Genomic DNA, 94,874 nt, shown 5'->3' on the forward strand with positions numbered 1-94,874 from the left:
CCGCCCGTTCGGCCTCGGTCATCCCGGAGGTGAACAGCCGGGTGAGCCGGCCGCGGGCGGGGGGGGCGCCCCCCCCCCCCCCCCCGGGGGGCCCCCCCCCCCCCGGGGGGGGGGGCCCCCCCCCGGGGGGGGGGGGCCCCCCCCGCCGGCTCTAGCGCTTACCGAGCGGAGCTCAGTGGTGGCCGCCCTGGGCCTCGAGGCGCTTGTAGGAGGCCTCGATCTCGGCCTCGGCCTCGGCGCGGCCGACCCAGTTGGCGCCCTCGACCGACTTGCCCGGCTCCAGGTCCTTGTAGACCTCGAAGAAGTGCTGGATCTCCAGGCGGTCGAACTCGGAGATGTGGTGGATGTCGCGCAGGTGCTCGACACGCGGGTCGGAGGCCGGCACGCACAGCAGCTTGGCGTCGCCGCCCGCCTCGTCCGTCATGTTGAACATGCCGATGGCGCGGCACTTGATCAGGCAGCCCGGGAAGGTGGGCTCGTCCAGGATGACCAGCGCGTCCAGCGGGTCGCCGTCCTCGCCGAGGGTGTTCTCGACGAAGCCGTAGTCCGTCGGGTAGCTGGTCGAGGTGAAGAGGCGACGGTCCAGACGGATCCGGCCGGTCTCGTGGTCCACCTCGTACTTGTTCCGCGAACCCTTGGGGATCTCGATGGTGACGTCGAACTCCACGTCCTGCTCCTCCATGATCAGCTCCGGCCCGGTGCCGAAGCTTGACTGCTTCGAGACGGCATTCAATTCAATTACTGCGCGTCCGGCCCATCCCGGGGGTGGGGTGCCATGCTCGCGGCAAGACGCAGTGGTTAAGTGTCCCTCACGCATATGTGTGATCGCGAAAGGGGCTGGTCCGAGGTGCCATTGGTCAAGACGTGGCAGCTCATCGCGGGGTCGGCCGTCGCCGGCCTCGCCCTGTCGGCGGTGGCCGTGGCCTCCGCAGGTCCCTGGGACTCCGGCCAGCGTAAGGCCGAGCGGGACAAGGCCGCCTCCTGGAGCCGGGCGGGTGGCGCAGATCACGCGGCCGGATCCCTGCCGCAGGCCGCGCCGAGCGCCCCCGGGGTGCTCCAGGGCGTCGTCCCCCGCTCCGCGGACGCGCCCTCCGCCGCCCTCGCCGGGGTGCTCGGGCCGCTGCTCGCCGACTCCGCGCTGGGCACCGTGCGCGGCGCGGCCGTGGTCGACGCCGTCACCGGCCGGGTGCTCTACGAGTCCGGGGCCGGCGAGGCCATGACCCCCGCCTCCACCGTCAAGATCGCCACCGCGAGCGCCGCGCTGGCCGCCCTCGGCCCCGAGCACCGCATCCGCACCACCGTGGCCCCCGGCCCCGGCCCGGGCCAGATCGTCCTGGTCGGCGGCGGCGACCCCTCCCTCACCGCGAAGAAGAAGAGCCCGGCCGGCTCCGGCGGCAGCCTCGTGGCCCTCGCCGCCGACACCGCCCAGGCCCTCAGGGCGGCCGGCACCGACACCGTCGCCCTCGGCTACGACGACACCCTCTACACGGGCCCGGTCCGCCACCCCATCGGCCGCAACGACAACCTCGCGCCCGTCACCGCCCTCACCGCCGACGAGGGCCGCCCCGACGACTCCACCGCCGGACCGGTCGAACGCAGCGAGGACCCCTCCAAGGACACCGCCCGGGCCTTCGCCGGCCTGCTGCGCGACCGGGGCGTCAAGGTCACCGGCGAACCCGCCCCGGCCAGGCCCGCCCCCGACGCCCGGCCCCTGGCCACCACCCTGTCCACCCCCCTCGCCGGGCTCGTCGAGCGGATGCTCACCAACAGCGACAACGACATCGCCGAGGCCCTCGCCCGCCAGACCGCCCTCGCCTCCGGCAAGCCGGCCAGCTTCGAGGGCGGCGAGAAGGCCGTCTCCGAGCGGCTCGGCTCCCTGGGCGTCGACCTCACCGGCTCCCGCTTCGCCGACGGCAGCGGCCTCAACCGGGCCGACAAGGTCAGCGCCCGCCTCCTGACGGGCCTGCTCGCCAAGGCCGCCGACCCCGGCCACCCCGAGCTGCGGCCCGTCCTCACCGGACTGCCCGTCGCCGGCTTCACCGGCACCCTGCGCACCCGCAACGCCGGCACCTCCCCGGCCGCCGGCCTGCTCCGCGCCAAGACCGGGACCCTGACCGGCGTGAACTCCCTCGCGGGCACCGTCGTCGACCCGTCCGGGCGGCTCCTCGCCTTCGCCTTCCTGACCGCGAACGCCCCCGACGGGTCCGCCGCCGAGAAGGGCCTCGACAAACTGGCCGCCGCCGTCGCCACCACCCCCTGACGCCCGGGGGGATCCGCAACGGCGCAGGTCCACGTACCGTTGACGCATGACGAGCATCGGTGGTGCGGAGATGGTCGACTGGAACCTCGCGGTGGCGACCGCGACCCGCCTCGTACGGCCGGGTCCGGAGGTCAGCCGCGACGAGGCCCGGGCCGTGGTGGCGGAGCTCCGCCGGCACGCCAGGACCTCCGAGGAGCACGTGCGCGCGTTCACCCGGATGACGGCCGGCGCCGGCCCCCTCCCCGACACCCCCGTCCTCGTCGTCGACCGGGCCGGCTGGGTCCGGGCCAACGTCGCCGGCTTCCGCGAACTGCTCGGCCCGCTGCTCACCAAGATGCAGGACCGCCGCGCCGGCGCCCCCGCGGGCGCCGTCCTGGGAGCCGTCGGCGGCAAGGTCACCGGCGTCGAGCTCGGCATGCTGCTCAGCTTCCTGGCCTCCCGCGTCCTCGGCCAGTACGAGACCTTCGCGCCGGTCGGCACCGACCTGCCCGGCAACCCCGCCACCGGCGGCCGGCTGCTGCTCGTCGCGCCCAACATCGTCCACGTGGAGCGCGAGCTGGAGGTCAGCCCGCACGACTTCCGGCTCTGGGTCTGCCTGCACGAGGAGACCCACCGCACCCAGTTCACCGCCGTGCCCTGGCTGCGCGCCCACCTGGAGGGCGAGATCCAGGCCTTCCTCGGCGCCACCGAGGTGGAGCCGGGAGCCCTCCTGGAGCGGGTGCGCGAGGCCGTCCAGTCCTTCTCCGGGGCCCGCCCCGAGGGCGAGCGCGGCGACGACGCCCACTCCTTCGTCGAACTCGTCCAGACCCCCGAGCAGCGCGAGGTGCTCGGCCGGCTCACCGCCGTCATGTCCCTGCTGGAGGGCCACGCCGACTTCGTCATGGACGGGGTGGGCCCCGAGGTGGTCCCCTCCGTGGCCGAGATCCGCGAGAAGTTCCAGCAGCGCCGCGCCAGCGGGGCCGGGCGGCTCGATGTCGCCCTGCGCAAGCTGCTGGGCCTCGACGCCAAGCTGCGCCAGTACCGCGACGGCGAGCGGTTCGTCCGGGCCGTCGTCGGCGAGGTCGGGATGGACGGCTTCAACCGCGTGTGGACCTCCCCGAACACACTGCCGACCAAGGCGGAGATCGCCAGCCCCGCGGACTGGGTGGCGCGCGTGCACCGCAGGGGGAGCGCGGGGCGCGAAGAAGGGTGACTCGGGAGGCGTAAACATGTCCCACTGGGGGAAGCAGCATCACCCTTCCGAGGGACCGTGGGCCGTAGAAGGGCGTGCGATGCTCGGGGAACGGCTCGCTTCTGTCACCATCAACGCACTCTGAGTGACCACCCGCGCGCAACACCCCGAAGCCTCCGAGCATCCGAACTCCACGAAGGGCACCGGACATGGGTCCCCATCCTGCGGTCGCGGCGATACGCCTGGCGGTCCGCCGCGTACTCCACGACGTCCTCACCGACCTGACCGACCCCACGGGCCGAGCGGCCGGCACCCCGCCGCTGGTCCTCGTCGCCTGCTCCGGCGGCGCCGACTCCATGGCGCTCGCCTCCGCCCTCGCCTTCGAGGCCCCCAAGCTCGGCATCCGGGCCGGCGGCATCACCATCGACCACGGCCTCCAGCCCGGCTCCGACCTGCGCGCCGCGGAGGTCGTCAGCCGCATGACCGCCCTCCGCCTCGACCCGGTGGAGTCCGTCGCCGTGCGCGTCGGCCGCGACGGCGGACCCGAGGCCGCCGCCCGCGACGCCCGCTACGCCGCCCTCGACGAGGCCGCCGACCGGCTCGGGGCCGCCGCCGTGCTGCTCGGACACACCCGCGACGACCAGGCGGAAACCGTCCTGCTGGGCCTCGCCCGCGGCTCCGGCATCCGCTCGCTGTCCGGCATGGCCGAGGTCTCCGGAGGTCCCGGCCGCACCCGGCGCTACCGCCGCCCCTTCCTCCAGGTCGACCGGCAGACCGCCCGCAAGGCCTGCATGGTGCAGTCCCTCCCCGTCTGGGACGACCCGCACAACCTCGACCCCGCCTACACCCGCTCCCGGCTCCGCCACGAGGGGCTGCCCGCCCTGGAGAAGGCGCTCGGCAAGGGGGTCGTGGAGGCGCTCGCCCGCACCGCCCAGCTCTCCCGGGACGACGCCGACGCCCTCGACGCCTGGGCCGCCGACGCGGAGGCCGGCGTACGCGACGCGGACGGCCGCCTGGAGTGCGCCAAGCTGTACGCCCTGCCGCCCGCCGTGCGCCGCCGCGTGCTGCGCCGGGCCGTGGTCGCGGCGGGCTCGCCCGCCGGCTCCCTCTTCGCCCGCCACATCGAGGAAGTCGACCGGCTCATCACCGGATGGCGCGGCCAGGGGGCCATCAACCTGCCCGGCCGCGTCGAGGCCCAGCGGCAGGGTGGCAGACTTGTCATCCGGCAGGGCTGATTGGTGCTGAAGCACGGCTGAGTCCTCCGGGGACGCCCTCCGGAGCCCCGGCCGACAACGAAAGTGATGCGGGTGGACGAGAAGGACATGGGCAACGACCTCCAGTCGGTGCTCATCACCAAGGAAGAGATCGACGCGAAGCTGGCCGAGCTGGCCGCGAAGATCGACGCGGAGTACGCGGGCAAGGACCTGCTCATCGTCGGTGTGCTCAAGGGCGCCGTGATGGTGATGGCGGACCTGGCGCGCGCCTTGTCCACCCCGCTCACCATGGACTGGATGGCGGTGTCCTCCTACGGCGCCGGAACCCAGTCCTCGGGCGTGGTGCGGATCCTCAAGGACCTGGACACCGACATCAAGGACAAGCACGTCCTGATCGTCGAGGACATCATCGACTCCGGCCTGACCCTGTCGTGGCTGCTGTCGAACCTGGGCTCCCGCCAGCCGGCCTCCCTCAAGGTCGTCACGCTGCTGCGCAAGCCCGAGGCCGCGAAGGTCGCCATCGACGTCGAGTGGGTCGGCTTCGACATCCCCAACGAGTTCGTCGTCGGCTACGGCCTCGACTACGCGGAGAAGTACCGCAACCTGCCGTTCGTCGGGACGCTCGCCCCGCACGTCTACGGCGGCTGACCCCCCTCCGTCACCGCGATCGCCCCCGGGGGGAACCCGGGGGCGATTCCCGCCGTTGGAGGAGAAGGCGGGTCTGTCAGCCGTCCCACGGGGCGGCGGGTGACAATACAGGGGTACATTCCGAAGAACAGTCTTTACTCACAGCAGCATTTACCTACGGGCAGGAGGGACGGGGTGCCCGGCACCCCGTATGGATGGACGTGAAGCGATACTTCCGTGGGCCGGTCATGTGGATCGTGCTGGCCGTCCTCGCCGTGGTCGTGTTGATGAACGTCGTCGGCTCCGGCGGCGGCTACAAGTCGGTGGAGACCAGCGAGGTCATCAAGGCGATCAACAGTGGCCAGGTCGAGAGCGCCAAGCTGACCACCGGCGACAGCCAGATGATCAAGATCGAGCTGAAGAAGGGCCAGAAGCTCGGTAACAACAGCGGCACCAAGTTCCAGGCCAACTACATCGGGGACCAGGGCGTACAGCTCGCCCAGAACCTCCAGACCAAGTACGAAGCCGGTCAGATCCCGGACGGCTACTCCGTCACGCCGGACAAGACCAGCCCGTTCCTGAGCGTGCTGCTCTCGCTCCTGCCCTTCGTCCTCATCGTGGTCGTCTTCCTGTTCCTGATGAACCAGATGCAGGGCGGCGGCTCCCGGGTCATGAACTTCGGCAAGTCCAAGGCCAAGCTCATCACCAAGGACACCCCGAAGACGACGTTCGCCGACGTCGCGGGCTCGGACGAGGCCGTCGAGGAACTCCACGAGATCAAGGAGTTCCTCCAGGAGCCGGCGAAGTTCCAGGCCGTCGGCGCCAAGATCCCCAAGGGCGTGCTGCTCTACGGCCCGCCCGGCACCGGCAAGACCCTGCTCGCGCGTGCCGTCGCGGGCGAGGCCGGCGTTCCGTTCTACTCGATCTCCGGTTCCGACTTCGTCGAGATGTTCGTCGGCGTCGGCGCCTCGCGCGTGCGCGACCTGTTCGAGCAGGCCAAGGCCAACGCCCCGGCGATCGTCTTCGTCGACGAGATCGACGCCGTCGGCCGGCACCGCGGCGCGGGCCTCGGCGGCGGTCACGACGAGCGCGAGCAGACCCTCAACCAGCTGCTCGTCGAGATGGACGGCTTCGACGTGAAGGGCGGCGTCATCCTGATCGCCGCCACGAACCGCCCCGACATCCTCGACCCGGCGCTGCTGCGCCCCGGCCGCTTCGACCGCCAGATCGCGGTCGACCGGCCGGACATGCAGGGCCGTCTGGAGATCCTCAAGGTCCACCAGAAGGGCAAGCCGGTCGCACCGGACGTCGACCTCTCGGCCGTCGCCCGCCGCACCCCCGGCTTCACGGGTGCCGATCTGTCCAACGTGCTGAACGAGGCCGCGCTCCTCACGGCCCGCTCGGACCGCAAGCTGATCGACAACCTGATGCTGGACGAGGCGATCGACCGCGTCGTGGCGGGCCCGCAGAAGCGGACCCGGATCATGTCCGACAAGGAGAAGAAGATCACCGCGTACCACGAGGGCGGACACGCCCTGGTCGCGGCGGCCTCCCCGAACTCCGACCCGGTGCACAAGATCACGATCCTGTCCCGCGGCCGGGCCCTGGGCTACACCATGGTCCTGCCCGACGAGGACAAGTACTCGACCACCCGCAACGAGATGCTCGACCAGCTCGCGTACATGCTGGGCGGGCGCGCGGCCGAGGAACTGGTCTTCCACGACCCGACCACGGGCGCCGCGAACGACATCGAGAAGGCCACGGCGACGGCCCGCGCGATGGTCACCCAGTACGGCATGACCGAGCGCCTCGGCGCGATCAAGTTCGGCGGGGACAACACCGAGCCGTTCCTGGGCCGCGAGATGTCGCACCCGCGGGACTACTCGGAAGAGGTCGCGGCGCTGGTCGACGAAGAGGTCAAGAAGCTCATCGAGACCGCGCACAACGAGGCCTGGGAGATCCTGGTCGAGAACCGGGACGTCCTGGACAACCTGGTGCTGGCGCTCCTGGAGAAGGAGACCCTGGGCAAGGAGGAGATCGCCGAGATCTTCTCCACGATCGTGAAGCGCCCGGCCCGCCCGGCGTGGACCGGTTCCGCCCGCCGCACCCCCTCCACCCGTCCGCCGGTGCTCTCGCCCAAGGAGCTCCAGCTGACGAACGCCGCCAACGGCACCTCGGCCTCGGCCCAGACGGCCGTGTCGGTGGAGAAGTCCCCGGAGTCCTCCTCCGAGGACGGTCCGGAGGCCTGACCAGGTCCGGAATGGATGCCGCGCCCCCCAGGTTCTAGCCTGGGGGGCGCGGCACATTTGTACGCCGTACGCGCACACAGGAACGAGGATGAGATGACCGACCCAGTGACCCTGACCGGTGGCGAGGGCACGATCGGCGAGTTCGACGAGAAGCGCGCCGAGGCGGCCGTCCGAGAGCTCCTGATCGCGGTCGGCGAGGACCCGGACCGCGAGGGCCTCCTGGAGACCCCGGCGCGCGTGGCGCGGGCGTACAAGGAGATATTCGCCGGGCTGTACCAGAAGCCCGCGGACGTCCTGACCACGACGTTCGACCTCGGCCACGACGAGATGGTCCTCGTGAAGGACATCGAGGTCATGTCCAGCTGTGAGCACCACCTGGTCCCGTTCCACGGCGTGGCCCACGTCGGCTACATCCCGTCCACCGACGGCAAGATCACCGGTCTGTCGAAGCTGGCCCGCCTGGTGGACGTCTTCGCCCGCCGCCCCCAGGTCCAGGAGCGGCTGACCACGCAGATCGCCGACTCCCTGATGGAGATCCTGGACCCGCGCGGCTGCATCGTGGTCATCGAGTGCGAGCACATGTGCATGACGATGCGCGGGGTCCGCAAGCCGGGCGCCAAGACGATCACCTCGGCGGTCCGCGGCCAGCTCCGCGACCCCGCGACGCGCAACGAGGCCATGAGCCTCATCATGGCCCGCTGACCCGGTGGCCGGGCCGGCCGGCTGGGAGCCGCTGAGCGAGGGCGTCCGACGCACGCTGGAGGTGCTGCTCGACGGCCCGTCCGAGGCCCATCGGCGGCTGCGGGCGCAGATCCCGTACGCCGAGATGCGCGACAGCGGCTGCTCCTGCCCCTGTGTGTACCTGAGGGTGGCCGCGGAGGCCCTGGAGGCCCTGGAGGCCGCCCCGACGGGCCGGGGGACCGGGCCGGTGGCGGGCGCCCCCCTGCTGGCCGCGGACGGCGGCTACGACGGCGAGGCGACGCTGTTCGCGCACGACGGTGTCCTGGAGGACCTCCAGTTCTGCGACTGGGAGGACCACGGGCCAGGGCCGCGCCCGCTGTGGGAGTGGCTGGGTCCCCGCCACTCCTGAGCCCCGCCGCCCCCTAGGCCGCCGCGCGGGCCTTGGCGGGGTCCTCGTCCTCCGGGAGTTTCAGGACGTGCTCCAGGAAGAGGGCCGCCGCGACGACCGCGGCGCCCGCCAGGACCGAGCCGCCCGCGTACCAGGCCTGGTCGCGGCGGGCCGGGACGTCCAGGGAGTCGGTCAGCAGGAAGACGCCGACCCCGCCGTACATGCCGGCGACCAGGGCCGCGACCAGGGCGCTGGCCTGGGCGAAGACCAGCGCGCGGGCTGCCATCAGCGGCTCCACGCCCTTGGCTCCCGGACGGCGCTCGCGCTGGGCCTTCAGGCGGGCGCGCAGCGACAGGGCGGTGGCGAACAGCACCGCGGCGATGACCGCCAGCACGATCGGCGCGGCCAGTGGGACGCCCGGCAGGGTGCCGTAGGCGTTCCACAGGCGGGCGCCGGCCCAGGACAGCACCCCGGCGATCACGAAGGTGCCCGCCAGGACCGCCGGCCTCAGTTGCTTCACTTGCCCGTCCCCTGTTCAGTGTCTGCTACCTGAACACGCTAACGGCTATTCCGGGAGACGGAGTTCCAGGTCGGTCCGCGGCGTGACCCCGCTCAGGCCGATCGCGGCCAGCAGGCCGGAGACCGGGCCGCGGCCGGGGAGCTGGGCCTCGGGGTCGATGTCGTTCCAGGGGGCCAGGACGAAGGCCCGCAGGTGCGCCCGCGGGTGCGGCAGGGTCAGGACGGGGTCGTCGGAGACCACGTCGGAGTACGCCACGATGTCCACGTCGATCGTGCGCGGGCCCCAGCGCTCCTCGCGGACCCGGTCGAAGGCCTCCTCGACGGCGTGCGCCCGCTCCAGGAGCGAGGACGGCGGCAGGGTGGTCTTCAGGGCGATGACCGCGTTCAGGTACGAGGGCTGCGAGCCGGGCTCGACGCCCCACGGCTCGGTCTCGTAGACCGGCGAGACGGCCTTGACCCGCAGCCCGGGGGTGTCGCCGAGGGCGTCGATGGCGCCCTGGAGGGTCTCCAGCCGGTTGCCGAGGTTGGCGCCGAGCGCGATCACGGCCCATTTGGGGTTGGAGAGCGTCACGTCGGCCGCGTCGACCGCCTCGACGACGGACGCGGGGACGGGCTGGACCGTGGGGTCGCTCTGGGCGTTCTGTCCGTTGTTCACACGCGGCTCCGGGTGATCGTGATGGTCACGTCGTCGAAGGGGACGGTGATCGGCGCGTCCGGCTTGTGGACGACGACCTCCACCTGTGCGACGGCCTCGTGCTTGAGGCACTGCTGGGCGATGCGCTCGGCGAGGGTCTCGATCAGGTCGACGGGCTCGCCCTGGACGACGTCGACGACCTCTTCGGCCACGACCCCGTAGTGCACGGTCTTGGCCAGGTCGTCCCCGGCCGCCGCGGGGCGGGTGTCCAGGTGCAGCACGAGGTCGACGATGAAGGTCTGGCCTTCTTCGCGTTCCCGGGGGAAGACGCCGTGGTGCCCGCGAGCCTTGAGGCCGCGCAGCGCGACACGATCCACGCGAATCACTCCTGCTTTCGTAGGTGCTTCCGGTCCCGGGACTCCCCGGGCCCTTGGGCCTACGCCGAGTGCGGTCGGCGTCGTCCACCTTCGAATTTACCTGCGACAAACCTTCGCCCCCGCCCTTGGGGTCAGTCGGAGGCCTCTTCTTCCTCGTCATCGGAGTCCGTGAGCACCGGAGAACCGTGGTGGGACCAGAGCCGCCACCCCTGCGGTGTGCGTCGGAACACATTCGTGGCGACGACCAGCTGGCCGACGAGCGGGCCGAGCTCCCCGGCCTGCTCGGCGGGGCCCCCGCTGAGGATGTTCTCGGTACAGGTGACCAGGGCGGTGTCGCCTATGAGGGCCACCTTGGTGTCGGTGAGGAAGAACTGGATGTACTCGGTGTGGGACATGATCAGCGCGTAGGAGCGCAGCACCTCGCCCCGCCCGGAGAGCACCGGCCACCCCGGGTGGACGCAGGAGATCTCGTCGTCGAGCCAGAGCGCCGACAGTGCGTCGAAGTCCCCCCGCTCCATGGCCTCGTAGAAGGCCGCGTTGACCTCTTCGACGGCTTCGATGTCGGTACGGCTCACCGTTCCCCTTCCCTGTGCGTACGGTCGGTCCCGTCGGCCCTTCGGGTCACAGAGCCCCTTCCACGGCACGGGCCACCCGAACCGCGTCGGCGGTCGCCCGTACCTCGTGCACCCGTACGGCCCAGGCGCCCTGGTGGGCGGCGATGGCCGAGACGGCGGCCGTGGCGGCGTCCCGCTCGCGGGCGGGCGGCGGGGCGGCGTCGGCGGCGCCGGCCAGGACCCGGCCGAGGAAACGCTTCCGCGAGGCGGCGACGAGGAGGGGGAAGCCGAGGGCGCGCAGCTCGGGGAGGCGGGCGACGAGGGCCAGGTCGTGTTCGGCGTTCTTGGCGAAGCCGAGGCCCGGGTCGACGACGATCCGCTCGGGGGAGATGCCTCCGCAGACGACGGCGTCGATGCGGGCGCGGAGTTCGGCGGTGACCTCGCCGAGGACGTCGGCGTAGACGGCGAGGCTGTTCATGTTGTCGCTGAAGCCGCGCCAGTGCATGACGACGAAGGGGACGTCGGTGGCGGCGACGGCCGGGATCATGCGGGGGTCGGCGAGGCCGCCGCTGACGTCGTTGACGAGCCGGGCGCCGGCGGCGACGGCCTGTTCGGCGACGGTCGCGCGCATGGTGTCGACGGAGACGGCGACGCCCTCGGAGGCGAGGCCGCGGACGACGGGGACGACGCGGCGGAGCTCCTCCTCGGCGTCGACGCGGGTGGCGCCGGGGCGGGTGGACTCGCCGCCGACGTCGACGAGGTCGGCGCCCTGGGCGACGAGGTCGAGGCCGCGCTTGACGGCTGCGGTGGTGTCGAACCAGCGGCCGCCGTCGGAGAAGGAGTCGGGGGTGACGTTGACGACGCCCATGACCGCGCAGCGGTCCCAGTCGGGGAGCCCGGCCACGTGGCCCCGGGGGGCGGTGGTGTTCATGGGGTCCAGGGTAGATCCCGCGCAGCGGAACGCCCCCGGGCCCTGGCGGGCACGGGGGCGTGGGGGCGGTGGCGGCTAGGCGGCCTGGACCTCGCGGTCCTGCTGGGCCGGGATCGCCGTCTCCTGGTGGGCGCAGGGGCGGACCTGCTTCGGGCGGCGGCGGCTCTCGAAGAGGCGGGGGAGGGCCAGGGTGACGAAGCCCTCGGCCTGCATCACGGCGAAGCCGATGCGGGGCAGGTCGCGGTGGTGGCGGTAGACCATGAACCGCGGCTCCCAGCGGGGGCGGAACTTCTCGTTGAACTTGTACAGCGACTCGATCTGGAACCAGCGCGAGAGGAAGACGAGCAGGCTGCGCCAGGCGCGCAGGACCGGGCCGGCGCCGATCTTCTCGCCGCGGGCCAGGGCCGCGCGGAACATCGCGAAGTTCAGGGAGACCTTCTCGATCTTCAGCTCGGGGGCCTGCTGGAGGGAGGCGACGATCAGCAGCTCGTTCATGCCCGGGTCGGCGCCGCGGTCGCGGCGCATCATCTCCAGCGACATGCCGTCCTTGCCCCACGGCACGAAGTGCTGGATGGCCTTCAGGTCGCCGAAGGGGCTGCTGTCGCCCTCCTCCACGCGGTGCGCGGTGGCGATGATGCAGTCGCCGTCGCCCGGGTCGCCGATGCGGCCCAGGGCCATGGAGAAGCCGCGCTCGGTGTCGGTGCCGCGCCAGGCCTCGGCCGCGCCGCGCACCTGGGACAGCTCGAACTCGTTCAGCTCGCTGACCCGGCGGACCTTGGTGGTGTAGCCGTTGCGCTCGATGCGCTTCACCATCTGGCGGACGTTGCGCATGGGGCGTCCGGCGAGGGAGAAGTCTTTGACGTCGACGATGGCCTCGTCGCCGAGCTCCAGGGCGTCCAGGCCCGTCTCGCGGGTCCAGACCTCGCCGCCGGTCTCGCTGCAGCCCACGACGGCCGGGGTCCAGGAGTGGGCCTTGGCCTCCTCCATGAAGCGCTCGATGGCGCCGGGCCAGGCCTCGACGTCGCCGACGGGGTCGCCGGAGGCGAGCATGACGCCGGAGACCACGCGGTAGGTGACGGCGGCCTTGCCGCTGGGGGAGAAGACGACGGCCTTGTCGCGGCGGAGCGCGAAGTGGCCGAGCGAGTCGCGGCCGCCGTGCTTGGCGAGCAGCTCGCGCAGCTTCTCCTCGTCGTCCGCGGTGAGCTGGGCGGCCGGGTGCTCGGGGCGGAAGGCGAGGTAGATCGTGGTGACGGCGGTCAGCATGCCGAGGGCGCCGAGGGAGTAGCCGACGGTCCAGCTCACCCGTCCGGCGTAGTCGACGGGGCCCTCGAAGCCGAAGAGGCCGTAGACCACGTGGGTGATCTGCTCGTAGAGGCTGGGGTGGCCGACGACCTTGTTCGGGTGGACGTTGACGATGACCAGGCCCAGGCCGATGGAGCCGGCGCTCATCAGGACGAAGTTCGCGAGCGCCTTCCAGCGGCTGCGCGGGTCCGGGAGGGCCTTGAACTCACCCTGGTGGCGTACGAGCAGCGCGAGGAGCACCGCCGAGATGACCACGCTGATGATCGAGTGCCGGTAGACGAACTGCGCGACCGCACCGGCCGGCAGCAGGATCACGGCGGCGCGCCAGGCGCGCCGCTTGTTGCGCTTGAGTCCGTGCGCGAGCAGCAGGATCAGGACGCCCGCGCTGATGGAGAGGGCCGCGGCGAAGGGGCCCAGGGAGCCGGGCAGCACCTCGGTGACCGCGTGGAACCGGCTGTGGCGGAATCGCGGGAAGACGCCCGCCGCGATGTCCAGAAGGCCGACGATCATGACGGCCGTACCTACGAGACCGGGCACCGACTCCGGCTTGGGTCCGCGGAAGATTCGCCGGACCTTACTCGGAACCTGTCCCGACTTATCGCCATCTATCCTGCTAGACATCGCTTCCCGTTGCTCCGCGAGAGATCATGTGGCCGAAGGCCGCGACAGCCTCCGGAGTGTGGTGCGTCCACTAGGACGACATCGAGGAGGAGCGGGTTCACTCTTCCGTCGGAAAAATCCAGTCCTGCCATCAGAAAGTCGACTGACTGCTCATGGGTCTCACCAGTAATGCCGTTCTGGTCCTGGCCATCATCGCGGGTGTAGCGCTGTTCGCGGTGACGGTCTGGCTCTGGCCGAAGCTCTCGGGCCGCACCTGGCGGTCGGTCCTCGGCCGGGTCGGCCTCCTGCTCGCGACCCAGCTGGCGCTGTTCTCGGCAGTCGGTCTCGCCGCCAACAAGTCCTTCCTCTTCTACGGTTCCTGGGCCGACCTGTTCGGCCAGCAGACGGCCATCGGCAAGGTCGTCGACCACTCGATGAGCAGCAAGGACATCAAGGTCATCGACAAGCAGAAGCTGGACGTCCCCGGCGGCGGCCAGCCGCAGGTCGGCGGTCAGATACTGAAGGTGGCCATCACCGGGCAGAAGTCGAAGATAACGAGCCCCGGCTACGTCTGGCTCCCGCCGGAGTACTTCCAGCCGCAGCACAAGGACAAGAACTTCCCCGCCTCCATCGTCCTCACGGGTTACCCGGGTACCGCCGAGAACCTCATCAAAGGGCTGAACTACCCGATGACGGCCTTCAAGCAGGCCAAGCAGGGCAAGATGAAGCCGATGATCCTCGTCATGCTGCGCCCGACCATCGCGCCGCCGCGCGACACCGAGTGCGTGGACATACCGGGCGGCCCGCAGACGGAGACCTTCTTCGCGCAGGACCTGCCGCAGGCGATCCAGGGCACCTTCCGGGTCGGCAAGAAGCCGCAGAACATGGGCTTCATCGGCAACTCCACGGGCGGCTACTGCGCCCTGAAGATCGCCGCGCACCACCCGCAGGTCTTCGGCGCCGCCGCCGGCCTGTCCGCGTACTACAAGGCGGCCGACGACCCGACGACCGGTGACCTCTTCCACGGCGACGAGAAGCTGAAGAAGGCCGCGGACGTGCTGTGGAGCATGGAGAACAAGAAGCCGACCGGCACCTCCTTCCTCGTCACCACGAGCGAGAAGGGCGAGGACAACCTGAACGACACCAAGAAGTTCATCAAGCTGGTCAAGGGTCCGGACCGGGTCTCCTCGATCATCCTCGACAGCGGCGGCCACAACTTCAACACCTGGCGCCGCGAGATCCCGCCGATGCTGGTGTGGATGAGCAGCCGCATGCAGGCCTGAAGCGGCGCACGCGGTTCCGGCAGTTCAGCAGTGCAGCAGTGCAGCAGTACCGAGCCCCTCGTGCTCGCGCGTGGTCAGGGCCCGACTCCTGTCGGGCCCTTCGTCATGCCGCGGGCGGTTCGGCCCGGCGCAGGGCCCGGTGGACGCCCTCCGGGGTCAGGACGCCGACCAGCGCGCCGGACTCCGGATCCGTGACCCCGATCCGCCCCGCGTCCTCCTGGAGCAGGGCCGCCAGCGCCTCGCGCAGCGACGCCCCCAGCGCGACCGAGCCGGCCGGGGCCTCGCCCTCCCGCGCCGCCGTCAGGTCCGCTTCCCCGACCGGGGTGACCGCGAGGCGCCGCAGCCCCCGGTCGGCGCCGACGAAGGAGGCCACGTAGTCGGTCGCCGGGGCGCCGAGCACGGCCGCCGGGCGGTCGAACTGCTCGATGGTGCCCGTCCCGTAGACCGCGATCCGGTCGCCGAGCCGGACGGCCTCCTCCAGGTCGTGGGTGACCAGCAGGATCGTCTTGCGGACGGTCCGCTGCAGGGTGAGGAACTCGTTCTGGAGCCGCTCGCGCACCACCGGGTCCACCGCGCCGAACGGCTCGTCCATCAGCAGCACCGGCGGGTCCGCCGCGAGCGCGCGGGCGACCCCGACGCGCTGGCGCTGCCCGCCGGACAGCTGCTCCGGGTAGCGGTCCCCGTACACGGCCGGGTCCAGGCCGACGAGGTCGAGGAGCTCGGCCGCCCGCGCGCGGGCCTTCGCCTTCGGGGTGCCGATCAGCTGCGGCACGGTCGCCGTGTTCTCCAGCACGGTCTTGTGGGGGAACAGCCCGACCTGCTGGATGACGTACCCGATGCGGCGGCGCAGCTCGACCGGGTCGGCGGCGCAGACGTCCTCGCCGTCGAGCAGGATCCGGCCGGAGGTGGGCTCGATGAGGCGGTTGACCATCTTCATCGTAGTCGTCTTGCCGCAGCCGGACGGGCCCACCAGTGTGACCAGCTCGCCCTCCGCCACCTCGAACGTCAGGTCCTCGACGGCCGTCGTCCCATCGGGGTAGCGCTTGGTCACATGCTCGAATCGGATCACTCCGCCATCCTCCCCCACCGCTGCTCACGGATGGGCGAAGGCTTTGTGAGGGGAGTGTTGCACCTGTGCGAATGATTCCGGCCAGTGCGGGCGCCCGGGGTTATGGTCGCACTGGCCGGGTCTTCGGGTACGCGTGTGCGAGGGAAGAGGGGGGTGGGCGGGGTGGCGGTACGGAACTGCCTGGTGACGAACGACTGGATCTGCTGGGACTACGTCAGCTCCCGCGCCCCCGAACTCGCCGACGCCACCCTCGAACACGTCTGGATCACGGCCGTCTCGGTGCTCATCGGCGTCGCCGTCGCCGTCCCCCTCGCGCTCCTGGCCCGCCGCGGCCGCCGCTGGGCGGCCCCGGTGCTCGGCCTGACCACCCTGCTCTACACGGTTCCCTCGCTCGCCATGTTCTCCCTGCTGCTGCCCTTCTTCGGGCTCTCGGCGGCGCTCGTGGTGACCGGCCTGGTGCTGTACTCGCTGACCATCCTGGTCCGCAACGTGCTGGCCGGCCTGGAGGCCGTCCCCGAGGAGGTGCGCGAGGCCGCGCGCGGCATGGGCTACGGCCCGGCGCGGCTGCTGTGGCAGGTCGAACTGCCCCTGGCCTTGCCCGCGCTGCTCGCCGGGGTGCGGATCGCGACCGTCTCCACGGTGGCGCTGACCACCGTCGGCTCGATCGTCGGCAAGGGCGGACTGGGCAACCTGATCGCCCCTGCCGTGAACAGCTCCTTCAAGGCGCAGGTGCTCACCGCCTCCGCGCTGTGCGTCCTGCTCGCGCTCGCCGCCGACCTGCTGCTGCTGGGCCTCCAGCGGCTGCTGACACCGTGGACCCGCGCCGGACGGCCCGCGCGGGCGGGGAAGGGGGGCTGAGGCGTGGGGGTCCTCGGGAAGGCCTGCGGCTGGCTGGCCGACGGCGCCAACTGGTCGGGCGAGAGCGGTGTCCGGCACCGCCTGGCCGAGCACCTGCTGGTCAGCGGGACCGCCCTGGGCATCGCCTGCGCGGTGGCCCTGCCGGTGGGGCTGTGGCTGGGACACGTGGGGCGGGGCGGGGCGCTCGCGGTGAACGTCTCCAACGTGGGGCGCGCCGTGCCGGTGTTCGCGGTGCTGGCCCTGTTCATGGTCTCGCCGCTGCGCAGTGCCGGCTACCTGCCGACCGTGGCCGCCCTGGTGCTGTTCGCCGTACCGCCGCTGCTGACCAACGCGTACGTCGGCGTACGGGAGGTGGACCGCGCCGTGGTCGAGGCGGCCCGGGGCATGGGCATGTCCGGCCGGCAGCTGTTCTGGCGGGTGGAACTGCCGCTCGCGCGGGGGCTGGTGATGACCGGGCTGCGCTCGGGCGCCGTCCAGGTCGTCGCCACCGCCACGATCGCGGCGATGGTCGGCCAGGGCGGCCTGGGCCGGATCATCACCGCCGGCTTCAACACGTACGACACGCCGCAGGTGGTGGCGGGCGCCCTGCTGGTCGCGCTGCTGGCCCTGCTGGTGGAGGGCCTCCTGGTGGCGGCGGACCGGCTGCTGCTGCGCCGCGGCCGCCCGGCGCCGCGCTGAGTCCGTCCCTTTTTCCGATGCTTTCCCCTGATCTCCAAGGAGCATGATGAGCAAGTCCACGCGCATCCTCGGCGCGACCCTGGGCGCGGTGGCCCTGACCGTTTCGCTCAGCGCCTGCGGGGGCGACAGCCTGGAGAAGGCCAAGGACGGCGGCTCGTCCTCCTCGTCCGGGGGCGGCGGAGCCAAGGGCAGGCTGGTGGTCGGCGCGGCCGGCTTCACCGAGTCGAACGTGCTGGCCGAGCTGTACGCGCGGCTCCTGGCGGACGCGGGCTACGACACCTCCGTCACCACGGTCAACAACCGCGAGCTGTACGAGCCTTCGCTGGAGAAGGGCGAGATCGACGTCGTCCCGGAGTACGCCGCCACCCTGGCGGAGTTCCTCAACGCCAAGGTGAACGGCCCGGACGCGCCGAAGGGGAAGCCGGTCGCGTCGAGCGACGCGGCGGCCACGGTCGCGGCGCTGGAGAAGCTGGCGGCGCCGCTCGGGCTGAAGGCGCTCCCGGCGGGCGCGGCCGTCGACCAGAACGCCTTCGCCGTGAGCAGGGAATTCGCGCAGAAGAACAACCTCAGGACGCTTTCCGATCTTGGAAAGTCGGGCCAGAAGGTGAAGATCGCGGCGGGTGACGAATGCTCCGTCCGCCCCTTCTGCGCCCCCGGGTTGGAGAAGACGTACGGAATCCAGGTTTCCGGTATCGACCCCAAGGGCGTCGGCACCCCGCAGGCCAAGCAGGCCGTCAAGGACGGGGTGGACCAGCTCGTGCTGACCACCACCACCGACGCCACGCTGGACGGCTTCGGTCTGGTCCTGCTGGAGGACGACAAGAAGCTCCAGAACGCCGACAACGTGCTCCCGGTCGTCAACGCCAAGGACGCCGGGGCGCCGGAGGTCGCGGCCGCGCTGGAGCGGCTCACCAAGGTGCTCACGACCGCCGACCTCGTCGAACTGAACCGCAAGGTGGACGCGGAGCGGGCGAAGCCGGCGGACGTCGCGAAGGCCTATCTGGAGGCCAAGGCCCTTCTGAAGAAGTAGCGGTTACACGGTTGATGGCCAATTGTGGGGTAACCGCGCGGGAAGAGATTGCCGGGCGGGTACCCCACGCGAGGCCCACGCCCTGTAAATTTCAGGCCATGCCCCGTGGACGTCACCGCAATCCCGAGCCCCTGCACCGACTTCTCACGCCGACGGCCGTCGGCGGGGTGTCCGTCGCCAGCGCCGGCGCGGCCTGGCTCCTCGCGGAACCCCTCGCGCTGCGCCTGCTCGTGGCCCTCACGGCGGCCGCGGGCATCGGCGGCGCCGTCCTGATGCGCTCCTGGGACCGGGCGGCCGGCCGCCGGGTGGCGGAGCTGGCCCGCGAGCGGGTCAAGGACGAGTGGAAGACCGACGAGCGGATAGCCGAGCTGGAGTCCGACATCGAGGAGGCCCGCGTCCTGCGCGCCAAGCTGGACGCCAAGCTCCGCGCCAAGCGGGTCGAACTCGCGGGCCTGCGCGGGGAGCACGCCGCGCTGCTGCGCCGGTACGCCACCGCCGAGACCGAGCGGGCCAGCGCGCTGGAGAAGCGGCGGCTGCTGGCGCTGGAGAACGCGGGCACCCCGAAGGAGCTCCCGGCGGTGTCGCAGGAGCGCACCGGCAGCGGGGCGCCGACCGCGGTCGGGTACGCGCGGGCCAACGCGGCCATGACCGCGCTGCTGCGCAAGTCGCAGGCGCGGGCGGCCGCGGCCGCCGCCCCCGAGGAGCCGGCGCCCTCCGCGTCCGCCCCCGAGGAGCCGGCCCCCTCCGCCGACGCCCACGCCCGTCCGGCGGTCCCCGCGCCCGCCCCCACCTCCGCCGCGGCCCTGACGCCGGCAGTGCCGGTGCGGCGTCCCGCGGCGCCGGTCGCCCCGTACGCGGCCCAGCGGCGCTCCGCCTCGCGCGTCGAGGGCGGCTTCGACTTCTTCGGCACGAAGAACACCGCGCAGGCGCGTGCCGCGATCGAGTCCGTGCAGAACGAGGACCTGGCGGACGTGGTCGGCGCGGAGGCGCTGGCCGCGCACAAGGCGGAGTCCGCCGAGGACGAGGCCGGAGCGGAGTTCAAGCCGGCGACGCCGGAGCAGCTGGCGGTGGGCCAGGTCATCGACCTGACGGCCCACGACGAGACCGAGCCGATCGACGTGGTCCGCCTCCGCACGGCCATCTCCTAGTCGCGGCGGACGGGCCCGTCCGGGCCCCGTCGCGTCAGCCGGCGTAGGTCGACACCAGGCGGGACAGGTGGCGCCCCGCGAGCAGGAGCGGGGTGCGGGACCGGGTCACCTGGGCCGTCATCTCGGCGCCCTCCAGAGTGGCGATGACGGTGACCGCGAGGTCCCGGGCCTCCTCCTCCCCGACGCCGGAAGACCGCAGCTTCGCCGCCACCAGCTCCTGCCAGTGCCCGAAGGAGCGCGCGCACGCCTCCTGGAGCTCGGGCAGCCGTCCCACCGACTCCAGGGCCGTGGCCGTGACCGGGCAGCCGTCGCGCCAGTCCGAGGCCGCGAGGGCGTCCGCCAGCACCCCGGCCGCCGCCTCGATCGCCCGCGCCGCGTCCGGGTCGGAGTCCAGCGCCGCGCCCAGCATCGCGGCGAACTCCCCGTCGCCGTAGCCGATCGCGGCGACCGCGAGCTCCTGCTTGCCGCCCGGGAAGAAGTGGTAGAGCGAGCCCAGCGTGGCCTCCGCCTCGCGGACGAGCTGCTTGACCGGGGTGCTCTCGTACCCGCCGTGCTGCATGAGGCGGGAGGCGGTGCGGACCAGGCGCTCGCGCGTCCCCGGTTCCGCCTGCTTCTTCTTCGGCGCCGCCGCCGCTGCCGTCGCCGTCGTTGCTTCCCCTGTCGCTGCCATGCGGCGGAGTCTACCCCCGGAATTGGATAGAGCGCTCGTTCTAGTCCCGTGCTACGGTCGGGCCGAGCGCTGGATAGAGCGTTCGTTCTAGATCGATCTTCGTGGGGAGAACTCCGTCATGAACCAGGTTTCGATCATCGGCCTCGGTCCCATGGGCCAGGCCATGGCCTCCGCCTACCTCGACGCCGGCTACGGCGTCACCGTCTGGAACCGCAGCCCCGGCAAGGACGCCGAGCTGCTGGCCCGCGGGGCCCGGCGGGCCGCGAGCGCCGCCGAGGCAGTCGCCGCGAGCCGGCTGAGCATCGTCAGCCTCATCGACGTCGACGCCGTGTACACCGCCCTCGGTGAGGCCGACCTCGACGGACGCGTGCTGGCCAACCTGTCCTCGGACGTCCCGGAGAAGGCGCGGGCGGCCGCCGGGTGGGCGCGGGCGCGCGGCGCCTCGTACCTCACCGGCGGGGTCAACGTCCCGCCGACCGGCATCGGGCAGGAGGGCGCCTCGATCTTCGTCAGCGGCCCCCGGGAGGTGTACGAGGAGCAGCGCGCCGCGCTCGACGTGCTCGCCGCCACCGACTACCGCGGCGCCGACCCGGGCCACGCGCAGCTCTACTACCAGCTCAACATGATCATGTTCTGGACCGCGTACACCGGCTGGTACCAGGCGCTCGCCGTCGCCCGCGCCAACGGCCTGACGGCGGCCGACATCCTCCCGTACGCCGGGTACACCGCCGACAGCATGCGGGGCTTCTACGAGGGCTCCGCGCCCCTCGCCGACGCGGACGACCACGACGGCAGCCACGCCCGCCTCGCGATGTGCGCGGCGAGCCTGGAGCACGTCCTGCACACGGCCGCCGGCTCGGGCGTGGACACCGGGATCCTCGCCGCCCACGCCGAGCTGTACCGGCGCGGGGTCGACGCGGGCTACGGGGCGGACGGCACCGCCCGGCTGCTCGGACTGCTGGGCGCACCGGAGGCGGTGGCGGCGGCCTAGGCCGACGGGGAGGCACCCCCCCCCGCGGCGGGGCGGGTGGTTGCCGCCGCGCGGGGTCAGAACAGCGGGAGCTGGCCCGGGTTCGGGCCCAGGACGAAGCCGTCCAGCGTCGGGGCGGAGGCGCCGAGCACCACGCGCGCCCGCGACCCGGGACAGGACACCAGGCCGGCGCGGCGCCCCGCCGGGGGGTCGTGGCGGGCGATCCGGCCGGCGGTCACGGCGCAGTCGCGGCCGCAGGACGGGCAGGCCCGTCGGGGGGAAGCGGACATGCCCCAAGTCTGCCCTGCCGCACCGACATCGACTCCGCCGGGCCGACGCGCGCGCCCCCGCCGCGACGGCCCCGGCGCGGGGCGCGGCCGGTCCGCGTCCCGCCTCAGCCGGCGGTCTCCGCCCGCGACGCGCGCCAGGCCTCGTGGGCCCGGGTCACCCGGGTCCACAGGGCGGTGCGGTCCTCGGGGGAGAGGTCGTCCAGGCCGCGGTCGAAGACCCCGGTGACCGCTCCGTAGAACTCCTCGGCGGTGGTGAGCTCCCGTACCGTGCGCGTGCCGTCCGCGGCGGTGTGGACCAGCATGCGGCCGTGCAGGCGGTCGATGCCCCCGGCGCCGCGCCGCAGCATGACGAACGACTGCCGGAAGGGGGAGTCCTCGGCGGTGGACAGCCGCCGGTGCGCCGGCTCGAAGTCGGCCATGGCGGCCGGCGCCGAGCGGAAGTTCATGCGCGGCGTCGGCACGCCGTCCCGGTGCAGGCTCCAGCCCCCGCCCTCGCCGCCCCCGTCCCAGGTCACCTCCGCCGGCTCCAGCCGGTAGGCGAACCCCTGCGCGTACACGCCCTCCCGCAGGGGCAGGGGTTCGTACGGGCCGTCGCCCATGCCGACGTCGACGAAGTGCTCCCGCCCCCCGACCCGTACCGTCAGGGCGAGGTGGTCGCCGCCCGCGTCCCGGGACAGCGGGTCGCCGTGCATCCCGCCGAGGTGGCGCGTCACCTCGTACCCGAGCTCCTCCAGCAGCAGGGCGAAGGCCCCGTTGAGGTGGAAGCAGTAGCCGCCGCGCCCGGCGGCGATCCGGCGCACGGACGACGCGGGGTCGATGCCCGGGGGCCGGCCCAGCTGGATGCCGGTGTTCTCGAACGGCACGCGCTCGACATGGGCGCGGGCGAGCGCGTACAGCCCCTCCTCGGAGGGGGCGCCGGGGTCGGTGACCCCGAGCCTGCGGAGGTAGCCGGTGAGGTCGTCGCGGGTGGCAGTGGTCATGCGGGCGACCCTAGGGGCGGTCCCGTCCCCGCCCGGCCGGTGGGGACGCCCGACTGTCAGGTCCGCGGGCCGGCCGCGGGCCTACTTGTCGATGTCGCCGACGACGAAGAAGAGGGAGCCCAGGATCGACACCATGTCCGCCACCAGCTGCCCCGGCAGCAGGACCGCCAGGGCCTGGATGTTGTTGAAGGAGGCGCTGCGCAGCTTCAGCCGGTACGGGGTCTTCTCGCCCTTGGAGACCAGGTAGTAGCCGTTGATGCCGAGCGGGTTCTCCGTCCAGGCGTACGTGCTCCCCTCGGGCGCCTTCAGCACCTTCGGCAGCCGCTGGTTGACCGGCCCCGGCGGCAGCTCCGCCATCCGGTCCAGGCAGGCCACGGCCAGGTCCAGCGCGTTGTGCGTCTGCTCCAGCAGCACTTCGAAGCGGGCCAGGCAGTCCCCCTCGGTGCGGGTGACCACCTTCAGGACGTCCTGGAGCTCCCCGTACGCCAGGTACGGCTCGTCGCGGCGCAGGTCGAAGTCGACGCCGGAGGCGCGGGCGATCGGACCGGAGACCCCGTACGCGTGCACCGCCTCCGCGGACAGGACGCCGACGCCGCGGGTGCGGCCGCGGAAGATCTCGTTGCCGTGGACGAGCTTGTCGTAGACGTCCATCCGGGTGCGGACGTCGGCGACCGCCGCCCGGGCCCGCCCGAGCCAGCCCGCCGGGAGGTCCTCCTTGAGGCCGCCGACCCGGTTGAACATGTAGTGCATGCGGCCGCCGGAGATCTCCTCCATGACCGCCTGGAGCTCCTCGCGCTCGCGGAACGCGTGGAAGATCGGGGTGATGCCGCCCAGCTCCAGCGGGTAGGAACCGAGGAACATCAGGTGGTTGAGGACCCGGTTCAGCTCGGCGAGGAGCGTGCGCATCCACACGGCGCGCTCGGGGACCTCCATGCCGAGCATCCGCTCGACCGCCATGACCACGCCGAGCTCGTTGGAGAAGGCCGACAGCCAGTCGTGGCGGTTGGCGAGCATGATGATCTGGCGGTAGTCACGGGCCTCGAACAGCTTCTCGGCGCCACGGTGCATGTAGCCGACCACCGGCTCGGCGCTCGCGATGCGCTCGCCGTCCAGGACGAGCCGCAGCCGCAGCACGCCGTGGGTGGAAGGGTGCTGCGGTCCGATGTTGAGCACCATGTCGGTGCTCTCCGCCGCGCCGCCGATGCCGACCGTGGTCTCCGTCATGGGCGCATTGTCGCAGTCCTAGGGTGGGGGCATGGAAACGGGGACGACGGGTGAGACGGACCGGCCCGCATGGGTCGGACTGCCGGGTGGGCTGCTCTCCCTCCGGCGGCTGCTGCTGGTGGTGTGGACGTCCCTGCTGGTGGTGGCGACGGCCCTCCCGCTGGGGCTGCTCGCCGGAGCGGGGTGGGCCGCCCTCGGCGGCATATGGCTGCTGCCGCTGGTCTGGGGGTGGGTGCTGATCGGGCGGAACTGGCGGTCCTGGCGTTACGCGGAGCGGGCGGACGACCTGCTGATCAGCCGGGGGGTGCTGTGGCGGGAGGAGACGGTGGTCCCGTACGGGCGGATGCAGCTGGTGGAGGTGACCTCGGGCCCGCTGGAGCGACGCTTCGGGCTGGCGTCCGTCCAGCTGCACACGGCCGCGGCGGCCACCGACGCCAAGATCCCGGGTCTGGCCCCGGACGAGGCGGAACGCCTCCGCGACCGCCTGACGGAGCTCGGCGAGGCCCGATCGGCCGGCCTGTGACCGGCCCGGCCCCGACCTCGACCCCGGCCCCGGCCATGACCCCGCCGGGCGCCGAGCGGCGGCTGCACGTGCTGACGCCGCTGCGGCGCGCCTGGGTGCCCATCGCCGGCTGCGTCGGCCTGGTCGCGCAGCAGGGGGAGCGGGCCCAGGAGTGGGCGCTGGCCCTGCCCGTGTGGCTGCGCCTGCTCGTGCTCGCCGGGCTGGTCCTCGTCTTCGGCACGTACGGCTTCCTCAGCTGGTGGTTCACCCACTACGCCGTCACCGACACCGAGCTGCGCATCCGCACCGGCCTGGTCTTCCGGCGCACCGCCCACATCCGCCTCGACCGCATCCAGGCCATCGACGTCACCCGCCCCCTGCTGGCCCGCGTGGCCAGGGTGGCCGCGCTCCGCATCGACGTCATCGGCACCGAGGACAAGGACGAGCTGGCCTTCCTCGGCGAAAGGGACGCCGTCGCGCTGCGCGCCGAGCTGCTGGCCCGGGCGGCCGGCTTCGCCCCGGCCGAGGCCACCGTGCTCGGCGAGGCCCCCGAGCGGGAGCTGCTGCGGGTGCCGGTGCGGGACCTCGTGGTCTCCCTGCTGCTCAGCCTCGACGTGTGGGCCGCCCTCGCCGCGGGGGTCGCCGGTCCGGTGCTCGTGTGGGGGCTCAGCTCCAACCCCTGGGCGGCCCTGGTCGCCCTGCTGCCGCTGCTGGGCGCGGGCTGGAAGGGCAGCGCGGCCCGCTTCCTCACCGGCTACGACTGGCGGGTCGCCGAGTCCCCCGACGGGCTGCGCCTGGACCACGGGCTGCTGGACCGGGCCCACGAGACCGTCCCGCCGGGGCGCGTGCAGACCGTGCGGATCGTGGAGCCGCTGCTGTGGCGGCGGCGCGGGTGGGTGCGGGTGGAGCTGGCCGTGGCGGGCTCGGAGAACGGGGTCCTGGTCCCGGTCGCCACCCGGGAGGCCGCCCACGCCCTGGTCGCCCGCGTCCTGCCCGGTGCGGACCCGGCGGCGCTGGCCTTCGTGCCGTCCCCGCGCCGGGGCTCGCGGTGGGTGGTCCCGGTGTGGTGGAAGGGGTACGGGCTGGCCGTCTCGGCGGAGCTGTTCGCGGCCCGGCGCGGGCGCCTCTGCCGGCGCACGGAGATCGTTCCGCATGCGAAGGTGCAGAGCGTACGTCGTACGCAAGGGCCCTGGGAACGGGTCTGCGGGGTCGCCGACCTGCACGTGGACACCGGAGCCGGCAACACCGTCACCGCCCGGCTGAGGGTGGCCGGCGAGGCCGCCGCACTCCTCTACGCCCAGGCGGCCCGCTCCCGCACCTCCCGGGCGACGGCCCGCCCCGACCGCTGGATGGCCTGAGCCGGAGTCCCGTCGATTTCCGGACAGAGGTTCCGGCCAGCTGAAACCGCGTTTGTGTTCGCAACGTCCCTTCTGTAGACAGGTAGGCACGGAAGTGACGGCGCGACACGTCAGGGGTGGGTGGATGAAATTCGACATGGGCAGCGCGACGCTGTCCGAACTGGGCAAGGCCACGAGCGGTTCGAGCGACGACCTCGGCACGCTGATCAAGCTGCTGATCGCCGCCGCCGACCCGCTGGAGGGCAAGTTCAACGGCGTCGGCCGGACCGCCTTCGACTCGTTCAAGCGGCGCTCCGACGCCATCACCGCCGAGCTCAACGGCTCGCTGCGCGCCATCCTCGGCGGTCAGCGCGGCATGGACACCGCGTTCGTCACCGGTGACCACGAGCAGGGTGACAACGCCCACCAGAACATGGGCTCCGCGAACTTCGACGCCGCCCGCTTCGGCGCGCGCTGAAACCCGGGGGACTGAGGGGACATGGGACAGAACCAGGACCGCACCTCGTACGACGTCGCCGCCTCCGTGGAGGTGCAGGGCGGCCTCGGCGGGATCATCGGGCAGCTGGAGCGGGTGCTCGGCGACCGTGACGCGGCGGTGAAGGCGGCGATGGCCGAGTTCAAGGCCGACGGCGTCTCGGACGACTACCACGCCAAGGAAGTCCGCTGGAACAAGGCTGCCAACGAGGTGCGCGACATCATCCGCCTCGTCCGCAGCACGCTGGAGCAGAACGACGCGACGGCCCAGGCGACGCTGGCGAAGGCCAGGGCGGCGGTCGACAACATCGGCTGACGCCGCCCGGAGCAGCCGCAGCGGGAACACGGGGACACGGGGTAGGTCATGGACTGGGACATCAAGCCGTCTGGCGTGCAGGGCGTCGTCAACAAGACGATCACGGCGGCCGAGGGCTTCCAGAAGGCGGGCACCTCGCTCCAGAAGGAGCTGCCCGAGGCGGCCAAGCACGCCGGCACCGTCACACCCGGCGGCGGAACCGGCGGTGAGGGCGGCGGCATGGGCCCGATCGCCGGAGCGCTGGGCGAGCTCATGGCCTCCCACCAGCAGCGGCTGGGCTTCATCTCGGCGCGTACGGAGGCCTCGCTCAACGGGGCCGTCAAGGCCACGACGGCGTACGTCCACGGCAATATCGAGCAGGCGGAGAACGCCCAGCGCGAGGCACTGAAGGAGCCCAAGGTCGATCTGCCGGGGGCGGAGAAGAAATGACCGACCACGTACCGATCAATCCGTGCACGATTCCTCAGTTCACGGGTGACCTGGACGCGTTGGAGAGGAACAGGACGGCGATCGACTCGGCGGCGGGGACGTTCCGTGACGCGGGGTCGAACGTGGATTCCGAGTTCCAGGGACTGTCCGCGTTCTACTCCGCGCCCGAGGCGGAGAAGCTGTTCGCGACGACCAAGCCGGTCAAGACCGACAGCGATTTCTTCGCCGACCAGCTGGAATCCGCAGCGAAGGCCCTGGGTGAATACATCACCGAGGCCCGGCCGATCGTCGCGCGGCTGAAGGAACTCCAGGCGAAGGCCACCACGTTCAGCGGCAAGATCAGCGGTGACGCGCACTGGAAGGACGACGGCGACAAGATCGACGAGAACAACGATCTGATCCACGACGTCAACACGGCCGTCTCCGCGTTCTGGGCCGCCGAGCGCACCTGCGCCAACAAGATCCGCGCCCTGTACTGCGCGGCCCCGCTCGTCGCCGACGACGGGTCGCACGGCGCGAACATGTACGGCTACAAGGGCGAGGACCTGAACAAGGCCCAGGACCTGCCGTGGGGTTCGCAGCTGGAGGAGACCCACCGGGCCTGGGAGATCGGCTACTGGGTCAAGTCGTTCGTGTGGGACGGTCTGATCGTCGACGGGATCTGGGGCACCATCCGCGGCCTGGGCACCCTGGTCGGCGTCGACGGCTGGGACAAGGCCGGCCAGGCCTGGACCGGCCTGGCCAAACTCGCCACCGGGCTGGTGATCGCCTCCGTGCCCGTGGTGGGGACCGCGTTCTGGCTGGCCGACGACAAGGACCTCCCGGGCTGGATCCGGGACTCGCGCACCGCGGTGAAGGAGACCGGCAAGGCCCTGGTCGCCTGGGACGAGTGGGGCAAGAACCCCGCCCGCGCGGCAGGCGCGGTCACCTTCAACGTCCTGACCACCGTCTTCACCGGCGGCGCGGGCACCGCCGCGAAGGCCGGCACGGTCGCCAAGGTCATCGGCGTCGCCGGGAAGGCCGGCCGCCTCATCGACCCCATGACCTACATCGGCAAGGCCGGGTCCCTGGCCAAGGTCAAGGTCGGCGACCTGTTCGCCAACCTCGGCAAGGTCGACGGCGCCTTCCCGAAGATCACCGACGTGGTGTGGAAGGACCTGCCCAAGGCCGACCTGCCCGGGGTGAAGTTCCCCCACCCCGAGGACACCGTCCGCCTCCCCGACGACGCCCTGGGCCGCCCCCAGTTCTACGACAAGACCACCCACCAGCTCCTCGACCACAACGGCCTGCCCAAACAAGACCTCACCACCGTCCCCAGGGGCCCCGACCACCCCCTCGCCGACATCCCGAAGAAGCAGGAAGTCACCGTCGGCGGCCCGTCCCACACCGTCGAGGCCACGTCCCACACCCCGGGCACAGTCGCCGACCACACCCCCGGCGGCGCGGCCGACCACACCCCCGGCGGCACCGCGAGCCACACCCCGCACAACAGCCACACCGAACCCGGCGGCACAGGCACCACCCCCGGTCACGGCGGCACCGACACCACCCCCACCACCGGCGCCACCCACCACCCGGACACCCCGTCCACGGGCGGCGGCCACGGCGGCGGAGGCATCCCGCACCAGGGCGGCGGCGGTGGGATCCCGGACAACCTGGGCCACGGGAGCGGCATCCCGGACGGCCTGGGCCACGGCGACGGCGCCGGCCCGGCGCTGCCCGGCCACGGCGACCGGCCCGAGCTGCCGCCCCACCGGGAGAACGCGCACCAGTACACGGACGCCGAGAAGCGGCAGATCATGGAGTACCAGGTCCACCGGGCGAACGACCCGACGGACCCCTACTTCAAGCAGTACTACAACAAGCTCGGCTACCGCCTGCGGGCCGACGTGCCCGACCACACGGGCCTGGTCCCGCCGCAGCTCGTGGAGACCGCTCCCGACGTCTGGGTACCCAAGTCGGACATCCCGCCGCCGGTCCCGCCGGACTACCTGGGCAAGGCGACCTCGATCGACCACGCGCACCCCTCCGTCACCCAGGACATGAGGGACTCCCTCGACCAGGCGGCGAAGGAGCGTCACGACGCCATCACCGCCGACAAGGGACCGCACGACGCCTACGGCGAGGCCAAGAAGGCGCACAAGCTCCTCGACACGCCGGAGACCCAGGCGGCGCTCGACGCGGCCAGGGCGGAGCACGCGCCGCTCCACGAGGCCCTTTCCAAGAAGAGCGAGGCGTACGGCGAGGCCATCGCCAGGGAACACGCGATACCGAGGGAGTTCCCCGGGGCCAAGGAAGAGAAGCTGCACGGCCCCGACAACGGAAACGACCAGTTCGACCAGGTGTACAAGCACGGCGACCGGTACGTCGTGGTCGAGGCGAAGAGCCACGTCACCACGGACCTGGGCGAACGCCGCATCGGCGGTAAGCGCGTCTCACAGGGAACCCGCGAGTACTTCGAGGACATCCTCAAGCAAATGAAGAAGCGCGGAAGGGACATCCCGAGCGAAAAGGACCTGTACGAAGCCCTCAAGGCGGCGCTGGACGCGGATCCCCCGCGGATCGATTACGTCGTCGTCAAGGGAGCCGATAACACGGGAACTTATGCCGGATACACTCTTCGCCATTTCGACCTCACCAAATGACAGGAGAAGCGATGACCGTCTTCGTGCCCGGCCATTCCGAGCCGCGGCCGACGAGCGCGGCCTGGGTCGACGGGCTCACCGAGGAGCTGGTCGAGGACCTCGACGCGCTCTCCTCGTCGCCCCGGAAGCTCAGGTCGGCGTGGAAGGACGGCACCTTCAACGTCAACGCCCGGTTCGGGGTGGACCCGCGCGCCGCCGAGCTGGGCACCTGGGAGGCCGTGGTCACGGCGGCGCAGCTGGGATCCGCGCTGTTCCGTGCGGCGGGGATGACCGAGGGGAGCACCGAGGTGCGCATCCACCACGCGATGCGCACCCTGCCGGCGGCGGGGCCCTCGTGGGACGCGAACGCGGAGGCGTGGATCGAGGCGTTCTGGTTCGCGGTCATCACGCGCGACCAGCCGAGGATGACCGAGCTGTGCGAGCTCCCGATCGACGTCCTGCGCGCCTCGGGCGCCGACCACGACGACTACCTCTACCACTGGGTCGCCACCCTCCAGGCGTACTGGCTCAAGCGTCCCGAACTGGTACCGGAGTTGACGCTGACGTTCCAGCGGTCCCACCCGGACGTCGCCGTCATCGCCGGACGCGACTACGTCCAGCACGTGGCCTACCCGCCGATCAACCTGTTCTACAAGTTCCTCAAGAAGGACGAGGAGGGCTTCCACGCCACGCTGCTGGAAGCCCTGGAACTCCACAAGCGGTACTGGACCGCCACTCCCGAACGCGCCGACGACATCGACGGCCTCGTACCGATCGGCGTCCTCGCCGTCACCTGCCTCGCCTACGACGGCGGCATCCCCGTCGACGTCGAGTCCCCCTACCTGCCCGAGCACCTGCTGAAGCGCTCCTGGGTCGGCGAGTTCGAGGTCTGATGGCCGCGCAGGACTACGACAGCCAGCTCCTGGAGTCCGTCGCGGTGCGGCGGCGCCGGCTGCGCGACGCCGTGCTGTTCGGGGCGCAGCGGGGCCGGCGGGTCGCCGACGAGCGGATCGGGAAGGCCGTCGCAGGGCTGGTCATCGCGGCCGTGCTGTGCGCCGGATGCGTCGGCTGGTCGTTCGTCTCGCACCGGGTGATCGGCAAGGTCGGGACTCCAGGTCAGGTCGGAACGCGGTGATGGGTTCGAACAAGTGGTGAGCACGGTTGCGGGAAGCGGTACGGGGCTGAGCCGGGTGACGCTGGTCGGCCGGCGGCGGCGGATGGATCTCGTGCTGCCCTCCCGGGAGCCCGTCGGGCGGCTGCTGCCCGACGTCATACGGATGCTGGACGACCGGGTCGCCACGCAGCCGATGCTGCGCCATCTGGTCACGGCGGACGGTTCCGTGCTGGAGCACGGCGTCTCGCTGGAGGAGGCGGGCGTCACCGACGGGGCCGTGCTGCGGCTCGTACGGGTGCAGGACGTGCCGTCCGCGCCCGTGGTGCACGACGTCACCGACGAGGCCGCCGAGGACCTGGACGTACGGGCCTGGCGCTGGCGGCCGTCCGCGCGGCGGGTCACCGCCGGGGCCGGGCTGGTGGTGTGGGCGCTGGTGGCCGGGTGGTTCGCCCGGGCCGCGTTCGCGCCGGGAGCCGTCGCCGGTGCGCTGCTCGCCACCGCCGCCGTGTGCGGGGCCGTCGGGGCCGTGGCGGGCCGGCTGAAGCGGGCCGGACTCGCCGCCGCGCTGCTCGCCACCGCCGGCGCGGTCGGGGTACTCGGGGCGTGGACCCTGGCCGACGCGCAGCACTGGGGGGCCATGGGCCGCCTCGGTGCCGTGGCCGGGGCGCTGGCCGCGGCGCTCGCGCTGCTGGGGTGGTGCACGCCGCTCGGGCGGGGCGGGTTCGTCGGGGCCGCCGCCGTGGGCGGGCTGACCGTGCTCTGGGAGGGCGTGGCCCTGGCCCAGGGGCACGCGGGGGCCCGGACCGGTGCCGTGCTCGCCGTGGTCTCCGTCGTCCTGCTGGGGTTGCTGCCGCGGCTCGCGCTGGCCGCGGCCGGGCTCACCGGGCTCGACGACCAGCGGGCGCGCGGTGCCTCGGTCAGCCGGTACAAGGTCGCCACCGCCCTCGGCGCCACCCATCGGGGCATGGCGCTGGCCACCCTCGCCACGGCCGTCTCGGCGGGCGCCGGCGGGGTGGTCGCGCTGCGGGAGCCCGACGTGTGGACGGTGTCCCTCGCCTCGGCGGTCGCCGCCGTGCTGTGGCTGCGCGCGCGGGCGTTCCCGCTGGTCGCGGAAGTGGTCGCGCTGCTGCTGGCCGGGGCCGCCGTCACCGTGGCCGCCCTGCTGGTGTGGGCCGGCCGGGCCGGCGCGGCCGGGCCGCTGGCGCTGCTGCCGGCCTTCGCCCTGGCCTCGCTCGGGGTGCTGGCCGTCCAGCCGCCCGAGCACGTACGGGTCCGGCTGCGGCGTTTCGGGGACGCGGCCGAGTCCTTCGGCGTCATCGTGCTGTTCCCGCTGCTCATCGGGGTGTTCGGCGTGTACGGGCGGCTGCTCGGCACCTTCGCGTAGGGGTTGCGACTCAGACATGTCAGACACGAACCGCCAGGACGACTGGCAGGCCGGGGTCCTCGGCGAACTGACCGGCACGCCCCCCGCCGCCACCCCGACGCCGCAGGCGGCCCCCGCGGGCCCCGGTCGGGGCCAGTGGCCGGCCGACGCGGCACAGGGCCCCGTCCGGCCGTATCCGGCGCCCGGCGGGCGGGTCCCGCACGCCGGCCCCGACCGGGACCAGTGGCCGGCCGACCCCGCCCGGGCCGCCGCCGCGCAGGGCCCCGGTCGGGCCCACCCGTCGCAGCGGCAGGACCCGCCCGTGCACGCCCAGGCCGCACCCGAGACCGTGCCCGTGCACGGGGCCGGTGCGCCCGTCGGGCGGTCCCGGCACGGGGATCCGCTCCTGCGGCGCGCCCTGAGCGGCCTGCGCGGGGCCCTCGGGGCCTCCGCCGCCAAGGCCGTCACCACCGGGACGGGCCTCGCCGAGCAGGTGCAGCAGCCCGTGACCACCGGGCGGCAGATCGTCGTCACCAGCATCCGCGGCGGCTCCGGCAAGACCACCGTCACCGCCCTCCTCAGCCGCACCTACAACCACTTCCGCCACGACCCGGTGCTCACCCTGGAGGCCGACGCCGCCCTCGGCACCCTCCCCGTCCGGCTCGGCGTCGAGTCCCTGCGCTGGACCTGCGGCGACCTCGCCCGGATCGTCCGCCCCTCCATGCAGCTCACCGACGTCACCGGCTACCTCGTGCCCCTGCCCGACGGCGGCTGGCTGCTGCCCGGCAGCCAGGGCCGGATCGGCGCCCAGGTCGACGTCGCCGCCTACCGGACCGTCACGGTCGCGCTGCGCCGCTACTTCGGGGTCACCGTCGTCGACTGCGAGACCCTCCCCGGAGAGGTCGCCCGCACCGCCCTCGACACCGCGCACGCCCGCGTGCTCACCACCCCCGCCACCGCCGAGGGCGTCGAATCCACCCGTGCCGTCCTCGACTGGCTCGGCTCCCTGCCCGTGCCCGTCCTGCCGAGGACCGTCGTCGTGATCGCCGTGCAGTCCCCGCATCCGGCCGTCGACCTCGACGGGGCCGCCGCGAGGCTGGCCGCGACCGGCGCCGGGGTCGTCGTCCTGCCCTACGACCGCCACCTCGCCTCCGGCGGCCCCGTCCGCACCGAGCTGCTCGGCGAAGGCACCCGGCAGGCCGCCGTACGGCTGGCCGCCGAGGTCCTCCAGCGCGCCGTGTCCCTCCCGGCGCCCGGCGGCGCCCGGTGACCCAGCGGCTCGTCCACCGCCCGGCCCGCGGCACCCTGCCCCCGGCGCCCGCCGTACCCCGCACCGTCGAGGCCCCGCCCAACCTCCCCGAGGGGAAGATCGGCAGCCCGGCCACCGCCCTGCTGCCCATGGCCGGCGTCATGGGCTCGGTCGTGATGATGACCGTGATCCGCAACAGCCAGTTCGCCGCCGTCGGCGCGATCGTGCTGGTCTTCGCGCTGATCGGCGCCGTCGCCCTGTTCTGGTCCCAGCGCGGCAAGGCCCAGCGCACCCGCCGCGCCCAGCGCGAGCGCTACCTGGAGTACCTGGAGGAACAGCGCGAGGAGCTCGGCGCCCGCGAGAAGGAGCTCCGCGAGGAGGCCCGCCGCCTCAACCCGCCGCCGGAGGCCCTCTACGACCTCGTACGCGACCCCGCCCGGCTGTGGGAGCGCCGCCGCACCGACCCCGACTTCCTGCGCCCGCGCCTGGGCACCGGAGCCGTCTCCGTCCAGGAGCTCACCCTCGCGACGGGCGGCGCCAACGTCCTCACCCCGCCCGACCGGTTCATGCTGAACGAGGCCGGCGCCCTCATGGCCCGCTTCGCCCGCGCCAGCGACTTCCCGCTGACCGTCCCCCTCGACCGGGCCGGGAACATCAGCGTGATCGGCGACCGCGAGGGCGTCCTGCGCGTCGCCCGCGCCCTGCTCGTGCACACCGCCGTCCTGCACGCCCCCGACGACGTGGCCGTCGCCCTCGGCGCACCCGGGGAGCGGCTCGACGACTGGGAGTGGGCCAAGTGGCTGCCCCACGTCCTCGACCAGCAGGAACAGGACGGGCCCGTCGCCGCCCGCCGGATCGCCCCCAGCCTGCCCCAGCTCGCCGCCGGGGTCCTCGCCCCCGACCTGCGCCGCAGGGCCTCGTACGCGGCCGAGGTGCGCCGCGGCCTGTCCGACCGGGGCGCGCTGCGGCTCGCCGGCCGGCTGCTCGTCGTCAGCGACGAGTACGGCGGGAACGCCGTCGAACTGCCCCGCCCCGACACCGCGGTGGGCCTGGCCGACATGAACACCACCGTCGTGCACCTCCTCGCCGAGCAGGTCCACGAGCCCGACGAGGTGTCGATACGGATCACCGTCGACGGCACCGGCGGACCCGACGGCTGCCGCGTCACCGTCCGGGACCTGCGCACCCCGCACGCCCCCGCCGCCGAGGGCCTCACCGACGCCCTGGGCCCCGCCACCGCCGAGGGCCTGGCCAGGATGCTCGCCCCGCTGCGGCTGTCCGCCGAGTCCGTCGCCGAGGGCACCCCCGTCTCCGGGCCGGTCGACTTCATGGGCCTGCTCGGCATCACCGACCCCGCCGCCCTCGACGTGGACCGGCTCTGGGCGCCCCGCGGCGAGCGCGACTTCCTGCGCGTCCCCATCGGCGTCGACGACCGCCACGGCCCCGTCCTCCTCGACCTCAAGGAGTCCTCGCAGCTCGGCATGGGTCCGCACGGGCTGTGCGTCGGCGCGACCGGCTCCGGCAAGAGCGAGCTGCTGCGCACGCTCGTCCTCGCCCTGGTCACCACCCACGCGCCCGAGGACCTCGCGATGGTCCTCGTCGACTACAAGGGCGGCGCCACCTTCGCCCCCTTCGAGAAGCTCCCGCACGTCGCCGGCGTCATCACCAACCTGGAGAACCAGGCCGGACTCGTCGAACGCGTCCACACCAGCCTCGCCGGCGAGGTCAAGCGCCGCCAGCAGGTCCTCAAGGACGCCGGGAACGTCGCCGACATCGGCCACTACGCCGTCCTGCGCGCCGAACGGCCCGAACTGGAGCCGCTGCCCCACCTGTTCGTCGTCATCGACGAGTTCGGCGAACTCCTCACCGCCAAACCCGACTTCATCGACCTGTTCCTCTCCATCGGCCGCATCGGACGCTCCATCGGCGTGCACCTGCTGCTGTCCAGCCAGCGCATCGAGGGCGGCAAGCTCAAGGGCCTGGACACCTACCTCTCCTACCGCCTGGGCCTGCGCACCTTCTCCGCCGACGAGTCCCGCACCGTCCTCGACACCACCGACGCCTTCCTGCTGCCGCCCCTGCCCGGCTTCGGCTACCTCAAGGTGGACACCTCCACCTACACCCGGTTCAAGGCCGGCTACGTCTCCGGCCGCCACAGGGGCCCCGCCGCCGGGCCCGACACCGCCGGACCGGGCCCCCTCGCCCTGCCCTACCCGACCTTCAACACCCTCGGGGACGGCGCCGCCCCGGCGGAGCCGGCCGAGGACAAGCCCACGGCGACCGCCCGCGAGACCGGGCCCAGCGTCCTGTCCGTCATCGTCGACCAGCTGGCCGGCGCCGCCCCGCCCGTCCGCCGCATCTGGCTGCCCCCGCTGCCCGACACCGTCGCCCTCGACGCCGCCGCCGGACCGCTCACCGTCACCGCCGACGGGCTGCGGCTCGGCGCCCCCGCCGGCCCGCTCGACAAGACGCGCCGCAGCCCGCTGCGGGTGCCGCTCGGCGTGCTCGACGACCCGGCCCGGCAGTGGCGCGGCCCCTGGGAGCTCGACCTGACCGTCGCCGGCGGCCACACCGCCGTCACCGGCGGCCCCCAGTCCGGCAAGACCACCCTGCTGCGCACCCTCGCGCTCTCCCTGGCCCTCACCCACACCCCGCAGGAGGTCGCCGTCTACGGCCTCGACCTGGCCGGCGGCGGCCTCGCCGCCCTCGCCGGGCTCCCGCACGTCGGCGGGATCGCCGGACGGGCCGACCGGGAACGGGCCGCCCGCACGGTCGCCGAGGTGCGGGCCATGCTCGCGGCCCGCGAGCAGCTGTTCCGCGACCACTCCATCGACTCCGTCGACCAGCTGCGGGCCATGCGCGCCGAGGGCCTGCTCCCCGGGCTCCGCTCCACCGACATCGTCCTCCTCGTCGACGGGTACGGGGCCCTGCGCGAGGAGTTCGACGCCCTCGACGACGCCGTCACCGACCTGCTCAAGCGCGGCGGCGGCTACGGCATCCACGTCGTCGCCGGCATGCTGCGCTGGAACGACGTCCGCATCGCCAACCAGTCCCTCTTCGGCAACCGCGTCGAACTGCGCCTGGGCGACCCCTCCGACTCGGCCGTCGACCGCAAGCTGTCCGAGACCATCTCCGCGGACACCCCGGGCCGGGCCCTCACCGAGGGCAGGCTCTTCGCCCAGACCGCGCTGCCGCGCATCGACTCCCGCGCCGGCGCCACCGGCCTGGCCGCCGCCCTGGAGGAGGCCGCCGCCACCGTCCGCGCCACCTGGCACGGCGAACTCGCCTCCCCGGTCAGGGTCCTGCCCTCCCGGCTGCCCGCCTCCCGGCTGCCCTCCGCCGACGAGGAACCGCACCGCGTGCCGGTCGGCGTGGACCAGGACGTCCTCGCACCCGTCCTCCTCGACCTGTTCGGCCAGGACCAGCACCTGCTGGTCCTGGGCGACGACGAATGCGGCAAGACCAACCTCCTGGCGCTCGTCGCCCGCCAGCTCATCGCCCGCCACGGCGAGGACGAACTGGTCTTCGCCGTCTACGACCCCCGGCGCGGGCTGCGCGGCGTGGTCCCCGAGCCCTACCGCGGCGGCTACGCCCACAACGCGAGGATCGCCGCCGCGCTGTCCGCCGGCATCGCCAAGGAGCTCGACAAGCGGCTTCCCGAGGACGGCATCGACCCGGACGCCGACCCCGGCGAGGGCCCCGGCTTCGCCGGACCGCGCATCGTGGTCCTCGTCGACGACTACGACATCCTCACCACCGCCGGGCAGCAGCCGCTCCAGGCGTTCGTGCCCTACCTGCCGTCCGCCCAGGACATCGGGCTGCACTTCGTCATCGCCCGCCGCGTCGCCGGCTCCTCCCGCGCCCTGTACGAGCCGCTGCTGACCACCCTGCGCGAATCGGGCACCACCGCACTGGTCATGAACGGCGAGCGCTCCGAGGGCCAGCTGTTCCCCCAGCTGTACGCGAGCGCCCAGCCGCCCGGCCGGGGCACGCTGGTCCGGCGCGGCCGCCCGCACCAGGTCGTCCAGACCGCCCTCGCCGACCCGCCGAGCCAGGAAGCGCCCTGACACCGTGACCAAGGACGTCATCGCCCTCACCCCGAAGATGCCCGACGCCGCCGCCCTGCTGGTGGCCCTCGCGGCCGGCGGCGCCGACCTGGACGCCGCCACCGCCGGCGAGGGGGCCGTCGTCCAGCTGCTGGGCCCGGGCGGACGCCCCCTGGTCTCCGTGGAGGCGCCGGTGCTCGTCCAGGTGCCCGGGGAGGCGGAGCGGCTCCTCGGGACCCCGTCGGACACCCCCGTCTGGTGGACGGAGACCCGCGCCTCCACGGCCGTGCCCGAGGCGGCGGAGCTGGCCGGGGCCGTCGCGGGACGGCTGGCCGAGGTCCTCGGCGGGAGGGTCTGGCCCGAGGGGGCAGGCCGGGTCGCCACCGTCCCGGTGGCCTCCGAGGCCTCGGCGGCGCCCGCGCCGACCGGAGCCCTGCCCACCGTCGACGTGGTCACCGCGTCCACCGCCGTCGTCCTCGCGGACCGGCCCGTCGTCCCGCTGACGGCCTGGCTGTCGGACGTCCTGCGCACCACCGCCGCCTTCGGCGCGGCCCTGCACCTCGTCACCCCCGCCCACTGCCGGATCAGCCTGCCGCTGCGCACCGTGCTGACCGGGGTCCCGAACCGCTGGGTCGTCCAGGACCCCGCCGGGGGCTACTACGACGGCCTGTCCGGGGCCGTGCTCGCCTGGCAGGACGGCACCTTCGCCCCCGCCCGCGACGCACAGGGCCGGGCGCAGCCCGCCGAAGCCTTCGTGCGGCCCGCCGAGCAGCCCGGGGAGCGGCGGCTGACCGTACAGCTGCGCACCGAGCGGCCCGCCGAGGCGGACACCCTGCTCGGCGGCGGGCTGGAGGCCGCCTGGCGCATCCTCACCGGAGCGGGCCCGGCCGGCTGGGGCACCGCCGAACCCGTCAACCTGCCCTGGTCCCCGCGCCAGTTCACCGACCTCGCGCGCGGCCGGATGCCCGAGCCCAGCCTCGTCACCGCCGTCGGCCGGCCGGACCGGCCCGCGCTGGCCACCGTCCGGGTGACCCGCACCGCGACCGGGATCGAGGAGGACGCCACCCTCTCCCTCGGGTACGGGCCCACCGAGGACGTCCCCCTCGAAGCGGTGCGGGAGCTCGCTGAGGTGCTGGTCGCCGGGCACGGCCTGGTCAGCATGCTGGTCTCGCTGGGCCCCGGCCGGCGGGACCCGAGCCTCGCCCCCCGCTACTCGGGCCCCGCCCTGCCGGTGTCGTTCACCCTGGGCGCCCCCGGCGTCGCCGAGGCCACCCTGACCGCGGCCCGCCGCCCCCCGCTGGCGCTGACCCCCGTTCAGCTGGGCCCGCGGAACCGGCCCGGACTGCACTACCCGCTGGGCGACGGGACCGACCCCGCCGGATGGGACTCCCTCTCCACGCTGCTGGCCCACCTGCGCACGGCGGTGCCCCCGCTGCCGTAGGCCGGTCGGGGTAACTCTGTGATGAACACACTGATCTGACGGCCGCTCCGGGTAGGGCGGACGCGAAGGACCCCCGATCCCGGTCCGCGCCCGCAACCGAAGGACAGCACCGATGCACCTCTCCCGCACGGCCCGCCTCGCCGCCCCCGCCCTGGCCGCGCTCGCCCTCGCCACGGTCCTCGCCGGACCGGCCTCCGCCGCCCCCGCGGTCGTCTCGCGCGACAACAACCAGGTGGTCTTCACCGCCCAGCCCGGGGAGACGAACACCGTCACCTTCAGCACCCCCGGCGGCTGGCTCCAGGTGGTGGACAAGACCAGCAGGATGGTCCCGGGCTCCGGCTGCTCCCGGTTCAACAACGACCCGCACATCATCCGCTGCGGACACGCGGCGGCCGTGACCCGGATCCAGGCCTCGCTGGGCGACCGGGACGACGTGGTCAGGAACGAGACGTCCATCCCGAGCGACCTCGACGGCGGCCCGGGCGACGACATGCTCATCGGCGGCTCCGGCCCCGACCGGCTGATCGACCCCGACGGCTGGAACGCCGAGCCCGGCTCCAACACCTTCGAGGGGCGCGGCGGCAACGACACGATCGTCAGCCGCAACGGCGGCTACGACCGGATCGACTGCGGCGAGAGCCTCGCCGACCTCGATATCCTCCTGGCCGACGCCGCCGCCCTGGACCACCTCGTCCCGAACACCTGCGAATACGTCCGGCGCGGCTAGGGCCGCAGGGACGCCGGGCTACAGCTGCGGGCCGCCCCCGGCCCGCACCAGGCCCGTCTCGTAGGCCAGCACCACGACCTGCACCCGGTCGCGCAGCCCCAGCTTCGTCAGGATGCGGCCCACGTGCGTCTTGACCGTCGCCTCCGACAGCACCAGCCGCCCCGCGATCTCCCCGTTCGACAGGCCCTGCGCCACCAGCAGCATGACCTCCCGCTCCCGCTCGGTCAGCCGCTCGATCTCCTTGTTCTCCGGCTCCCGCGCGGTCGTCGGCAGCATCGGCGCGAACCGGTCCAGCAGCCGGCGCGTCGTCGACGGGGCGACCACCGCGTCCCCGCTGTGCACCGACCGGATCGCCGCCAGCAGCTCCGCCGGCGGGACGTCCTTCAGCATGAAGCCGCTCGCGCCCGCCTTCAGCCCCGAGAACGCGTACTCGTCCAGGTCGAAGGTGGTCAGGATGATGACCTTCGGGTGCTCCTTGGGCTCGCAGATCCGCCGCGTCGCCTCCACCCCGTCCAGCCGGGGCATGCGCACGTCCATCAGCACCACGTCCACCTTCGTGGCCCGCAGCACCTCCAGTGCCTCCAGGCCGTCCCCGGCCTCCGCGACGACCTCCATGTCCGGCTGGGCGGCGAGCACCATCCGGAAGCCCGTGCGCAGCAGTACCTGATCGTCGACCAGCATCACTCGGATGGACATCAATTGCCTTTCTTGAGCGGGAGCAGGGCACTGATCCGGAAGCCGCCGCCGGGACGCGGGCCCGCGTCCAGGGTGCCTCCGACCATACCGATGCGTTCCCGCATGCCGATCAGTCCGTGCCCGGCGCCGTCGGCGCCGCCGTCCTCGTACAACTCGTGTGCGGCGCCCCGCCCGTCGTCCTCGACGAGCAGGCCCAGCCCGTCGTCGAAGTAGACCAGCCGTACGCTCGCCTTCGCGTCCGGGCCGCCGTGCTTGCGCGTGTTCGTCAGCGCCTCCTGCACGATCCGGTACGCGGTCAGCTCCACCCCGCTGGGCAGCTTGCGGGGGGCGCCCTCCACCTCGAAGTCCACCGTCAGCCCGGCCGCCCGGACCTGCTCGACCAGCACCTCGATCTGTTCGACGTCCGGCTGCGGCACGTAGTCCTCGGACTCCTGCGGCTCGCCCGTGCGCAGCACGCCCAGCAGTCGCCGCATCTCGGCGAGCGCCTGCCGGCCCGTCCCGGAGATGGTCTGGAGGGCCTCCTTGGCCTGCTCGGGCGCCACGTCCATGACGTAGGCGGCGCCGTCGGCCTGGACCACCATCACCGACACGTTGTGCGCGACGACGTCGTGCAGTTCGCGGGCGATCCGGGCCCGCTCGGCGGCCACCGCCACCTTGGCCTGCGCCTCCCGCTCCTTCTCCAGCCGCTGGTTGCGCTCCACGAGCTGGGCGTAGTAGGCGCGGCGGGTGCGCAGCGAGTCGCCCATCACCCAGGCCAGGGCGAAGGGCACCATCACGAAGACGACGAACAGGGCCTCCTGCGGCGCGCTGCCGGTCTTGTCGACGCCGAACCGCAGGAAGTACAGCGGGGGCGCCAGCAGTCCGGAGACCAGCGCGATGCGCGAGACCCGGCGCGGGACGTCGCCGGAGGCGGCCACGGTGTAGAGGATCACCAGCATCGCGATGTCGCAGAACTGCATGGGCGACCCGATGGCCAGCTGGTAGGCGCCGGCGCCCACCGTCAGCCAGTACATCTGCCGCGTCCACTTGCGGCGCAGCGCGATGACGGCGGTCAGCGCGGCCACGACGGGCACGGTCGCCAGCCGCAGCGCCGTGCTCGCCCCGCTCAGGTCGGCGACGTTCAGCATCGAGAACCCGAAGAAGAGGACAGCCCAGAAGCTGTCGACGCCCGTCGGGTGTCTGCGGATGAAGTCGTAGAGGCGTTGCACGTAACCCAGCGTAGGGAAAGCGGATAGGTGCTGGAGTCAACCACAGGTGCGATCCCTGTGACGGGGGAGTACTCCCCAAGGTGGAGGGTGACCTTAACCTGGGCGGGATGAACGCTCAGGGTGGAGTCGGGGAGCAGGTCGGGGGCCCGGTCGGGGAACCGGTCCGGTGGCGGGCGGCCATGGAGGCCGCGCTGTACGGGCCCGGCGGGTTCTACGTGCGCCCGGGCGGCCCGGGGCCCGCCGGGCACTTCCGGACCTCCGTGCACGCCTCGCCCCTGTACGCGCGGGCCGTGGCCCGGCTGCTGGCCTCGGTGGATGCGGAGCTCGGGCGTCCGGAGCGGCTGGACCTGGTGGACGTGGGGGCCGGGCGGGGCGAGCTGCTGGCCGGGGTCCTCGCGGCGCTGCCGGAGGAGACGGCGGCGCGGGTGGTCCCGTACGCCGTCGAGCGCGCGGCCGCCCCCGAGGGGCTGGACCCCCGGATCCGCTGGGTGGACGCCCCGCCCGCGGGGACGACGGGCCTGCTGTTCGCGAACGAGTGGCTGGACAACGTCCCGCTGGAGATCGCCGAGGACGGACGGTACGTCCTGGTCGCCCCCGACGGCACGGAGACCCCCGGCGGCCCCCTGGAGGCCGCCGACCGGGCCTGGCTGGAGCGGTGGTGGCCCGGCGGGGAGCGGGAGGGGCGGGCGGAGATCGGCCGGGCCCGCGACGAGGCCTGGGCGGCGGCCGCCGCCACCCTGGAACGGGGCCTGGCGGTGGCCGTGGACTACGCCCACGCCCGCGGGGCCCGCCCCCCGTACGGCACGCTCACCGGCTTCCTCGGGGGCCGCGAGGTCGCGCCGGTCCCGGACGGCGGCCGCGACGTCACGGCGCACGTCGCCCTCGACTCCTGCGCGGGCCCCGGCGCGGTCCTGCTCACCCAGCGGGAGGCGCTGACCGCCCTCGGCGTCTCGGGCGGCCGGCCCCCGCTGGCCCTGGCCTCCACCGACCCGGCGGCCTACGTGCGGGCCCTGGCGTCGGCGGGCGAGGCGGCGGAGCTCACCGCGCGCGGCGGGCTGGGCGACTTCGGCTGGCTGCTCCAGCCGGTCGGGATCACCGCCGGCCCCCTGCTCGGCGGGACGGTCTAGAGCCGCTTCACGCTGCGCAGGGTCGTGGCGTAGTAGCCGTTGCCGTCGAGGCGCGAGGTGCCGCCCTTGTCGCCGATGGTGGGGCCGTTGGCCTCCTCCCGGCTGGAGATGAAGATCTGGTGGCCGTCGGTGTCGGTGCCCAGGTAGATGCCCGTGTGGTCCAGGCGGTCCTTCGTACGGGCGTCGAGCTTGAAGAACAGCAGGTCGCCCGGCTGGATCACGTCGATCGACGCGGGGCGGAACTCCGCCCCCACCCCCTTGAGCGGGATGACGTCCGCGCCCAGCGCGGAGCGGGCGATGCCGTTCGCGGTGCGCGGCAGGCCGGGGCCGGGATTGTCGTCGGGCATCAGCGGGTAGCGGGCCCGGTAGCCGAAGACCGTGCGCACGAAGCCCGAGCAGTCCATCGACCGGTAGCGGGCGGTCTGCGGCGTCTTCCGCACGCCGTTGCGGAAGGTGTAGGGGGTGCCGAGGTAGTCGAAGAAGTCCGACTGCTCCAGCCGCAGGTCGTTGCCCTCCGAGCCGTTGGGGTTGAGCGGCCCGAAGGAGGCGTCGCCCGCGTACGAGACGCCCTGCGCGTCCTTCTTCACCGGGGCCTGGTCGCCGTACTGGAAGGCGACCGCGAAGATGTCGTCCTCCTGGCTCCCGAAGTACTTCTTGAACCACTCCTTGAACCACGGCGCGCTCTCGGCGCCCTGTTTCCACGGCTCGGGCATCAGCCGCACCCAGTTCTCGGTGACGACCCTGGTGCTGGTGTTGGCGGGCTCGGTGAAGGTGCGGCTCGGGCCGGTGAGGGTGGCCGTGCGGGCGCCGTCGGTGAAGGTGGCCAGGACCTGCCCGGTGGCGTCGCGCAGTACCGACCGGTTGGGGCTCTGGACGCGCTCCCACTTCTGGCCGCCGGCGTCGCCGCCCTTGAGGGCCGCGGTGATGTTCTTGTCCTGCACCATCTGCACGGAGGGCGCCTTGGCCTGCTCCTGCGCGCGCAGCGCGTAGGTGAAGTAGGCGCTGCCGGCCAGCAGCGCGAGCACGGTGACCGTGTGCAGCACCGGGCGGGTGCGGCGGCGGCTCTTCGGCTTGGCGGTCATTCGGGGCTCCGGGGGTGGGGGCGGTGCGGGGTCAGGCGGCGGGCATGACGCCGAGCAGGATCCCGGCGGTCAGGACGACGTACGTCATGAGCGTGGCGCTGCCGGTGGCGAGGAGGGTGGCGCCCTTGGGCTGGCGGACCAGCTGGTAGGCGATCAGGCCGGGGACGATGAACCCGAGGGTCTGGTTCGCGTAGAGGAGCGGGAACTCCAGCTGGAGCACGATCACCACGGTGGCCTGGAGCAGGACGCCGATCAGGACCACGGCGGCGAACAGGCGCTTGCCGTAGAGGATCACGAACCGCTGCGTGAGCAGGGTCAGCAGGTACGTCATGACCGTGATGCCGACGACCAGGGCCGCGCGCTGGAGGTCCTCGACGAGGGTCAGCGCCAGCCACCCCGGGGTGATCATGCCGCCGGGGGAGAGGTTGGTGGTGAGGTAGCAGAGCAGGGAGAACAGCAGGCCCAGCGCGATGCCGATCGCGGCGATCTCGGGGGTGAGGACGGCGGGGATCAACGGGGCTCTCCTGGGGGGTACGGGTGCTGCTGCTGCCGCGGCGGTGCCTGCTGCGGCCAGGCCGGTACGGGGGTGGCGGCGGCGATCCCGTACGGATCGGCCGGCCGCCGCGGGCGCTGCGGCCCGCCCCCGCCGTTCGGCTCGCCGGGCCGGGGGCCGGAGGACGGCTGCGGCGTCTGCGCGTCCTGCTGCGGGTACGGGCGGGCGGCCTGCGGACGGGTCCGCTGCTCCTGCGCGGGCTGCTGCCCGTACGGGGGCCGGTCGTACGGGGCCTGCCCGTACGCGGTCTGTGCCTGCGGGGTCTGTGCCTGAGGGGTCTGGCCGTGCGGGGCCTGCGCGTGGGCGGTCTGACCGTACGGGGCCTGTGCCTGCGCGGTCCGGTCGTACGCGGGCTGCGCCTGCGGGGTCTGGCCGTACGCGGGCTGGCCGTACGGGGCCTGTGCCTGCGCGGTCCGGTCGTACGCGGGCTGCGCCTGCGGGGTCTGGCCGTACGCCGTGTCCGCGTACGCCTGGTGACCGCCGCCCGGGAAGCCCGCGTACGGGTCCGTGCCGTACGGGTCCGTGCCGTACGGGTCCGGTCCGTGCGGGGCGTCCGCGTACGGGTCGAAGGGACGGGCGAACGAGGGGGCCGGCGGTTCCTCCCCGGCCGGCGCCGGCGCGGGGGAGTCCTCCGCCTCGTCCGGCGGCAGCTCCGCGAGGTGCTCCAGCAGCACCTCGCCCTGGCCGTGGATGTTCCCGATGGCCACCAGCGAGGAGCTCTCGCCGAGGTGTGCGAGCAGCTCGTGCATGAACTCCTCGCCGTCGCGCTGCTCACCGCCGAGGTCCACCGCGCGGTCGCGCCACTCGGCCGGGATCGCGTCGATGGCGCTCTTCGCCGGGTGCCCGATCACGAACACCTTGTCCGGCCGCAGATCGGGAACGATCGCGCCCATCTGGCCGTTGCGCTCGACCCGGTCCGGCCGGCAGTTGATCACCACGTTCAGGGGGCGGTCCACCGCGCCCAGGTCCAGCAGCTGGTTGATGTTCATCAGCGTGGACTCGGGGTCGTTCGCCGCGAAGACGTTCGCGAACCGCAGCCGCTTGCCGCCCGGCGCCAGGTACCGCTCCACCGACAGCACGCCCGGGTCCGGCGGGGCCTCGTACATGCCCTTCAGGGCCGTGGCCCGGTCCACGCCCAGCAGTTCGGCGACGGTGAGCGCGATGGCCACGTTCTCCTTGAACGTGAACCAGCCGAACCCGCGCAGCTCCTCGTCCGAGACCGTCTCCGGGTCGGCGTAGACGAGCGTGCAGTCCCGTGCGTCCGCCTCCTCCTGGAGCACGTCGAAGCGCTCCTTCTCGGCGGTCACGCAGATCCCCCCGTACGGCATCGACCGCGACAGGGAGCGGGCGATGTCGTCCAGGGTCGGGCCCATCTCGGCGACGTGGTCCTCGCGGACGTTGCACAGGACGCCGATGGTGGACTGGATCAGCTTGGACTGGTTGATCTCCTGGAGCGCCGGCATGACGGCCATGCACTCCATGACCAGCGCGTCCGGCCGGTAGGCGGCCGCGCGGCGCACGATGCCGATCTGCTCGACGACGTTCGCGATGCCGAACTTGCGGTAGACCGGCTCCTCGGTGGCGTCCGGGTGGATGAACCGGGCCGCGGTGCCGGTGGTCTTGGCGACCGTCGTCAGGCCGCCGCCGCGCAGCGCGCCCGCGCACAGGCGGGTGATGGAGCTCTTGCCGCGGATGCCGTTGACCAGCACCCGGTTCGGTATCCGCTCCAGGTTGGCGAAGTGCCGGCGCTGCTCCACGATGCCGGCGACCAGCATGATCAGGCAGCTGACGAGCAGGACGCAGTAGAGGAAGAGCACGGGGGATCAGTTCCTTCCGGCCGTGGTGGCGGAGGGGGCTCCCGCTCCCCCGGTGTCGTTCGTCGTCCGCTGCTGCCCGCGCCGCCGGCCGCTCTGCTGGAGCTGCTGGCGGATGATCTCCAGGCTGCGGGTCACGGCGCCGACCTCGTCGTGGTGGCGCGGGTAGAGCACGGTGCGGCGGTCGCCGTCGGCGAGGGCCTCGGCGCGGCGGGCGAGCTCGCGCAGCGGGGCGACCACGATGATCTGGAGCCAGCCCAGGCAGGCCGCGCCGACCGCGAAGCCGAGGAGCCCGGCGAGGACGGTGCGGTTCTGGAGGCTGTACTCGCTGATGGCCAGGCCCTTGGCGGACTGCCAGCTGACCACGCTCCACTTCAGGTCCCCGGCCGCGCCGCCGCCCGAGAAGGGCGCGGCTGCCGCGATGACGTGGTCGCCGCCGCTGCGGTAGAGGACGCCGCCGGGCCGCGGGGCCATCCCCACCTTGAGGGAGGAGCCCTGGACGAGGGCGTCGAGGCGTGCGTCGTCGAGGCCCTGGAAGGCCCGGTAGCCGCTGTTGGAGCCGATGACCCGGTGCTTGGAGTCCACGACCCGGATCTCGCCGAGGCCCGGCCGCTTGAGGAGGGCGTTGAGGAAGTCGATGCGGAACTCGCCGACGACGGCCGTGCCCGCCCGGCCGGGGACCTCGGCCGTGGCGATGATCACGGGCTCCTTGGCGCCGTCGTAGAGGGCGACGGGCTCCTTGCGGGGGCCCTTGCCGAGGGGGGCGCGGGGGGTGCCGCCCGCCTGGGCGAGGGCCTTGCCGGAGCCGTCGAGCACGTACAGGGAGGCGTAGCGGGTGTGCTCCCGCACGGTGTGCTCCAGGACCTCGGACATGCGGTCGGGGCCGGCGTCGGCGCCCATCAGCGCGGCCACGGACGCCAGGTCGGCCTGGCCCTCGTTGAGGGCGCGCCGGACCCGGTCGTTGAGGGTGTCGGTGCGCTCGCGCTGGTCGTTGACCAGCTGCTGCGGCACGACGACGGAGTCCCCGGCCCGGTTGACGAGCAGCCCCAGCGGCACGCACCAGGCGAGGAGCAGCACGGCGCAGACCGCGACGAGCGTACGGGCGCCCGTGCGCCGCTTGTCCCGGCCGCGGGCGCCGGGCGCTGCGGGGGCCCCGCCGCCCTCGGCGTCGCGGTCGCGGAGCTGGCCGCGCAGCCGGTCCAGCGCGAGGGCGATCCGCGCGGCCTCTCCGCCGCGGGGGATGGTCACGGGGCGGGTGAGGTCGCCGCGGGTCAGCCGGCGGCTCTCCAGGAACAGGGTGATCAGCGGCCGCTGGACGGTGGCGACCAGCAGCGCGATGACGAGCGCGCCGACCAGGAGCAGGGTGCCGGCCAGGACCAGTCCGGCGAAGGCGTCGGTCGCGCGGGACGGGTTCTGCGCGATGTCGATCATCGCGACGACGGTGAGCTCCAGGCTGGTGGCGCTGGTGCCGACGCCCGCTTCCGGCCCGGAGAGGCGGGCGTACCCGGCGGCGGCGCGCTCGCCGCTGGTCTCGCCGCCCATCAGGCTGCCGCTGACCCCGGGGAAGCCGCCGGAGCCGGGCTCCTTGACGGTCAGCGGGTTCGCCCTGGCCTTCTTGGCGGCGGTCTTCGCGAAGGAGGCCAGCTGCTTGGTGTCGCGTTTGACGTCGGCGCGCCGGTTGTCGCTGAGGAGCATCTCCGGCTCGGGTATGCCGTCGGTGCTCAGGACGGTCCCGTCGGCGCCGACGACGGCGATGCTGCGCAGGTTGCCGAGGCTGATGCCGGGGAAGCGCAGGCTGCTGGAGGCGACCAGCAGCTGCTGGGGCCGGTCCTTCCAGGTGAGGAGGGAGAGGGTGAGCAGGCGGGTCTCGCCGTTGGCGAGGGTGACCATGCGGGGGGCCAGGCCGCCGTCGCCGGAGAGCTTGGTGCGGTCGACGGCCGTCAGCGGGAGGTTCTCGCCGCGTGCGGCGAGCAGCCGGCCCGAGCCGATCTCGACGACGGCGGTGCCGCGCCACTTCTGGTAGACGGTGCCGATCCGGTCGAGCACGGCGTCGGGGGTGACGGGCTCGCCGGCGGAGAAGAGGGCCGCGGCCCGGTTCAGGTCGGTGACGCTCTCGTCCAGGGAGGCGCGCAGCGCGATCGCGCCGTCCTCGGCGAAGTGCTGCTGGGAGGTGAGCACGGCCTGCGGCAGCCGGTCCTCGCGGACGCTGCCCAGGCTCATCGCGGTGAACCCCGCCAGGGCGAGCAGCAGGACCGACAGGACGGTGATCGGGGGCCTGATGCCGCCGAGCAGGGACATGTCGGCCCTGCGGCGGGCCTTGCGCCGTCGCTTGGCGGGCGAAGCGGCCACAGCGGGGGGTCCTTCCTGGCGGGGGAGGTCGTGGGCCCGGGTCGGGCGGGGGCGTCCGGCGGGCTCGGGTCGTACGGGCTTACGGGCTTACGGGCGTGCGGGCGTGCGGGCCGGCGTGCGGGCTCGCGGGGAGCCGGGCGGGTCAGTCGGGCAGCTCCCGCAGCGGGCGGAGCCCGTCCTTGCCGGCCCCGCGGTTGAGCAGGGTGCCCCGGGTGCGTTCGAAGGCGAGCCGGTAGCGGGCGCGCTGCTCGGGCAGCAGCCGCTTCCCGTCGGGGGTGGTGCCGGAGGCGAGGGCGGCGGCGACGTCGACCAGCCGGTGGTCGCGCGCGGGGGCGGGGCCGGCTCCGGGCAGGTCGGTGCCGGGGGTGCCCTCGCGGTCCGGCGGGATGTCGGTGTAGGTCGGCACGAAGCGGGCCTGGACCTCCCACTTGCCGTTCTTCTGCGTGAAGTCGAACCAGCCGATGGCGCCCTCTTCGGTGAGGCCGCTGGGCACGTCGTGGCGGGCGAGCTGGTTGCCGAGCCCGTACGCGACCCAGGTGCCGTCGATCTTCTCCATCGGCTGGACGACGTGGGCGTGGTGGCCGATGACCAGGTCGACCCCGGTCTCCTTGGCGATCTTGCGGGCCAGTTCCAGCTGCGGGCCGCTGGGGTCGGGCTGGTGCTCGCGGCCCCAGTGGACGGAGAGGATCACCACCTCGGCGCCGGCCGCCCGGGCCCGCTTCTCGGCGGCGGCGACGGCCTTGACGCTGACGAGGTTGGCCAGCCAGGGCTTGTCCTGGGGGACCTCGCGGCCGTTGAACCCGGAGGCGAAGGAGATCTGGGCGACCTTGACGCCCTTGACGTCCAGGATGTTCGGCTTGTCCGCCTCCTGCTGGCTCCGGGCGGAGCCGGTGTGCTTCAGGCCCTCGCGGTCCAGGGTGTCGAGGGTGCGGTACACGCCCTCGGGTCCGTGGTCGAGGGTGTGGTTGGAGGCCGTGGAGCAGGTGTCGTAGCCGACGCTCTTGACCGTCTTGGCGATCTGCGGCGGGACGAGGAAGTCGGGGTAGGTCTGGAACGGGCCGTTCGGCTCGCCCAGGACCGGCTCCATGTGGCAGATGCCGAGGTCGGCCTTGCTGATGACCGGCTTGACCCCCGCCATGATCCGGTCGAAGTCGTACCCGGTGCGCCCGGCCGCCCGCGCGTCCCGGGCGGCCTGGTCGGTGAGCTGGGGGTGGATGAGGATGTCCCCCGCCGCCGCGACCGAGAAGGACCGGCCGCCGCCGCTCCGGGTGCCGGCGCCGCCGCTCGCGGGGTCCCCGCCGCCGGATTCCCCGCCGAGGAGGCCGCAGCCCGCGAGGGCGAGGCTCAGCGTCGCGCAGAGGAGCGCGGTGAGGGCCCTGGGGGAGACCGGTCGGGTGGGGCGGGGGTTCATTCGGTTATTTTCGGCCAGTGATGACGGTGAAATTGACGAAAAACATAACGATCCCTGTGATCATTTGCGTAATGATCATGATGATGGTCGGTTATGTCGCCTTTCGTCCCACCAATCCGGTCAAAAAGGCGGAGGAATCCGTTCCGCGACCTGTGGCGCAGGCCACCGATCTGCTCGACCGGGTGACCCGATTCACCTCCGGATTCGGGGTGCGGGGCGGATATCGCACTCCCACCGAGGCGGAGAGGTCCGCACTTCTCGGCGGTGTCTCATCCCTTTTCGACGGAGATGTCGAAAAAGCCCGGACCCGCCTCGCCGAGGTGGACTACCGCCTCGACACCTTCACCGACGGCCCCGGCGGCCGCCGCTACGCCGAGGTCGCGGACGCCGCCGCCCGCTCCGGCCCGGCCGACCGGGGCTGGGGCCGGGTCTACGTCGACCTCGGCGCCCCGGTGCGCTGGTCGGTACAGGTCCCGCACCCGGTCGCCGACCAGGACACCGAACGGCTCGGGGTAGCCGTCCTGCGCGGGGCCCCGGGCGGGGTCATGGTCCTGGCGGGTGCCCACCGCAGGGCGGCCGGCGGCCCGGGCGGGGGCGACGGGGGCGACGGGGGCGGAGAGGAAGGGGACGGGACCGCGGACGGGAACGCCGCCGGCGGCGGGAACGCGGTCGGCGGCGGCACCGGGGAGGCCGACATGGCCCACCGCACCGACTCCGTCTTCCACGCCGTCGTCGCCGAGCTGACCCGGCGCGGCCTGCCCGGCATCCAGCTGCACGGCTTCGCCGACTCCACCGTCCCCGGCGCCGGAGCCGTCGTCTCCACCGGGACGGGCGACGCGGCGGCCGCCGACGCCGCACGGCTCGCCGCGCAGCTGTCCTCCCGGGGCGTGCGCCCCTGCCGGGCGTGGAGCGGCAGCTGCCGGATGTCGGGCCGCGGCAACGCCCAGGGCCGGCTGGCCGCCGAGCTCGGAACGCGCTTCCTCCACCTGGAACTCGCCCGCTCCGTCCGCGCGGACCCCGGCCGGCGCGAGGAGGCGGCGCGCGCGATCGCGTCCGTCACGGCCGTGTGGGCCGGGCCCTAGGCACTGCGGCGAAGGGGCCGGCATCCCCCCGGAAGCCGGCCCCTCCTGCGTACCGGGGCCCACTGGGCCCGCTGCGCTACTCCGCGGCCTCGTGGTCGTGGCCCGGGCGCAGGCCGCCGCCGCCGGCCGAGCCGGTGGTCGGCTTCGAGACGACCGGCTGCGACAGCGGGGCCAGGTCGTAGGCGTAGTGGCCCACCGCGTTCGCGATCACGTCGACGTTGATGTCGAGGGCCTTCTGGTCGATGTTGGTGATGTCGTCGCCCTTGCCGTGGTAGTTCACGTCGTAGGCGACGCCCGCCTGACCGCCGAACTTCGCGGCCTGCGCCGGGGTCTTGATGCCCTCGGCGCCGGTGTCCGTGCCGCCGGACGGGATGCCCGCCTCGATGAACGGGCCGTAGTCCGAGCGGCCCGTGAAGTCGCTGCCCTCGTGCGGGATCTTCTGCGCGTCGAGGAAGTCGGTGATCTGCTTCTCCAGCTGCGCCGAACCCTCCGGGCCGGGGCCCGAGCCGACCTTGTCGGAGTCGTCGCCGTCGTAGACGAAGTAGGCGGCGTTGGGCGAGGCGATCATGTCGAAGTTCAGGTACAGCTTGATCTGCTTCTTCTGCTCCGGCGTCAGCGAGGCCACGTACGCCTCCGAGCCGAGCAGGCCGAACTCCTCCGCCGACCACCAGGCGAACTTGACCTTGTTCTTGATCTTCTTCTGCTCGCCCGCGAGGCGCTGTGCGACCTGGAGGATGCCGGCCGAGCCGGAGCCGTTGTCGTTGATGCCCGGGCCGGCGGCGACCGAGTCCAGGTGGGCGCCGAGGAAGACCGTGTTGTCCGGGTCGCCGCCCTTGGTCTCGGCGACGACGTTCCAGGTCTTGCGGTTCTCGCGGAACTGGCGGACGTCGAGGGTCACGTTCACCGGTCCGGCCGCGGCCTCGGCCGCCAGCCTCTCGCCGTCGGCCTGGCTGATGCCGCCGGTGGGGACCTTGCCCGCGTTCGGGTCGCCGAGGGTGCCGTTCAGGGCGCCCGCGGTGTTGTTGTAGACGACCGCGCCGACCGCGCCGGCCGCCGCCGCGTTCGCCTGCTTCGCGGCGAAGGTGCAGCCGCCGCGCTTGACCAGGGCGATCTTCCCCGTGAACGCGCCGGGCGCGAAGTCGGCGGCGTCGCAGCCGTTGGAGCCGTCCGCGTCGACCGGGACGACGGCGATCGGGGCGGTGATGCCGCCCTCGGGGCCGCTCGCCGTGTACGTCATCAGCTTGAGCGGTACGTCGCGGCCGTTCGCGCCGTCCACCTTCAGCGTCTCGGCGACCGTCTCGACGTACACGAAGTCGAACTCGTGGCGCGAGACCTCGTACCCGGCGGCCCTCAGCACGCCCTCGACGTACTTGGCCGACTGCTCGTGCCCCTTCGAACCCGCCACGCGGGTGCCGTTGTTGTAGTCGGCGATCGACTGGAAGACCTTCAGGTGGTTGTTGGCACCCTTGCCGGTCGCCTCCTTGACCAGCTTCCTGGCCAGGGCGTCCCCCCGGGCGGCGTCGCTCTGCGGGCTCGACGCGCCGGCCGGGCCGGCGAGGAGCAGCGGGGAGGCGAGGGCCGCGGCGGCCAGGGCGGCGGTTGCTGCGGCTATACGGCGAGAAGGCATGGAGGTCCTTTCACAGCATGGAGCGACTGCGGGGGTGAGCGGTGGGGGCACGTTAGGCAGCAACCGGCCGCCGTCGCCAGGGTTTTCACTGCTTCCGGTTTGTGAAATCCGGATATCGGTGTGTCTGCGCCGACGGGAAACGGCGAATTCCGGCCACCGTCCGGAGGTCGGATCGGGGGCTGCTCAGCGGAGGATGCCCTCGATCAGATCGGGACCTATGCGCGCGACCACGGCCAGGTCCAACTGGTGCTGGACGTAACGCCCCTGGCGGCGCGTCTGGATCAGCCCCGCCCTCTTCAGGACCGCCAGGTGCCGGGAGACCTCCGGCGCGGATATCGCGTACACCCGCGCCAGTTCGCTGGTCGTGTACGGGGCCCTCGCCAGGCTGCGGCAGAGCCTCATCCGCATCGGGTGCGCCAGCGCCTCCATCCGGCGCTGGACCTGCTCCACCGAGGGCGGCTCGGAGGCCAGCTCGGGGGACTCCAGGGGGTAGTGGACCACCGGCATCCAGCCGGGTGCGTGCAGCACCAGCAGGTGCGGCCAGCCGAAGTTCGTCGGGATGAACAGCAGGCCCTGGCCGACCTCCGGATCGGTGGCGGTGGCCTGGCCGTTGACCATCTTGTCGGCGGTGATCACGGTGTGCGCCCCGTCCACGCTCAGGGCCGAGGACACCTCCTTCAGCACGGCCGCCAGCCCCCGGTGGCGCAGCACCTCCGTCTTGTGCCGGACGTCCGCGGTCTGCCGCGGCTCGATCCGCCGCCAGGTCTCGGCGAAGAAGGCCTCCTCGCAGTCCTCCAGCAGCCGTCGCAGCCAGACGCGCACGCTGGACGGGTCGTCCAGCAGCCGCCGCGTGAACTCCAGCCGCGCCGGACCCCGCGCGGCCGCAGTCTCCAGCGCCTTGGTCCGGGCGGCGGGGTCCGTCAGCGGGGAGGGGGCGCCGCCCTCGTTGTAGAGGGCCAGCCAGCAGTGCTCCAGCGCGGCCAGCACGAACCGCTCGTCGTCCATCCGGTCGAGGACGTCCAGCTCCTCGGCCAGGGTGGCCCCGGGGCGCCCGCTGCCGCCGGGGATGCCGGCGAAGGCCATGAAGATGTCGGAGAAAGAACTGCGCCACATGAAATCGGCCTCGAGGAGGCGCTCGGCCAAGCAGGGGTCGAGCGAGGCCGTAGTGGTCCTCGTCCAGGAATGCAGCCCGGGGTGGTGGGCGGGCTGGGAGAGCGCGTGCAGCGTCATGCAGAGCTCGGCGAGCGGGGACGGCGCGAAGGCGATCCGCTCCACGGGGAGCCCGGCGATGTCGATGGTCACGCTCATCGCCCCATTCTGTCCGGCCCGGCCCCCCTGCAGAGCCCCGGGGTACGGGCGGGGGCGGGGCCGGACCCGCGGCCGTCCGGGCGGACCGGCGGGGGCTCCGCCGCAGGTGGGAGGCGTCGATTGACGCCTCCCGTCAATCGACGGGCGGACTGCGGCCGACGGGGTGAGGGTGGACGCATGACAGCCATCGAGCAGTACCTCCTCGACACCTACCGCGCGACCCGGCACGGCACGCCCGTGCCCCCGCCCCCGGGCCGCGACGACGTGGCCGCCCTGCGCGCGATCCGCACGGCGGCCCAGTTCGAAGCCGCCGTCTCGGGCGCCCCCACCACCCACCCCTGGCGCCACGCCCTGACCCGCTTCCTCCACCGCCCGCGGGCGTGCTGAGGGGGCTCCCGGCGCAGGACCGCACCGGGAAGCCCCGCGCGGAGGCCGCCGCCCCCTACAGCCGCTCCAGGAACCCCGTCAGCGCCGTCCGGACGTCGTCCGGGGTCCACTCCAGGCCCGGGCGGGTCACCGTCACCTCCGTCATCGACAGGCCCGGTGCGACGCCCTCCGCCGACCAGCGGTGGAACAGGGCCGTGCCCTCCTCCTCCGCCAGCCGCGCGCCCGCCTCGATCAGCCGGTCCGACTCGTAGGGGAGCCACACCTGGAACTGGTGCGTGTGCGGTACCCCGGGGTTGATCCGGAACCACGGCACCCCGGCCGCCTCGAACCCCTCGCGCAGGGCCTCCGCGACCATCCGGGCCTGCTCCACGTACGCCGGGAGGAGGGGCAGCTCCCGCTCCAGTCCGGCCAGGGCCGACAGGGCCTGGGGGAACTGGCGGAAGACCTGGCCCCCGTACCGGTGGCGCCACACCCGGGCCTCCTCCACGAAGCCGCGGGCCCCCGCCAGGCAGGCGCCGCTCAGCCCGCCGAGGGACTTGTAGAAGGACACGTAGACCGAGTCGGCCAGCCCCGCGACCTCCTCCAGGGGGCGGCCGAAGTGGACGGTGGACTCCCACAGCCGGGCCCCGTCGAAGTGGACCACCGCGTCCCGCTCCCGGGCGGCGTCCACGAGCCCCGTCAGCTCCTCCCAGGAGGGCAGCAGGAAGCCCGCGTCGCGCAGCGGCAGCTCCAGCATCAGCGTGCCGAAGGGCTCGGGGTGGTCCCGGACCTCCTCCGGCGTCGGCTGGCGCGGCTCCTGCACCGGGTGGACGGTGCGCAGCCCCGACACCGCCGACAGCGCGCCCCCCTCCCACCGCTCGGGGTGGCCCATCGGGTGCAGGGCCACGACCCGGTTCCCGGTGCGGCCCGCCCAGCAGCGCAGGGCGATCTGCTGGGCCATCGTCCCGGAGGGGAAGAAGGCCGCGTCCTCGGTGCCCAGCAGCTCCGCGACCCGCCGCTCCAGCTCGGCGACGACCCCGTCGCCGTACAGGTCGCCGGGCGCGTCCATGTCGTACGGGGCGTCGGCCAGCTCCGCCAGCAGCTCCCCGACGGTCGCCTCCCGCGGGCTGCGGGTCAGCGTCCGCGAGGCTCCCCGCCACGCCGCCACGACCCGCTTCGTCCGCTCCGCCACGTCGTCGGCCGTGTCCGCCATGCCCCCGCCGCCCCCCTCGTCCCGTACGCCTTCATCCGTCACGCCAGTCATGCCCCGATCATCCCCCGGCCCCCGGCCCGGCCCCGAACGATTTCCGGGCCGCCCGGCGAGCCCGCCCCCGGGCCGCCTTGGGGCCGCCCCGGGCCGGCCCCCGGGTCGCCTTGGGGCCGCCCCGGGCCGGCCCCCGGGTCCGCCCGGCGAGCCCGGCCCCCCGCCCGCCCCGCCCCCCGGGTCCGCCCGGCGCCGCCCCGGCCGCTCCCGGGGCCCGGCCGGTACCGCCCCCGCCGCCCCGGGCCTGACCGGCGCCACCCCGGTCCGAGGGCCTAGCATGGCGACGTATCGTCCGGTACCCCCCGCGGACTGGAACGGAAGGCATTCCCCGCGTGAACGCACCCCATCAGACGGAGCCCCGGGATCCGTCCGGCCGACCTGCCCGGCTCTCCGTCGGAGTCGTCGGCGCCGGCCGCGTCGGTCCCGCGCTGGCCCGCGCCCTCCAGCAGGCCGGGCACCACCCCGTCGCCGTCTCCGGCGTCTCCGACGCCTCCCGCCGCCGGGCCGAGCGGATGCTGCCCGACGTCCCGCTGGTCAGCCCCGCGCAGGTGCTGGAGCGGGCCGAGCTGGTGCTGGTCACCGTCCCCGACGACGCCCTGCCCGGGCTGGTCGAGGGACTCGCCGAGACGGGCGCCGTGCGCCCCGGTCAGCTCCTCGTCCACACCTCCGGCCGCTACGGGACCGCCGTGCTGGACCCCGCCCGCCGCGCGGGCGCCCTGCCGCTGGCCCTGCACCCCGCGATGACCTTCACCGGCACCGAGGTCGACGTGCAGCGCCTGGCCGGCTGCTCCTTCGGCGTGACCGCCCCCGACGAGCTGAGGCTCGCCGCCGAGGCCCTGGTCATCGAGATGGGCGGGGAGCCCGAGTGGATCGCGGAGGAGAGCCGCCCGCTCTACCACGCCGCCCTCGCCCTGGGCGCGAACCACCTGGTCACCCTGGTCGCCCAGGCCATGGAACTGCTGCGCACCGCCGGCGTCGGGCACCCCGACCGGATGCTCGGCCCGCTCCTCGGCGCGGCCCTGGACAACGCCCTGCGCTCCGGCGACGCCGCCCTCACCGGCCCCGTCGCGCGCGGCGACGCCGGGACCGTCGCCGCGCACGTCTCCGAGCTGCGCAAGCACGCCCCCGCCACCGTCGCCGGGTACCTCGCGATGGCCCGCACCACCGCCGACCGGGCCCTCGCGCACGGCCTGCTCAAGCCCGAGCTCGCCGAGGACCTGCTCGGCGTGCTCGCCGACACCGCCGACACCGCCGATCCGAAGGGTGGGGAGCGATGACCGGCCCGCTCCGGCTGCTGAACACCGCCGAAGAGCTCCACAAGCTGCCGCGCACCGGCCGCCGCGCCGTCGTGATGACCATGGGCGCCCTGCACGAGGGCCATGCCACCCTCGTCCGCACCGCGCGCGAACAGGCCGGCCCCGACGGGCAGGTCGTCGTCACCGTCTTCGTCAACCCCCTCCAGTTCGGGGCGAACGAGGACCTCGACCGCTACCCGCGCACCCTCGACGCCGACCTGGCGATCGCCGAAGAGGCGGGCGCCGACGCCGTGTTCGCGCCCTCCGTCGACGAGGTGTACCCGGGCGGCGACCCCCAGGTGCGGATCACCGCCGGCCCGATGGGCGGCCGACTGGAGGGCGCCACCCGCCCCGGCCACTTCGACGGCATGCTCACCGTCGTCGCCAAACTGCTCCACCTCACCCGCCCCGACCTGGCCCTCTTCGGCCAGAAGGACGCCCAGCAACTGGCCCTGATCCGGCGCATGGTGACCGACCTCAACTTCCCCGTCGAGGTGGCCGGCGTCCCCACCGTCCGCGAGGACGACGGGCTCGCCCTGTCCTCCCGCAACCGCTACCTCTCCCCGGCCGAGCGCCACACCGCCCTCGCCCTCTCCCACGCCCTGTTCGCCGGCCGCGACCGGCTCGCGGCGCAGGCCGCGCTGCGCGCCCGCGCCGAGGCCGCCCCCGCCAGCGACGAGCGCGCCACCGCCCTGGCCCGGCTCGGCGAGATCCGCGCCTCCGCCGACGCCCACGCCGTGTCGGCGGCCGCCACCGGCGCCGCCGGCCTGCCGGACGCCGTACGGGCCGCCGCCCGGCACGTCCTGGAGGAGGCGGGCCGCCACGAGCCGCCGCTGGTCCTGGACTACCTGGCGCTGGTGGACCCGAAGGACTTCACCGACGTCGGCCCCGACTTCACCGGACAGGCCGTGCTGGCCGTCGCGGCGAAGGTCGGCGCGACCCGGCTGATCGACAACATCCCATTGGAGTTCGGAGCACACGCGTGAGCACCACAGGCAACCCAGGCACCCCGGGCGCCGCAGGCACCGGGACCGGCATACGGCTGCACGCCCCCGCCCCCGGCTGGGCCGTCGACGCGGACGTCGTGGTCGTCGGATCCGGCATCGCGGGTCTGACCGCCGCGCTGCGCTGCGCCGCCGCGGGCCGCCGTACGGTCGTGGTCACCAAGGCCCGCCTCGACGACGGCTCGACCCGCTGGGCCCAGGGCGGCGTCGCGGCCGCGCTCGGCGAGGGCGACACCCCGGAGCAGCACCTGGACGACACCCTGGTCGCCGGTGCGGGACTGTGCGACGAGAACGCCGTACGGGTCCTGGTCACCGAGGGCCCGGACGCGGTCCGCCGGCTCATCGCGGCCGGCGCCGTCTTCGACACCTCCGCCGAGACCGGCGAGATCGAGCTGACCCGCGAGGGCGGCCACCACCGCCGCCGGATCGTGCACGCGGGCGGCGACGCCACCGGCGCCGAGATCTCCCGCGCGCTCGTCGAGGCCGTCCACGCCGCCGGCATCGAGACGGTCGAGAACGCCCTGGTCCTGGACCTGCTCCAGGACGCCGAGGGCCGCACGGCCGGCGTCACCCTGCACGTGATGGGCGAGGGCCAGCACGACGGCGTCGGCGCCGTCCACGCGCCCGCCGTGATCCTCGCGACCGGCGGCATGGGCCAGGTGTTCTCCGCGACCACCAACCCGTCCGTCTCCACCGGCGACGGCGTCGCCCTCGCGCTGCGCGCCGGCGCCGAGGTCTCCGACCTGGAGTTCGTCCAGTTCCACCCGACCGTCCTGTTCCTGGGCCCGGACGCCGAGGGCCAGCAGCCCCTGGTCTCGGAGGCCGTACGGGGCGAGGGCGCCCACCTGGTCGACGCCGACGGGGTCCGCTTCATGGTCGGCCAGCACGAGCTCGCCGAGCTCGCCCCGCGCGACATCGTCGCCAAGGCCATCACGCGCCGCATGCAGGAGCAGGGCGCGCTCCACATGTACCTGGACGGCCGGCACTTCGGCGCCGAGATGTGGGAGAACCGCTTCCCGACGATCCTCGCCGCCTGCCGCTCCCACGGCATCGACCCGGTGACCCAGCCGATCCCGGTCTCGCCCGCCGCGCACCACGCCTCCGGCGGCGTCCGCACCGACCTGCACGGCCGCACCACCGTCCCGGGCCTGTACGCCTGCGGCGAGGTCGCCTGCACCGGCGTGCACGGCGCGAACCGCCTGGCCTCCAACTCCCTCCTGGAGGGCCTGGTCTTCGCCGAGCGGATCGCCGAGGACATCGCCTCCCGCGCCCCCGAGGGCAGCGGCCCGGGCATACCCGTGCCCGCCACCGGCCCGCTCCAGCCCGCGAGCGCCCGCTACGAGGTCCAGCGGATCATGACCCAGGGCGCGGGCGTCGTGCGCTCCGCGGAGTCCCTGAGCGAGGCCGCCGAGGCGCTGGAGACCCTGTACGCGACGGCCCTGGGCGAGCTGGAGGCCCACGGGAAGACCGCCGAACCGGGTGTGGACACCTGGGAGGCGACCAACCTGCTCTGCGTGGCCCGCGTCCTGGTCGCCGCCGCCCAGCGGCGCGCCGAGACCCGCGGCTGCCACTGGCGCGAGGACCACCCCGACCGCGACGACGCCTGGCGCCGCCACCTGGTGGTGCGGCTCTCGGCGACGGAGCGGCGGGCCCTGGTCGTCACCCCCACCGACTCGGCGGACTTCCCGCCCGTGGACGCGGACGCCTCCTCCGGCGCCCCCCGCCCGTAGACGTTCCCCACGCCCAACCCCTCAAGCCAGGAGCACTGACCGTGAGCACCCCCGAACTCCCCCTGATCGAGCAGAACGAAGGCGGCTGCGGCGACGACTGCGGCTGCGGCGACGGCGAGGAGAGCGGCCTCGACCCGGCGCTGGTCCAGCTGTTCGTGGACGCGGGCCTCGACCCGATCGAGGTCGAGGACATCGCGCACATGGCGCTGTCCGAGGACCTGGACGGCGGGGTCGACGTCACCACCGTCGCCACCGTCCCCGAAGAGGCCGAGGCCGTCGCCGACTTCGTGGCCCGCGAGGCGGGCGTCGTCGCCGGCCTGCGCATCGCCGAGGCGGTGTTCTCCGTGGTGTGCACGGAGGCCTTCGAGGTCGAGCGGCACGCCGAGGACGGCGACCGCGTGGAGGCCGGCCAGCTGCTGCTGTCGGTCCGCTCCCGCACCCGCGACCTGCTGACGGCCGAGCGCAGCGCCCTGAACATCCTGTGCCGCCTCTCCGGCATCGCGACCGCCACCCGCCGCTGGGCGGACGTCCTGGAGGGCACGAAGGCCAAGGTCCGCGACACCCGCAAGACCACCCCGGGCCTGCGCTCCCTGGAGAAGTACGCGGTCCGCTGCGGCGGCGGCGTCAACCACCGCATGTCCCTGTCGGACGCGGCGCTGGTCAAGGACAACCACGTGGTCGCGGCCGGCGGCGTCGCCCAGGCCTTCAAGGCCGTCCGCGAGGCCTTCCCCGACGTCCCGGTCGAGGTCGAGGTCGACACGATGCACCAGGTCCGCGAGGTCGTGGACGCGGGCGCCGACCTGATCCTGCTGGACAACTTCACCGTCCCGGAGACCGAGGAGGCCGTCACGATCGTGGCCGGCCGCGCCGTCCTGGAGTCCTCGGGCCGCCTCACCCTGGAGACCGCCCGCGCCTACGCCGAGACCGGCGTGGACTTCCTGGCGGTGGGCGCGCTCACGCACTCCTCGCCGATCCTGGACATCGGCCTCGACCTGCGCGAGGCGGTGTAGTCCGTGCTGCTCACCATCGACGTGGGCAACACCCACACCGTCATGGGCCTGTTCGACGGCGAGGAGATCGTCGAGCACTGGCGGGTCTCGACGGACCCGCGCCGCACGGCCGACGAGATGGCCGTGCTGCTCCAGGGCCTGATGGGGATGCACCCGATGCTCGGCAGCGAGCTGGGCGACGGGATCCACGGCATCGCGATCTGCGCGACGGTCCCGTCCGTCCTGCACGAGCTGCGCGAGGTCACCCGCCGCTACTACGGGGACGTGCCGTCGGTGCTGGTGGAGCCCGGGGTCAAGACGGGCGTGCCGATCCTGATGGACAACCCGAAGGAGGTCGGCGCGGACCGCATCGTCAACGCGGTCGCGGCCGTCGAGCTGTACGGCGGTCCGGCGATCGTCGTCGACATGGGGACGGCGACCACCTTCGACGCCATCTCCGCGCGCGGCGAGTACGTGGGCGGGGTGATCTCCCCGGGCATCGAGATCTCGATGGAGGCCCTCGGGATGCGCGGCGCCCAGCTGCGCAAGATCGAGCTGGCCCGGCCGCGCAACGTCATCGGCAAGTCCACGGTCGAGGCCATGCAGTCGGGCGTGGTCTACGGGTTCGCGGGCCAGGTCGACGGGATCGTCCACCGCATGGCCCGGGACCTGGTGGGCCCCGAGGGCGACCCGGACGACGTCCGCGTCATCGCCACCGGCGGGCTGGCCCCGATCGTCCTCGGGGAGACCTCCGTGATCGACGAGCACGAGCCGTGGCTGACCCTGATGGGCCTGCGGCTGGTGTACGAGCGCAACGCGCCCAACTTCGACTGAGCGCCCGGCACTCCGCCCGCCCGCCCCGCCCGGGGCGCGGCGGGCGGAGCGCCGCCGGGGCCGGATCCGGGCCCCGCACCGCGCCGTTCCCGCCCCGCTCCGCACCCACCGTCATCCCGAGTGCTCAGCTTCAAGCTGATCGGTTAGCTTGGCGGCGTCGGACGCACGCGCTCCCGAGCGGCACGGACGAGACGGTAGAGGACGGCCCGAAATGCCCCGTGAATCACCGTACTTGAAGGTGGTGGCCGCCCTCCGGACCCGTATCGAGGCGGGCGAGTGGAAGGTCGGGGACCGGCTCCCCTCCCGCGCCCGCTTCGCCGAGGAGTACGAGGTCGGCCAGGGCGTCACCCAGCGGGCGATGGAACAGCTGATCATCGAGGGCTTCCTGGAGGGCCGCGCCGGCTCCGGCACCTACGTGCGCACCCCGCGCCGCCGCATGCGGATGCTCCGCACCCGCCGCCGGGTCCCCGGGGCCGGCAACACCTTCCGCTCCGAGGCCGCCGCGCACGGGATCGCCGCCTCCTGGGACTCCAAGACCCACCCGCAGGTCCCCGCCCCCGAGCGGATCGCCGCCCGGCTGGCGATCGAACCCGGCGCCCCCTGCGTGCTGACCCGCTACGAGTTCATGGCCGACGGCAGCCCCGCCGAGCTCTCCGAGTCCTGGGAGCCCCTCGCCATCACCTCCGGCACCCCGATCGTGCTCCCGGAGGCCGGGGAGCTGCGCGGCGCCGGCGTCGTGGCGCGGATGCGCTCCATCGGCATCACCGTCACCTCGGTGGTGGAGGTCCCGCGCCCCGCCCGCGCCAACCAGGACCAGGCCAACCTGCTGGGGATCAGCCTCGGTTCGATGGTCACCCGGATCGAGCGGACCTACATCGACTCCGACGGCCGCCCGGTGGAGACCGCGGACCTCGTGGTCCCCGACTCCCGCTACGAGATCGCCTACGCCTTCCCGGTCGAGTGACGGCCCCGTGACGCCCGAGTGACATTTATCGGCTGTGTTTTTTACCGGAAGTGGCCGGAGTGCGACTCCGGCAGAGGTAGCGTCCCGCTGGAGAGGCACCGTGGCCTCGTCCACAGCGGAGGAGACACCATGACCGCGAACGCCCCGACCGAGTGGCGCAAATCGTCGTACTGCGGCGAAGGAGAGGCCTGCGTCTACGTGGCCGCCGCCCCCGGCACCCTCGTACGGGTGGCCGACCGGGCCGACCCCGCGCACCTCGTCATGGCCACCACCCACGCCGCCTGGGCCGACTTCGTCGAGGCCGTGAAGGAGAGCGGCTGACTCCGGCGGGGCCCGCGGCGCGCGCTGCGCCGCGCCGCACATCCCCACCATCAGGGGATTTTGTCCGATTAGCGCGTATCTTCGGCCCATGCCCACGCCCTACGGATCCCGCGGCGGCATGGCCTTCAGCGCCGCAGAGCTGCACGTGCTCAGGCGTAGCCTCGCCCACGCCCTCCAGTCCTCCACGGCCCCCCTGACGGCCGCCGAGGTCCAGGACTGCCTGCGCCTCGCCGCGTCGGTGGACGACGCGGTCCAGGAGGCGGGCCGGCTCAGAGCCTTCCTGCTCGACGACCTCGTCCGCTACCGGGGCGCCCTGCCCGGGAGCCTGTCCGGCTACCTGGAACTGCTCCAGGACGCCCTCGCCGCCGGGTACGAGCCCGACCCCGACGACCTCGCCGCCCTGCGCGCCCTGCGGGCCAACGCGGTCGCCGCCGCCGTGCTGGAACGGGCCCAGGGCGTCGCGGAGCGCTCCGTGCGGCGCCGCCTCGCCGCCGTCGCCCCCGCGCCCCGCACCCGCCTGCTGGCCCTCGCCGGCGGCCGCGAGGAGCCGCGCGGGACGGCCCCGGACCCCGAGGAACCGCGCCCGGAGCGGCCCCGCCCCGAGCCCTCCCCGAAGGAGCCCCCGCGCCCCGGCCGGCCCGTGCCCACCCCGGGCGAGGTCTTCCCGCCGCGCCGCAAGCCCGCCCCGCCCCCGGCGGGGCGCCGCGCGGCCGTATAGCTACGCTGGGGGGCATGGACTACGTTTCCGCGCTCGTGCCCCCCATCGTGATGGCCACGTTCTTCATCTTCCTCGTGAGGACGATCGTGAAGAGCCAGGGCGGCGCCAACAAGGCCAAGGAAGACGCGGCCGTCGACGCCGTGCTCGCCCGCGCCGAAGCGGCCCGGCAGCAGAAGTAGCGCCGCCGCCCGGGTATTGGCCGCGCGTTGCACAACGAATAGTCGGGCAATTCAGCCCATTCCGCACTATCGTGCTGCTGTGCCTCGCCCCTTGGGAGAACTCGAAGACGCAGTCATGACGCGGGTGTGGCAGTGGAACCGCCCGGTCACCGTTCGGGAAGTCCTCGAAGACCTCCAGCAGGAACGGTCCATCGCGTACACCACGGTCATGACCGTTATGGACAATCTCCATCAGAAGGGCTGGGTCCGCCGGGAAGCCGAAGGCCGCGCCTATCGATATACGGCGGTCTCCACCCGCGCCGCCTACTCGGCCGCACTGATGAACGAAGCCTGGTCGACCAGCGACAGCCCCGCGGCCGCCCTCGTCGCCTTCTTCGGCATGATGTCCCCGGAACAGCGCGAGGCCCTCCGCGACGCCGTACGGATCGTCCAGCACGACGAACCCGAGCCCCCGGAGCCCGCCGAAGCCCCCGAGGCCGCACCCCCCGCCGCCGGCCCCGGCGGAGCCGGGGGCGAACCCGGAGAAGAAGGGGGCTCCGGCGCACGCCGGAGCGGGCCGGGGCGATAGCGTCCGGCCTATGGGAGAGCTTTCCACCACGGACGCCAAAACAGTGACCATCCGCCGTGCGCGCACCGGAGATGTTCCGGCGCTGCGCCGCCTGCTGGACCAGTACGTGCAGCAGCGGATCCTCCTCGACAAAGCCCCGGTCGTCCTTTACGAGGACATCCAGGAGTTCTGGGTCGCGGAACGCGACTCCGACGGCCAGGTGGTGGGCTGCGGAGCTCTCCACGTCATGTGGGAAGACCTCGCCGAAGTGCGCACGCTCGCGGTCGACCGCGAGCTGAAGGGCGCCGGAGTCGGCCACCAGCTGCTCGCCAAGTTGTTGGAGACGGCCCGCCGGGTCGGGGTGAGCCGGGTATTCTGCCTGACCTTCGAAGTCGACTTCTTCGCGAAGCACGGGTTCGTCGAGATCGGCGAGACCCCGGTGCAGACCGATGTCTACATGGAGCTCCTGCGTTCCTATGACGAGGGTGTCGCCGAGTTCCTCGGTCTCGAACGAGTGAAGCCGAACACCTTGGGCAACAGCCGGATGCTGCTGCACCTCTGATCGGGCGCGGGGGCTATTCCCGGCCGCAGGCGCCCGTGGCCTATGTCCGAATCGCGTACGTTTCCCGCCTTGTTGCGCTCCTGAACCTCTCGCCGGGGGTTTGTGTTTTCCACGCAAAAGCGGTTTCCTTTCCGCGTACTGCATTTTCGATGAAAGGAAATCCGGTGGCACAGAAGGTTCAGGTCCTTCTTGTCGACGACCTCGACGGTGGCGAGGCGGACGAGACCGTGACGTTCGCTCTGGATGGCAAGACCTACGAGATCGACCTCACCACCGCCAACGCTGAAAAGCTCCGCGGGCTGCTCGACCCGTACACGAAGGGCGGCCGCCGCACCGGCGGGCGCGCCTCGGCCGGCCGCGCCAAGGGCCGCGCCGCGGCTTCGTCCGGCAGCCCCGACACCGCCGAGATCCGCGCGTGGGCCAAGGCCCAGGGCCTCAGCGTCAACGACCGCGGACGCGTCCCGGCCGAGATCCGCGAGGCCTACGAGAACGCCAAGGGCTGATCCGTACGCCGCCACAGGCGGGCGCGGTGGCATTCCGTCGCCGCCGCGGCCACCAGGCGTACGAGATCGGGCCCGCCGGACCCCCCGGGACCGCGGCTGTGCCCCGGACCGGGCAGGGCCGGCAGCGAGGCCTCGCACCCCGGCCCGGGGGGCCGCAGCCATACGGCGACCCCCTGAGGGGCCCCTCCCGGCAGGCGTCCGGGCGGCACGGGGGCGGTGATCCCGCCCCCCGCCCCCAGGGCGGCGAGGTCCAGCTCCACCCCGCCCCACTCCAGCCAGTCGAGCAGCCCCTCCAGCTCCTCGGCGGCCCCCGGGGCGACGAGGAGGCGCATCCTGCGCCCCGCCAGCGCCACCGGACCGGTGGCGAGGCCGGGACGGCGCAGCAGCCCGGCCCCGGCGTCCGCCGGAAGCTCCAGCACGTCGAACCGGATCCCGGTGACCAGCCGCACGGGCGGCCCGGCCGCCACGGTCCATCCGAGCACCCGCTCGTACCAGGCGCGGATGTCCGGCCCCGAGGGAACGCGGAGCGGGGGAACGGCGTTCACGGTGTTGACGGCGGCCATGAACGGATGAACTCCGACCACCACCGCCGGGTTACGCAGTGCAGCCGAATCAATGCGGAACGTAAACATCCGTGGAGCGGAGTCCCACATTCGGGACACAAGCGTGTTCGCCCGTAGCGGAGGGAACCGTGCTGACCGGCATGGAGTGTCAGTCCTTACGGGTAAGACATTCCTAGTGGATCGGGGCGACACGCTGATTTGAGCGGCTTCCGTTCGCCATCGGCGTACTCGTGTGACGGGTATCTGCCTGGCCTGCGGGAACATCGTCTCGCACCATCGGGTTGGAGCAGTAGTCGGCTCTTACAGCCGGTTTTCCTCACCGACGTGGGGGTGAGCCGTGGACGGATGTCGGCAGTTGGAATGAGCTGTCCCGTCCCGCGGGACTAGCATGCGGAAGGACAGGGCGGGGACCGACCCCGAACTGCCCGACCGCTCTGAGGAGCGATAAACGATGTTCGAGAGGTTCACCGACCGCGCGCGGCGGGTTGTCGTCCTGGCTCAGGAAGAAGCCCGGATGCTCAACCACAACTACATCGGCACCGAGCACATCCTCCTGGGCTTGATCCACGAGGGTGAGGGTGTCGCCGCTAAGGCCCTGGAGAGCCTCGGGATTTCGCTCGAGGCTGTTCGCCAGCAGGTTGAGGAGATCATCGGTCAGGGCCAGCAGGCCCCGTCCGGGCACATCCCCTTCACGCCGCGGGCGAAGAAGGTCCTGGAGCTCTCGCTCCGAGAGGCCCTCCAGCTCGGCCACAACTACATCGGCACCGAGCACATCCTGCTCGGCCTGATCCGCGAGGGCGAGGGCGTCGCCGCCCAGGTCCTCGTGAAGCTGGGCGCCGATCTGAACAGGGTCCGGCAGCAGGTCATCCAGCTGCTCTCCGGCTACACCGGGGGCGGCAAGGAGTCGGCCACCGCAGGCGGCCCGGCCGAGGGCACCCCCTCGACCTCGCTGGTCCTCGACCAGTTCGGCCGCAACCTCACCCAGGCCGCCCGCGAATCCAAGCTCGACCCGGTCATCGGGCGCGAGAAGGAGATCGAGCGGGTCATGCAGGTGCTGTCCCGCCGGACCAAGAACAACCCGGTCCTCATCGGCGAGCCCGGCGTCGGCAAGACCGCCGTCGTCGAGGGGCTGGCCCAGGCCATCGTCAAGGGCGAGGTGCCCGAGACCCTCAAGGACAAGCACCTGTACACCCTGGACCTGGGTGCGCTGGTCGCCGGTTCCCGCTACCGCGGTGACTTCGAGGAGCGCCTGAAGAAGGTCCTCAAGGAGATCCGCACCCGCGGCGACATCATCCTGTTCATCGACGAGCTCCACACGCTGGTCGGTGCGGGTGCCGCAGAGGGTGCGATCGACGCCGCTTCGATCCTGAAGCCCATGCTGGCCCGTGGTGAGCTCCAGACCATCGGCGCCACGACGCTCGACGAGTACCGCAAGCACCTGGAGAAGGACGCCGCGCTGGAGCGCCGCTTCCAGCCCATCCAGGTCGCGGAGCCGTCGCTGCCGCACACCATCGAGATCCTCAAGGGTCTCCGTGACCGGTACGAGGCCCACCACCGCGTCTCGATCACGGACGAGGCCCTGGTGCAGGCCGCGACGCTGGCCGACCGGTACATCTCGGACCGCTTCCTGCCGGACAAGGCGATCGACCTGATCGACGAGGCCGGCTCCCGGATGCGCATCCGCCGGATGACCGCGCCGCCGGACCTCCGCGAGTTCGACGAGAAGATCGCGGCCGTGCGCCGCGACAAGGAGTCGGCCATCGACTCCCAGGACTTCGAGAAGGCGGCTTCGCTCCGTGATTCGGAGAAGCAGCTGCTCGCCGCGAAGTCCAAGCGCGAGAAGGAATGGAAGGCCGGCGACATGGACGTCGTCGCCGAGGTCGACGGCGAGCTCATCGCCGAGGTCCTCGCGACCGCGACCGGCATTCCCGTCTTCAAGCTGACCGAGGAGGAGTCCTCGCGCCTGCTGCGCATGGAGGACGAGCTCCACAAGCGCGTCATCGGCCAGAAGGACGCCATCAAGGCCCTTTCGCAGGCGATCCGCCGTACGCGGGCCGGCCTGAAGGACCCGAAGCGCCCCGGTGGCTCGTTCATCTTCGCCGGCCCGTCCGGTGTCGGTAAGACCGAGCTGTCGAAGACCCTCGCCGAATTCCTCTTCGGCGACGAGGACGCGCTGATCTCCCTCGACATGTCGGAGTTCAGCGAGAAGCACACGGTTTCGCGCCTCTTCGGTTCGCCCCCCGGCTACGTGGGCTACGAAGAGGGCGGCCAGCTGACCGAGAAGGTCCGCCGGAAGCCGTTCTCCGTCGTCCTCTTCGACGAGGTCGAGAAGGCGCACCCGGATATCTTCAATTCCCTGCTGCAGATCCTGGAGGACGGCCGCCTGACCGACTCCCAGGGCCGGGTGGTGGACTTCAAGAACACGGTCATCATCATGACGACCAACCTGGGTACGCGGGACATCTCCAAGGGCTTCAACCTGGGCTTCGCCGCCCAGGGCGACGTCAAGACCGGTTACGACCGGATGAAGGCGAAGGTCAACGAAGAGCTCAAGCAGCACTTCCGGCCCGAGTTCCTCAACCGCGTCGACGACACGGTCGTCTTCCACCAGCTCAGCCAGGAAGACATCATCCAGATCGTCGACCTGATGATCGCCAAGGTGGACGAGCGCCTCAAGGACCGCGACATGGGCATCGAGCTCAGCGGTGACGCGAAGCTGCTCCTGGCCAAGCGCGGCTACGACCCGATCATGGGTGCCCGCCCGCTGCGCCGGACCATCCAGCGCGAGATCGAGGACCTGCTGTCGGAGAAGATTCTCTTCGGCGAGCTGCGCCCCGGTCACATCGTGGTCGTCGGCGTGGAGGGTGAGGGCGACGAAGCCAAGTTCACCTTCCGCGGCGAGGAGAAGTCGGCCCTGCCGGACCTCCCCCCGATCGAGGCCACGGGCTCCGGCCCGGACCTGTCGAAGGGCGCGTAAGCGGCCGACAGGCGGTAGGCGGTACCGAAGGGGCGGCCCCGGGACTTCTGGTCCCGGGGCCGCCCCTTTTCGGTTCTTCGGCGTGGGGGAGGCGGTGACAAGCCGCACAGAACAAAACGGACCTACTAGGCGGCTCCGTAGGGTTTGGTGCCCGGATCGTCCTGGCGTCGGCGCTGTCCGGGAGGCGTCAACCGGGGCGGAGTGAGACATTCGCCTACGAGCCGGGGTAGTAAATCGGGTGTTTGGGGAAGTTCGGGGGCGCGGGTTACCAAGGTGGGGCAAGCCCGGCAGTCGCGGCACACGCCGCAGCGCCGGGATCTTTCTTGCCCGCATCCTGTCCCCGGCCCCGGAGGTCCCGCATGTCCGCGAAGCGCGTCAGCACCCGTCGTACCCGCACCGCCCTCGTCGCCACCGCCCTCGGTGCGGCGCTGGCCCTCGGGGCGGGGACGACCGCCGCCTTCGCCGACGAGGCCCCCGGCACCCTGGCCGCCCCCGCCGCGCAGACCGCCGTGAAGACCGGCCTGTGGGACAAGCCCGTCAAGGGCTACACGCTCTCCGCGACCTTCGGCAAGGGCGGCACCATGTGGTCCCACAAGCACTCCGGCCAGGACTTCGCCGTCCCCGTCGGCACCGCGGTGCACGCCGCCTCCGCCGGCACCGTCGTCAAGGCCGGCCCCAACGGCGGCGGCGACGGCCCGGCCTACGGCAACGCCATCGTGATCAAGCACGCGAACAACACGTACTCCCAGTACGCGCACCTGTCGAAGATCCAGGTCAAGATCGGCCAGAAGGTCTCCGTCGACCAGCAGATCGCCCTGTCCGGCAACACCGGCAACTCCAGCGGTCCGCACCTGCACTTCGAGATCCGGACCACGCCGAACTACGGCTCCGCGATCAACCCGGTCGTCTTCCTGCGCAACGTCGGCATCACCGTCTGACCCTCCCGGCTCAGACCAGCCAGGCGTGCGTCGGCTTGGTCTTGACGAGCTTGTTGTTCTTCAGGAGCGAGAGCTGCTCCTGGCCCAGCACCTGGTCGAAGACCCGGATGTGGTCCAGCGCCCCCTCCCAGGGGGCGCTCCAGATCCCGTGGTGGCGGGCCCGGCCCAGCTGGAGCGGCCCGGGGCCCGCCCAGATCCCCGAGACCTGCGCCTGACCGGCCTGCTTGTCGTCCACCCACAGCGCGATGGTCTTCTTCTCCGCGTCGTAGGTGCCCGTCAGCAGCGCCCACTTCTTCGTGGTGTCCACGGTGTCCGCGACGACCTGCTGGGCCGTCGCCGCCTGGCCCTTGTCGCCGGTCTGCACCCGGAACACCCAGGCCTTCTTGCCGTTCACGACCTCGAAGCCCAGCTCGAAGGAGTACGAGTCCCCGTCGCCCTGGCTGACGGCCATGTGCGAGCCGCCCTCGGTCGTGTTGTAGGCGCGCGTGGAGACGCTGAAGCCCTTCGTGACGTCCACGGCCGCCTCGGCCCCCTGCGCGTACGAGTCCGGCGCGCCCTTGAAGCGCACCTCGGTGCGCATGGACAGCTCGCCCAGCGAGGCGCCCGGGCCCAGGGCGATGCCCGTCTTGCCGTTGTAGTCGCGCAGGACGTTCGGCTCGCCGGGCAGGGTCGGGTAGTCGTCGTCGGGGTTCCTGGTCGGCGACTTCGCCGCACCCGAGGGGCTGGGGGAGCCCGAGGAGGAGGCGGTCGGCTTGTCGTCCGGCTCGCCACCGCCGCGGGTGAGGAAGAACGTCGCCCCGCCCGCCAGCAGGACCACCGCCAGCGCTCCGCCCCCGATGGTCAGCAGCCGGCGCTTCTTGCGCTGCGCCTCGGAGGCGTCGGCCATCGCCTGCCAGTCCGGTGTCGAGGGGGCGCTGAAGGTCTCGGGTATCGGAGGCGGGAACGTTTCGTCCGCCACGGGCGGCGGACCGAAGCCCTGCCCGGACTGTCCCGGCGCGGGCTCGGGCTGGTAGGGGTTGGACTGCCCCGGCTGTGGATAGCCGTACCCGCCGGAGGCGGGGCCGGGCTGCGGGCTGTTCGGGCGATCCGTACCGTCGGTCATGGCACGGATGCTAGAACATCACCGCGGGCCGGGAGGCCGGACCCCGCACCTGGCCCGGACCCCGGCCCATCCCGGCCCCGCCGTCGCCCGGCCCCGCCGTCCCCGCCCCGTGGGGGAGGGGGGGTCAGCCCGGGAGCTGGATGATCGGGAAGCTGCCCGTCGCCGTCGGGGCGTGTTCCGGGAGCCAGAGGACCGCCACCGCGCCCGCCGCCGCTCCCTCGTTCTCCGCACCGCCCGGCGCCGCTACGTTGCGGAAGGTGAGGCGGGCGCCCAGGACGCGGGCCTGGCCCTCCGCGATGGTCAGCCCGAGCCCGTGCCCGACGCCCGCCCGGTCCGTGGACCCGGTCCGGAAGCGGCTCGGTCCCTCCCGCAGCAGCGCCTCGGGGAAGCCCGGCCCGTGGTCGCGCACCCGCACGACCCGGCCCTCGACGTCGACCTGGATCGGCGGCTGCCCGTACCGTGCGGCGTTGGCGAGGAGGTTGCCGAGGATCCGCTCCAGCCGGCGCGGGTCGGTGCTGACGATCTCGTCCGCGACGACCCGTACCGTGGCCTCCGGCATCAGCGCGGTGACCCGCCGGGTCACGAACTCGCCCAGCGCCACGTCCTGGAGCTCGGCCCGTTCGGACGCGCCGTCCAGCCGGGCCACCTCCAGGACGTCCTCGACCAGGGCCCGCATCGCCTGCGCGCGGTCGCGCACCAGCTCCGTCGGCCGGCCCGGGGGCAGCAGTTCCGCGGCGGTGAGCAGGCCGGTCACCGGGGTCCGCAGCTCGTGCGCGATGTCGGCGGTGACCCGCCGCTCGGCCTCCAGCCGCTGCTGGAGGGCGTCGGCCATGGCGTCCACCGCCCGCGCGAGGTCGTCGGTCTCGTCGCGCACGACACCGCCCACGGCGTCGCGCACCCGGACCTCCGGGTCCCCGTGCGCCACCCGCTGGGCGGCCGCCGCGGCCTTGCGCAGCCGGCTGGAGATCTGCCCGCCGATGAGCACGCCGAGCGCCGAGCCGCCGATCACGACGGCGAGGGAGCCGATGACCAGGGCCCGGTCCAGGTCGCGCACCATGTTGGCGCTTTCGCGGAACTGGTGGTGCATGGAGAGCACCTGCCCGTTGCCGAGCGGTACGGCCGCCCACACCTCGGGGGCCCGCTTGGGGGTCTCCTGGATGTAGGTGCCGCGCCGCCCGGAGCGGGCCTTCTCGCGCAGCTCCGCGGGGAGCTCGGGGTCGTTGACCTTGGCGCCCCAGATGGGCTTGCGGCCGGCGTCGGGGGTGCGGGCGATGTACTGGACCCGCTCCAGTTCCGAGTCGCGGGCGCTCTCCAGCATCGACACGCGGGCGGCACTGTGCACCACCAGGCTCAGGGCGAGCGCGGTGAGGGCGCCGACGGCGGCGATGGCGAGCGTGATCTTCCAGCGGATCCCCGTGCGCAGGGTGAAACGCCTCATGCTGTGGTTCTCATGCCTTGAGCTTGTATCCGAAGCCGCGGACCGTCTCGATCCGGTCCTGTCCGATCTTGGTGCGCAGTCGCTGGACGTGGACGTCCACGACGCGGGTGTCGCCGCCCCAGTCGTAGTCCCACACCCGCTCCAGGAGCCGGTCGCGGGACAGGACGGTGCCGGGCGCGGAGGAGAACTCCAGCAGCAGCCGCATCTCGGTGGGGGTCAGGGCGACGGGGGAGCCGGCCCGGCGGACCTCCATGCCCTCGGTGTCGACCTCCAGGTCGCCGAAGGACAGCACCCCGCGCTCGTCGGAGCCGTCCCCGTCGGACGACCCGTTGCCGCCGTTCTGCGTGCCGCCCGCGTGGCCGAAGCGGCGCAGCACGGCACGGATCCGGGCGACGAGGACCGAGCCGTCGAAGGGCTTGGTGACGTAGTCGTCGGCGCCCGCCTCCAGGCCGAGGACCACGTCGATGGAGTCGGCGCGCGCCGACAGCATGATGACGGGGACGGTGGACTCGTCGCGGATGCGCCGGCACAGGCTCACCCCGTCCATGCCGGGCACCATCACGTCCAGCAGGGCGATGTCCGGCCGGTTCGCCCGGAAGGACTCCAGCCCGGACAGGCCGTCGGGCATGGCGGTGACCGCGAACCCGTCGCGTTCCAACGCCAGGGTCGTGGCCTCGCGGATGACGTCGTCGTCCTCCACGAACAGCACGTGGGTCTCGGCCATGCCCAGCCTCACTCCGTCGTTCCGTCTGCTTGTGCGGTCAGTTCTTCTGGCTGACGGCCGGAGCCGGCTGGCCCGCGCCGTCGCCGACGTTGCTGTACTCCGAGTGGACCCGGTCCTGCTCGGTGAACTTCTCCCCGTTCCAGCGGTACGTGATCACGTCCTCGCCGGAGGGGTAGGCGGCCGCGTCGCTCTTGCCGTAGACGGGCTTGCTGACCACCAGGTCGCCCCGGTCGATCTCGGCGTAGACGGGCGGCTGCTCGTCGGCGAAGACATTCTCGTACTTCCCGCCGTCCGACCGGTACACGTACGAGCCCCGGCCCAGGGCATCGGCGCAGGACAGGACGTTGACGACGATGTCGACGACGGAGCTCCCGGTGATCTTCCCGTAGCTCACGTCGACCGGGTACTCCTTGCCCGTGCAGGGCTTGAGGTCCCGCTTGACCTCGGCGCTGACCTTGGGGTCCGCCTTCAGCAGGGCCACCGGGTCGACCTTCTTGAGGGGGTTCGCCGTCCCCGCGGCGGGGGAGTGGCCCGGGGCCACCGGCCCGGTGGGCGCGGTGGTCGGCTGGTTGTTGCGCGTCACCGACTCCGTGCGGGCGGGGCCGCCGTCGCGCAGGCCGGTCCCGCCGGTGGAGCAGCCGGCCGCGAACAGCACTGTGCCGACGAGGACGACCGTCCCCGCCGACGTCAGCACCAGCGAGCTTCTACCGCTCAGGCTTTGGCCGTTCAGGCCGCGCACCGCTCCCGCCCCTCGTAACGCGTGGTGTGGTCACCGCGTTCGAGCGCACGCATGTCCAGGTCCCGGCTCTCCAGCTCCTGGCGGAGCCGGGCCAGTGCGCGGTGCAGTGTGCTCTTCACGGTTCCCGCCGACATTCCGAGCGCCGCGGCCGTCTCCTCGGTGCTCATCTGCTCCCAGTGTCGCAGCACCACGACACTGCGCTGCTTGGGCGCGAGCACCTTGAGGATGTCCATGAGCAGGGCGCGGTCGGCGCGCTGGTCGGAGCCGTCCTCGACGGAGGCGTCCGGCAGCTGCTCGGTGGGGACCTCGTCGAGCTTGCGGGCCCGCCACCACTCGGTCCGCGTGTTGATCATGACGCGGCGCAGGTAGGCGTCGGCCAGGGACTTGTCGGCGATGCCCTCCCAGCGCCCGTAGGTGCGCACGAGGGCGGTCTGGAGGAGGTCCTGGGCGTCCGTGGGGTCCGGGACCAGGCGCCGGGCGCTGCGCAGGAGGGCGTCCTGCCGCGTGCGTACGTACTCCTCGAACTCGAGTACATCTCCGTGCGCCATCTAGATCGCCTCCGCTGCCGTCCCCGTGACCCGCTGTCTTACGGATCCGAAGGTACGGAGGGGTTGTCACGGCACTGTGCGGGTCAGCCTGCGGTGGGCGCACGGACACCCGTAGGTTGTGTAACAGTGCCCGTGAGCTGGGGTTTCCCGATCCCAAGCGGAATGCTCGCGTCAACTTCGGGCCGCCCCCGGGCCCACCCGGCCCACCTGCGGATTCCGGGGGCCGGACCCCCGGAATCCGCGGCTAGCCCTGTGGCAGGCGGTACATCCCGCGGGCGAGCGGCTCGACCAGCCCGTCGGAGACCAGCCCGTCCAGGGCCCTGGCCCGCTGCACCGGCTCGTCCCACACGGCGTCGAGCTGCGCCTGGGCCACCGGCCCCGTCGCCTCGCGCAGGACGGCCAGCAGCCGGCCGCGCACCTGCCGGTCGGTCCCGGCGTACGTCTGCCCGCGCCGCGGCGGCCCGTCGTGCGCGGGCTTCCCGGCCAGCCGCCAGGCGCACAGGCCGGCCACCGGGCAGCGGACGCAGTCGGGGCTCTTGGCCGTGCAGACGAGCGCGCCCAGCTCCATCGAGGCCGCCGCCCAGCGGGCCGCCGTCGGCTCGTCCTCGGGCAGCAGGGCCCGCGCCAGGCGCCGCTCGGCGGCGGTGGTCGCGTTCGGCGGGTACTCGATCCCCGTCGAGGTGCGGGCGAAGACCCGGCGCACGTTGGTGTCGAGGACCGCGTGCCGCTGCCCGTAGGCGAAGGAGGCCACCGCGGCGGCCGTGTACTCGCCGATCCCGGGCAGCGCGAGCAGCTGCGCGTGGTCGCGCGGCACGTCGCCGCCGTGGCGTTCCGTTATCGCCGAGGCCGCGCCGTGCAGGCGCAGGGCCCGCCGGGGGTAGCCGAGCCGCCCCCAGGCCCGTACGGCCTCGCCCGGCGCCTCGGCGGCCAGGTCGGCGGGCCGGGGCCAGCGGGCGAGCCACTGCTCGTACACCGGCAGCACCCGGCTGACGGGGGTCTGCTGGAGCATGAACTCGCTGACCATGACCCCCCAGGGGCCGGCCTCGGGGCGGCGCCAGGGCAGGTCGCGGGCGTGTTCGTCGAACCACGCGATGACGGGCTCGTGCAGGGGGGACGCGGACGCGGTGGATTCGGCGGATGCAGTCATGTCAGAGGCATCCTGGCACGTTCTACGGGTGGCGCGCGGGGCCCGGACCGGTGAACCAGACGGCCGCGCGGATCCCGCTCCCCTGTACGGCGGCGATCACCCGGGTCATCGGGCCGGTCAGCAGGGCCACGGCCAGCGCGCCCAGCGAGGCGCCGAGCAGCAGGCCCATCCCCACGTCGTGCGGGTAGTGCACGCCCACGAACACCCGCGAGAAGGCCATGAGCGCCGCCATGGGCAGGGTCAGCGCCGCCAGGCGGGGCACGGCCAGGGCCAGCGCGACGGCGGCGGCGCCCGCGATGGCGGAGTGGTTGCTGGGGAAGGACCAGTCCCCGTACGGCGGACACGGGACCAGCGGGGCGGCCGCCCGGGCCACCGCCCGGCAGGGCCGCTCCTCGTCGATGGTCGACTTCACCACCTCGGAGGCGACGTACACGAGCGCGGTCACCAGCGGCGCGAGCACGGCGCGCGCCACGGCCTGTGGGTCGCGCCGCCCGCGCGCACGCCACCAGACGGCTATGTAGAGCAGACCGAAGAGCAGGAGCCCGTATTCGGTCCAGACCTCGAAGGCCGACTGCACCCAGTGGGGCGTGTCGTGGGCGAAGTCGGTGATGTCGCGGTAGAGGTCGGAGGTGTCCATGGTGACTGACCGTACTCAACCGCTGGTCGGGGCCACGTCAGACCCTGGCCTGATCTTGTCGTTCCGCAGCCGTCCCCCGAGATGATCATCGCCAAAACCCGTCGTATGCACGGCATGTGGGGCACTGATCGCGGCGCGAGTTCTCGTAAGGTTCGGTACGTGGGATCTCTGCGCAATCCGGTCGGGCCGCTTCCCTCCTCCATTTACTGGCGGCGGAGGGCTGTTCTGGCGTCCGTCGCCGCGCTCGTCGCGCTGCTCGCCGTATGGTTCGTCAGTTCCGGTGGGGCCGGCACGAGTACGAACGGCAAGGGCGGGGGCGAGGGCTCCGGCCCGGTACGGACGATCACCCCGGGCCCCTCCGGATCCGGCCCGGCGATCAGTCAGGCCCCGGGCGGACGCGCGGAGTCGGGCTCCGGCGCGGGCCCCGGCTCGGGCGGCGGCACCTCGAAGAACCCCGACCAGGGCGGCGGCGCGGGCGCGGGCTCCGCGTCCGGCGGTGCGGGCGCCGCTGCGGCCCTACCGGCCGACTCCCCCCTCCCCACCTGCGCGGCGAGCGCGGTGCAGTGGGAGGTCAAGAGCGTGAAGAACGAGTACGAGACGAACGAGAAGCCGCGCCTCGAACTGATCGTCCGCAACATCACCGGCAGCACCTGCAAGGTCGGACTCGGCCCGAAGCAGGCCGTCGTGACGATCTTCCAGACGACCGGCGCCAAGCAGGTCTGGTCCTCGGCCGACTGCCCGTCGGGCCCGGCCAACGCGTACTTCCGGGTCCCGGCGCAGGGCGAGGCCAAGCAGTCGCTGGAATGGGACCGCAAGCCCAGCGCGGCCGACCAGTGCCAGTCGCCGCCGGCGGGCACCCCGGCCCCCGACACCTACGTGGTCGAGGCCCGCTCCCCGGGCCTCCCGGTGGCCCGCACGTCCTTCGTCCTGAAGCAGGACTGAGAACGCCGACGGGGCCGCACCGCGCGCCCGGCGCGGTGCGGCCCCGTCGGCGTTCGACGCGCGGGGCGCGGCGGAACCTAGACGTAGCGCTCCAGGATCGACGACTCCGCGAGCCGCGAGAGCCCCTCCCGCACGCTCCGGGCCCGGGCCTCGCCGACCCCGTCCACGGTCTGCAGGTCGTCCACGCTGGCGGCCAGCAGCTTCTGCAGCCCCCCGAAGTGCTCCACGAGCCGCTCGATGATCGCCCCGGGCAGTCGCGGGACCTTCGCCAGCAGCCGGTAGCCGCGGGGCGACACCGCCGAGTCCAGGGTCTCCGGCGACCCGGTGTACCCGAGCGCCTTCGCCACGATCCCCAGCTCCAGCAGTTCCGCATGCGTCAGCGCGTCCAGCGCCGGCAGCGCCTCCTCCACCGTGCGGGAGCGCTTCGCCGTCGGTTCCGGAACGTAGTCCCGGACCACCAGCTCCCGCTCCTGCTCGATCCCCACCGTCAGCTCGTCCAGCTGGAGCGACAGCAGTCGCCCGTCCGTGCCCAGTTCGACCACGTACTCGGCGATCTCGGTCGCGATCCGGCGGACCATTTCCAGCCGCTGGGCCACCGCCGTCACGTCGCGGACCGTGACCAGGTCCTCGATCTCCAGCGCCGACAGCGTCCCCGCGACCTCGTCGAGGCGCAGCTTGTACCGCTCCAGCGTGGCCAGCGCCTGGTTCGCGCGGGACAGGATCGCCCCGGACTCCTCCAGGACGCGCCGCTCCCCGTCCACGTACAGCGCGATCAGCCGCATCGACTGGGAGACCGACACCACCGGGAACCCGCACTGCTTCGAGACGCGGTCCGCGGTCCGGTGACGGGTGCCCGTCTCCTCCGTCGGGATCGACGCGTCCGGCACGAGCTGCACGCCGGCCCGCAGGATCTTCGTCAGGTCCTTGTCCAGGATCAGGGCGCCGTCGAGCTTGCACAGTTCCCGCAGCCGGGTCGCGGTGAACTCCACGTCCAGGACGAAGCCGCCGGTGCACATCGCCTCGACCGCCTTGTCCATGCCGAGGACGATCAGCCCGCCCGTGTTGCCGCGGACGATCCGTTCGAGGCCGTCACGCAGCGGCTGACCAGGGGCGACCGCGGTCAGGGAGGCGCGCATCAACGCCTCGTGCTTGGAGCTCGCGCCCGACTTGCCGGATGCTGCTGCCCCGTCCTTGGCTGCCACTGCACTCCTCCGGTCGCGGGTTGCGCCGCCTGCGTAGGGCCGGGCGGACCAGCACAAAGTCTACCGGCGCCACCTGTGCGCCCGCCGGGCCTTGGCCCGCACCGCCGCGGCGGCAGCCCGTACGGCCCCGCTGACCTGCGCCCCGGGCCCCCCGGCGGAGCGGATCATTCCGCCGGGGCGGCCGCGGCCCGCTCCTTCGCCGGCGTACGGGACCGCCCGCGCGGCAGGACCCGCAGCGCGTCCCCCACGTCCGCGACCTCGGTGACCTTCATGCCCGGCGGGACCTTCCCCGGATCCGCCGGGACCAGCGCGTGCGTGAACCCGAGCCGGTGCGCCTCCGCGAGGCGCCGCTGCACCCCGGTCACCCGCCGCACCTCGCCGGCCAGCCCGACCTCCCCGATCGCGACCAGGTTCTTCGGCAGCGGCACGTCACTCGCCGCGGAGGCCAGGGCCAGCGCGATCGCCAGGTCGGCGGCCGGCTCCGTCAGCTTCACCCCGCCCACCGTCGCGCTGTAGATGTCCCGCTTGCCCAGCGCCGTGATCCGGCCGCGCTGCTCCAGCACCGCCAGCATCATCGAGACGCGCGAGGTCTCCAGGCCGGAGGTCGTGCGGCGCGGGGAGGGGATCTGCGAGTCCACGGTCAGCGCCTGCACCTCCGCGACCAGCGGGCGCTTGCCCTCCAGCGTCACGGTCAGGCAGGTCCCCGGCACCGCCTCGGCGCGCCGGGTCAGGAACAGCCCGCTGGGGTCGGCGAGCCCGGTGATGCCCTCGTCGTGCAGCTCGAAGCAGCCGACCTCGTCGGTCGCCCCGTACCGGTTCTTCACGCCGCGCACCAGGCGCAGCCGGGCGTGCCGGTCGCCCTCGAAGCTCAGCACCACGTCGACCAGGTGCTCCAGCAGGCGGGGGCCGGCGATGGCCCCGTCCTTGGTGACGTGGCCGACGAGGAGGGTGGCCATGCCCCGCTCCTTCGAGGCGCGGATCAGCGCCCCCGCCACCTCCCGGACCTGGGCCATGCCGCCCGGCGCGCCGTCGATCTCGGGGGAGGCGATGGTCTGCACGGAGTCCAGCACCAGGAGCGAGGGCTGCACCGCGTCGAGGTGGCCGAGGACGGCGGACAGGTCGGTCTCGGCGGCGAGGTAGAGGTGGTCGTTCAGGGCGTTGATCCGGTCGGCCCGCAGCCGCACCTGGCTCGCCGACTCCTCGCCGGTGACGTACAGGGTGCGGTGGTCGCCGGTGGCCGCCTTGGCCGCGACGTCGAGCAGCAGCGTCGACTTGCCGACGCCCGGCTCGCCCGCGAGGAGCACGACCGCGCCGGGGACGAGGCCGCCGCCGAGGACGCGGTCCAGCTCGTCCACGCCCGTGCTGCGGGCGGTCGCCGTCCTGCCGTCGACCTGCGCGATCGGCAGCGCGGCGGAGGTGACGCGGCCGGCCGCGGTGGTGCGCACCGCGGGCGCGCCCATCTCCTCGACGGTGCCCCACGCCTGGCACTCCGGGCAGCGGCCGAGCCACTTCACGGTCGTCCAGCCGCACTCGGTGCAGCGGAAGGACGGGCGGTCCTTGGCGGATGAGCGGGAGGTACGGGCAGCCATGCCGCCCACGGTAACCGGCGCCACCGACAACGCGGTGCCGTCCGGGCGTCAGGGGAGCGGTCAGCGCGGTAGCGATCTGTTCACCCGTAAGGGCTAAAAGTGGGGAAGGCTTCCGGAGCCCCACCGGCGTGCCGCCTACCTTCGCCAGGTGAACAGCAGCGACCAGGGAGACCCCGCATCACGCACCGGCGCACACCGGGCGCATCGGCGCACACCCCGGGCGGGTGTGCCCCGGCCGGAGGAGACGGCGGCGACGGCCGCGCTTCCCCGGACGGACGGCCCGGCCGGGCCGGCGGCCCCCGCGGATCCGGCGGGCGCGCGCGCCGCGGACCCCGACCCGCCGCCCTCCCCGTACGAGCCCTACCTCGACGGGCTGTTCACGTACTGCCTCTCCGTCCTGTGCGACCACGACGCCGCCACCGACGCGCTCGGCGACGTCCTCGCCGTCGCCGACCGGTACCCCGGCCGATGTCCCCACGAGGGCGACCGCCGCGCCTGGCTGTACGCCCTCGCCCGCTGGGCCTGCCTGCGCCGGCTGGCGGAACAGCGGCGCGCCCGCCTGGGGGCGCACTCCGCCCGGCGCGCGCCGGAGCACACCGCCCCCGACCCTGCGCCCCCCACGCCCCGCCCGCTCGCCGCGCCCGCTGACGGGCCCGCCGCGTCCGCCTACGGGACTGCCGCCGCACCCGCCCCGGCGACATCCCACACGACCGCCCCTGCGGCATCCCACGGAACTGCTCCCGCGTCCGCCACTGCGTCCGCTTCGGCGTCCACCCCTGCCCCTGCCCCTGCCTCCGCCCCTGCCTCAGCCGCCGCGTCCGCCCAGGCGTCCGCCCACCTGGCCGCCCACCGCCGCACCGAGCTCGCCCGCCTCGCCTGGCCCGAGGCCGCGGGCACCACCCCCCAGCAGCGCGAGGCCCTCGAACTCGCCGTCCGCCACCGCCTCGGCGTCGCCGAGCTCGCCGCGGTCCTCGGCACCGCCCCCGCCGCCGCCCGCGAGCTGCTGTCCGCCGCCGCCTGCGAGGTCGAGCGCACCCGCGCCGCCCTCGCCGTCGTCGAGACGGGCAACTGCCCGGCCGTCTCCCGCCTCACCGGCGAGGACGGCGACCGCGACGTCCTGCTGTCCAGCACCCTGCGCGCCGAGCTCGTCCGCCACGTCGACGACTGCCCGCGCTGCCGCCGCGTCGCCGAACGCGTCGGCGCCGCCGCACCCTGGCCCGGCTCCGGCGGCCTGCACGCCGCGCTCCCCCTCGTCCCCGCCCCCCGCGGCGCCGTCCGCGCGGCCATGCTGCACTCCGGCCGCCGCCGCAGCGGCCGCCCCGGCCCGCGCTTCGACCGCACCGGCTTCCCCATGGACCCCAAGGACCGCGCCGCCCGCCGCGACCGGTTCCGGTCCCGGGCCGTGACCACCACCGTCGTCGCCACCGTCGTCGCCGCCCCCGTCATCGCCCTCTGGGCCGCCTACCGGGGCGCCCCGACGATCGCCGAACCCGTCGGCGACGGCACCCGCATCTCCGTCGGCGAGGCGCAGATCCCGCCCCCGCTCGCCGAGGGCCGCCCGCTCACCGCGTACGAGAACACCGGCAACACCGCCCGCACCACCGGCGCACCCGGCTTCGCCGCCGGCCCCGCCACCCCCGACGTCTCCGTCGAGGTCATCAGCAGCGGCGCCCCCGCCACCCCCGAGGCCGCCGGCCCCGGAGCCCCCGGCCGGCTCACCGTCGCCGCGGCCGGCCGCGGCGGCACCACCCTGCTCACCCTCACCGCGTCCGGCGGCGGCCCCGTCCACTGGCGGCTCTGGTCGGACGCTCCCTGGCTGCGCGCGAGCCAGACGGCGGGCACCCTGGCCCCCGGGGAAACGGTCACTCTGCGGATCACCGTCGACACCGGGGCCCAGCCCGTCGGCGCCTGGACCGCCCGCGTCGGCGTCGACCCGGGCGGAGCCGTCGTCTCGGTCTCGGGCCGCGGCCGCCCCGCACCCGCCACCGACCCGACCCAGCCCGCCCCGGACCCCACGCCGACGCCGACCCCCACACCGACCCCGACGCCCACGCCCACACCGGACCCCACCCCGACCCCCACGCCCACGCCGACCCCGGCGGAGCCCACGGACCCGGCGCCGTCCTCCGGCCCAGGAGGAACGGTTTCCCCCGCCCCGGCACCCCCCGCGCCCTAGGGCGCGGGGGACCGTACGGCGGCTACACCGGATCGGCGGGGTGCGGGGCCATCGGCAGCAGCGACGCCAGCCGCGCCTCGCACAGCTTCACCAGCTCCGCGTACCCCGCCTCGCCCATCAGCTCCGTCAGCTCCGCCCGGTACGACACGTACACCGGCTCCCCGGCCCCGTGCGCCGAGGTCGCCGACGTGCACCACCAGTGCAGGTCGTGCCCGCCCGGCCCCCAGCCGCGCCGGTCGTACTCCCCGATCGACACCTGGAGCACACGGGTGTCGTCCGGCCGGTCGATCCAGTCGTACGTGCGCCGGATCGGCAGCTGCCAGCACACGTCCGGCTTCGTCTCCAACGGCTCCTGCCCGCTCTGCAGCGCCAGGATGTGCAGCGAGCAGCCGGCCCCGGCGGGGAAGCCGGGCCGGTTCAGGAAGATGCACGCCCCGTCCCAGCGGCGGGTCTGCTTCTCCCCGTCGTCGTCGAGCTGCGTCCAGCCGCTCTCGCTGCCGACGTCGTGGAACTGCCACAGCTCGGGCGTCAGCCGCGCCACGTGCTCGGCGACCCGCTTCTCGTCGTCCTCGTCGGAGAAGTGCGCGCCCAGCGTGCAGCAGCCGTCCTCGGCCCGGCCCGCCTGGATGCCCTGGCAGCCGCGGCCGAAAATGCAGGTCCAGCGGGAGGTCAGCCAGGTCAGGTCACAGCGGAAGACCTGCTCCTCGTCGGCGGGATCGGGGAACTCCACCCAGGCCCGGGGGAAGTCGAGGCCCTTCTCGTCCGCCCCTGCGCCCTTGCTCTTCTTCGACTGCTTCTTGATGGCCTTCTTCGTATTTGGCACAAAGTCAAGCGTAAGCGCCCCTTACTCCACCGCCCCGCGTCCGGCCCAGTAGCGTTTCCCGTATGAGACTCGGTGTGCTGGATGTGGGTTCGAATACGGTCCATCTGCTGGTGGTGGATGCGCACCCCGGCGCGCGCCCGCTGCCCGCGCACTCCCACAAGGAGCAGCTGCGGCTCGCGGAGCTGCTCGACGAGTCCGGGGCGATCACCCCGGAGGGCGTCGAGCGCCTGGTCTCGGTGATCGGCGACGCCGTGCAGGCCGCCGAGGACAAGGGCTGCGAGGACGTCCTCCCCTTCGCGACCAGCGCCGTGCGCGAGGCCCCCAACGCCGACGAGGTCCTGGCCCGCGTCAAGGCCGAGACCGGCGTCGAGCTGCCGGTGCTCAGCGGTGAGGACGAGGCCCGGCTCACCTTCCTCGCGGTCCGGCGCTGGTTCGGCTGGTCGGCGGGCAAGCTGCTGGTCCTCGACATCGGAGGCGGCTCGCTGGAGATCGCGTACGGCATCGACGAGGACCCCGACGCCGCCGCCTCCCTCCCCCTGGGCGCGGGCCGCCTCACCTCGGCCTGGCTCCCGGGCGACCCGCCGGACCCGGCGGACGTGAAGGCGCTGCGCCGCCACGTGCGGGCGCAGATCGCCCGCACGGTCGGCGAATTCAGCCGCTTCGGGGCACCGGACCACGTGGTGGCCACCTCGAAGACCTTCAAGCAGCTGGCCCGCATCGCCGGCGCGGCCCGCGAGGCGGACGGCCTGTACGTCCAGCGCGACCTGACGCGGAAGTCCCTGGAGGAATGGGTCCCCCGCCTGGCGACGATGACCACGGCGGAACGGTCCGCCCTCCCCGGCGTCTCGGACGGCCGCGCCTCCCAGCTCCTGGCGGGCGCCCTGGTGGCGGAGGCCGCGATGGACCTCTTCGGCGTCGACACCCTGGAGATCTGCCCCTGGGCCCTCCGCGAAGGCGTCATCCTCCGCCGCCTGGACCACCTGCCGTAGGGGCACGGGGCGGGGCCATCGGTGTGGCGAAGTGCCAGGCCTGCTCGGGGGTCTGGCAGGCCGTCAGGACGGCCTCGGGGGTCTCGATCACCCGCACGCCGAGGGCGTGGCCCTCAGGGCGGGCGAGGTCGCGGATGTCCTCGCCCGCCTCGACGTTTCCCGCGGGCGGGCCAGGGCGCGTCGGGCTCGTAGCCGAACGCCGAGCCTTCCCGCCACCGCTTCCACCGCTCGCCCGCACGCGTCCATGTGAAAAGTATGACGAGAGTCGGTTTGCGTGCCGGGGCGTGGGCGGCAGGCCCGTAATCTGGCTCCGTGGTCCGTAATCCGAGCAGCAGCGCCCCGAAAGTCGCCCTCTCCACCGCCTCCGTCTACCCGGAGTCCACGGCGACGGCCTTCGAGATCGCCGCCCGCCTCGGCTACGACGGCGTCGAGGTCATGGTCTGGACGGACCCCGTCAGCCAGGACGTCGAGGCCCTGCGCCGGCTGTCGGACCACCACGGGGTGCCGATCCTCGCCGTGCACGCGCCCTGCCTGCTGATCACGCAGCGGGTGTGGTCCACCGACCCGTGGACCAAGCTCCAGCGGGCCCGGGCCGCAGCCGAGAAGCTGGGGGCGTCCACCGTCGTCGTGCACCCGCCGTTCCGCTGGCAGCGCCAGTACGCCCGCGACTTCGTCACCGGGATCTGGCGGATGGCGGAGGAGACAGACGTCCGGTTCGCCGTGGAGAACATGTACCCCTGGCGCTACCGCGACCGCGAGATGCTCGCCTACGCGCCCGAGTGGGACGTGACCAAGGACGACTACCGCCACTTCACCGTCGACCTGTCGCACACCGCCACCGCCCGCACCGACGCCACCGCCATGATCGACCGGATGGGCGACCGCCTCGCCCACATCCACCTCGCCGACGGCAACGGCTCCGCGAAGGACGAGCACCTGGTCCCCGGGCGCGGCACCCAGCCCTGCGCCGAACTGCTGACGGGCCTGGCCCGCAGCTCCTTCGACGGCCACATCGTCATCGAGGTCAACACGCGGCGCGCCATGTCCTCCGCCGAGCGGGAGGCCGATCTCGCCGAGGCCCTGGCCTTCACCCGCCGCCACCTCGCCGCCCCGGACGGGGGCCGGCGGTGACCGAGCCGGCCCGGCGGCGGCGCGGCCCCGGGCGGCCCCGCCAGGACGAGGCGGACGACGGGCCCGGCACCCAGGAGCGCATCCGCCTCGCCGCCCGCGAGGTGTTCGCGGAGCGCGGGTACGACAAGACCTCCGTGCGCGGTGTCGCGAAGGTGGCCGGGGTGGACCCGGCGCTGGTGCACCACTACTTCGGCAGCAAGGACGACCTCTTCGCCGCCGCCATCGAGGTCACCATGGAGCCCGCCCTGGTGGTCCCGGCCGTCGTCGGCGAGGGCCCGGACGGCATCGGGGAGCGGCTGGCCCGCTACTTCCTGGGGGTGTGGGAGAACCCGGCCACGCGCGCCCCGCTGCTCGCCGTGATCCGCTCCGCGCTCACCCACGAGGCCGCCGCGAGGGTGCTGCGGACCCTGATCCTGCGCCGGGTCCTGGAGCGGGTCGCCGCCGACCTCGACGTCCCGGACCCGACCTTCCGCGCCGAGCTGGCGGCCTCGCACCTGATCGGCATCGCCTTCGTGCGCTACGTCGTCCAGGTGGAGCCCCTCGCGTCCGCGGACCCGGAGGAGATCGTGGCGCAGGTGGCCCCGACCCTCCAGCGCTACCTCACCGAGGCGTGAGCGGGACGGTGACCGAGGAGCGACCCCGCCGTCCCGGCATCCGGACCAGGTGTCCGGATCGCGGGCGTGGGGCGTAGCCTCGTAACCGAGCCATATCCGCAGTCGCGGCCGCCGTACGCGCAGCCGCACTCATGGGGAGTGAAACCGCATGCCCGAGCTGAGGTCCCGCACCGTCACCCACGGCCGCAACATGGCAGGCGCTCGTGCGCTGATGCGCGCGTCGGGCGTAGCGAGCGAGGACATCGGCAAGCCGATCATCGCGGTCGCCAACTCCTTCACCGAGTTCGTCCCCGGCCACACCCACCTGGCCCCGGTCGGCCGCATCGTCTCCGACGCGATCCGCGCCGCCGGCGCGATCCCGCGCGAGTTCAACACGATCGCCGTCGACGACGGCATCGCCATGGGCCACGCCGGCATGCTGTACTCCCTGCCCTCCCGCGACCTGATCGCGGACAGCGTCGAGTACATGGTCGAGGCGCACTGCGCCGACGCGCTGATCTGCATCTCCAACTGCGACAAGATCACCCCGGGCATGCTGATGGCCGCGATGCGCCTGAACATCCCCGTCGTCTTCGTCTCCGGCGGCCCTATGGAGGCCGGCCAGGCCACCCTCGTCGACGGCACCGTCCGCAAGCTGGACCTGATCGACGCCATGGTCGACGCCTCCAACGAGAACGTCTCGGACGCGGACATCCTGCGCATCGAGGAGAACGCCTGTCCGACCTGCGGCTCGTGTTCCGGCATGTTCACCGCCAACTCGATGAACTGCCTCGCCGAGGCCATCGGCCTGGCCCTCCCCGGCAACGGCTCCGTCCTCGCCACGCACACGGCCCGCCGCGCCCTGTACGAGAACGCCGGCCGCACGGTCGTGGAGATCACCAAGCGCTACTACGAGGGCGGCGACGAGTCCGTCCTGCCGCGCAGCATCGCCTCCCGCGAGGCCTTCGAGAACGCCATGGCGCTGGACATCGCCATGGGCGGCTCGACCAACACGATCCTGCACCTGCTGGCGGCCGCGCAGGAGGCGGGCCTGGACTACGACCTCAAGGACATCGACGCCGTCTCCCGCCGCGTCCCCTGCCTGGCCAAGGTCGCCCCGAACGTCGCCCCCGGCGGCACGTACTACATGGAGGACGTGCACCGCGCCGGCGGCATCCCCGCCATCCTCGGCGAGCTGCACCGCGGCGGCCTCCTCAACAAGGACGTCACCACCGTCCACTCCGAGGGCCTGGAGGACTGGCTCGCGCGGTGGGACGCGCGTTCCGGCACGGCGTCCGAGGAGGCCATGGAGCTGTGGCACGCGGCCCCCGGCTGCAAGCGCTCCGCGACCGCCTTCTCCCAGTCCGAGCGCTGGGAGACCCTCGACCTCGACGCCGAGGGCGGCTGCATCCGCTCCGTGCAGCACGCGTACTCCAAGGACGGCGGCCTCGCCGTCCTGCGCGGCAACATCGCGGCCGACGGCTGCGTCGTGAAGACGGCCGGCGTCGACGAGTCGATCTGGACCTTCGAGGGCCCCGCGGTCGTCTGCGAGTCGCAGGACGAGGCCGTCGAGAAGATCCTCACGAAGCAGATCCAGCCCGGCGACGTCGTCGTCATCCGCTACGAGGGCCCGCGCGGCGGCCCCGGCATGCAGGAGATGCTCTACCCGACCTCCTTCCTCAAGGGCCGCGGCCTCGGCAAGGTCTGCGCGCTGGTGACGGACGGCCGCTTCTCCGGCGGCACCTCGGGCCTGTCCATCGGCCACGCCTCTCCGGAGGCGGCCTCGGGCGGCGACATCGCGGTCGTCGAGGACGGCGACCGGATCCGCATCGACATCCCGAACCGGTCGATCGAGCTCCTGGTGGACGAGGCCGTGCTGGCCGCCCGCCACGAGGCCCTCGGCGGCGTCTACGCCCCGAAGACCCGCGAGCGCACGGTCTCGGCGGCCCTGCGCGCGTACGCGGCGATGGCCACCAGCGCCGACAAGGGCGCGGTCCGCGACGTCTCGAAGCTGGGCTGACCTTCCGGAACCCCGGCCCCCGGCCCGTCGGAACCCCGGCTCCCGGCCCCCGGGAGCCGGGGTTACGTGTCTCCCGCGCGGGGTTCGGTGTCCGTTCCCGCACGGGGACACCTCAGCGGCGTGCGGCGGCACCTCCGCTGCGCCGCCCGGGACTGCGCCCGGCGGCGCCGGCCGTCACCAGCCGGCGGGGTTCCGCGCGTCCAGGGCGAACGCCGTGCCGTCGGGCGCGGAGGCGTAGACCCGGCCGTCGGCGACGACGGGGGCGGGGAGGGTGGCGCTGAACGTGCCCTGCGCGGCGGCCATCCGCGGCCTGGTCTGCCCGAGGAGCCTCCCGGCGGCGGCGTCCACGGCCAGCAGCCGGCCGTCGGACGCGGTCAGGTAGACCCGCCCGTCCGCGAACACCGGGCGGGAGGCGGAGGCCATGCCCGTCTCCAGCTGCCAGCGCTCCTTGTCCGGGCCGACGGCGACGAGCCGCCCGCCCGTCCCGAACGCGTAGGCGGTGCCGTCGGGACCGATGGCCGCCTCGGCGTCGAACAGCGGCACCGCCAGCGTGGTGCGGTGCTGGGCTCGGGTCGCCAGGTCCACCCGTACGACGGCCCTGGTCCGGCCGGACGCGTCGTCGTCCAGCAGGTAGGCGGCACCGCCCGCCACCCCCGCCAGGCGCAGCAGCCCCGACGTACGCAGCTGCCAGCGTTCGGCGCCGCTGTCCGGGGCGACGGAGGCGAGCTGCGTCGAGCGGCCGTCCGCGTCCCGCGAGGCCACGTACAGGGCGGGCCGCCCCGCCTCGTCCGGCCCCGACCACCAGACGGAGCCCACTCCGCCGATCCTCTTCGTCCAGTGCGGGGCGCCGGTGGACGCGTCGAGGGCGGTCACCTCCCCGGTCGGACCGGCGAGCAGCACCCGGTCGCCGGCCACGACCGTCTGGGTGGCGTCCGGCAGGGTCCGCTTCCAGCGCTCCGTCCCGTTGCCCGGGTCCAGCGCCTGGAGCAGCCGGCTCCCCGAAGCCACCGACAGGAGCACCCCGCCCCCGTACCGGGGGGCGCTGTCCGCCGCCGTGCGGTCGGCGCCGGCCGCCGACCGCACGGACCAGAGCGCCGTGCCCTTCGCCGGGTCCAGTCGTGCCACGGCCAGGCCCCGACCTGAGCAGTACAGCCCGTCGGCCAGCCAGGAGCAGGCCGCCGCCCGGTTGCCGGTGCCGCGGTCGCCGATCTCGGCGGTCCAGGGGGCGAAGCGCTGCGCGGTCCCCGCCCCGGGCGCGGACTGCGGGCGGGACGGGCCGTCGTCCGCCCCCAGGTACAGGTACCCGCCCGCGGCCGTGACGGCCAGGGCCAGCCCGGCGGCGGCCGCGAGCACCGCGCGGCGCCGGCGGGGCTTCGACGGGGGACCCGCCTCCGGGGCCGGTCCGGCGGCGGGTGCGGTGCCGTCGTCGCGCTGGTGGGTCAGGACCTCGTCGGCGACGGGCAGGCGCGGCCGCGGTATGAAGGCCTGGGTGTCCTCGGCCGTCGGGCTCGTCGCGGCCCGTACCTCCGCGATCAGCGCCTCGGCGGTCGGCCGTTCGGCCGGGTCCTTGGCCAGGCAGCGCGTCACGATCGGCACGAGCCGGGCCGGCAGCCCGGTCAGGTCGGGCTCGCTGTGCACGACCTGGTACGCCACCAGGTAGTGGCTGTCGGAGTCGAACGGCCCGCGCCCGGTCGCCGCGTGCACCAGCACCGCACCCAGCGCGAACACGTCCGCGGCCGTCCCGACCTCGCGCGGCCGCTGGAACTGCTCGGGCGCCATGAAGGGCGGGGTCCCGATCAGCTTGCCGGTCTCCGTCCGCAGGTCGCTGTCCGCCGGGCGCGAGATGCCGAAGTCGATGACCCGCACCCCGTCCGGCGCCATCAGCACGTTGCTCGGCTTCAGGTCCCGGTGCACCACGCCGGCCCGGTGGATGTCCCGCAGCGCCTCCGCCAGCCCGGCGGCGAGGCGGGTCAGCTCGACGGGGTCCAGGACGCGTTCGCGCACCCGCTCGGACAGCGTCGGGGCGTCGATGAACAGGGTGGCCATCCAGGGCCGTTCGGCATCCGGGTCGGCGTCCACGACGGGAGCGGTGAAGGCGCCGCTCACCCTGCGCGCGGCCGCGACCTCCTGCCGGAACCGCGCCCGGAACTCCGGGTCCACGGCGTGCTGGGCGTGCACGACCTTGACGGCGAGTTTCAGCCCCGAACTGGAGGCGGCCAGGTGGACGACGCCCATGCCGCCGGAGCCGAGTACGGATTCGAGCCGGTACTGCCCGGCGTACTCCGGAAACCCGGCGGATTCCGCGCGCAGAGACTGCACCGCTCACCACCCCCGAAGGAGCCTAGTCGATGGCCCATGGGAACATCCAAGGGCTTGCTACCCTGCGCGCGTTGCGCGGAGCAACACCCATGGGGGGAGAATCCATATGTCCGTAGAGAACGATTCCAGCCAGATCGAGGGCCTCGCGGCCGCCGACTCGGGCTTCCAGAGCTACCAGGTCGCACCGGGCTACCAGGTGAACGTCCGCTCCGGCCCGGGCACCAACTACTCCCTCGTCCGGGTCCTGCCCCTGGGCGCCAGTGTCACGATCCGCTGCCAGTGCCCCGGCACCACGGTCTCGGGGCCGTACGGCACGACCGACCTGTGGGACTGCATCGGCAACGGCCAGTTCGTCTCCGACGCCTACGTCCACACCGGCTCCGACGGCTACGTCGCCGGCCGCTGCGGCTGACGCCGTAGCCGGACGGTCACCCGTTCTGCCAGGTGAGACACCACCGGCGGGTCAGTCCCGCCGGTGGATAATCGCCGGTGTGAGCGAAGAGCAGCGAGACCAGAGCACCCCCGCCGCGCCGGCCGGGCAGCCCGCCGGGCCGCAGCCCGAGCCGATCCGGTTCTTCGGCACCACCTGGGTGCACCACGACGGCGGCTACGCCCTGCGCCGCGCCGCCGTCGCCGTCGGCTCGCTCGCCGCCGCGGCCCTCGGCGCCTACCTCCTGCGCCTCGCCTACCAGGGCCTGGAGATCGGCAACGTCGGCGCCTTCCTCAGCATCTCCGTGATCGTGCTCTTCGCGATCGCCACCGCCATCGCCTTCGCCAAGACCTGGGAGTCCTTCGGCCGCCGCCCCGCCCCGTCCTCCGACGAGGCGGCCCTCAAGGGGCTGAAGACGATCGGTTTCATCGGCTCCCTCCTCGCCTACTTCCTGCGCAGCCTCACCGAGGCCCCCGGCGAGAAGCTCCGCCGCGCCGAGTACGAGCGCGCCGCCGCCGAGTACGACCGCCGCCGCACCGCCCGTACGGGCAACCCGGCCGCCCGCCGCCGCCCCAAGCGCAAGAAGTAGCCGCACCCCGGCGCACGGGGCGGCCGCCCCTCCCGACGTCAGGCCGATTGACGCCCGGCACCCCCGGGAGCATTATTCATCGCATGATGAATAATCAGTCGGACGAGCCGCCGCCCGCCGTCCACGCCCGCGACCTCACCGTCCGCCGCGGCACCGGCCGCAACCCCCGCACCGTCCTCGACCACATCGCCTTCGACGTCCCCCGCGGCCGCATCACCGGCCTCCTCGGCCCCTCCGGCTGCGGCAAGTCCACCCTCATGCGCACCGTCGTCGGCACCCAGGCCCACGCCACCGGCACCCTCGACGTCCTCGGCCGCCCCGCCGGCCACCCCGAGCTCCGCTCCCGCGTCGGCTACGTCACCCAGGCCCCCTCCGTCTACGACGACCTCACCGTCCGGCAGAACCTCGACTACTTCGCCGCCGTCCTCGACCCCGGACGCGCCGCCGCCGACCGCCGTCGTACCGCCGTCGAACGGGCCATCGCCGACGTCGACCTCACCAGCCGCACCACCGCCCTCGCCGGAAACCTCTCCGGCGGCCAGCGCAGCCGCGTCTCCCTCGCCGTCGCCCTCCTCGGCACCCCCGAACTCCTCGTCCTCGACGAACCCACCGTCGGCCTCGACCCCGTCCTGCGCCGCGACCTCTGGGACCTCTTCCACCACCTCGCCGCCACCCGCGGCACCACCCTCCTCGTCTCCTCCCACGTCATGGACGAGGCCGAGCGCTGCCACGACCTGCTCCTCATGCGCGAAGGCCGCATCCTCGCCCAGGACACCCCCGAAGCCCTCCGCGCCCGCACCCGCAGCGCCACCGTCGAGGAAGGCTTCCTCCGCCTCGTCGACGAGGCCAACGCCGGCCAGAACCAGAACCAGAACCAGAACGAGAACCAGAACGAGAACCAGAACGAGAACCAGAACGAGAACCAGAACGAGAACGCACTCACCCGGGAGACCCAGCGATGAACGGCGCCCGCACCCTCGCCACCGCCGCCCGCGTCCTGCGCCAGCTGCGCCACGACCCGCGCTCCATCGCCCTGATGCTGCTGGTCCCCGTCCTGATGCTGACCCTGCTCCGCTACGTCTTCGACGGCAGCCCGCGCACCTTCGACAACATCGGCGCGTCCCTCCTCGGCATCTTCCCCCTCATCACGATGTTCCTCGTGACCTCGATCGCCACCCTGCGCGAACGCACCTCCGGCACCCTCGAACGCCTCCTCGCCATGCCCCTGGGCAAGGGCGACCTCATCGCCGGCTACGCCCTCGCCTTCGGCGCCGTCGCCGTGGTCCAGTCCCTCCTCGCCACCGGCCTCGCCCTCTGGGTCCTCGGCCTCGACGTCATCGGCTCCCCCTGGCTGCTGCTGCTCGTCGCCCTGCTCGACGCCCTCCTCGGCACCGCCCTCGGCCTGTTCGTCTCCGCCTTCGCCGCGTCCGAGTTCCAGGCCGTCCAGTTCATGCCGGCCGTGATCTTCCCCCAGCTGCTCCTGTGCGGCCTCTTCGCCGCCCGCAGCACCATGCACCCCGTCCTCGAAGCCATCTCCGACGTCATGCCGATGTCCTACGCCGTCGACGGCATGACCCAGGTCCTCACCCACACCGACATGACCGCCGCCTTCGTCCGCGACGCCGTCATCGTCGCCGCCTGCGCCCTGCTCGTCCTCGCCCTCGGCGCCGCCACCCTCCGCCGCAGGACCCCCTGACAGCGGCCCGGCGCCCACGGAGCGGACACCCGTCCCGCCTCACGCCGCCCGGTGCGAGGATGATCCCGTACGTCTCCACGTTCGTTCGGCGAGGTGAATCGGGCATGACCCAGACAGTCGCAGTCCTCGGTACCGGCAAGATCGGCGAGGCCCTGCTCAGCGGGATGATCCGGGGCGGCTGGCCCGCGGCCAAACTGCTCGTCACCGCCCGCCGCCCGGAGCGCGCCGCCGAGCTCCACACCCGCTACGGCGTCGAGGCCGTCAGCAACGCCGAGGCCGCCAAGCGCGCCGACACCCTCATCCTCACCGTCAAGCCGCAGGACATGGGCAAGCTCCTCGAAGAGCTCGCCCCCCACGTCCCCGCCGACCGCCTCGTCATCAGCGGAGCCGCCGGCATCCCCACCGCCTTCTTCGAGGAGCGGCTGGCCCCCGGCACCCCCGTCGTCCGCGTCATGACGAACACCCCCGCCCTCGTCGACGAGGCCATGTCCGTCATCTCGGCCGGCAGCCACGCCACCGCCGGGCACCTCGCCCACGCCGAGGAGATCTTCGGCGGCGTCGGCAAGACCCTGCGCGTCCCGGAGTCCCAGCAGGACGCGGCCACCGCCCTCTCCGGCTCCGGCCCCGCCTACTTCTACTTCCTCGTCGAGGCCATGACCGACGCGGGCATCCTCCTCGGCCTGCCCCGCGCCCAGGCCCACGACCTCATCGTCCAGGCCGCCATCGGCGCCGCCGTGATGCTCCGCGACAGCGGCGAACACCCCGTGAAGCTCCGCGAGGCCGTCACCTCCCCCGCCGGGACGACGATCAACGCCATCGTCGAACTGGAGAAGCACGGCGTCCGCGCGGCCCTCATCGCCGCCCTCGAAGCGGCCCGCGACCGCAGCCGCGAACTCGCCACCGGCAACAGCTGACGCACGGCGCGCACGCGCGCACGGACGGAGGCCGGCCCCGCACCCGGGGCCGGCCTCCCCCTCTTCACGCGGGCAGCAGCCCGATGGCCTCGTACGCCCGGTCCACCACGGGCCGCGCGATGCCCCGCGCCCGCTCGGCCCCCTCCCGCAGTACCCGCTCCACCTCACCCGGATCCGCCGCCAGCTCGGCGTGCCGCTCGCGCAGCGGCCGCAGCAGTTCCACGACGGCGTCGGCGACGTCCCGCTTCAGCGGCCCGTACTGGGCGTAGCCCTCGGCCAGCTTCTCCGGATCCCCGCCCGTACAGGCGGCCAGGACGTCCAGCAGGTTCGCCACCCCGGGCCGCGCGGCACGGTCGTAGACCACTCCGCCCTCGCCGCTGTCCGTCACCGCCCGCATCACCTTCTTGGTGATCACCGCGGGCTCGTCGAGGAGGTAGACGATCCCGGCGCCGTTCTCACTGGACTTCCCCATCTTCGACGTCGGGTCCTGGAGGTCCATGACCCGCGCGCCCACGGCGGGCAGCGTCACCCTGGGCACGGCGAAGGTCTGCCCGTACCGCTGGTTGAACCGCACCGCCAGGTCCCGGGTCAGCTCCACGTGCTGCCGCTGGTCCTCGCCCACCGGCACCTCGTCGGCGGCGTAGGCCAGGATGTCGGCGGCCATCAGCACGGGGTAGGTCAGCAGTGACAGCCGTACGCCGTGGCCGGCCGACTCCGCCTTCGCGGACTTCTCCCGGTACTGGATCATCCGCCGGAGCTCGCCGTCGGTGGCGGTGCACTCCAGCAGGTAGGAGAGCCGGGTGTGCTCGGCGACGTGGCTCTGGACGAAGAGGGTGCACCGCCGTGGATCGAGTCCGGCGGCGAGGAACAGCGTCGCGGCCTGCCGGCTGAGCCGGCGCACCCGCGCCGGATCGTGCTCCACGGTCAGGGCGTGCAGGTCGACGACGCAGAACAGCGCGTCCGAGGGCGCGTGCTCGGCCGCGACCCACTGCCGCAGGGCTCCCAGGTAGTTGCCCAGCGTCAGGTGCCCGGACGGGGTGATCCCGCTGAAGATCCTCGTCATGTCCTGTCTCTCCCTCATGTCCTGCGGTGTGGTGTCGGGGCCGCCGCGTCGGGCGGCCCAGCCACTCCCGGGAGGGGAGAAACGGAAACGGCCGCCGTAGCGGCGGCCGTGAGCGCATGCGTGCTCGCGTGGATGGTCGGCCGCCGTCAGGCGGGCCACCAACGAAGGCTGAGCGTGGGTGCATGCGTGGTCATGGCAGGCAGCGTAGCCCCTGGGACATGAGGACCGGGTGAGTTTCGCCGGACGGTCAGCCGGGGGTTGACACGGCTGTTCCCTGTCCGTAAGGTTCTTCGAGTTGTCCGACGTGAGCGCCGACTCCGGTCGGTCCCCGGACAGCCATCCCGCACTACTCATTCGAACGAACGACGCACTGTGTCGTCTCGTTTTCATGCGTATTTGCGAATGAGGAATCCGCGTTCCAGGACGCAGCCGCCGATTGGCTTCGGGGGCAGGGAATCCGCTACTGTCTCACTCGCCGGAAGGGCCAAACAGCCCGGAACGCAACCCCCTCTGACTGGGAGTCAGGCCCGAAAGGATCTGATAGAGTCGGAACCGCCGGAAAGGGAAAGCGCGAAAGCGAAGAACCTGGAAAGCGCCGAGGAAGTCAGACACGAAAGAGTCTGATAGAGTCGGAAACGCAGGAAAGAACGAAAGCCCGGAGGAAAGCCCGAGAGGGTGAGTACAAAGGAAGCGTCCGTTCCT

The 94,874-nt window shown here is 73.3% G+C and carries 89 protein-coding genes; 54 read left to right on the top strand and 35 right to left on the bottom strand.

The window, feature by feature from the left end:
• Positions 1–172: 172 nt before the first annotated feature.
• On the bottom strand, positions 173–667 hold the full coding sequence (locus tag ACIRBY_RS34710) for an inorganic diphosphatase (RefSeq protein WP_042818871.1): 495 nt from the start codon (positions 665–667) through the stop codon (positions 173–175).
• A 150-nt stretch (positions 668–817) separates the two neighbouring features.
• Between ACIRBY_RS34710 and dacB the strand changes: the two genes are divergently transcribed.
• The 7 genes from dacB to ACIRBY_RS34745 all read left to right on the top strand — a co-directional run bounded on the left by dacB (position 818) and on the right by ACIRBY_RS34745 (position 8,611).
• Positions 818–2,260 carry a D-alanyl-D-alanine carboxypeptidase/D-alanyl-D-alanine-endopeptidase gene (gene dacB / locus ACIRBY_RS34715; protein ID WP_403908287.1) on the top strand — a complete coding sequence of 481 codons (1,443 nt, stop codon included), beginning with the start codon at positions 818–820 and terminating at the stop codon, positions 2,258–2,260.
• Between the two features lie 46 nt (positions 2,261–2,306).
• Positions 2,307–3,452, top strand: a complete 1,146-nt coding sequence (locus ACIRBY_RS34720; protein ID WP_403908289.1) for a zinc-dependent metalloprotease — start codon at positions 2,307–2,309, stop codon at positions 3,450–3,452.
• A gap of 188 nt (positions 3,453–3,640) precedes the next feature.
• Positions 3,641–4,666: a tRNA lysidine(34) synthetase TilS gene (gene tilS, locus ACIRBY_RS34725; RefSeq protein WP_403908291.1), complete on the top strand. Its 1,026-nt coding sequence runs from the start codon at positions 3,641–3,643 to the stop codon at positions 4,664–4,666.
• A 66-nt stretch (positions 4,667–4,732) separates the two neighbouring features.
• The gene (hpt, locus tag ACIRBY_RS34730; RefSeq protein WP_007264874.1) at positions 4,733–5,293 is read left to right on the top strand and encodes a hypoxanthine phosphoribosyltransferase; all 561 of its coding nucleotides are present in this window, start codon (positions 4,733–4,735) and stop codon (positions 5,291–5,293) included.
• Between the two features lie 194 nt (positions 5,294–5,487).
• Positions 5,488–7,521, top strand: a complete 2,034-nt coding sequence (gene ftsH, locus ACIRBY_RS34735; protein ID WP_403908293.1) for an ATP-dependent zinc metalloprotease FtsH — start codon at positions 5,488–5,490, stop codon at positions 7,519–7,521.
• A gap of 93 nt (positions 7,522–7,614) precedes the next feature.
• Entirely contained in the window at positions 7,615–8,223 is a 609-nt protein-coding gene (gene folE, locus ACIRBY_RS34740; RefSeq protein ID WP_403908295.1) for a GTP cyclohydrolase I FolE, read from the top strand.
• Positions 8,224–8,227: 4 nt separating this feature from the next.
• Entirely contained in the window at positions 8,228–8,611 is a 384-nt protein-coding gene (locus ACIRBY_RS34745) for a hypothetical protein (protein WP_403908297.1), read from the top strand.
• A 13-nt stretch (positions 8,612–8,624) separates the two neighbouring features.
• On the opposite strand, the gene ACIRBY_RS34750 is transcribed toward ACIRBY_RS34745, so the two are convergent.
• From ACIRBY_RS34750 to ACIRBY_RS34775, 6 genes are all read right to left on the bottom strand, one after another.
• Complete coding sequence (locus ACIRBY_RS34750; RefSeq protein ID WP_403908299.1) at positions 8,625–9,110, bottom strand: DUF3180 domain-containing protein; 486 nt, start codon at positions 9,108–9,110, stop codon at positions 8,625–8,627.
• 45 nt (positions 9,111–9,155) lie between these two features.
• Positions 9,156–9,764, bottom strand: coding sequence for a 2-amino-4-hydroxy-6-hydroxymethyldihydropteridine diphosphokinase (gene folK / locus ACIRBY_RS34755; protein WP_403908301.1), 609 nt, complete (start codon positions 9,762–9,764; stop codon positions 9,156–9,158).
• A complete protein-coding gene (folB, locus tag ACIRBY_RS34760) occupies positions 9,761–10,120 on the bottom strand; it encodes a dihydroneopterin aldolase (protein WP_042809414.1) in 360 nt (119 codons plus the stop codon). Before folB ends, folK begins: the two co-directional genes overlap by 4 nt.
• Before the next feature lie 131 nt (positions 10,121–10,251).
• Complete coding sequence (locus ACIRBY_RS34765) at positions 10,252–10,695, bottom strand: nuclear transport factor 2 family protein (protein ID WP_042809413.1); 444 nt, start codon at positions 10,693–10,695, stop codon at positions 10,252–10,254.
• 46 nt (positions 10,696–10,741) lie between these two features.
• Positions 10,742–11,605: a dihydropteroate synthase gene (gene folP, locus ACIRBY_RS34770; RefSeq protein ID WP_403908304.1), complete on the bottom strand. Its 864-nt coding sequence runs from the start codon at positions 11,603–11,605 to the stop codon at positions 10,742–10,744.
• A 75-nt stretch (positions 11,606–11,680) separates the two neighbouring features.
• Positions 11,681–13,528: a phosphatidylglycerol lysyltransferase domain-containing protein gene (locus ACIRBY_RS34775; RefSeq protein WP_403908306.1), complete on the bottom strand. Its 1,848-nt coding sequence runs from the start codon at positions 13,526–13,528 to the stop codon at positions 11,681–11,683.
• Between the two features lie 152 nt (positions 13,529–13,680).
• Here ACIRBY_RS34775 and ACIRBY_RS34780 point away from each other — a divergent pair, with 152 nt between their 5' ends.
• Complete coding sequence (locus tag ACIRBY_RS34780) at positions 13,681–14,790, top strand: alpha/beta hydrolase-fold protein (RefSeq protein ID WP_366449697.1); 1,110 nt, start codon at positions 13,681–13,683, stop codon at positions 14,788–14,790.
• Between the two features lie 103 nt (positions 14,791–14,893).
• Here ACIRBY_RS34780 and ACIRBY_RS34785 read toward each other — a convergent pair whose 3' ends face one another.
• Positions 14,894–15,859, bottom strand: coding sequence for an ABC transporter ATP-binding protein (locus ACIRBY_RS34785; protein ID WP_403908309.1), 966 nt, complete (start codon positions 15,857–15,859; stop codon positions 14,894–14,896).
• A 162-nt stretch (positions 15,860–16,021) separates the two neighbouring features.
• Here ACIRBY_RS34785 and ACIRBY_RS34790 point away from each other — a divergent pair, with 162 nt between their 5' ends.
• From ACIRBY_RS34790 to ACIRBY_RS34805, 4 genes are all read left to right on the top strand, one after another.
• Complete coding sequence (locus ACIRBY_RS34790) at positions 16,022–16,717, top strand: ABC transporter permease (protein WP_403908311.1); 696 nt, start codon at positions 16,022–16,024, stop codon at positions 16,715–16,717.
• A 3-nt stretch (positions 16,718–16,720) separates the two neighbouring features.
• Positions 16,721–17,395: an ABC transporter permease gene (locus ACIRBY_RS34795; RefSeq protein WP_403908313.1), complete on the top strand. Its 675-nt coding sequence runs from the start codon at positions 16,721–16,723 to the stop codon at positions 17,393–17,395.
• A 46-nt stretch (positions 17,396–17,441) separates the two neighbouring features.
• Positions 17,442–18,425, top strand: a complete 984-nt coding sequence (locus ACIRBY_RS34800; RefSeq protein WP_403908315.1) for an ABC transporter substrate-binding protein — start codon at positions 17,442–17,444, stop codon at positions 18,423–18,425.
• Positions 18,426–18,523: 98 nt separating this feature from the next.
• Complete coding sequence (locus tag ACIRBY_RS34805; RefSeq protein WP_403908317.1) at positions 18,524–19,573, top strand: hypothetical protein; 1,050 nt, start codon at positions 18,524–18,526, stop codon at positions 19,571–19,573.
• A gap of 34 nt (positions 19,574–19,607) precedes the next feature.
• Here ACIRBY_RS34805 and ACIRBY_RS34810 read toward each other — a convergent pair whose 3' ends face one another.
• Entirely contained in the window at positions 19,608–20,243 is a 636-nt protein-coding gene (locus ACIRBY_RS34810) for a TetR/AcrR family transcriptional regulator (protein ID WP_403908319.1), read from the bottom strand.
• Between the two features lie 118 nt (positions 20,244–20,361).
• On the opposite strand from ACIRBY_RS34810, the gene ACIRBY_RS34815 reads away from it, so the two are divergent.
• Complete coding sequence (locus ACIRBY_RS34815) at positions 20,362–21,234, top strand: NAD(P)-dependent oxidoreductase (protein WP_403908321.1); 873 nt, start codon at positions 20,362–20,364, stop codon at positions 21,232–21,234.
• 56 nt (positions 21,235–21,290) lie between these two features.
• Here the strand turns inward: ACIRBY_RS34815 and ACIRBY_RS34820 are convergent, their stop codons facing one another.
• The 3 genes from ACIRBY_RS34820 to ACIRBY_RS34830 form a co-directional block, all read right to left on the bottom strand.
• Positions 21,291–21,503, bottom strand: a complete 213-nt coding sequence (locus tag ACIRBY_RS34820; RefSeq protein WP_403908323.1) for a hypothetical protein — start codon at positions 21,501–21,503, stop codon at positions 21,291–21,293.
• Positions 21,504–21,607: 104 nt separating this feature from the next.
• Positions 21,608–22,483, bottom strand: coding sequence for an arylamine N-acetyltransferase (locus ACIRBY_RS34825; protein ID WP_403908325.1), 876 nt, complete (start codon positions 22,481–22,483; stop codon positions 21,608–21,610).
• 81 nt (positions 22,484–22,564) lie between these two features.
• Positions 22,565–23,707, bottom strand: a complete 1,143-nt coding sequence (locus ACIRBY_RS34830; protein ID WP_042816650.1) for an NADH-quinone oxidoreductase subunit D — start codon at positions 23,705–23,707, stop codon at positions 22,565–22,567.
• A 31-nt stretch (positions 23,708–23,738) separates the two neighbouring features.
• On the opposite strand from ACIRBY_RS34830, the gene ACIRBY_RS34835 reads away from it, so the two are divergent.
• The 13 genes from ACIRBY_RS34835 to ACIRBY_RS34895 all read left to right on the top strand — a co-directional run bounded on the left by ACIRBY_RS34835 (position 23,739) and on the right by ACIRBY_RS34895 (position 39,350).
• Complete coding sequence (locus ACIRBY_RS34835) at positions 23,739–24,230, top strand: PH domain-containing protein (RefSeq protein WP_403908327.1); 492 nt, start codon at positions 23,739–23,741, stop codon at positions 24,228–24,230.
• Between the two features lie 35 nt (positions 24,231–24,265).
• Positions 24,266–25,567, top strand: coding sequence for a PH domain-containing protein (locus ACIRBY_RS34840; protein WP_403908428.1), 1,302 nt, complete (start codon positions 24,266–24,268; stop codon positions 25,565–25,567).
• Positions 25,568–25,691: 124 nt separating this feature from the next.
• Positions 25,692–26,024: a hypothetical protein gene (locus ACIRBY_RS34845; RefSeq protein ID WP_403908329.1), complete on the top strand. Its 333-nt coding sequence runs from the start codon at positions 25,692–25,694 to the stop codon at positions 26,022–26,024.
• A 21-nt stretch (positions 26,025–26,045) separates the two neighbouring features.
• Entirely contained in the window at positions 26,046–26,357 is a 312-nt protein-coding gene (locus ACIRBY_RS34850) for a pore-forming ESAT-6 family protein (protein ID WP_403908331.1), read from the top strand.
• Between the two features lie 48 nt (positions 26,358–26,405).
• Complete coding sequence (locus ACIRBY_RS34855; RefSeq protein ID WP_403908333.1) at positions 26,406–26,786, top strand: DUF6507 family protein; 381 nt, start codon at positions 26,406–26,408, stop codon at positions 26,784–26,786.
• Entirely contained in the window at positions 26,783–29,431 is a 2,649-nt protein-coding gene (locus tag ACIRBY_RS34860; RefSeq protein ID WP_403908335.1) for a hypothetical protein, read from the top strand. Before ACIRBY_RS34855 ends, ACIRBY_RS34860 begins: the two co-directional genes overlap by 4 nt.
• Positions 29,432–29,442: 11 nt before the next feature.
• Positions 29,443–30,303 carry an immunity 49 family protein gene (locus ACIRBY_RS34865; protein WP_403908336.1) on the top strand — a complete coding sequence of 287 codons (861 nt, stop codon included), beginning with the start codon at positions 29,443–29,445 and terminating at the stop codon, positions 30,301–30,303.
• Positions 30,303–30,545 carry a hypothetical protein gene (locus tag ACIRBY_RS34870; protein WP_403908338.1) on the top strand — a complete coding sequence of 81 codons (243 nt, stop codon included), beginning with the start codon at positions 30,303–30,305 and terminating at the stop codon, positions 30,543–30,545. The genes ACIRBY_RS34865 and ACIRBY_RS34870 overlap by 1 nt, the downstream gene beginning before the upstream one ends.
• A 13-nt stretch (positions 30,546–30,558) precedes the next feature.
• On the top strand, positions 30,559–31,908 hold the full coding sequence (eccD, locus tag ACIRBY_RS34875) for a type VII secretion integral membrane protein EccD (protein ID WP_403908340.1): 1,350 nt from the start codon (positions 30,559–30,561) through the stop codon (positions 31,906–31,908).
• A 16-nt stretch (positions 31,909–31,924) separates the two neighbouring features.
• Positions 31,925–33,157, top strand: a complete 1,233-nt coding sequence (locus ACIRBY_RS34880) for a hypothetical protein (RefSeq protein WP_403908342.1) — start codon at positions 31,925–31,927, stop codon at positions 33,155–33,157.
• The gene (gene eccCa / locus ACIRBY_RS34885; RefSeq protein WP_403908344.1) at positions 33,154–37,203 is read left to right on the top strand and encodes a type VII secretion protein EccCa; all 4,050 of its coding nucleotides are present in this window, start codon (positions 33,154–33,156) and stop codon (positions 37,201–37,203) included. Before ACIRBY_RS34880 ends, eccCa begins: the two co-directional genes overlap by 4 nt.
• A gap of 4 nt (positions 37,204–37,207) precedes the next feature.
• Positions 37,208–38,623 carry a DUF6177 family protein gene (locus ACIRBY_RS34890; protein WP_403908346.1) on the top strand — a complete coding sequence of 472 codons (1,416 nt, stop codon included), beginning with the start codon at positions 37,208–37,210 and terminating at the stop codon, positions 38,621–38,623.
• 112 nt (positions 38,624–38,735) lie between these two features.
• Positions 38,736–39,350, top strand: a complete 615-nt coding sequence (locus ACIRBY_RS34895; RefSeq protein ID WP_403908348.1) for a hypothetical protein — start codon at positions 38,736–38,738, stop codon at positions 39,348–39,350.
• An 18-nt stretch (positions 39,351–39,368) separates the two neighbouring features.
• Here the strand turns inward: ACIRBY_RS34895 and ACIRBY_RS34900 are convergent, their stop codons facing one another.
• Positions 39,369–40,046, bottom strand: a complete 678-nt coding sequence (locus ACIRBY_RS34900; protein ID WP_403908350.1) for a response regulator — start codon at positions 40,044–40,046, stop codon at positions 39,369–39,371.
• Positions 40,046–41,254 carry a sensor histidine kinase gene (locus ACIRBY_RS34905; protein ID WP_403908352.1) on the bottom strand — a complete coding sequence of 403 codons (1,209 nt, stop codon included), beginning with the start codon at positions 41,252–41,254 and terminating at the stop codon, positions 40,046–40,048. Before ACIRBY_RS34905 ends, ACIRBY_RS34900 begins: the two co-directional genes overlap by 1 nt.
• Positions 41,255–41,361: 107 nt before the next feature.
• Here ACIRBY_RS34905 and ACIRBY_RS34910 point away from each other — a divergent pair, with 107 nt between their 5' ends.
• Complete coding sequence (locus ACIRBY_RS34910; RefSeq protein ID WP_403908354.1) at positions 41,362–42,381, top strand: SAM-dependent methyltransferase; 1,020 nt, start codon at positions 41,362–41,364, stop codon at positions 42,379–42,381.
• Here ACIRBY_RS34910 and ACIRBY_RS34915 read toward each other — a convergent pair.
• The 5 genes from ACIRBY_RS34915 to ACIRBY_RS34935 form a co-directional block, all read right to left on the bottom strand.
• Complete coding sequence (locus tag ACIRBY_RS34915; RefSeq protein WP_403908356.1) at positions 42,378–43,463, bottom strand: NlpC/P60 family protein; 1,086 nt, start codon at positions 43,461–43,463, stop codon at positions 42,378–42,380. The two genes, ACIRBY_RS34910 and ACIRBY_RS34915, sit on opposite strands and share 4 nt — an antisense overlap.
• Before the next feature lie 31 nt (positions 43,464–43,494).
• Positions 43,495–43,977 carry a poly-gamma-glutamate biosynthesis protein PgsC/CapC gene (locus tag ACIRBY_RS34920; RefSeq protein WP_042813656.1) on the bottom strand — a complete coding sequence of 161 codons (483 nt, stop codon included), beginning with the start codon at positions 43,975–43,977 and terminating at the stop codon, positions 43,495–43,497.
• Positions 43,974–45,833, bottom strand: a complete 1,860-nt coding sequence (gene pgsB / locus ACIRBY_RS34925) for a poly-gamma-glutamate synthase PgsB (RefSeq protein WP_403908358.1) — start codon at positions 45,831–45,833, stop codon at positions 43,974–43,976. Before pgsB ends, ACIRBY_RS34920 begins: the two co-directional genes overlap by 4 nt.
• 6 nt (positions 45,834–45,839) lie before the next feature.
• A complete protein-coding gene (locus tag ACIRBY_RS34930; protein WP_403908430.1) occupies positions 45,840–48,128 on the bottom strand; it encodes a HAMP domain-containing protein in 2,289 nt (762 codons plus the stop codon).
• 193 nt (positions 48,129–48,321) lie between these two features.
• A complete protein-coding gene (locus ACIRBY_RS34935; RefSeq protein ID WP_403908360.1) occupies positions 48,322–49,590 on the bottom strand; it encodes a CapA family protein in 1,269 nt (422 codons plus the stop codon).
• A 320-nt stretch (positions 49,591–49,910) separates the two neighbouring features.
• Here ACIRBY_RS34935 and ACIRBY_RS34940 point away from each other — a divergent pair, with 320 nt between their 5' ends.
• The gene (locus ACIRBY_RS34940) at positions 49,911–50,672 is read left to right on the top strand and encodes a hypothetical protein (RefSeq protein ID WP_403908362.1); all 762 of its coding nucleotides are present in this window, start codon (positions 49,911–49,913) and stop codon (positions 50,670–50,672) included.
• Between the two features lie 76 nt (positions 50,673–50,748).
• Here the strand turns inward: ACIRBY_RS34940 and ACIRBY_RS34945 are convergent, their stop codons facing one another.
• Both ACIRBY_RS34945 and ACIRBY_RS34950 read right to left on the bottom strand, forming a co-directional pair.
• Positions 50,749–52,299 (bottom strand): M28 family metallopeptidase, encoded by a 1,551-nt coding sequence (locus ACIRBY_RS34945; protein WP_403908364.1) that lies wholly within the window; start codon positions 52,297–52,299, stop codon positions 50,749–50,751.
• Between the two features lie 183 nt (positions 52,300–52,482).
• The gene (locus tag ACIRBY_RS34950) at positions 52,483–53,601 is read right to left on the bottom strand and encodes a DUF5937 family protein (protein WP_403908432.1); all 1,119 of its coding nucleotides are present in this window, start codon (positions 53,599–53,601) and stop codon (positions 52,483–52,485) included.
• 183 nt (positions 53,602–53,784) lie between these two features.
• Between ACIRBY_RS34950 and ACIRBY_RS34955 the strand changes: the two genes are divergently transcribed.
• A complete protein-coding gene (locus ACIRBY_RS34955) occupies positions 53,785–53,994 on the top strand; it encodes a hypothetical protein (RefSeq protein WP_403908366.1) in 210 nt (69 codons plus the stop codon).
• 55 nt (positions 53,995–54,049) lie between these two features.
• Here the strand turns inward: ACIRBY_RS34955 and ACIRBY_RS34960 are convergent, their stop codons facing one another.
• Positions 54,050–55,186, bottom strand: coding sequence for a threonine aldolase family protein (locus ACIRBY_RS34960; RefSeq protein ID WP_403908434.1), 1,137 nt, complete (start codon positions 55,184–55,186; stop codon positions 54,050–54,052).
• A 383-nt stretch (positions 55,187–55,569) separates the two neighbouring features.
• Between ACIRBY_RS34960 and ACIRBY_RS34965 the strand changes: the two genes are divergently transcribed.
• The 12 genes from ACIRBY_RS34965 (at position 55,570) to ACIRBY_RS35020 (ending at position 64,883) form a co-directional block, all read left to right on the top strand.
• Complete coding sequence (locus ACIRBY_RS34965) at positions 55,570–56,514, top strand: Rossmann-like and DUF2520 domain-containing protein (protein WP_403908368.1); 945 nt, start codon at positions 55,570–55,572, stop codon at positions 56,512–56,514.
• On the top strand, positions 56,511–57,518 hold the full coding sequence (panC, locus tag ACIRBY_RS34970) for a pantoate--beta-alanine ligase (RefSeq protein ID WP_403908370.1): 1,008 nt from the start codon (positions 56,511–56,513) through the stop codon (positions 57,516–57,518). The genes ACIRBY_RS34965 and panC overlap by 4 nt, the downstream gene beginning before the upstream one ends.
• Positions 57,515–59,266, top strand: coding sequence for an L-aspartate oxidase (locus tag ACIRBY_RS34975; RefSeq protein ID WP_403908372.1), 1,752 nt, complete (start codon positions 57,515–57,517; stop codon positions 59,264–59,266). Before panC ends, ACIRBY_RS34975 begins: the two co-directional genes overlap by 4 nt.
• 41 nt (positions 59,267–59,307) lie before the next feature.
• On the top strand, positions 59,308–60,276 hold the full coding sequence (gene nadC, locus ACIRBY_RS34980; RefSeq protein ID WP_403908374.1) for a carboxylating nicotinate-nucleotide diphosphorylase: 969 nt from the start codon (positions 59,308–59,310) through the stop codon (positions 60,274–60,276).
• Positions 60,277–60,279: 3 nt separating this feature from the next.
• Entirely contained in the window at positions 60,280–61,089 is an 810-nt protein-coding gene (locus ACIRBY_RS34985) for a type III pantothenate kinase (RefSeq protein ID WP_403908376.1), read from the top strand.
• A 211-nt stretch (positions 61,090–61,300) separates the two neighbouring features.
• Positions 61,301–62,053 (top strand): GntR family transcriptional regulator, encoded by a 753-nt coding sequence (locus ACIRBY_RS34990; RefSeq protein WP_403908378.1) that lies wholly within the window; start codon positions 61,301–61,303, stop codon positions 62,051–62,053.
• A 129-nt stretch (positions 62,054–62,182) separates the two neighbouring features.
• Positions 62,183–62,374, top strand: a complete 192-nt coding sequence (locus tag ACIRBY_RS34995; RefSeq protein ID WP_366449670.1) for a DUF397 domain-containing protein — start codon at positions 62,183–62,185, stop codon at positions 62,372–62,374.
• An 88-nt stretch (positions 62,375–62,462) separates the two neighbouring features.
• Positions 62,463–63,092: a hypothetical protein gene (locus tag ACIRBY_RS35000; protein WP_403908380.1), complete on the top strand. Its 630-nt coding sequence runs from the start codon at positions 62,463–62,465 to the stop codon at positions 63,090–63,092.
• 14 nt (positions 63,093–63,106) lie between these two features.
• A complete protein-coding gene (locus tag ACIRBY_RS35005) occupies positions 63,107–63,271 on the top strand; it encodes a hypothetical protein (RefSeq protein ID WP_042811092.1) in 165 nt (54 codons plus the stop codon).
• Positions 63,272–63,386: 115 nt separating this feature from the next.
• A complete protein-coding gene (locus tag ACIRBY_RS35010) occupies positions 63,387–63,839 on the top strand; it encodes a BlaI/MecI/CopY family transcriptional regulator (RefSeq protein WP_403908382.1) in 453 nt (150 codons plus the stop codon).
• Between the two features lie 10 nt (positions 63,840–63,849).
• Positions 63,850–64,380: an amino-acid N-acetyltransferase gene (locus ACIRBY_RS35015; protein WP_403908384.1), complete on the top strand. Its 531-nt coding sequence runs from the start codon at positions 63,850–63,852 to the stop codon at positions 64,378–64,380.
• 164 nt (positions 64,381–64,544) lie between these two features.
• Complete coding sequence (locus tag ACIRBY_RS35020) at positions 64,545–64,883, top strand: Lsr2 family protein (RefSeq protein WP_042811087.1); 339 nt, start codon at positions 64,545–64,547, stop codon at positions 64,881–64,883.
• Here the strand turns inward: ACIRBY_RS35020 and ACIRBY_RS35025 are convergent.
• Positions 64,862–65,446, bottom strand: coding sequence for an SCO3374 family protein (locus ACIRBY_RS35025; protein ID WP_403908386.1), 585 nt, complete (start codon positions 65,444–65,446; stop codon positions 64,862–64,864). The two genes, ACIRBY_RS35020 and ACIRBY_RS35025, sit on opposite strands and share 22 nt — an antisense overlap.
• A gap of 451 nt (positions 65,447–65,897) precedes the next feature.
• Here ACIRBY_RS35025 and ACIRBY_RS35030 point away from each other — a divergent pair, with 451 nt between their 5' ends.
• Together ACIRBY_RS35030 and ACIRBY_RS35035 are read left to right on the top strand one after the other, a co-directional pair.
• Entirely contained in the window at positions 65,898–68,423 is a 2,526-nt protein-coding gene (locus ACIRBY_RS35030) for an ATP-dependent Clp protease ATP-binding subunit (RefSeq protein WP_045949250.1), read from the top strand.
• Positions 68,424–68,782: 359 nt separating this feature from the next.
• Complete coding sequence (locus tag ACIRBY_RS35035; RefSeq protein ID WP_403908389.1) at positions 68,783–69,361, top strand: M23 family metallopeptidase; 579 nt, start codon at positions 68,783–68,785, stop codon at positions 69,359–69,361.
• Positions 69,362–69,371: 10 nt separating this feature from the next.
• Here the strand turns inward: ACIRBY_RS35035 and ACIRBY_RS35040 are convergent, their stop codons facing one another.
• The 7 genes from ACIRBY_RS35040 to ACIRBY_RS35070 all read right to left on the bottom strand — a co-directional run bounded on the left by ACIRBY_RS35040 (position 69,372) and on the right by ACIRBY_RS35070 (position 75,696).
• Positions 69,372–70,463 (bottom strand): LamG-like jellyroll fold domain-containing protein, encoded by a 1,092-nt coding sequence (locus ACIRBY_RS35040; RefSeq protein ID WP_403908391.1) that lies wholly within the window; start codon positions 70,461–70,463, stop codon positions 69,372–69,374.
• Between the two features lie 124 nt (positions 70,464–70,587).
• Entirely contained in the window at positions 70,588–71,901 is a 1,314-nt protein-coding gene (cseC, locus tag ACIRBY_RS35045) for a two-component system sensor histidine kinase CseC (RefSeq protein WP_403908393.1), read from the bottom strand.
• 10 nt (positions 71,902–71,911) lie between these two features.
• Positions 71,912–72,625, bottom strand: a complete 714-nt coding sequence (gene cseB, locus ACIRBY_RS35050; protein WP_042813900.1) for a two-component system response regulator CseB — start codon at positions 72,623–72,625, stop codon at positions 71,912–71,914.
• Positions 72,626–72,662: 37 nt separating this feature from the next.
• Positions 72,663–73,322 (bottom strand): hypothetical protein, encoded by a 660-nt coding sequence (locus ACIRBY_RS35055; protein ID WP_403908436.1) that lies wholly within the window; start codon positions 73,320–73,322, stop codon positions 72,663–72,665.
• 29 nt (positions 73,323–73,351) lie between these two features.
• Entirely contained in the window at positions 73,352–73,912 is a 561-nt protein-coding gene (locus tag ACIRBY_RS35060; RefSeq protein ID WP_366449658.1) for a SigE family RNA polymerase sigma factor, read from the bottom strand.
• Between the two features lie 244 nt (positions 73,913–74,156).
• Positions 74,157–75,059, bottom strand: coding sequence for an A/G-specific adenine glycosylase (locus ACIRBY_RS35065; protein WP_403908396.1), 903 nt, complete (start codon positions 75,057–75,059; stop codon positions 74,157–74,159).
• A gap of 22 nt (positions 75,060–75,081) precedes the next feature.
• A complete protein-coding gene (locus ACIRBY_RS35070) occupies positions 75,082–75,696 on the bottom strand; it encodes a phosphatase PAP2 family protein (RefSeq protein ID WP_403908398.1) in 615 nt (204 codons plus the stop codon).
• Between the two features lie 159 nt (positions 75,697–75,855).
• On the opposite strand from ACIRBY_RS35070, the gene ACIRBY_RS35075 reads away from it, so the two are divergent.
• Positions 75,856–76,638 (top strand): hypothetical protein, encoded by a 783-nt coding sequence (locus ACIRBY_RS35075; protein ID WP_403908400.1) that lies wholly within the window; start codon positions 75,856–75,858, stop codon positions 76,636–76,638.
• 77 nt (positions 76,639–76,715) lie between these two features.
• Here the strand turns inward: ACIRBY_RS35075 and disA are convergent, their stop codons facing one another.
• Together disA and radA are read right to left on the bottom strand one after the other, a co-directional pair.
• The gene (gene disA, locus ACIRBY_RS35080; RefSeq protein WP_390688011.1) at positions 76,716–77,840 is read right to left on the bottom strand and encodes a DNA integrity scanning diadenylate cyclase DisA; all 1,125 of its coding nucleotides are present in this window, start codon (positions 77,838–77,840) and stop codon (positions 76,716–76,718) included.
• Between the two features lie 164 nt (positions 77,841–78,004).
• Positions 78,005–79,429 (bottom strand): DNA repair protein RadA, encoded by a 1,425-nt coding sequence (radA, locus tag ACIRBY_RS35085; protein ID WP_403908403.1) that lies wholly within the window; start codon positions 79,427–79,429, stop codon positions 78,005–78,007.
• A gap of 148 nt (positions 79,430–79,577) precedes the next feature.
• Between radA and ACIRBY_RS35090 the strand changes: the two genes are divergently transcribed.
• On the top strand, positions 79,578–81,605 hold the full coding sequence (locus ACIRBY_RS35090; RefSeq protein ID WP_403908405.1) for a hypothetical protein: 2,028 nt from the start codon (positions 79,578–79,580) through the stop codon (positions 81,603–81,605).
• Positions 81,606–81,627: 22 nt separating this feature from the next.
• On the opposite strand, the gene ACIRBY_RS35095 is transcribed toward ACIRBY_RS35090, so the two are convergent.
• Positions 81,628–82,428, bottom strand: a complete 801-nt coding sequence (locus ACIRBY_RS35095; RefSeq protein ID WP_403908407.1) for a hypothetical protein — start codon at positions 82,426–82,428, stop codon at positions 81,628–81,630.
• 62 nt (positions 82,429–82,490) lie between these two features.
• On the opposite strand from ACIRBY_RS35095, the gene ACIRBY_RS35100 reads away from it, so the two are divergent.
• From ACIRBY_RS35100 to ilvD, 4 genes are all read left to right on the top strand, one after another.
• On the top strand, positions 82,491–83,417 hold the full coding sequence (locus ACIRBY_RS35100; RefSeq protein WP_403908409.1) for a Ppx/GppA family phosphatase: 927 nt from the start codon (positions 82,491–82,493) through the stop codon (positions 83,415–83,417).
• Between the two features lie 312 nt (positions 83,418–83,729).
• A complete protein-coding gene (locus ACIRBY_RS35105) occupies positions 83,730–84,548 on the top strand; it encodes a sugar phosphate isomerase/epimerase family protein (protein WP_403908411.1) in 819 nt (272 codons plus the stop codon).
• Complete coding sequence (locus ACIRBY_RS35110) at positions 84,545–85,162, top strand: TetR family transcriptional regulator (RefSeq protein WP_403908413.1); 618 nt, start codon at positions 84,545–84,547, stop codon at positions 85,160–85,162. The genes ACIRBY_RS35105 and ACIRBY_RS35110 overlap by 4 nt, the downstream gene beginning before the upstream one ends.
• Before the next feature lie 148 nt (positions 85,163–85,310).
• Positions 85,311–87,161, top strand: coding sequence for a dihydroxy-acid dehydratase (gene ilvD, locus ACIRBY_RS35115; protein ID WP_403908415.1), 1,851 nt, complete (start codon positions 85,311–85,313; stop codon positions 87,159–87,161).
• Positions 87,162–87,335: 174 nt separating this feature from the next.
• Here the strand turns inward: ilvD and ACIRBY_RS35120 are convergent, their stop codons facing one another.
• Positions 87,336–89,480 (bottom strand): PQQ-binding-like beta-propeller repeat protein, encoded by a 2,145-nt coding sequence (locus ACIRBY_RS35120; RefSeq protein ID WP_403908417.1) that lies wholly within the window; start codon positions 89,478–89,480, stop codon positions 87,336–87,338.
• A 106-nt stretch (positions 89,481–89,586) separates the two neighbouring features.
• On the opposite strand from ACIRBY_RS35120, the gene ACIRBY_RS35125 reads away from it, so the two are divergent.
• The 5 genes from ACIRBY_RS35125 to proC all read left to right on the top strand — a co-directional run bounded on the left by ACIRBY_RS35125 (position 89,587) and on the right by proC (position 93,109).
• Positions 89,587–89,892 (top strand): peptidase, encoded by a 306-nt coding sequence (locus tag ACIRBY_RS35125; protein WP_390688002.1) that lies wholly within the window; start codon positions 89,587–89,589, stop codon positions 89,890–89,892.
• Positions 89,893–89,971: 79 nt separating this feature from the next.
• Complete coding sequence (locus tag ACIRBY_RS35130; RefSeq protein ID WP_403908419.1) at positions 89,972–90,499, top strand: hypothetical protein; 528 nt, start codon at positions 89,972–89,974, stop codon at positions 90,497–90,499.
• 83 nt (positions 90,500–90,582) lie between these two features.
• Positions 90,583–91,461, top strand: a complete 879-nt coding sequence (locus tag ACIRBY_RS35135; RefSeq protein WP_403908421.1) for an ABC transporter ATP-binding protein — start codon at positions 90,583–90,585, stop codon at positions 91,459–91,461.
• On the top strand, positions 91,458–92,195 hold the full coding sequence (locus tag ACIRBY_RS35140) for an ABC transporter permease (protein ID WP_403908423.1): 738 nt from the start codon (positions 91,458–91,460) through the stop codon (positions 92,193–92,195). The genes ACIRBY_RS35135 and ACIRBY_RS35140 overlap by 4 nt, the downstream gene beginning before the upstream one ends.
• A 104-nt stretch (positions 92,196–92,299) precedes the next feature.
• Positions 92,300–93,109: a pyrroline-5-carboxylate reductase gene (gene proC / locus ACIRBY_RS35145; protein WP_366449638.1), complete on the top strand. Its 810-nt coding sequence runs from the start codon at positions 92,300–92,302 to the stop codon at positions 93,107–93,109.
• A 64-nt stretch (positions 93,110–93,173) separates the two neighbouring features.
• Here the strand turns inward: proC and trpS are convergent, their stop codons facing one another.
• The gene (gene trpS / locus ACIRBY_RS35150) at positions 93,174–94,172 is read right to left on the bottom strand and encodes a tryptophan--tRNA ligase (RefSeq protein WP_403908426.1); all 999 of its coding nucleotides are present in this window, start codon (positions 94,170–94,172) and stop codon (positions 93,174–93,176) included.
• Positions 94,173–94,874 lie beyond the last annotated feature (702 nt).

Origin of the sequence: Streptomyces sp. NPDC096136, assembly GCF_044763325.1 — a bacterium.
In the GTDB taxonomy this organism is placed as follows: Bacteria; Actinomycetota; Actinomycetes; order Streptomycetales; family Streptomycetaceae; genus Streptomyces.

What these genes read in the sequence shown, in the direction of transcription:
- dacB (WP_403908287.1), top strand. Translation starts at nt 818, where the DNA reads ATGTGTGATCGCGAAAGGGGCTGGTCCGAGGTGCCATTGGTCAAGACG.
- ACIRBY_RS34720 (WP_403908289.1), top strand. Translation starts at nt 2,307, where the DNA reads ATGACGAGCATCGGTGGTGCGGAGATGGTCGACTGGAACCTCGCGGTG.
- tilS (WP_403908291.1), top strand. Translation starts at nt 3,641, where the DNA reads ATGGGTCCCCATCCTGCGGTCGCGGCGATACGCCTGGCGGTCCGCCGC.
- hpt (WP_007264874.1), top strand. Translation starts at nt 4,733, where the DNA reads ATGCGGGTGGACGAGAAGGACATGGGCAACGACCTCCAGTCGGTGCTC.
- ftsH (WP_403908293.1), top strand. Translation starts at nt 5,488, where the DNA reads ATGGACGTGAAGCGATACTTCCGTGGGCCGGTCATGTGGATCGTGCTG.
- folE (WP_403908295.1), top strand. Translation starts at nt 7,615, where the DNA reads ATGACCGACCCAGTGACCCTGACCGGTGGCGAGGGCACGATCGGCGAG.
- folP (WP_403908304.1), bottom strand. Translation starts at nt 11,605, where the DNA reads ATGAACACCACCGCCCCCCGGGGCCACGTGGCCGGGCTCCCCGACTGG.
- ACIRBY_RS34775 (WP_403908306.1), bottom strand. Translation starts at nt 13,528, where the DNA reads ATGTCTAGCAGGATAGATGGCGATAAGTCGGGACAGGTTCCGAGTAAG.
- ACIRBY_RS34780 (WP_366449697.1), top strand. Translation starts at nt 13,681, where the DNA reads ATGGGTCTCACCAGTAATGCCGTTCTGGTCCTGGCCATCATCGCGGGT.
- ACIRBY_RS34800 (WP_403908315.1), top strand. Translation starts at nt 17,442, where the DNA reads ATGAGCAAGTCCACGCGCATCCTCGGCGCGACCCTGGGCGCGGTGGCC.
- ACIRBY_RS34805 (WP_403908317.1), top strand. Translation starts at nt 18,524, where the DNA reads ATGCCCCGTGGACGTCACCGCAATCCCGAGCCCCTGCACCGACTTCTC.
- ACIRBY_RS34810 (WP_403908319.1), bottom strand. Translation starts at nt 20,243, where the DNA reads ATGGCAGCGACAGGGGAAGCAACGACGGCGACGGCAGCGGCGGCGGCG.
- ACIRBY_RS34815 (WP_403908321.1), top strand. Translation starts at nt 20,362, where the DNA reads ATGAACCAGGTTTCGATCATCGGCCTCGGTCCCATGGGCCAGGCCATG.
- ACIRBY_RS34820 (WP_403908323.1), bottom strand. Translation starts at nt 21,503, where the DNA reads ATGTCCGCTTCCCCCCGACGGGCCTGCCCGTCCTGCGGCCGCGACTGC.
- ACIRBY_RS34825 (WP_403908325.1), bottom strand. Translation starts at nt 22,483, where the DNA reads ATGACCACTGCCACCCGCGACGACCTCACCGGCTACCTCCGCAGGCTC.
- ACIRBY_RS34830 (WP_042816650.1), bottom strand. Translation starts at nt 23,707, where the DNA reads ATGACGGAGACCACGGTCGGCATCGGCGGCGCGGCGGAGAGCACCGAC.
- ACIRBY_RS34835 (WP_403908327.1), top strand. Translation starts at nt 23,739, where the DNA reads ATGGAAACGGGGACGACGGGTGAGACGGACCGGCCCGCATGGGTCGGA.
- ACIRBY_RS34840 (WP_403908428.1), top strand. Translation starts at nt 24,266, where the DNA reads ATGACCCCGCCGGGCGCCGAGCGGCGGCTGCACGTGCTGACGCCGCTG.
- ACIRBY_RS34845 (WP_403908329.1), top strand. Translation starts at nt 25,692, where the DNA reads ATGAAATTCGACATGGGCAGCGCGACGCTGTCCGAACTGGGCAAGGCC.
- ACIRBY_RS34850 (WP_403908331.1), top strand. Translation starts at nt 26,046, where the DNA reads ATGGGACAGAACCAGGACCGCACCTCGTACGACGTCGCCGCCTCCGTG.
- ACIRBY_RS34855 (WP_403908333.1), top strand. Translation starts at nt 26,406, where the DNA reads ATGGACTGGGACATCAAGCCGTCTGGCGTGCAGGGCGTCGTCAACAAG.
- ACIRBY_RS34860 (WP_403908335.1), top strand. Translation starts at nt 26,783, where the DNA reads ATGACCGACCACGTACCGATCAATCCGTGCACGATTCCTCAGTTCACG.
- ACIRBY_RS34865 (WP_403908336.1), top strand. Translation starts at nt 29,443, where the DNA reads ATGACCGTCTTCGTGCCCGGCCATTCCGAGCCGCGGCCGACGAGCGCG.
- ACIRBY_RS34870 (WP_403908338.1), top strand. Translation starts at nt 30,303, where the DNA reads ATGGCCGCGCAGGACTACGACAGCCAGCTCCTGGAGTCCGTCGCGGTG.
- ACIRBY_RS34880 (WP_403908342.1), top strand. Translation starts at nt 31,925, where the DNA reads ATGTCAGACACGAACCGCCAGGACGACTGGCAGGCCGGGGTCCTCGGC.
- ACIRBY_RS34895 (WP_403908348.1), top strand. Translation starts at nt 38,736, where the DNA reads ATGCACCTCTCCCGCACGGCCCGCCTCGCCGCCCCCGCCCTGGCCGCG.
- ACIRBY_RS34900 (WP_403908350.1), bottom strand. Translation starts at nt 40,046, where the DNA reads ATGTCCATCCGAGTGATGCTGGTCGACGATCAGGTACTGCTGCGCACG.
- ACIRBY_RS34910 (WP_403908354.1), top strand. Translation starts at nt 41,362, where the DNA reads ATGAACGCTCAGGGTGGAGTCGGGGAGCAGGTCGGGGGCCCGGTCGGG.
- ACIRBY_RS34915 (WP_403908356.1), bottom strand. Translation starts at nt 43,463, where the DNA reads ATGACCGCCAAGCCGAAGAGCCGCCGCCGCACCCGCCCGGTGCTGCAC.
- ACIRBY_RS34930 (WP_403908430.1), bottom strand. Translation starts at nt 48,128, where the DNA reads ATGTCCCTGCTCGGCGGCATCAGGCCCCCGATCACCGTCCTGTCGGTC.
- ACIRBY_RS34935 (WP_403908360.1), bottom strand. Translation starts at nt 49,590, where the DNA reads ATGAACCCCCGCCCCACCCGACCGGTCTCCCCCAGGGCCCTCACCGCG.
- ACIRBY_RS34945 (WP_403908364.1), bottom strand. Translation starts at nt 52,299, where the DNA reads ATGCCTTCTCGCCGTATAGCCGCAGCAACCGCCGCCCTGGCCGCCGCG.
- ACIRBY_RS34955 (WP_403908366.1), top strand. Translation starts at nt 53,785, where the DNA reads ATGACAGCCATCGAGCAGTACCTCCTCGACACCTACCGCGCGACCCGG.
- ACIRBY_RS34960 (WP_403908434.1), bottom strand. Translation starts at nt 55,186, where the DNA reads ATGGCGGACACGGCCGACGACGTGGCGGAGCGGACGAAGCGGGTCGTG.
- panC (WP_403908370.1), top strand. Translation starts at nt 56,511, where the DNA reads ATGACCGGCCCGCTCCGGCTGCTGAACACCGCCGAAGAGCTCCACAAG.
- ACIRBY_RS34990 (WP_403908378.1), top strand. Translation starts at nt 61,301, where the DNA reads ATGCCCCGTGAATCACCGTACTTGAAGGTGGTGGCCGCCCTCCGGACC.
- ACIRBY_RS34995 (WP_366449670.1), top strand. Translation starts at nt 62,183, where the DNA reads ATGACCGCGAACGCCCCGACCGAGTGGCGCAAATCGTCGTACTGCGGC.
- ACIRBY_RS35000 (WP_403908380.1), top strand. Translation starts at nt 62,463, where the DNA reads ATGCCCACGCCCTACGGATCCCGCGGCGGCATGGCCTTCAGCGCCGCA.
- ACIRBY_RS35005 (WP_042811092.1), top strand. Translation starts at nt 63,107, where the DNA reads ATGGACTACGTTTCCGCGCTCGTGCCCCCCATCGTGATGGCCACGTTC.
- ACIRBY_RS35010 (WP_403908382.1), top strand. Translation starts at nt 63,387, where the DNA reads ATGACGCGGGTGTGGCAGTGGAACCGCCCGGTCACCGTTCGGGAAGTC.
- ACIRBY_RS35015 (WP_403908384.1), top strand. Translation starts at nt 63,850, where the DNA reads ATGGGAGAGCTTTCCACCACGGACGCCAAAACAGTGACCATCCGCCGT.
- ACIRBY_RS35025 (WP_403908386.1), bottom strand. Translation starts at nt 65,446, where the DNA reads ATGGCCGCCGTCAACACCGTGAACGCCGTTCCCCCGCTCCGCGTTCCC.
- ACIRBY_RS35030 (WP_045949250.1), top strand. Translation starts at nt 65,898, where the DNA reads ATGTTCGAGAGGTTCACCGACCGCGCGCGGCGGGTTGTCGTCCTGGCT.
- ACIRBY_RS35035 (WP_403908389.1), top strand. Translation starts at nt 68,783, where the DNA reads ATGTCCGCGAAGCGCGTCAGCACCCGTCGTACCCGCACCGCCCTCGTC.
- ACIRBY_RS35040 (WP_403908391.1), bottom strand. Translation starts at nt 70,463, where the DNA reads ATGACCGACGGTACGGATCGCCCGAACAGCCCGCAGCCCGGCCCCGCC.
- cseC (WP_403908393.1), bottom strand. Translation starts at nt 71,901, where the DNA reads ATGAGGCGTTTCACCCTGCGCACGGGGATCCGCTGGAAGATCACGCTC.
- cseB (WP_042813900.1), bottom strand. Translation starts at nt 72,625, where the DNA reads ATGGCCGAGACCCACGTGCTGTTCGTGGAGGACGACGACGTCATCCGC.
- ACIRBY_RS35060 (WP_366449658.1), bottom strand. Translation starts at nt 73,912, where the DNA reads ATGGCGCACGGAGATGTACTCGAGTTCGAGGAGTACGTACGCACGCGG.
- ACIRBY_RS35065 (WP_403908396.1), bottom strand. Translation starts at nt 75,059, where the DNA reads ATGACTGCATCCGCCGAATCCACCGCGTCCGCGTCCCCCCTGCACGAG.
- ACIRBY_RS35070 (WP_403908398.1), bottom strand. Translation starts at nt 75,696, where the DNA reads ATGGACACCTCCGACCTCTACCGCGACATCACCGACTTCGCCCACGAC.
- radA (WP_403908403.1), bottom strand. Translation starts at nt 79,429, where the DNA reads ATGGCTGCCCGTACCTCCCGCTCATCCGCCAAGGACCGCCCGTCCTTC.
- ACIRBY_RS35100 (WP_403908409.1), top strand. Translation starts at nt 82,491, where the DNA reads ATGAGACTCGGTGTGCTGGATGTGGGTTCGAATACGGTCCATCTGCTG.
- ilvD (WP_403908415.1), top strand. Translation starts at nt 85,311, where the DNA reads ATGCCCGAGCTGAGGTCCCGCACCGTCACCCACGGCCGCAACATGGCA.
- ACIRBY_RS35125 (WP_390688002.1), top strand. Translation starts at nt 89,587, where the DNA reads ATGTCCGTAGAGAACGATTCCAGCCAGATCGAGGGCCTCGCGGCCGCC.
- ACIRBY_RS35135 (WP_403908421.1), top strand. Translation starts at nt 90,583, where the DNA reads ATGATGAATAATCAGTCGGACGAGCCGCCGCCCGCCGTCCACGCCCGC.
- ACIRBY_RS35140 (WP_403908423.1), top strand. Translation starts at nt 91,458, where the DNA reads ATGAACGGCGCCCGCACCCTCGCCACCGCCGCCCGCGTCCTGCGCCAG.
- proC (WP_366449638.1), top strand. Translation starts at nt 92,300, where the DNA reads ATGACCCAGACAGTCGCAGTCCTCGGTACCGGCAAGATCGGCGAGGCC.
- trpS (WP_403908426.1), bottom strand. Translation starts at nt 94,172, where the DNA reads ATGACGAGGATCTTCAGCGGGATCACCCCGTCCGGGCACCTGACGCTG.